Source organism: Streptacidiphilus albus JL83 (assembly GCF_000744705.1).
GTDB classification, from domain to species: domain Bacteria; phylum Actinomycetota; class Actinomycetes; order Streptomycetales; family Streptomycetaceae; genus Streptacidiphilus; species Streptacidiphilus albus.
Window position 1 is genome coordinate 6863059 of record NZ_JQML01000001.1, and the last position, 112553, is coordinate 6975611.

Annotated in this window: 104 protein-coding genes, 1 tRNA gene, 3 rRNA genes and 1 riboswitch (1 of these 109 running past the window's edge); of the genes, 75 read left to right on the plus strand and 33 right to left on the minus strand. The window is 72.4% G+C overall.

The genetic code is table 11. The annotated features are described in order from the left end of the window. The first annotated feature begins 451 nt into the window (after positions 1-451). The 4 genes from BS75_RS30165 to fabI all read left to right on the plus strand — a co-directional run bounded on the left by BS75_RS30165 (position 452) and on the right by fabI (position 2711). Positions 452-525, plus strand: a tRNA-Met gene (locus BS75_RS30165). Between the two features lie 108 nt (positions 526-633). Further along, positions 634-969 carry a hypothetical protein gene (locus BS75_RS48625; RefSeq protein WP_152646258.1) on the plus strand — a complete coding sequence of 112 codons (336 nt, stop codon included), beginning with the start codon at positions 634-636 and terminating at the stop codon, positions 967-969. Between the two features lie 264 nt (positions 970-1233). Beyond that, positions 1234-1938, plus strand: coding sequence for a 3-oxoacyl-[acyl-carrier-protein] reductase (gene fabG, locus BS75_RS30180; RefSeq protein WP_034090526.1), 705 nt, complete (start codon positions 1234-1236; stop codon positions 1936-1938). 5 nt (positions 1939-1943) lie between these two features. Further along, positions 1944-2711 carry an enoyl-ACP reductase FabI gene (gene fabI, locus BS75_RS30185; protein ID WP_034090527.1) on the plus strand — a complete coding sequence of 256 codons (768 nt, stop codon included), beginning with the start codon at positions 1944-1946 and terminating at the stop codon, positions 2709-2711. 81 nt (positions 2712-2792) lie between these two features. On the opposite strand, the gene BS75_RS30190 is transcribed toward fabI, so the two are convergent. After that, positions 2793-3458: a FadR/GntR family transcriptional regulator gene (locus tag BS75_RS30190; RefSeq protein WP_034090528.1), complete on the minus strand. Its 666-nt coding sequence runs from the start codon at positions 3456-3458 to the stop codon at positions 2793-2795. Between the two features lie 104 nt (positions 3459-3562). On the opposite strand from BS75_RS30190, the gene BS75_RS30195 reads away from it, so the two are divergent. The 3 genes from BS75_RS30195 (at position 3563) to BS75_RS30200 (ending at position 5735) form a co-directional block, all read left to right on the plus strand. After that, a complete protein-coding gene (locus BS75_RS30195) occupies positions 3563-4930 on the plus strand; it encodes an MFS transporter (RefSeq protein WP_052069789.1) in 1368 nt (455 codons plus the stop codon). 65 nt (positions 4931-4995) lie between these two features. Beyond that, entirely contained in the window at positions 4996-5118 is a 123-nt protein-coding gene (locus tag BS75_RS51650; protein WP_267970544.1) for an SGM_5486 family transporter-associated protein, read from the plus strand. Between the two features lie 86 nt (positions 5119-5204). Beyond that, positions 5205-5735, plus strand: a complete 531-nt coding sequence (locus tag BS75_RS30200) for a SixA phosphatase family protein (protein ID WP_042440589.1) — start codon at positions 5205-5207, stop codon at positions 5733-5735. A gap of 51 nt (positions 5736-5786) precedes the next feature. On the opposite strand, the gene serB is transcribed toward BS75_RS30200, so the two are convergent. From serB to BS75_RS44935, 3 genes are all read right to left on the minus strand, one after another. Then, complete coding sequence (gene serB / locus BS75_RS30205; protein WP_042440588.1) at positions 5787-7106, minus strand: phosphoserine phosphatase SerB; 1320 nt, start codon at positions 7104-7106, stop codon at positions 5787-5789. 68 nt (positions 7107-7174) lie between these two features. Continuing rightward, positions 7175-8281 carry a streptophobe family protein gene (locus BS75_RS43530; RefSeq protein WP_052069790.1) on the minus strand — a complete coding sequence of 369 codons (1107 nt, stop codon included), beginning with the start codon at positions 8279-8281 and terminating at the stop codon, positions 7175-7177. Between the two features lie 11 nt (positions 8282-8292). Then, positions 8293-8784, minus strand: coding sequence for a streptophobe family protein (locus BS75_RS44935; RefSeq protein WP_152646257.1), 492 nt, complete (start codon positions 8782-8784; stop codon positions 8293-8295). Between the two features lie 226 nt (positions 8785-9010). Between BS75_RS44935 and BS75_RS30215 the strand changes: the two genes are divergently transcribed. Beyond that, the gene (locus BS75_RS30215; RefSeq protein ID WP_034090530.1) at positions 9011-11704 is read left to right on the plus strand and encodes an FHA domain-containing protein; all 2694 of its coding nucleotides are present in this window, start codon (positions 9011-9013) and stop codon (positions 11702-11704) included. Between the two features lie 126 nt (positions 11705-11830). Here the strand turns inward: BS75_RS30215 and BS75_RS30220 are convergent, their stop codons facing one another. Together BS75_RS30220 and BS75_RS30225 are read right to left on the minus strand one after the other, a co-directional pair. Continuing rightward, positions 11831-12898: an S-adenosylmethionine:tRNA ribosyltransferase-isomerase gene (locus BS75_RS30220; protein WP_152646260.1), complete on the minus strand. Its 1068-nt coding sequence runs from the start codon at positions 12896-12898 to the stop codon at positions 11831-11833. Between the two features lie 164 nt (positions 12899-13062). Then, complete coding sequence (locus BS75_RS30225; protein WP_034090531.1) at positions 13063-13776, minus strand: SDR family NAD(P)-dependent oxidoreductase; 714 nt, start codon at positions 13774-13776, stop codon at positions 13063-13065. 333 nt (positions 13777-14109) lie between these two features. Between BS75_RS30225 and BS75_RS30230 the strand changes: the two genes are divergently transcribed. Further along, complete coding sequence (locus BS75_RS30230; protein ID WP_231608198.1) at positions 14110-15219, plus strand: GAF domain-containing sensor histidine kinase; 1110 nt, start codon at positions 14110-14112, stop codon at positions 15217-15219. Continuing rightward, a complete protein-coding gene (locus BS75_RS30235; protein WP_034090532.1) occupies positions 15212-15856 on the plus strand; it encodes a response regulator in 645 nt (214 codons plus the stop codon). The genes BS75_RS30230 and BS75_RS30235 overlap by 8 nt, the downstream gene beginning before the upstream one ends. A 64-nt stretch (positions 15857-15920) precedes the next feature. On the opposite strand, the gene BS75_RS30240 is transcribed toward BS75_RS30235, so the two are convergent. After that, on the minus strand, positions 15921-16769 hold the full coding sequence (locus BS75_RS30240) for a hypothetical protein (protein ID WP_042440587.1): 849 nt from the start codon (positions 16767-16769) through the stop codon (positions 15921-15923). Positions 16770-16910: 141 nt separating this feature from the next. On the opposite strand from BS75_RS30240, the gene BS75_RS30245 reads away from it, so the two are divergent. The 5 genes from BS75_RS30245 to BS75_RS30265 all read left to right on the plus strand — a co-directional run bounded on the left by BS75_RS30245 (position 16911) and on the right by BS75_RS30265 (position 22380). Further along, positions 16911-17702, plus strand: coding sequence for an ABC transporter ATP-binding protein (locus tag BS75_RS30245; RefSeq protein WP_034090533.1), 792 nt, complete (start codon positions 16911-16913; stop codon positions 17700-17702). 84 nt (positions 17703-17786) lie between these two features. After that, positions 17787-18209, plus strand: coding sequence for an NfeD family protein (locus BS75_RS30250; RefSeq protein ID WP_034090534.1), 423 nt, complete (start codon positions 17787-17789; stop codon positions 18207-18209). A gap of 161 nt (positions 18210-18370) precedes the next feature. Beyond that, the gene (locus BS75_RS30255) at positions 18371-19348 is read left to right on the plus strand and encodes an SPFH domain-containing protein (RefSeq protein ID WP_034090535.1); all 978 of its coding nucleotides are present in this window, start codon (positions 18371-18373) and stop codon (positions 19346-19348) included. 143 nt (positions 19349-19491) lie between these two features. Beyond that, positions 19492-20250 carry a sulfite exporter TauE/SafE family protein gene (locus BS75_RS30260; protein ID WP_034090536.1) on the plus strand — a complete coding sequence of 253 codons (759 nt, stop codon included), beginning with the start codon at positions 19492-19494 and terminating at the stop codon, positions 20248-20250. Positions 20251-20352: 102 nt separating this feature from the next. Continuing rightward, complete coding sequence (locus tag BS75_RS30265; RefSeq protein WP_034090537.1) at positions 20353-22380, plus strand: outer membrane protein assembly factor BamB family protein; 2028 nt, start codon at positions 20353-20355, stop codon at positions 22378-22380. 75 nt (positions 22381-22455) lie between these two features. On the opposite strand, the gene BS75_RS30270 is transcribed toward BS75_RS30265, so the two are convergent. Both BS75_RS30270 and BS75_RS30275 read right to left on the minus strand, forming a co-directional pair. After that, entirely contained in the window at positions 22456-22956 is a 501-nt protein-coding gene (locus BS75_RS30270; RefSeq protein WP_034090538.1) for an HNH endonuclease, read from the minus strand. A gap of 104 nt (positions 22957-23060) precedes the next feature. Then, entirely contained in the window at positions 23061-23591 is a 531-nt protein-coding gene (locus BS75_RS30275; RefSeq protein ID WP_034090539.1) for a YbhB/YbcL family Raf kinase inhibitor-like protein, read from the minus strand. Positions 23592-23692: 101 nt separating this feature from the next. On the opposite strand from BS75_RS30275, the gene BS75_RS30280 reads away from it, so the two are divergent. The 6 genes from BS75_RS30280 to BS75_RS52440 all read left to right on the plus strand — a co-directional run bounded on the left by BS75_RS30280 (position 23693) and on the right by BS75_RS52440 (position 34341). Then, positions 23693-24331 (plus strand): DNA-3-methyladenine glycosylase, encoded by a 639-nt coding sequence (locus tag BS75_RS30280; RefSeq protein WP_034090540.1) that lies wholly within the window; start codon positions 23693-23695, stop codon positions 24329-24331. Positions 24332-24469: 138 nt separating this feature from the next. Then, on the plus strand, positions 24470-25735 hold the full coding sequence (gene tyrS, locus BS75_RS30285; RefSeq protein ID WP_034090541.1) for a tyrosine--tRNA ligase: 1266 nt from the start codon (positions 24470-24472) through the stop codon (positions 25733-25735). 640 nt (positions 25736-26375) lie between these two features. Next, positions 26376-27894: ribosomal RNA gene (locus BS75_RS30290) — 16S ribosomal RNA — on the plus strand. Between the two features lie 309 nt (positions 27895-28203). Further along, positions 28204-31325 (plus strand): 23S ribosomal RNA (locus BS75_RS30295). Positions 31326-31440: 115 nt separating this feature from the next. Further along, positions 31441-31557, plus strand: a 5S ribosomal RNA gene (gene rrf, locus BS75_RS30300). Together the 16S, 23S and 5S rRNA genes form the textbook arrangement of a ribosomal RNA operon. Positions 31558-31749: 192 nt before the next feature. Beyond that, positions 31750-34341 (plus strand): tetratricopeptide repeat protein, encoded by a 2592-nt coding sequence (locus tag BS75_RS52440; RefSeq protein ID WP_439654056.1) that lies wholly within the window; start codon positions 31750-31752, stop codon positions 34339-34341. Between the two features lie 87 nt (positions 34342-34428). Here the strand turns inward: BS75_RS52440 and BS75_RS30310 are convergent, their stop codons facing one another. Beyond that, positions 34429-35769: a DUF1015 family protein gene (locus BS75_RS30310; RefSeq protein WP_408022562.1), complete on the minus strand. Its 1341-nt coding sequence runs from the start codon at positions 35767-35769 to the stop codon at positions 34429-34431. Positions 35770-35849: 80 nt separating this feature from the next. On the opposite strand from BS75_RS30310, the gene BS75_RS30315 reads away from it, so the two are divergent. After that, entirely contained in the window at positions 35850-36299 is a 450-nt protein-coding gene (locus tag BS75_RS30315; protein WP_034090543.1) for a tetratricopeptide repeat protein, read from the plus strand. A gap of 13 nt (positions 36300-36312) precedes the next feature. Beyond that, positions 36313-37371: an HAD-IIA family hydrolase gene (locus BS75_RS30320; protein ID WP_042440769.1), complete on the plus strand. Its 1059-nt coding sequence runs from the start codon at positions 36313-36315 to the stop codon at positions 37369-37371. 27 nt (positions 37372-37398) lie between these two features. Here the strand turns inward: BS75_RS30320 and BS75_RS30325 are convergent, their stop codons facing one another. Then, positions 37399-37746: an SCP2 sterol-binding domain-containing protein gene (locus BS75_RS30325; protein ID WP_034090544.1), complete on the minus strand. Its 348-nt coding sequence runs from the start codon at positions 37744-37746 to the stop codon at positions 37399-37401. A 174-nt stretch (positions 37747-37920) separates the two neighbouring features. On the opposite strand from BS75_RS30325, the gene BS75_RS48630 reads away from it, so the two are divergent. From BS75_RS48630 to BS75_RS30355, 6 genes are all read left to right on the plus strand, one after another. Then, positions 37921-38928 (plus strand): hypothetical protein, encoded by a 1008-nt coding sequence (locus tag BS75_RS48630; protein WP_052069792.1) that lies wholly within the window; start codon positions 37921-37923, stop codon positions 38926-38928. Then, positions 38921-39214 carry a hypothetical protein gene (locus tag BS75_RS30335; protein WP_042440768.1) on the plus strand — a complete coding sequence of 98 codons (294 nt, stop codon included), beginning with the start codon at positions 38921-38923 and terminating at the stop codon, positions 39212-39214. The genes BS75_RS48630 and BS75_RS30335 overlap by 8 nt, the downstream gene beginning before the upstream one ends. Positions 39215-39299: 85 nt before the next feature. Then, on the plus strand, positions 39300-40112 hold the full coding sequence (locus tag BS75_RS30340) for a TlyA family RNA methyltransferase (RefSeq protein WP_034090546.1): 813 nt from the start codon (positions 39300-39302) through the stop codon (positions 40110-40112). Between the two features lie 120 nt (positions 40113-40232). After that, positions 40233-41132: an NAD kinase gene (locus tag BS75_RS30345; RefSeq protein WP_034090547.1), complete on the plus strand. Its 900-nt coding sequence runs from the start codon at positions 40233-40235 to the stop codon at positions 41130-41132. 160 nt (positions 41133-41292) lie between these two features. Further along, positions 41293-42999 (plus strand): DNA repair protein RecN, encoded by a 1707-nt coding sequence (gene recN / locus BS75_RS30350; RefSeq protein ID WP_034090548.1) that lies wholly within the window; start codon positions 41293-41295, stop codon positions 42997-42999. A 221-nt stretch (positions 43000-43220) separates the two neighbouring features. Continuing rightward, positions 43221-44366: a glycosyltransferase family 4 protein gene (locus BS75_RS30355; RefSeq protein ID WP_034090549.1), complete on the plus strand. Its 1146-nt coding sequence runs from the start codon at positions 43221-43223 to the stop codon at positions 44364-44366. Positions 44367-44390: 24 nt separating this feature from the next. Here the strand turns inward: BS75_RS30355 and BS75_RS30360 are convergent, their stop codons facing one another. Continuing rightward, on the minus strand, positions 44391-45080 hold the full coding sequence (locus BS75_RS30360) for an HAD-IA family hydrolase (RefSeq protein WP_034090550.1): 690 nt from the start codon (positions 45078-45080) through the stop codon (positions 44391-44393). Between the two features lie 90 nt (positions 45081-45170). Further along, positions 45171-47150: a glycoside hydrolase family 15 protein gene (locus BS75_RS30365; RefSeq protein ID WP_034090551.1), complete on the minus strand. Its 1980-nt coding sequence runs from the start codon at positions 47148-47150 to the stop codon at positions 45171-45173. Positions 47151-47545: 395 nt separating this feature from the next. On the opposite strand from BS75_RS30365, the gene BS75_RS30370 reads away from it, so the two are divergent. The 11 genes from BS75_RS30370 to BS75_RS30420 all read left to right on the plus strand — a co-directional run bounded on the left by BS75_RS30370 (position 47546) and on the right by BS75_RS30420 (position 61858). Then, on the plus strand, positions 47546-49285 hold the full coding sequence (locus BS75_RS30370; protein WP_081982714.1) for a CTP synthase: 1740 nt from the start codon (positions 47546-47548) through the stop codon (positions 49283-49285). Positions 49286-49400: 115 nt separating this feature from the next. Next, positions 49401-50036, plus strand: coding sequence for an NUDIX domain-containing protein (locus BS75_RS30375; RefSeq protein ID WP_034090552.1), 636 nt, complete (start codon positions 49401-49403; stop codon positions 50034-50036). A gap of 111 nt (positions 50037-50147) precedes the next feature. Beyond that, positions 50148-52376, plus strand: a complete 2229-nt coding sequence (locus BS75_RS30380) for a tetratricopeptide repeat protein (RefSeq protein ID WP_052069793.1) — start codon at positions 50148-50150, stop codon at positions 52374-52376. A gap of 223 nt (positions 52377-52599) precedes the next feature. Further along, entirely contained in the window at positions 52600-53715 is a 1116-nt protein-coding gene (ald, locus tag BS75_RS30385) for an alanine dehydrogenase (protein WP_034090553.1), read from the plus strand. Between the two features lie 457 nt (positions 53716-54172). Then, positions 54173-55297 (plus strand): ParA family protein, encoded by a 1125-nt coding sequence (locus tag BS75_RS30390; RefSeq protein ID WP_408022563.1) that lies wholly within the window; start codon positions 54173-54175, stop codon positions 55295-55297. Between the two features lie 421 nt (positions 55298-55718). After that, positions 55719-56060 carry a hypothetical protein gene (locus BS75_RS52315; protein ID WP_408022564.1) on the plus strand — a complete coding sequence of 114 codons (342 nt, stop codon included), beginning with the start codon at positions 55719-55721 and terminating at the stop codon, positions 56058-56060. Positions 56061-56202: 142 nt separating this feature from the next. Next, a complete protein-coding gene (locus BS75_RS30400) occupies positions 56203-57162 on the plus strand; it encodes a segregation and condensation protein A (protein WP_052069794.1) in 960 nt (319 codons plus the stop codon). Positions 57163-57722: 560 nt separating this feature from the next. Next, a complete protein-coding gene (gene scpB, locus BS75_RS30405) occupies positions 57723-58298 on the plus strand; it encodes an SMC-Scp complex subunit ScpB (protein WP_034094059.1) in 576 nt (191 codons plus the stop codon). Between the two features lie 114 nt (positions 58299-58412). Then, on the plus strand, positions 58413-59567 hold the full coding sequence (locus BS75_RS30410; protein WP_034090555.1) for a pseudouridine synthase: 1155 nt from the start codon (positions 58413-58415) through the stop codon (positions 59565-59567). 37 nt (positions 59568-59604) lie between these two features. After that, positions 59605-60204, plus strand: coding sequence for a TetR/AcrR family transcriptional regulator (locus BS75_RS30415; RefSeq protein ID WP_231607929.1), 600 nt, complete (start codon positions 59605-59607; stop codon positions 60202-60204). A 160-nt stretch (positions 60205-60364) separates the two neighbouring features. Beyond that, positions 60365-61858 (plus strand): MFS transporter, encoded by a 1494-nt coding sequence (locus tag BS75_RS30420; RefSeq protein ID WP_034090556.1) that lies wholly within the window; start codon positions 60365-60367, stop codon positions 61856-61858. Between the two features lie 28 nt (positions 61859-61886). Here BS75_RS30420 and BS75_RS30425 read toward each other — a convergent pair whose 3' ends face one another. Both BS75_RS30425 and BS75_RS44950 read right to left on the minus strand, forming a co-directional pair. After that, the gene (locus BS75_RS30425; RefSeq protein WP_034090557.1) at positions 61887-62228 is read right to left on the minus strand and encodes a DUF952 domain-containing protein; all 342 of its coding nucleotides are present in this window, start codon (positions 62226-62228) and stop codon (positions 61887-61889) included. A 92-nt stretch (positions 62229-62320) separates the two neighbouring features. Beyond that, a complete protein-coding gene (locus tag BS75_RS44950) occupies positions 62321-63151 on the minus strand; it encodes a glycoside hydrolase family 25 domain-containing protein (RefSeq protein WP_052069795.1) in 831 nt (276 codons plus the stop codon). A gap of 241 nt (positions 63152-63392) precedes the next feature. Between BS75_RS44950 and BS75_RS30435 the strand changes: the two genes are divergently transcribed. Beyond that, on the plus strand, positions 63393-64511 hold the full coding sequence (locus BS75_RS30435) for a M24 family metallopeptidase (protein ID WP_034090558.1): 1119 nt from the start codon (positions 63393-63395) through the stop codon (positions 64509-64511). Positions 64512-64609: 98 nt separating this feature from the next. Further along, positions 64610-65533, plus strand: coding sequence for a carbohydrate kinase family protein (locus tag BS75_RS30440; RefSeq protein ID WP_034090559.1), 924 nt, complete (start codon positions 64610-64612; stop codon positions 65531-65533). A 45-nt stretch (positions 65534-65578) separates the two neighbouring features. Here BS75_RS30440 and BS75_RS30445 read toward each other — a convergent pair whose 3' ends face one another. Continuing rightward, on the minus strand, positions 65579-66391 hold the full coding sequence (locus tag BS75_RS30445) for an IclR family transcriptional regulator (RefSeq protein WP_034094062.1): 813 nt from the start codon (positions 66389-66391) through the stop codon (positions 65579-65581). A gap of 257 nt (positions 66392-66648) precedes the next feature. On the opposite strand from BS75_RS30445, the gene BS75_RS51980 reads away from it, so the two are divergent. The 9 genes from BS75_RS51980 (at position 66649) to BS75_RS30485 (ending at position 75108) form a co-directional block, all read left to right on the plus strand. Beyond that, a complete protein-coding gene (locus tag BS75_RS51980) occupies positions 66649-66762 on the plus strand; it encodes a putative leader peptide (RefSeq protein ID WP_331281449.1) in 114 nt (37 codons plus the stop codon). A gap of 137 nt (positions 66763-66899) precedes the next feature. Beyond that, positions 66900-67889: an ABC transporter substrate-binding protein gene (locus tag BS75_RS30450; protein ID WP_034090560.1), complete on the plus strand. Its 990-nt coding sequence runs from the start codon at positions 66900-66902 to the stop codon at positions 67887-67889. Positions 67890-67935: 46 nt separating this feature from the next. After that, positions 67936-68973, plus strand: coding sequence for an NrtA/SsuA/CpmA family ABC transporter substrate-binding protein (locus BS75_RS30455; protein ID WP_034090561.1), 1038 nt, complete (start codon positions 67936-67938; stop codon positions 68971-68973). After that, positions 68970-69833: an ABC transporter permease gene (locus BS75_RS30460; RefSeq protein ID WP_042439761.1), complete on the plus strand. Its 864-nt coding sequence runs from the start codon at positions 68970-68972 to the stop codon at positions 69831-69833. Before BS75_RS30455 ends, BS75_RS30460 begins: the two co-directional genes overlap by 4 nt. Continuing rightward, positions 69830-70675, plus strand: coding sequence for an ABC transporter ATP-binding protein (locus tag BS75_RS30465; RefSeq protein ID WP_081982716.1), 846 nt, complete (start codon positions 69830-69832; stop codon positions 70673-70675). The genes BS75_RS30460 and BS75_RS30465 overlap by 4 nt, the downstream gene beginning before the upstream one ends. 5 nt (positions 70676-70680) lie before the next feature. Then, a complete protein-coding gene (locus BS75_RS30470) occupies positions 70681-71571 on the plus strand; it encodes an ABC transporter substrate-binding protein (RefSeq protein ID WP_034090562.1) in 891 nt (296 codons plus the stop codon). A 3-nt stretch (positions 71572-71574) separates the two neighbouring features. Beyond that, positions 71575-72675: an LLM class flavin-dependent oxidoreductase gene (locus BS75_RS30475; RefSeq protein ID WP_034090563.1), complete on the plus strand. Its 1101-nt coding sequence runs from the start codon at positions 71575-71577 to the stop codon at positions 72673-72675. Beyond that, a complete protein-coding gene (locus BS75_RS30480) occupies positions 72672-73895 on the plus strand; it encodes a M20 metallopeptidase family protein (RefSeq protein ID WP_197091970.1) in 1224 nt (407 codons plus the stop codon). The genes BS75_RS30475 and BS75_RS30480 overlap by 4 nt, the downstream gene beginning before the upstream one ends. A 187-nt stretch (positions 73896-74082) precedes the next feature. Next, positions 74083-75108, plus strand: a complete 1026-nt coding sequence (locus BS75_RS30485) for a L,D-transpeptidase (RefSeq protein WP_034090564.1) — start codon at positions 74083-74085, stop codon at positions 75106-75108. A gap of 104 nt (positions 75109-75212) precedes the next feature. On the opposite strand, the gene BS75_RS30490 is transcribed toward BS75_RS30485, so the two are convergent. Beyond that, positions 75213-76073: an EamA family transporter gene (locus BS75_RS30490; RefSeq protein ID WP_042439759.1), complete on the minus strand. Its 861-nt coding sequence runs from the start codon at positions 76071-76073 to the stop codon at positions 75213-75215. A 104-nt stretch (positions 76074-76177) separates the two neighbouring features. Here BS75_RS30490 and BS75_RS30495 point away from each other — a divergent pair, with 104 nt between their 5' ends. From BS75_RS30495 to BS75_RS30505, 3 genes are all read left to right on the plus strand, one after another. Further along, positions 76178-77029, plus strand: a complete 852-nt coding sequence (locus BS75_RS30495) for a MurR/RpiR family transcriptional regulator (protein ID WP_034094067.1) — start codon at positions 76178-76180, stop codon at positions 77027-77029. Between the two features lie 211 nt (positions 77030-77240). Then, positions 77241-78977: an ABC transporter permease gene (locus BS75_RS30500; protein ID WP_034090565.1), complete on the plus strand. Its 1737-nt coding sequence runs from the start codon at positions 77241-77243 to the stop codon at positions 78975-78977. Between the two features lie 40 nt (positions 78978-79017). Continuing rightward, positions 79018-80379 carry an ABC transporter ATP-binding protein gene (locus tag BS75_RS30505; protein ID WP_034090566.1) on the plus strand — a complete coding sequence of 454 codons (1362 nt, stop codon included), beginning with the start codon at positions 79018-79020 and terminating at the stop codon, positions 80377-80379. A 100-nt stretch (positions 80380-80479) separates the two neighbouring features. Here BS75_RS30505 and BS75_RS30510 read toward each other — a convergent pair whose 3' ends face one another. Beyond that, complete coding sequence (locus tag BS75_RS30510) at positions 80480-81205, minus strand: rhomboid family intramembrane serine protease (protein ID WP_052069796.1); 726 nt, start codon at positions 81203-81205, stop codon at positions 80480-80482. Positions 81206-81425: 220 nt separating this feature from the next. Between BS75_RS30510 and BS75_RS30515 the strand changes: the two genes are divergently transcribed. Beyond that, positions 81426-82115: a ThuA domain-containing protein gene (locus tag BS75_RS30515; protein ID WP_034090567.1), complete on the plus strand. Its 690-nt coding sequence runs from the start codon at positions 81426-81428 to the stop codon at positions 82113-82115. On the opposite strand, the gene BS75_RS30520 is transcribed toward BS75_RS30515, so the two are convergent. From BS75_RS30520 to BS75_RS30530, 3 genes are all read right to left on the minus strand, one after another. Then, the gene (locus BS75_RS30520; RefSeq protein ID WP_034090568.1) at positions 82091-82849 is read right to left on the minus strand and encodes a DUF4118 domain-containing protein; all 759 of its coding nucleotides are present in this window, start codon (positions 82847-82849) and stop codon (positions 82091-82093) included. The genes BS75_RS30515 and BS75_RS30520 overlap by 25 nt on opposite strands. Positions 82850-82997: 148 nt before the next feature. Further along, positions 82998-84380 carry an acyltransferase family protein gene (locus BS75_RS30525; RefSeq protein ID WP_052069797.1) on the minus strand — a complete coding sequence of 461 codons (1383 nt, stop codon included), beginning with the start codon at positions 84378-84380 and terminating at the stop codon, positions 82998-83000. Positions 84381-84443: 63 nt separating this feature from the next. Then, the gene (locus tag BS75_RS30530; protein ID WP_034090569.1) at positions 84444-85772 is read right to left on the minus strand and encodes an ROK family transcriptional regulator; all 1329 of its coding nucleotides are present in this window, start codon (positions 85770-85772) and stop codon (positions 84444-84446) included. A 315-nt stretch (positions 85773-86087) separates the two neighbouring features. Here BS75_RS30530 and BS75_RS30535 point away from each other — a divergent pair, with 315 nt between their 5' ends. The 5 genes from BS75_RS30535 (at position 86088) to BS75_RS30555 (ending at position 91669) form a co-directional block, all read left to right on the plus strand. Further along, a complete protein-coding gene (locus BS75_RS30535; protein WP_034090570.1) occupies positions 86088-87431 on the plus strand; it encodes an ABC transporter substrate-binding protein in 1344 nt (447 codons plus the stop codon). Positions 87432-87584: 153 nt separating this feature from the next. Further along, positions 87585-88571 (plus strand): carbohydrate ABC transporter permease, encoded by a 987-nt coding sequence (locus tag BS75_RS30540; protein WP_034090571.1) that lies wholly within the window; start codon positions 87585-87587, stop codon positions 88569-88571. A 78-nt stretch (positions 88572-88649) separates the two neighbouring features. Next, positions 88650-89489, plus strand: coding sequence for a carbohydrate ABC transporter permease (locus tag BS75_RS30545; protein WP_034090572.1), 840 nt, complete (start codon positions 88650-88652; stop codon positions 89487-89489). A 168-nt stretch (positions 89490-89657) separates the two neighbouring features. Then, the gene (locus BS75_RS30550) at positions 89658-91019 is read left to right on the plus strand and encodes a GH1 family beta-glucosidase (RefSeq protein WP_034090573.1); all 1362 of its coding nucleotides are present in this window, start codon (positions 89658-89660) and stop codon (positions 91017-91019) included. A 260-nt stretch (positions 91020-91279) separates the two neighbouring features. Then, positions 91280-91669, plus strand: coding sequence for a GatB/YqeY domain-containing protein (locus BS75_RS30555; RefSeq protein WP_081982719.1), 390 nt, complete (start codon positions 91280-91282; stop codon positions 91667-91669). Positions 91670-91973: 304 nt separating this feature from the next. On the opposite strand, the gene BS75_RS30560 is transcribed toward BS75_RS30555, so the two are convergent. Next, positions 91974-92474 carry a DUF1203 domain-containing protein gene (locus tag BS75_RS30560; RefSeq protein WP_034090575.1) on the minus strand — a complete coding sequence of 167 codons (501 nt, stop codon included), beginning with the start codon at positions 92472-92474 and terminating at the stop codon, positions 91974-91976. A gap of 157 nt (positions 92475-92631) precedes the next feature. On the opposite strand from BS75_RS30560, the gene BS75_RS30565 reads away from it, so the two are divergent. Next, the gene (locus tag BS75_RS30565) at positions 92632-94242 is read left to right on the plus strand and encodes a N,N-dimethylformamidase beta subunit family domain-containing protein (RefSeq protein WP_231607930.1); all 1611 of its coding nucleotides are present in this window, start codon (positions 92632-92634) and stop codon (positions 94240-94242) included. Positions 94243-94262: 20 nt separating this feature from the next. Here BS75_RS30565 and BS75_RS30570 read toward each other — a convergent pair whose 3' ends face one another. The 3 genes from BS75_RS30570 to BS75_RS30580 form a co-directional block, all read right to left on the minus strand. Then, entirely contained in the window at positions 94263-94901 is a 639-nt protein-coding gene (locus BS75_RS30570) for a DJ-1/PfpI family protein (RefSeq protein ID WP_034090576.1), read from the minus strand. Then, entirely contained in the window at positions 94901-95905 is a 1005-nt protein-coding gene (locus tag BS75_RS30575) for a GlxA family transcriptional regulator (protein ID WP_042439755.1), read from the minus strand. Before BS75_RS30575 ends, BS75_RS30570 begins: the two co-directional genes overlap by 1 nt. A 75-nt stretch (positions 95906-95980) precedes the next feature. Continuing rightward, positions 95981-97009: an aminoglycoside phosphotransferase family protein gene (locus BS75_RS30580; protein ID WP_034090577.1), complete on the minus strand. Its 1029-nt coding sequence runs from the start codon at positions 97007-97009 to the stop codon at positions 95981-95983. Between the two features lie 102 nt (positions 97010-97111). Here BS75_RS30580 and BS75_RS30585 point away from each other — a divergent pair, with 102 nt between their 5' ends. The 3 genes from BS75_RS30585 to BS75_RS48640 all read left to right on the plus strand — a co-directional run bounded on the left by BS75_RS30585 (position 97112) and on the right by BS75_RS48640 (position 98717). Then, positions 97112-97834 (plus strand): glycerophosphodiester phosphodiesterase, encoded by a 723-nt coding sequence (locus tag BS75_RS30585; protein WP_052069798.1) that lies wholly within the window; start codon positions 97112-97114, stop codon positions 97832-97834. Between the two features lie 71 nt (positions 97835-97905). Continuing rightward, a complete protein-coding gene (locus tag BS75_RS30590; RefSeq protein WP_034090578.1) occupies positions 97906-98484 on the plus strand; it encodes a helix-turn-helix domain-containing protein in 579 nt (192 codons plus the stop codon). 77 nt (positions 98485-98561) lie between these two features. Continuing rightward, positions 98562-98717 carry a DUF6126 family protein gene (locus BS75_RS48640; protein WP_156164303.1) on the plus strand — a complete coding sequence of 52 codons (156 nt, stop codon included), beginning with the start codon at positions 98562-98564 and terminating at the stop codon, positions 98715-98717. 9 nt (positions 98718-98726) lie between these two features. On the opposite strand, the gene BS75_RS30595 is transcribed toward BS75_RS48640, so the two are convergent. Together BS75_RS30595 and BS75_RS30600 are read right to left on the minus strand one after the other, a co-directional pair. Continuing rightward, the gene (locus BS75_RS30595) at positions 98727-99419 is read right to left on the minus strand and encodes a transglycosylase SLT domain-containing protein (RefSeq protein ID WP_034090579.1); all 693 of its coding nucleotides are present in this window, start codon (positions 99417-99419) and stop codon (positions 98727-98729) included. 141 nt (positions 99420-99560) lie between these two features. Then, complete coding sequence (locus tag BS75_RS30600) at positions 99561-99788, minus strand: hypothetical protein (RefSeq protein WP_034090580.1); 228 nt, start codon at positions 99786-99788, stop codon at positions 99561-99563. 335 nt (positions 99789-100123) lie between these two features. Here BS75_RS30600 and BS75_RS30605 point away from each other — a divergent pair, with 335 nt between their 5' ends. The 4 genes from BS75_RS30605 to BS75_RS30620 all read left to right on the plus strand — a co-directional run bounded on the left by BS75_RS30605 (position 100124) and on the right by BS75_RS30620 (position 102514). Continuing rightward, a complete protein-coding gene (locus tag BS75_RS30605; RefSeq protein ID WP_034090581.1) occupies positions 100124-100846 on the plus strand; it encodes an HAD family hydrolase in 723 nt (240 codons plus the stop codon). Continuing rightward, positions 100843-101649, plus strand: a complete 807-nt coding sequence (locus tag BS75_RS30610; RefSeq protein WP_231607931.1) for an IMP cyclohydrolase — start codon at positions 100843-100845, stop codon at positions 101647-101649. Before BS75_RS30605 ends, BS75_RS30610 begins: the two co-directional genes overlap by 4 nt. Positions 101650-101711: 62 nt before the next feature. Then, entirely contained in the window at positions 101712-101939 is a 228-nt protein-coding gene (locus BS75_RS30615; protein ID WP_034090582.1) for a DUF2277 domain-containing protein, read from the plus strand. A gap of 38 nt (positions 101940-101977) precedes the next feature. Then, positions 101978-102514, plus strand: a complete 537-nt coding sequence (locus tag BS75_RS30620; RefSeq protein WP_034090583.1) for a DUF6886 family protein — start codon at positions 101978-101980, stop codon at positions 102512-102514. Positions 102515-102556: 42 nt separating this feature from the next. Here BS75_RS30620 and BS75_RS30625 read toward each other — a convergent pair whose 3' ends face one another. Next, positions 102557-103648: a hypothetical protein gene (locus BS75_RS30625; protein WP_034090584.1), complete on the minus strand. Its 1092-nt coding sequence runs from the start codon at positions 103646-103648 to the stop codon at positions 102557-102559. On the opposite strand from BS75_RS30625, the gene BS75_RS30630 reads away from it, so the two are divergent. Further along, entirely contained in the window at positions 103647-104261 is a 615-nt protein-coding gene (locus tag BS75_RS30630) for a nitroreductase/quinone reductase family protein (RefSeq protein ID WP_052440088.1), read from the plus strand. The two genes, BS75_RS30625 and BS75_RS30630, sit on opposite strands and share 2 nt — an antisense overlap. Here the strand turns inward: BS75_RS30630 and BS75_RS44955 are convergent. Beyond that, entirely contained in the window at positions 104258-105235 is a 978-nt protein-coding gene (locus BS75_RS44955) for an RNase H family protein (RefSeq protein ID WP_052069801.1), read from the minus strand. The two genes, BS75_RS30630 and BS75_RS44955, sit on opposite strands and share 4 nt — an antisense overlap. Here BS75_RS44955 and BS75_RS47050 point away from each other — a divergent pair. Then, positions 105230-105907 (plus strand): acyl-CoA thioester hydrolase/BAAT C-terminal domain-containing protein, encoded by a 678-nt coding sequence (locus BS75_RS47050; RefSeq protein WP_081982724.1) that lies wholly within the window; start codon positions 105230-105232, stop codon positions 105905-105907. The genes BS75_RS44955 and BS75_RS47050 overlap by 6 nt on opposite strands. A gap of 78 nt (positions 105908-105985) precedes the next feature. Here the strand turns inward: BS75_RS47050 and BS75_RS30645 are convergent, their stop codons facing one another. Both BS75_RS30645 and BS75_RS30650 read right to left on the minus strand, forming a co-directional pair. Further along, positions 105986-106516, minus strand: a complete 531-nt coding sequence (locus BS75_RS30645; RefSeq protein ID WP_152646097.1) for a GNAT family N-acetyltransferase — start codon at positions 106514-106516, stop codon at positions 105986-105988. Between the two features lie 24 nt (positions 106517-106540). Further along, positions 106541-107422: a class II glutamine amidotransferase gene (locus tag BS75_RS30650; RefSeq protein WP_034094077.1), complete on the minus strand. Its 882-nt coding sequence runs from the start codon at positions 107420-107422 to the stop codon at positions 106541-106543. Between the two features lie 103 nt (positions 107423-107525). Continuing rightward, positions 107526-107610, plus strand: a riboswitch (ZMP/ZTP riboswitch). Positions 107611-107711: 101 nt separating this feature from the next. Between BS75_RS30650 and BS75_RS30655 the strand changes: the two genes are divergently transcribed. Further along, complete coding sequence (locus BS75_RS30655; protein ID WP_034094078.1) at positions 107712-108545, plus strand: bifunctional 5,10-methylenetetrahydrofolate dehydrogenase/5,10-methenyltetrahydrofolate cyclohydrolase; 834 nt, start codon at positions 107712-107714, stop codon at positions 108543-108545. Between the two features lie 25 nt (positions 108546-108570). On the opposite strand, the gene BS75_RS30660 is transcribed toward BS75_RS30655, so the two are convergent. Both BS75_RS30660 and BS75_RS30665 read right to left on the minus strand, forming a co-directional pair. Continuing rightward, the gene (locus BS75_RS30660) at positions 108571-109353 is read right to left on the minus strand and encodes a phosphodiesterase (RefSeq protein ID WP_034090585.1); all 783 of its coding nucleotides are present in this window, start codon (positions 109351-109353) and stop codon (positions 108571-108573) included. 60 nt (positions 109354-109413) lie between these two features. Beyond that, positions 109414-110238: a helix-turn-helix transcriptional regulator gene (locus BS75_RS30665; protein WP_034090586.1), complete on the minus strand. Its 825-nt coding sequence runs from the start codon at positions 110236-110238 to the stop codon at positions 109414-109416. A gap of 69 nt (positions 110239-110307) precedes the next feature. Between BS75_RS30665 and BS75_RS30670 the strand changes: the two genes are divergently transcribed. The 4 genes from BS75_RS30670 to BS75_RS30685 all read left to right on the plus strand — a co-directional run. Continuing rightward, positions 110308-111078, plus strand: coding sequence for a dienelactone hydrolase family protein (locus tag BS75_RS30670; protein ID WP_042439753.1), 771 nt, complete (start codon positions 110308-110310; stop codon positions 111076-111078). A 179-nt stretch (positions 111079-111257) separates the two neighbouring features. Beyond that, positions 111258-111899: a GrpB family protein gene (locus BS75_RS30675; RefSeq protein ID WP_042439751.1), complete on the plus strand. Its 642-nt coding sequence runs from the start codon at positions 111258-111260 to the stop codon at positions 111897-111899. 77 nt (positions 111900-111976) lie between these two features. Next, the gene (locus BS75_RS30680) at positions 111977-112345 is read left to right on the plus strand and encodes a hypothetical protein (RefSeq protein ID WP_034090587.1); all 369 of its coding nucleotides are present in this window, start codon (positions 111977-111979) and stop codon (positions 112343-112345) included. Beyond that, positions 112338-112553, plus strand: the beginning of a protein-coding gene (locus tag BS75_RS30685) for a hypothetical protein (RefSeq protein WP_042439748.1). Its footprint extends 276 nt past the window's final position; the window shows 216 of its 492 coding nt (coding positions 1-216); it begins with the start codon at positions 112338-112340; its stop codon lies off the right edge, out of view. The genes BS75_RS30680 and BS75_RS30685 overlap by 8 nt, the downstream gene beginning before the upstream one ends.

The following is a 112553-nucleotide window of genomic DNA, read 5'->3' on the forward strand; positions in this document are numbered from 1 at the left end:
GAGAGCGCTCTCCCGAACCAGGTCGTGGGGCGACGGCCAGGTGCTGGAGTCGTCGCCCGGTTGCCTCTGCCGGTGGTGGCCGGGTTCCGGAACATGGTGGAACGATCATGGAAAACCGCTGCGCCGACAGGCGTGTGGGCACTGCCGCCCGAGGCTCTCCCGATCGGCCATCCGGAGTATGTGGTTCTGTCTGACAGCGCGTCAAGATGTTGCGACGAACTGATGACGAGGCAATGTCAATTACGCATCGGGCTCGGCATCGCAGCAGCTCGGGGCGGGTGCCGTCAGTGGTCTTGACATGTTTCAATCACTGCGTCACGCTCGCAGTGAGAGCGCTTCCAGGCGGGCCGTGAGTGCGCATCCGTGATGCCTGCACGACCTCCTCCGACCTGCCGCCCGGAAATCGATTCGCTTTCCGGTCCCCGGCCGGGATACGGTGAGGGCACAACGACGCGGGGTGGAGCAGCTCGGTAGCTCGCTGGGCTCATAACCCAGAGGTCGCAGGTTCAAATCCTGTCCCCGCTACTCCTTGTCGGAAGGCCCGGTGCAGTCACACTGCACCGGGCCTTCCGCTGTCTCCGGGACGGACGGTGCCCGGACGACGGTGACCGGGAGCTCCTTGTCTCCGACGGGGTGCGCTGCGACTCCGCCCTGCGGGTCGAGGGCGCGCCGCGGGTGGTCGCGGTCGGCGACGTCGCCCGCTTCGCCGACCCCCGGTACGACGCCACCGCCCGCCGGGTCGAGCGCTGGTGCATCCCGACCGACACCGCCGGGCACGCGGCCCGCACCCTGGTCGCCGCGCTGGCGGGGGAGGAGTCCGACGCCCCGGCGTTCGCGCCGCTCCCCTCCTTCTGGAGCGACCAGCGACCTCCGGCTGCAGTCCCTCGGCGCGCCGGGCCCGGCCGACGAGGTGCGGCTGCTGGAGGGCGGCGGCCGGGAACTGGTGGCCGGCTACTGCCGGACCGGTGAACCGGTCGGCGTGGTCGCTCTCGGCGCCGGCGCCGGAGCCGCCGCCGGCCGCTACCGGGCACGGCTGGAGGCCGCCGGCCGACGCGTCCCGGTCCGAGCGGACGCCGCGATCGGCAGTGGACTGTGGGAAACCGACAGTCCAGTGCCGATCGCGCTGTCGGCAGTCGATTCGTCGCCGCCGAGCGAATGCGGATAGCGTCGCCATGCGTACGCACCATGCAGTGACGTACCTGCACAGGCAGCCAGCTAGAGAGAGGTGGACCGTTGAGCCGCTCGGTTCTCGTCACCGGAGGCAATCGGGGCATCGGCCTCGCCATCGCCCGCGCCTTTGCCGAGGCCGGCGACAAGGTCGCCGTCACCTACCGCTCGGGCGAGCCCCCGGAGGGCCTCCTCGGCGTCCGGTGCGACATCACCGACGCCGAGCAGGTGGACCAGGCGTTCAAGGAGGTCGAGGCGGCCCACGGTCCGGTGGAGGTCCTGGTCGCCAACGCCGGCGTCACCAGGGACACCCTGCTGCTCCGGATGACCGAGGAGGACTTCACCTCCGTCCTGGACACCAACCTCACCGGCGCGTTCCGGGTCGTCAAGCGCGCCTCGAAGCTGATGATGCGGGCCCGCAAGGGCCGCGTGGTCCTGATCTCCTCGGTGGTCGGGCTGACCGGCTCGCCGGGGCAGGCCAACTACGCCGCGTCCAAGGCCGGCCTGGTGGGCTTCGCCCGCTCGCTGGCCCGGGAGCTCGGCCCGCGCAACATCACCGTCAACGTGGTCGCCCCCGGCTTCGTCGACACCGACATGACCGCCGTGCTCAGCGCCGAGCGCCGCGCCGAGATCGTCGCGGGCGTGCCGCTCGGCCGCTACGCCGATCCCGCCGAGATCGCGTCCACCGTGCGTTTCCTCTCCTCGGACGAGGCCGCATACATCACTGGAGCCGTCATTCCCGTCGACGGCGGATTGGGCATGGGTCACTGACCATCATGAGTGGAATTCTCGAGGGCAAGCGCATCCTCGTCACCGGCGTGCTGATGGAGTCCTCCATCGCGTTCCAGGTGGCGAAGCTGGCACAGGAGCAGGGCGCGGAGATCATCCTCACCGCGTTCCCGCGTCCCACCCTGACCGAGCGCATCGCCAAGAAGCTCCCCAGGCCCACCAAGGTGCTGGAGCTCGACGTCACCAACCAGGAGCACCTGGACAGCCTGGCGGAGAACGTTCGGGCCGAGCTCGGCGGTCTGGACGGGGTCGTCCACTCCATCGGCTTCGCCCCGCAGGACGCCCTCGGCGGCAACTTCCTGAACACCCCCTGGGAGTCGGTGGCCACCGCCGTCCAGGTCTCGGCCTTCTCGCTGAAGTCGCTGACCATGGCCTGCCTGCCGCTGATGGAGGAGGGCGGCTCGGTCGTCGGTCTGACCTTCGACGCCACCATCGCCTGGCCGCAGTACGACTGGATGGGCCCGGCGAAGGCCGCGCTGGAGTCCACCTCCCGCTACCTCGCCCGCGACCTCGGGAAGCAGAACATCCGCTGCAACCTGGTCTCGGCCGGCCCGATCAAGTCGATGGCTGCCAAGTCCATCCCCGGCTTCGACACCCTGGCCGAGACCTGGGACGGTCGCTCCCCGCTGAGCTGGGACGTCACCGACCCCGAGCCGGCCGGTCGCGGCGTCGTCGCGCTGCTCTCGGACTGGTTCCCGAAGACCACCGGCGAGATCGTCCACGTCGACGGCGGCCTGCACGCCATCGGCGCCTGACGCTCCGGCGGCACAGCTCCACCGCGAGGCCCGCACCGTCCGGTGCGGGCCTCGCGGCGTCTCCGGCGCCCGTCGGCGGGGTCAGCCGCGGCAGCTGGTCAGCGCGACCACGGCCTCCAGCGAGGCCTTCTCGCCGTCGCCGGCCCGGATGGCTTCGAGGATGCCGTCGTGGCTGACGTAGCGCTGCTCCACCAGGACCGGACCGACCGTCAGTCGCAGCTCGGTGCGCAGCACTTCGCCGAGGTCGGCGTAGAGCGCGGAGATCACCTCGTTGTGGGCGGCGGCCATCACCGCCTGGTGGAAGGCCGCGTCGGTCTGGATGAAGTCCTCGACGTCGCCGGAGCGCCAGGCGTCCTCCCGGCGGGCCAGCGCGGTGTCGAGCAGCTTGAGGTCGGGGGCGGTCCGGCGGGTCGCGGCGAGCCGGGCGGCGGCGGCCTCCAGCGCCAGCCGCAGCTCGGTGACCTGTTCCGGGTCGGCGTCGGCGAAGCGCCGGTGCATCACCCCGGCCAGCTCGCTGGTGGCCAGGACGTACGTCCCCGACCCCTGGCGGATGTCCAGCAGCCCGTTGTGGGCCAGCGCCCGGACGGCCTCGCGGACGGTGTTGCGGGCGACGCCCAACTGCTCGACCAGCTCGACCTCGGTCGGGATCCGTGAACCCACCGGCCACTCGCCGGAGGTGATCTGGGTACGCAGTTGCGCGATCACCTGGTCGGCCAGGGGCTCGCGCCTGGGCGAGGTCAGCGCCATGACTCTCCTACTGCTCCGTCGGGGAACCCCATCATCCCGCCTCCCGGGTCCCGGCCGCTGAGAACGGTCTCCGCAAAGTCATCCCATCATTCTATGATGTCGCCATGTCTGTCCCGGAGACCTCTTCCCCCGCCGTCCCCGAAGCGCCCGCGCCGCAGTCCGCGCCGCAGTCCGCGCCGCAGTCCGAGCCGCAACCCGCGCCGCAGTCCGCAGCCGGGCCGGCCGCGCCGCTGCGCGGCCGCTGGCTGCTGGTCGCGGCGGTCGCCGTGGCCGCCTTCAACCTGCGCCCGACCGTGGCCGCGCTCGGTCCGATGCTCGACCAGGTCAGGACGAGCCTGCACATGAGCGGCGCCGTGGCCGGCCTGCTCACCGCGCTGCCCTCGCTCTGCTTCGCCCTGGTCGGCCTGCTCGCACCCCGCGTCGCCCGCCGGTTCGGTCCCTCGGCGACCGTCTGCACCGGCATGGCCGCCGTCGCCCTCGGCCTGGCCGCCCGCGCCCTCGCCCCCGGCAGCGCCGTCTTCCTGCTGCTCAGCGCGCTCGCCCTGGCCGGGATCGCGGTCACCAACGTGCTGATGCCGGTGCTGGTCAAGCGCTACTTCCCGGACCGCGTCGGCAGCATGACCGGGCTCTACTCGATGTCGCTGTCGGTCGGCACCGCCGTGGCGGCCGGCTTCGCGGTGCCGCTGACCGGCGTGCTCGGCGGCAACTGGCGGGTCGGCCTCGGCGTCTGGTCGCTGGCCGCCGTGGTCGCGCTGCTGCTGTGGCTGGCCCAGTTGGCGCTCACCCGCCGCCGCGACGGCCTCGCGCCCGCCGCCCCGGCCGCGACGACCGGGCTGCGGATCACCCGCAGCCGTACCGCCTGGGCGCTCGCCGTCTTCTTCGGCCTCCAGGCCACCGCCGCTTACACCACCATGGGCTGGCTGCCGCAGATCTTCCAGGACTCCGGGATCTCGGCCACCGAGTCGGGCGTGCTGCTCGCCGTCACCATGGCGGTCAGCGCACCGCTCGCCTTCGTCATCCCGGCGCTCGCCACCCGCCGCCCGGACCAGGGGTACCTGGTGCTGCTGCTCGCCGCCTGCGGCTTCGGCGCCTACGCCGGACTGGCCTTCGCCCCCGCCGCCGCCCCCTGGGCCTGGGCGGTCCTGGCCGGCTTCTCCAATGCCGCCTTCCCGCTGACGCTCGCCATGATCGGCCTGCGGGCCCGGAGCAGCGAGGGGGTGGCCAAGCTCTCCGCCTTCGCCCAGGGGGTCGGCTACCTGCTCTCGGTGCCGGGGCCGATCCTGATCGGCGTCCTCTACCAGCGCGAGCACGGCTGGTACTGGCCGCTGGCGCTGCTCGCCGTGCTGCTGCTGGCCCAGGCCGTGGTCGGGCTGCGCGCAGGCCGGCCGTGCCGGATCGAGGACGAGCTCGCAGCGGCGGCACCGGCGGCGGCCGGAGCCGGGGCCGGAGCCGGGGCCGCGCGGGCAAGGTAAGGACCGGGTCAGGAGCGCCACCCCCGCCGCCACCGGGCCCGGCGAGGAGTGGCACACTCTGGCCCATGCCTTATCTCGAGCCCAACCCCACCGGGGGAAACAAGAAGCTCCTTCAGATGTTCGGCCTGATCGGCGGCATCATGGTGGTCATCTCGATCATCGCCACGATCGCCTCCTGGACCGGCTGAACCAAGCCCTTCCCCGGCGCGCGGACGAGGGCGCGCGCCGGAACGTTGTCCTACCCGGGGCCGGGTTTTCTGCCAAGCTGGCAGGTATGAGCGTCGATACGTCCCGCAGGATCATCGTCCTCCGACACGCCAAGGCCGACTGGCCCTCGGTGGCCGACCACGAACGGCCCCTGGCGGATCGCGGCAGGAGGGATGCCCCAGCCGCCGGGCGCTGGCTGGCCGGCACCGGCATCGTCCCCGACCTGGTGCTGTGCTCCACCGCCGCGCGCACCCGGGAGACCTGGAAGCTCTTCGCCCACGAGCTGCCGACCCGCCCACGCACGGTCTACGAGGAGCGCCTCTACGAGGCCGCCCCCGGACAGCTGATCGAGGTCCTCCAGGAGGTCCCTGAGGACGTCGCCACGGTGCTGCTGGTCGGCCACAACCCGGGCGTCCAGGGCCTCACCGAGGTCCTGGCCGGCGAGCACGAGGGCGAGACCCTGCCGGAGCTGCGCAGCACCGGCTTTCCCACGGCGGCCGTGGCGGTCCTGGCCGTCGAAGGCCCCTGGAAGGCACTGGAGCCGGGCGTGGCCCGGCTCACCACCTTCGTCACCCCGAAGGACCTGCCCGAGGACTGAAACGGCAGCGGGTGGCCCCGCCGGGGCCACCCGCACGGACCGCAGCGCCCGCTACAGCGAGGGCAGCGACGAACCGTCGGCGTCCTCGACCTCCTCGCGGGAGATGCCCAGCAGGTAGAGCACGGTGTCCAGGAACGGCACGTTCACCGCCGTGTCCGCGGCCTCCCGCACCACCGGTTTGGCGTTGAAGGCCACGCCGAGCCCGGCGGCGTTCAGCATGTCCAGGTCGTTCGCGCCGTCGCCGATCGCCACGGTCTGCTCCAGCGGCACCCCGGCCGCGATCGCGAACCGCTCCAGCATCCGCGCCTTGCCGGCCCGGTCCACGATCTCGCCCACCACCCGGCCGGTGAACCGGCCGTCCACCACCTCCAGCGTGTTGGCCGCCGAGAAGTCCAGGCCCAATCGCTCCACCAGGTCGTCGGTCACCTGGGTGAAGCCGCCGGAGACGATCGCGACCTGGTAGCCCAGCCGCTTCAGGGTGCGGATCAGCGTCCGTGCCCCTGGCGTCAGCCGGACCTCCGCGCGGACCTTGGCCACCACGTCCGCGTCCAGGCCGGCCAGCAGGGCGACCCGGGCCCGCAGCGACTCGGCGAAGTCGAGCTCGCCGCGCATCGCCGCCGCCGTGACCTCGGCGACCTGCTCCTCGCAGCCGGCGTGCGCGGCGAACAGCTCGATCACCTCGTCCTGGATGAGCGTCGAGTCGACGTCCATCACCACCAGCCGCTTCGCCCGGCGCTGCAGCCCCGAACGGACCACGGCGACGTCGACGCGCTGCGCCGCCGCCTCCACCGCCAGCGCGGCCCGCAGCTCCTCGGTCGGGACCCCGGAGACGGCCAGCTCCACCGCCGTGACCGGGTACTTCGCCAGTCGGAACACCCGGTCGATGTTGCCGCCGCAGGCGGTGACCCGGGCGCTGAGCGCGGCCACGGCGGCAGCGGTCAGCGGGTGGCCGAGCACGGTGACGTGCGAGCGGCCCTCGCCGCGCGGCCGGTTGTCACCGGTGCCGGAGATGACCTCGGCCTGGAGCCGCTGGCTCTCGGCCCACTGGTGCACGGTGGCACGCAGCTCGCCCTCGTGGGCGGGGGCGGTCACCAGCGCGCACAGCACTATCCGCCCCCGGGTCACCACCTGCTCGAAGTCGACGACGTCCACGTCGTACTCGGAGAGGGTGGTGAAGAGGCCCGTGGTGATGCCGGGACGGTCCTTGCCGAAAACCTTGACCAGCAGGGTCCTGGGCTCGGGCGCCTGGTCGTCGGGGCCGTGCTCGGGGTCGTGGTCGTGGTCGGGGTCGAGGCCGGGTTCGGATGCGGTGTCGGTCGCGGAGGAATTCGCGGCGGAGGCGGCCGCAGGGGCCGAGGGGCTAGCGCTCATGGTGAGCCCCACGCTACCGGGCCCGGAGCGCCGTTCCACGCACCGTCCCGCCTTGCGGACATCCCAGGTCAGCGGCCCGGCGGCAGCGGCGGTGGCGGGGGCTCGCGGGTCGGCCCGCCGCTGTAGGGGTTGACCGGCGGCGGGGGCGGTGCCACGGGCGGCGTCACCGGTGCGGCGTACGGGTTGGCCGAGGGGCCGGTGCCGACCGGCGGTGGCGGTGGGGTGGGCAGCGCCCCGTAGCCGGGGTCTGCGCCCCCGGTCCTCGATGCGCCCCCGGGCCCGTCCTGGGCCCTGGCTGCCGACGCGGTGGCCGGCGGCGCGGTGGCCGGCGGCGCGGTGGTGGTCGCCGGTGCGGCAGTCGGGCGGAGCGTCCGGCTCGGCCGCTTCCCGTCGGCGAAGCGGCGCACCAGCAGGGCGCCGAGGATGCCGAACACCACCCCCTCGACCAGCCCCAGCCCGGCCCCGGCCGCGAGACTGCCGCTGACGCTCAGCCCGGCGCCGACCGCCGAGAAGCCGAAGACCGACAGGTTGGCGTCGACCGACACCGCGCCCAGGGCCAGCAGCAGCGGGACGGTCACCGCCAGCGCGAGCCCGAGCCGCAGTCCCACCGCGCCCGCCTCGCGCAGCGCGCCCTGCGGCCGTACCGGGCGCGGGGTCCGGACGGCGGTGAACACCCCGGCCGCCAGCAGCAGCAGCGCGACGGCGACCGGCAGCAGCCACACCCGGCCGTCCAGCTGGGCCAGTCGGCCGAGTGTGATCGACCGGCCGTCGCCGTCCTTGAGCAGCAGGTTCACCGGGGAGGGCAGGAACTGCGTCAGCGGCCCGTCGGCCTTGCCGGTCAGCGGGACGGCCATGCCCAGCGGCACGGCCAGGGAGACCCCGTTCGGCGTACCGAGCAGTACCCCGCCGACCGTCTTCGCACCGCCGTTGCCGCTGAGCCCGACCACGATCCCGGACACCGCACCGGCCAGCACCGCTGCCAGCAGCACCGTGACCACGGCCGAGACCGCCGGTCGGACGGTCCGGCCGAGGTCGCCCCAGCCGCGGGGCAGCGGCACCCGCCGGGCTGCGAGCAGGGCGAGCAGCAGCACGGCCAGCAGCCAGAGCGCTCCCAGCCCCAGGGTGGTCGGCAGGTCGACCTTGAAGCCGACGGTGGGACTGGCGCTGTCGCCCACGGCACCGCTGATCAGCCCGCCGAGACCGCCCAGGCCCCCCAGGCCCCCAGGAGCCCGCCGCCGCTGCCGCCACCGCTCCCGCTCCCGCCGCCGACCAGCGAGTCGAGCTTGATCGCCACGGTGCCGTTGCCGGCCCAGGCGACCACCCCCAGCAGCACCAGGAACCCGGCCAGCGCCCCGGCGGCCCGGGTGGCCAGTACGGACGGGGCGAGCACCGGCAGCCGGTACAGCGGCCGGACGAAGAGCAGGCCGAGCACCACCGCGCCGACGAAGGAGACCCCCAGCGGCATGATGCCGACCGCTCCCTGGGCCCCGGCCGCACCGAGTCCGAAGACCGACAGGTCGCCTGACGGGCTGACAGAGCCGCCGACGCCCATCGCCACCAGCGCGGCGGTGAGCGCCGGTAGCGAGGCGTAGCGGTCGAGCCCGAGCAGGTGGGCGCCGAGGGCCGCGACGCCGGCCATCGCGGTGAAGGCCCAACTCACCGAAACCGCTGCCGACAAGAAGGACAGCAGGAGTCCCTGTCGCCGGCCGCTGCCCCTGGCCGGACGCACGTGCCCGTACACGGCCATCGCCATCGCCCCCCTCGACTACCTGTCAGGTTGCCACACGGTCACAGTCTCGAAGGCCGGTTCACCGAACCAGGCCGGAGCTGGAATGATTCCCTCCGACGTACGGCATCTCTAAGCTTCCCTCGTCATACGTGGACAACTCGGGGGACAACACATCGTGGGGCAGGCAACAGTGCCGCAACTGGTACTTGACATCAACGGACAGCGAACGACCCTGGAGCCGGGGCGGACCTACACCCTGGGCCGCGACCCGCGCGCGGACGTGACGATCGACGACGCACGGGTCTCCTGGCGCCACGCCAATATCGCTCTTCGGGGCACCGGTTGGGTCTTCGAGGACCTGGGCAGCACCAACGGCACCTTCGCCGACGGCAGCCGGAGCAACGAGGTCCAGCTCGGCGCCGGCACCGTCGTGGTCCTCGGCAACGTCGAGAACGGACCGAGGCTGACCTTCTCGGCCGTGCCCGAGGCGATACCGAACGCGGGACCGAACGCGCGGCCGGGGGAGGACTGGTACGGCGCGAGCACCAGCCGGTACACCCCGGGCACCCCGCAGTCCGAGCAGCCGCCCCAGCAGCAGTACCAGCAGCCCCGGCACCAGCCGCTGCCGCCCCAGCAGCAGTACCAGCAACAGCCGCAGCAGTACCAGCAACAGCCCCAGCAGTACCAGCCGCAGCCGCAGCAGTACCAGCCGTACAGTACGACGCCGCCGCCCGCCGACTTCGGCCCCTCGGTGATCCCCCAGCGGGACGGTATCCAGCAGCCGCAGCACCAACCCCAGCACCAGCCGCAACCGCAGCCGTCCCAGCCCGCGCACCAGCCGGTCTACGGCTCGCGCAACCCGACGATGATCCGCAACCTGGCCGGCGGACTGCGGACCATCCGGATCGGTCGCGGGCTCGACAACGAGCTGGTGGTCTCCGACCTGTCGGTCTCGCGCCACCACGCCGAGCTGCGCCAGCTGGCCGACGGCGGCTACGAGATAGTCGACCTCGACAGCCACAACGGCACCTATGTCAACGGCCAGCCGGTCAACCGGGTGCTGCTCGGCCCCAACGACATCGTCGGCGTCGGCCACTCCACCTTCCGACTGGTCGGCGACCAGCTGGAGGAGTTCGTCGACACCGGCGAGGTCTCCTTCTCGGCCCGCCACCTCCAGGTCAAGGTCCAGCACAAGGGCGCCGAGAAGATCCTGCTGAACAACGTCAGCTTCGGCGTCCCGGAGAAGTCGCTGGTCGCGGTGATCGGCCCGTCGGGTTCGGGCAAGTCGACCCTGCTGCGCGCGCTGACCGGCTACCGCCCGGCCGACAACGGCGACGTCCTCTACGACGGCCGCAACCTGTACAAGCAGTTCGCCGAGCTGCGCCAGCGCATCGGCCTGGTCCCGCAGGACGACATCCTGCACTCGCAGCTGACGGTCCGTACCGCACTGCAGTACGCGGCCGAGCTCCGCTTCCCCGGCGACACCGAGGCCTCCGAGCGTGAGCGCCGGGTGGAGGAGGTGCTGGTCGAGCTGCACCTGGAGAAGCGCGGCGACAACAAGATCACCGCGCTCTCCGGCGGCCAGCGCAAGCGTGTCTCGGTCGCGCTGGAGCTGCTCACCAAGCCCTCGCTGATATTCCTGGACGAGCCCACCTCGGGTCTCGACCCGGGCATGGACCGCGACGTCATGAAGATGCTGCGGAACCTCGCCGACGAGGGCCGCACGGTGCTGGTGGTCACCCACTCGGTGGCCGAACTCGCCATCTGCGACCGGCTGCTGGTGATGGCCCCGGGCGGTTCCGTGGCCTACTTCGGCCCGCCCAAGGAGGCGCTGCACTTCTTCGGCTACGAGACCTGGGCGGACGTCTTCCAGGCCTTCGAGAACTACCCGGACCACGACTGGGCCGGACGTTTCCGCGGCTCGGTGCACTACCAGATGTACTCGGCGGACGTGGAGGCCGTGCAGGCGCAGTCCTCGCCGATCCAGCAGCACCAGAGCCAGCCGCAGAAGCAGCAGGGCTGGTTCTCCCAGCTGTCGACGCTGGTCCGGCGCTACCTCTCGGTGATCGCCTCGGACAAGGGCTTCATCCTGCTGTCGGTGCTGATGCCGGCCGTGCTGGGGGTGGTCAGCATGATCATCCCGGCGCCCAGCGGCCTGACGACCGGCCCCGCGTCGCACAACGGCCTGAACGGCGACGCCCCGACCATTCTGCTGATCATGGCGGTCGGCTCCTGCTTCTCCGGGGCGGCCAACTCGGTCCGTGAGCTGATCAAGGAGCGGGTGATCTACGAGCGGGAGCGCGCGGTCGGCCTCTCCCGCTCCGCCTACCTGATGTCCAAGGTGATCGTGCTGGGTGCGATCAGCATCGTCCAGGGCGTGATCATCGGCGGCATCGGCTTCTCCTCGCGCACCCTGCCCGCCAAGGGCCTGATCATCGCCGGCTCCCCGGCGATCGAGATGACCATCGCGATCATCCTGCTGAGCTTCGCCTCGATGATGTTCGGCCTGGTGATCTCCGCACTGGTGAAGACCGCCGAGAAGACCATGCCGCTACTGGTCATGTTCGCCATCATCCAGGTGGTGTTCACCGGCTGCCTCGGCTTCGCCATCGCCGGCAGCGCCGGACTGGAGCAGGTCGCCTGGCTGATGCCCTCCCGCTGGGCGGTCGGCGCCCTGGCCACCACCACCGACCTGGGGCACCTGATCGGCCCGTTCGCCAGCACCCCGCACTTCGACCCGATGTGGCAGCACACCGCCGCCCAGTGGTTCGTCGACTGCGGCGCGCTGGTGGTCATCAGCGCCGTCCTCGGCTTCGTCGTGCTCCGGCTGCTGCGCCGGCACGAGCCCGAGGTGATGCGTTCCCGCTGACAGCCCGTCAGCCCGCCGCCCCGCCGTTCCGCCGCACAACGGCCCGAGGCCGCGTCCCCGCACCACCGGGGGACGCGGCCCCGGGCCGTTCCGGGGACGGGTCCGGTCGGTCTCCGCCGACCCGGCTCAGTGGTCCAGCAGCAGGTGCAGGTCGCCGAACTCGTGCCAGAGGTAGCGTTCCCGCAGCGCCGCCGCGTAGGAGAGGTCCAGCAGCGGACGTCCGGCCACCGCCTCCAGCATCTGCAGGTGCGAGGCGCGCGGCTCGTGCAGCCCGGTCAGCAGTCCGTCCACCGTGCGGACGCCCCGTTCCGGGGTGACCACCAGCTCGGTCCAGCCGGACGCCGCCCGCAGCGCACCGTCCGCGCCGACAGCTGACTCCAGTGCCCGGACGGCGGTCGTGCCCACGGCGACCACCCGGGAGCCGGCCGCCCGCGCGGCGGTCACCGCCCGGGCGGTCGACCCGGGCACCTCGAACCACTCCGCGTAGGGCGGCTCCCCGGCCTCGGCCGAGGCCACCCCGGTGTGCAGGGTGATCGGCACCACCAGCACGCCCCGGCTGACCAGCCGGGTGACCAGCTCCGGCGTGAACGGCCGTGCTGCGCTGGGCATTTCGGCCGATCCGGCGGCCGCCGGGGTCGGTGACGGACCCAGCGCCTCGGTCAACGCCCGGGCGAAGACCGTCTGGTAGGCCGAGGCCGGACGGTCGGCGTCGGTGTAGGCGTAGCGGATCGGCCGCCCGTGCCGTTCCAGGTAGGCCACCGGGTCGGCGACGGCGAACCGCGCCCGGCGCAGCCGCCCGCTCACCGACCCGAGCAGCGCCAGCTCCGCGCCGCCGGCCAGCCGGACCGCCGCCCCCGGGAGCTCGGCCGACCGCTGCCGGGTGCTGCCCCGGCCGTCCGGGGTCCGCAGTTCGACCACCCACTCCGTCGCCGACCGCCGGGTCGAGAAGTGGACCACGACCGGCTCGCCGGTGGTCGGGACGGTCCCGTCCACGGCCGCCGAGAGGGTGGACGAGACGTTGACCACCAGCACGTCGCCGGGGTCCAGCAGCCGTGGCAGCTCGCCGAAGGCGTGGTGCCCGACGGTGTGCGCGCCCCGGCGCGCGACCAGCAGCCGCACATCGTCCCGTCCCCGACCGCGTTCCTCGGGCGGGGCGGTCGCCTCCAGCTCCGGGGGCAGTTCGAAGCCGTCCAGTTCGAACCCGTCCAGTTCGAAGCGGTCGGGGTCGGGGCCGTCCGGCACGGGACCGGCCCGGTGCCCGGCGCGGTCCCCGCGCTTCCCACCGCTGCGGCCGTCCTTGGCCGGACCCCCGGACCAGGAGCCGGACAGGTCGGTGGACCGGACCGGCTGGACGCTCTTCACCGCGCCCCCAGCAGGTCCGCGACGGTCCGTCGGCCGCTGGGACCGCCGCTGCCGATCAGCGTCAGCAGGGCCGGCACCGCCGCCTCATCCGGCAGTGGACGCGAGTCGGCGTCCGCGTCGTCGGGCACGGCCGCCGCGTACATCGCGGTCCGCATGTCGCCCGGGTCCACCGACCACACCCGCAGCCCCGGCTCCTCCAGCGCCAGTACGGCCGACCAGTGGTCCAGCGCCGCCTTGCTCGCGCCGTAGCCGCCCCAGTCCGGGTAGGCCTCGACCGCCGCGTCCGAGCTGATGTTCAGCACCGCCCCGGCCGCGGCCGCCCGGAGCAGCGGCAGGGCCTCGACGGTCAGCGCCAGCGGCGCGACCGTGTTGACCTCCAGCGCCTGCCGGAAGCCGGCCACCGGCAGATCCGCCAGCGGGCGCAGCGGTTCCGCACCGAGCACGCTGGCGTTGTTCACCAGCAGGTCGAGCCCGCCCAGTCGGTGCGCGGCGGCGACCAGCGCGCTGCGGTGCGCCGGGTCGGTGACGTCCCCCGGCAGCCCGAGCACGGTCGCGCCGGGCCCGGCCGAGGACCGCGCCTGCCCGGCCACCCCGCCCAGCGCCTCCGCTCCGCGTGCGTCCAGCACCAGCGACCAGCCCCGATCGGCGAGGGCCAGGGCCAGTGCCCGGCCGAGTCCGCGCGACGCCCCGGTGACGATTGCGACAGCCATGCTCTGCTTCCTCCCGTGAGACCGTGATCAGCTGTGACCGCGATCAGTTGTGACCGTGAAAAGCTGCGGTCGGCTTCGACGCTAGGCGCGGGCCGGGCGGGGCACCTCGGTCCCGGGCCAACCGCGGGCACCGCCCTTCGACCTACGACCGATGGCCCGCTCCGACGCTCCCACAAGCCCGATACCGCGACGATCACTCGGCGGTACGGTGGCCACATGTCCGAAGCCGCGCCACCACCCGAATCCGGGTGCGCACCGCCCTACGTCCAGCAGGGGGCCGTCTACGGCCCGTGCCTGGGCGGCATCGAAGCGATCAGTACGGCCGTGCTCGCGATGAGCAAGCACCTGGAGGTGCGCGAGGTGCTGCAGCGCATCGTCAGCTCGGCGCGCACCCTCCTCGGCGCCCGGTACGCGGCGCTCGGCGTCCCGGACGACAACGGCGGCTTCGCCCAGTTCGTGGTCGACGGCATCAGCGACGAGCAGTGGCGGGCCATCGGCCCGCTGCCCCGGCAGCACGGCATCCTCGGCGCGATGATGCACGAGGCCACCCCCCAGCGGCTGGCCGACCTGCGGGAGGACCCCCGCTTCGAGGGCTGGCCGCAGGCCCACCCGGACATGAAGGCCTTCCTGGGCATGCCCATCGCCGACGGCGACGAGATCCTCGGCGCGATCTTCCTGGCCGACAAGGAGGAGGCCGACAAGGAGGGCGGCTCCGCGCCGGACGCGGGCTTCACCGCCGACGACGAGTACCTGCTCCGCATCCTCGCCTCGCACGCCGCCATCGCCCTCACCAACGCCCGCCTCTACGAGCGCAGCCGCGAGCTCACCCTGGTCGGCGAGCGCGCCCGGATCGCCCACGAGCTGCACGACGCCGTCTCGCAGAAGCTGTTCTCGCTCCGGCTGACCGCCCAGGCCGCCTCCGCCCTGGTCACCCGCGACCCGGACCGGGCCAGGGCCGAGCTGGCCGAGGTCTCCCGGCTCGCCGCCGAGGCCGCCGACGAGCTGCGCAGCGTCGTGGTGGAGCTGCGCCCGGCCGCACTGGACGAGGACGGACTGCTGCCGACCCTGGTCTCCCACGTCGAGGTGCTGGACCGGGCCCACAGCGCGAGCGTCGGCTTCAGCCACGACCGGATCCGTGCGCTGCCGCCGGCCCAGGAGGAGGCGGTGCTCCGGGTCGCCCAGGAGGCCCTGCACAATGCGCTGCGGCACTCCGGCGCGGCCTCGGTCCAGGTCGAGTTGCGGACCGCCGCCGGCGGTCGCGGGGCCCGGCTGTCTGTCTGCGACGACGGGCGCGGCTTCGAGCCCGAGCAGGTCCGCCGCGCCGGGCGGCACCTGGGCCTGGTGTCCATGCGGGACCGTGCGGCCGGTGTCGGCGGCACGCTGCGGATCGAGTCGGCCCCGGGCAAGGGGACCGTGGTGGAACTGGAGGTTCCCGGTGGCTGAGGGCCGGATCAGAGTGCTGGTCGTCGACGACCACCAGGTCGTCCGGCGCGGGCTGCGGACCTTCCTGGAGGTCCAGGACGACATCGAGGTGGTCGGCGAGGCCGCCGACGGCGCGGAGGGCGTCGCCCTGGCCGAGGAGCTGCACCCGGACGTGGTGCTGATGGACGTGAAGATGCCGGGCACCGACGGCATCGAGGCGCTGCGGCTGCTGAAGGCGGCCGGCAACCCGGCCCGGGTGCTGGTGGTCACCAGCTTCACCGAGCACCGCACCGTCGTCCCCGCGCTCCGGGCCGGCGCCGCCGGGTACGTCTACAAGGACGTCGACCCGGAGGCGCTGGCCGGCGCGATCCGCTCGGTCCACGCCGGGCACGTGCTGCTCCAGCCGGAGCTGGCCGGCGCGCTGCTGGCCGACGACACGGTCCGGCCGCCGCAGGGGCGCGGCGGCACCCTGACCGAGCGCGAGCAGGAGGTGCTGGGCCATATCGCGGACGGCCGCTCCAACCGCGAGATCGCCCGGGTGCTGCACCTGTCGGAGAAGACGGTGAAGACCCATGTCTCCAACATCCTGATGAAGCTGGATCTGGCGGACCGGACCCAGGCGGCGCTCTGGGCGGTCCGCAACGGCGCCGCCCGCTGAGGCGCGCCCGCACGGCCCGAGTCCCGCGCAGCCCGAGTCCCGCGCAGCCCGAGTCCCCGCAGGGTCAGTCCCGGACGGGCTCGTCCACCAGCGCGTTGTACGCCGCGACCTGGGCCCGCCGGGCGATCCGGTCCAGCGGGCGGATCGCCTCGGCCCTGGCCGCCATCTCCCCGGCGCTCACCGCCGCGCCCTCGCTGGCCGAGGCCAGCGAGAGCAGCGCCCGCACCTGCCGGGCCGACTCCAGCACCCGGACCGCGCGCGGGGGGTAGCCGGGGGCGAGCAGCATCGGCTGGCTGCGCCGGCGGTAGGCCTCCAGCGCCCGCTGCACCGCGGGACCGCCGCCGGCGACGTCCAGCCGCATCAGCGTCGCGGTGGCGTCCCGCAGCCCCTGGGCGAGCTCCCGTTCCGCGTCCCGCAGTTGCGGGACGTCGGCCGGGACGCCCTCGGCCACCGGCTGCACCCGCCAGAACACCCGGGTCAGCCGGTCCCCGGGCGGGCCGACCAGCTGTACCTCGGGCAGCAGGCCGAGCGTGGTCCGTCCCACCGTCAGCACCGCCTCGCCGACCGCCAGCGCCTGCTCGTTGAACCCGGCCGGGCCGGTCAGGCCGAGCGGGTGGCCCGGGGCGGGCAGCGCCAGCCGGAAACCGGTCACGCCCAGCGCGCGCAACGCGCCGATGGCGAAGCCCGGGGCGACACCCGTGTCCGCCGCTGCTCCGCCGTCCGTTGTGCCGCCTGTTCCGCCGTCCGGGAGCCCGACCACCCGGTGACCGTCGTCACGTCCCCGAATCGCCGTGCCGGCGTCGTCGGGGGAGCCGAAGCCGCCCAGGACCGCGTTGCCCCAGGCGGCCAGTCGCCCCGATCGGGGTTCGTCGAATACGTCGTCGGGACGGCCGTTGCCGGAGATCTGCACCATGAGGCCCAAGCCTACGAACAACTCGCACACCTTCGTGGCGTAGGTTTTCCCTGTGCCGTTCGCCGCGCTGCCAACCGTGGCGTGCGCGAAACGTGTGAATGTCGACAAAACTCGCACTCTGCATTGGGGAAGGCGTACGCAATGAGCGACGTGCTCGAGCTGGTGGACGTATCGGTGGTGCGGGACGGCCGCGCGCTGGTGGAGCAGGTGTCCTGGGCCGTTGCCGAGGGGGAGCGGTGGGTCATCCTCGGTCCCAACGGCGCCGGCAAGACCACGCTGCTCCAGGTCGCCTCCTCGTATCTCTTCCCCTCCAGCGGCACCGCCGTGATCCTCGGCGAGAAGCTGGGCGGCGTCGACGTCTTCGACCTCCGCCCCCGGATCGGGCTGGCCGGCGCCGCCATGGCGGACAAGCTGCCGCGCCGTCAGACCGTGCTGGAGACGGTTCTCACCGCCGCCTACGGCATGACCGCGACCTGGCGCGAGACCTACGAGCAGCCCGACGAGGACCGCGCCCGGCTGCTGCTCGACCTGCTCGGCATGGCCGAGTACACCGACCGCCGCTTCGGCACCCTCTCCGAGGGCGAGCGCAAGCGCACCCTGATCGCCCGCGCGCTGATGACCGACCCCGAGCTGCTGCTGCTCGACGAGCCGGCCGCAGGCCTGGACCTCGGCGGCCGCGAGGACCTGGTCCGCCGCCTCGGCGCGCTGGCCCGCGACCCGCAGGCGCCCGCCATGGTCATGGTCACCCACCATGTCGAGGAGATCCCCCCCGGCTTCACCCATGTGCTGATGATCCGTCAGGGCAAGGTGCTGGCGGCCGGCCCGCTCGCCGAGGCGCTGACCCCGCGCAACCTCTCGCTCTGCTTCGGCCTGCCGCTGACCCTGGAGCAGCAGGACGACCGCTGGTCCGCACGCGGCCTGCCGCTGCGTTAACTCACCGCCGCCGTCCTCCCGTTCCTCGGGACGACCTGCGCAAACCCCTCTCCCAACCGGTCTCCGCACGCCTACGATGGACAAGTGGAGAACTGGATCTGGTGGCTCGTCGTCGCGGCGGCGCTCGGCGTCCCCCTGACGATCACGGCGCTGCCCGAGTTCGGCATGTTCGCGGTCGGAGCCGCCGCGGCCGCACTGACCGGTGGCCTCGGCGCGGGCACGATCGCCCAGTTCTCCGTCTTCCTCGTGGTCTCCGTCGCCCTCCTCGTCTTCGTCCGCCCGATCGCCCTGCGGCACCTGCGCCAGGGGCCGCGGGTCCGGATGGGCATCGAGGCACTCCACGGCGCCGGCGCGCTCGTCCTGGAACAGGTCGACGAGCACGGCGGCCGGATCAAACTCCAGGGCGAGGTCTGGTCGGCCCGCTCCTACGAACCAGGACGCGTCTTCGCCCCCGGCGAGCAGGTCAGCGTCGCGCAGATCGAGGGCGCAACGGCCCTCATCATCTAGAGCCAGACGAGGGCGCGCCGTCGACCGTCGCACCCCGACGAAGCAGTCCCGACGAAACGTGTCCGCCGACGAGACCGGCATCCCGGCCCAACCGCCACCGATGCCACTGCCCCGAACGGCCGCCCCGGAAGGCGGTCGAGGATCGCTATGAGGGAGTCCTTGTGCAACCCGTGATCATCGTCCTGATCATCCTGGTCGTAGTGGCGTTCATCGCCCTGATGCGGACCATCCAGGTGATCCCGCAGGCGAGCGCGGCGATCGTGGAGCGGTTCGGCCGCTACACCCGCACCCTCAACGCGGGCCTCAACATAGTCGTGCCGTTCATCGACACCATCCGCAACCGGATAGACCTCCGCGAGCAGGTCGTGCCGTTCCCGCCGCAGCCGGTGATCACCCAGGACAACCTGGTGGTGAACATCGACACCGTCATCTACTACCAGGTCACCGACGCCCGCGCGGCCACCTACGAGGTCGCCAGCTACATCCAGGCGATCGAGCAGCTCACCGTCACCACGCTCCGCAACATCATCGGCTCCATGGACCTTGAGTCCACCCTGACCTCCCGCGAGACCATCAACGCCGGGCTGCGCGGCGTGCTGGACGAGGCCACCGGCAAGTGGGGGATCCGGGTCAACCGGGTCGAGCTGAAGGCCATCGAGCCGCCGACCTCCATCCAGGACTCGATGGAGAAGCAGATGCGCGCCGACCGTGACAAGCGCGCCGCGATCCTCACCGCCGAGGGCGCCCGGCAGGCCCAGATCCTCACCGCCGAGGGCCAGAAGCAGGCCGAGGTGCTGCGCGCCGAGGGCCAGGCCCAGGCCGCGGTGCTGCGCGCCGACGGTGAGGCCGCCGCCATCCGCACCGTCTTCGAGGCCATCCACGAGGGCGACGCCGACCAGAAGCTGCTCGCCTACCAGTACCTGCAGACCCTGCCGGAGATCGCCAAGGGCGACGCCAACAAGCTCTGGATCATCCCCAGCGAGATCGGCGACGCGCTCAAGGGCATCGGCGGCGCCTTCACCGGCCTCACCCCCAACGGCGCCCCGGCCGCCCCGGCGTTCCCGGTCGACCACGCCGCCGACAACGGCGGTCCGCGCCTGGAGAAGCGCCGCGAGTACCCGGAGATCGACCCCGAGTAGCCGCCGGAGCCGTGGGGCGGCGCATGTGCGTCCCTCACGGCGGCGCGTGGATCCGTCCCGGATGGCGGTCGTTCCGCCCCTCCACCCCGGCCAGTGGTGCATGATCGGAGCCGCAACCACAGCCGGGCCGGAGGGGCACAACCATGTCACCGTGGGAAGCAGTCGCCGTCGTCGCGGCCGGACTCGGCGCCGGAACCATCAACACCATCGTCGGTTCCGGAACCCTCATCACCTTCCCGGTGCTGCTCGCCTTCGGGCTGCCGCCGGTCACCGCCAACGTCTCCAACACCCTCGGCCTGGTCCCCGGAGCGATCAGCGGGGCACTCGGCTACCGTGCCGAACTCAAGGGCCAACGTTCCCGGTTGCTCCGCCTCGGCACCGCCTCCACCCTCGGCGGCCTGCTCGGCGCCATCCTGTTGCTGGTTCTGCCGGCCGACGCGTTCAAGGCGATCGTCCCGGTCCTGATCGGCATAGCACTGGTGCTGGTCGTCGCCCAGCCCTGGCTCGCCAAGCGCCTCGCGGCCCGCCCGGACGGCTCGACCCATGCCGAGGGCGGAGTCGCGCTGCTGCTCGGCATCTTCGCCACCGGCATCTACGGCGGATACTTCGGCGCCGCCCAGGGCGTGCTGCTGCTCGGCCTGATGGGCTCACTGCTCAACGAGGAACTGCAGCGGATCAACGCGGCCAAGAACATCCTGGCCGTGCTGGTCAACGGCGTCGCCGCGATCGTCTTCCTGTTCGTGGCCCCGATCGACTGGACCGCCGCGCTGCTGATCGCCATCGGTTCCGTCGTCGGCGGACAGATAGGCGCCCGGGTCGGACGCCGACTGCCGCCGGTCGCCCTACGTGGGCTGATCGTCGTCGTCGGCCTCGTCGCCATCGCCAAACTGCTGCTCGGCTGACGGCCGCCGAGCCGCCCGGGACACCCGCAGCGGACGGGGTCACCGGGCAGCCGTGAGATGCTGACAGGCGAATCGTGAGGGCGGCGGGAGTAGACGGACACCATGGAGAGCGAACCCGACTACGGCCAGTACTGGCAACCTGACAGCCAGTCGGCGGAGGGCTACGGGCAGCAGCAGCCACCCGGCTACGAGCAGCAGCAGCCCGCCCCGCAGCCGCAGCAGGAGCAACAGCAGTACGGCTACACCGACTACAGCGGCTACGACGGCCGTGCCGCCGGGTACGCGGATTACCCGGCGCAGCCCGGCGACCCGTACGCCCAGCAGTACCCGGCGCCGTACCCGCCGGAGCCGTACGCCCAGGAGTACCCGCAGCAGCAGTACGCGCAGGAATACGCGCAGGACTATGCCCAGCAGTACGCGGAGCAGTTCGCGGCCCAGTACCCGGCCGCGCCCGACACCACCGGCACGCCGGACCCCGCGAGCGGCGGCATAGCCGCCGAGGCCGGTCCTGCTGCCGACCTCGCCGCCGACCCCACCGACCCCGAGCTCGGAGCCGCTGCCGCGGCCCCGTCCGGCGCGGTCGCATCGGGCGCCGGTCGTGCCTCCCGCCGGGGCGGCCGGGGCCGGGGCACCGCCCCCGGCGAGGCAGCCGCCGCCGACGGCTCCGGCAGGCTCGCCGGGGCCGGATCGGACTCCGGCGCCGAAGGCTTCAACCTGGCCCGGCTCCTCGCCGTCGCCACCGGCCGGGCCCCGGGCACCGACCGCAAGGTGTTCCTGACCCGCGCCGTTCTCGGCGCGACCGCGCTGGTCGTCCTGTGCGTGGCCGGCTACGCCGTGGCCGGCGGCGGCTCCGGGCCCAAGCACTCGCCGGCACCCGGCGTCCCCGCCCAGGCCGACCTCTCCACCGGTCACACCAAGTCCTGGGCCGCGCCCGCCGACACCGGCGCGACCAACGGCAACGACGGCCTCGTCGGCTCCTGGCTGCTCAGCTCCGCGGTGGTCCGCGGCGACGGCATGGGCGTGACCGCCTACAACGCCACCAGCGGCAGCCCGCTGTGGACGGTGGCCCCGCCCAGCGCCGGTGCGGTCCCCTGCGCCATGTCGCAGAGCGTCGGCTCGACGGGCATCGGCGCCGTCCTCTACCAGGCCGGGGCCGGCGCCAAGCAGGCGTGCAACGAGATCGTCGCCGTCGACACCACCACCGGCAAGCAGGCGTGGACGGCGCAGCTCACCACCGCCTCCCAGCTCACCACCTCCTCCGTCGCGGTCGAGGGCACCCAGGTCGTCGCGGTCGGCAGCACCGGCGCGATCGGCTTCAACGCCGGTACCGGCAAGCAGAGCTGGACCTACGGCGGCCCGGGCAAGTACTGCGCCCTGACCGGCAACGCGACCGGAAGCGTGCTGCTGCTGCAGAGCACCTGCGCCGACTCCAACCCGAAGCAGCAACTGCTCTCCGTCAGCGCGGACACCGGCAAGGTCGCCTGGTGGCGCGGCCTGCCCGAGAACGCGGCCTCCTACACCGTGCTGTCGGCGAACCCGGCGGTGGTCTCGGTCCACATGGCGACGTCGGCCCAGGACACCGTGCTGTCGTTCAGCGCGACCGGCGACAGCCAGGCGACGATCCCGGTCGCCCAGACCGGCGGGCAGCTGGACGACGTCGACGGCAGCTTCGCCCCGGTGCCGGCGCTCTTCTTCCAGGGCAACACCATGATCGCCGAGCTCAGCCCGACCACCACCGGCGGCGCCACCACCCCGAGCACCTCGACCGGGGCTCCCGGGGCCGCCACCGCCGTCACCGGCTCGGGTCTGGTCAGCGCCTTCGACCTGGTCAGCGGAAAGCCGCTGTGGCAGAACGCCCCCATCGAGAAGGGCCAGACCTCCCTGGTCGGCCTGGACGGCGCGAGCGCGGTGGTCGCCACCGAGGAGCGGATCGGGCAGCCCGCCCGGCTCAGCCACTTCGACCTCGGCACCGGCAAGGAGACGGCCGGCGGTTCCTTCCCACAGGCCACCGGCTCGTTGCTGACCTCGGGACGGGTGCTCTACCAGGGCAACCAGGTGTTCACGCTGCCGCAGTTCACCAGCACCTACAGCACGGCGGTCACCGCCTACTCGTCGGCCTCGTCCGGCTGAGTCACGCGGGCAGGGAGTCGTCGGCCCGCCCCCCGTACGGGCCGACGACCGCAGGGCCGGTCTGCTGTCACCGCGTCACGCGGGCAGCGGCAGCCAGTCCGGCAGTTCGTCCCGCTCGGCGCCGAGCGCCAGCAGCAGCGCCGCCTCCGGCGTCGGCTCGAACGGGGTGACCAGCAGCTGCATCCCGGCCTGCTCCGGCGTGCGGTCGGCCTTGCGGTGGTTGTCGGCGGCGCAGGCCGCCACGGTGTTCAGCCAGGTGTCGCCGCCCCCGCGCGAGCGGGGCAGAACGTGGTCGATCGTGGTGGCCTTCCGCCCGCAGTAGGCGCACCGGTGCCCGTCCCGGACCAGGACCCCCCGCCGTGACCAGACCGCCCGTTGTCGGAACGGCACCCGGACGTAGCGGCGCAGTCTGATCACCCGGGGCAGCGGCAGTTCCACCGAGGCGGCCCGGACCAGGCGAAGTGGGTGCGCGTGCTCGACCACGGCCTTCTCCTGGAGCACCAGGACGACGGCGCGCTGCAGCGACACCGTCGACAGCGGCTCGTATCCCGCGTTCAGCACCAGCGTGTTGCGCATCCCGACCACCTCCCAGACAGAGCACCGCCCCCACGGCGGTGGTCCCACTGTGAGGGCGGTGCGGTGCCTGGGACAACGCAATTTCGCGCGTACGAGCGAGTCGGTCAGCCCTGCTCGTACTCGGCGATCACCTGGGCCCGGCCCAGGCTGTGGAACCGCAGGTTGAAACCGACGGCGGCGGGCGAGGTGTCGGCGTCCGGGCCCAGCTTCTCCTGGTCCACGGCGTAGACGGTGAAGACGTAGCGGTGCGGACCGTCCCCGGGCGGCGGTGCGGCCCCGCCGAAGTCCCGGCTGCCGTAGTCGTTGCGGACGTGGACGGCGCCTGCGGGCAGCCCGGTGAAGTCGCCGCTCCCGGCGCCCGTCGGCAGCTCGGTCACCTCGGCGGGGATGTCGAACAGCGACCAGTGCCAGAACCCGCTGCCGGTCGGCGCGTCCGGATCGAAGCAGGTGACCGCGTAGCTCTTGGTCCCGGCCGGGGCACCGGTCCAGCTCAGCTGCGGGGAGGTGTTGCCCGCGGCGTAGACGTGCGCCTCGGGCAGGACGCCGTCCGCGGTGAAGTCCGTGCTGGTCACCGTGAACTCGGCGACCGGCGGATGGAAGGCATGGGGAAGGGGCCGTCGACTCGACTCCGACACTTCGTCAACCTCCTGGGTGGTGGGGGGATGCGTGTTGGGGGATGTTCCCGCCGCCCACACTAACCGCGCCCGACGCTCCGGCTGCAGTAGCCTCGGGAGCCATGTCTGCCGACCAGCCCGACCGAACCCCGCTCGCCCGGTCGTTCTTCGACCGGCCCTCCCGACTGGTCGCCCCCGAGCTGCTGGGCCGCATCCTGGTGTGCACCCTGCCCGAGGGCGCCGTCGAGCTCCGGCTCACCGAGGTCGAGGCGTACGAGGGGCCGGACGATCCGGCGTCCCACGCCTACCGGGGCCGCACGCCGCGCAACGCCGTGATGTTCGGCGACCCCGGCCATGTCTACGTCTACTTCACCTACGGCATGCACTACTGCATGAACCTGGTCACCGGACCCGGCCGGGACGCCTCCGCCGTGCTGCTCCGGGCCGGTGAGGTGGTCTCCGGCGTCGAACTGGCGCAGAGCCGCCGCAGCAACTCGCGCCGGGCCGCCGACCTGGCCTCGGGACCGGCCCGGCTGACGCTCGCCCTCGGCGTCGACCGCTCCCGGGACGGCGCCGACGCCTGTGCGCCCTCCGGCTCACCCTTCCGGGTCCTGGCCGGCTCCCCGCCCCCGCCGGAGCGGATCGCGGCGGGCCCGCGCACCGGCATCGCCCAGGCGATGGACCGTCCGCTGCGGTTCTGGCTGCGGGACGACCCGACCGTCAGTCCCTATCGCCGGCACACCCCGCGCACCCGCAGCTGAACCCGTACGGACCCTGTCGGCCGAAGTGCAATTGATTGGCGTCGACCCCGTAGTCTCGGACACGCTGAGCGGACGCAGTCGGCCGGGACTTCCGCCGACAGGGACTTCTGCCGACAGGGACCGAGGAGACGCGAGACCGTGACGGACATCGTCGACGAGCTGAAGTGGCGTGGGCTGATCGCCCTTTCCACCGACGAGGACGCATTGCGCAAGGCATTCGCGGACGGCCCGGTCACGTTCTATTGCGGATTCGACCCGACGGCCCCCAGCCTGCACATGGGAAACCTGGTGCAGCTGATCACCATGCGCCGCATCCAGGATGCGGGCCACTTCCCGCTGCCACTGGCCGGCGGCGCCACCGGCCTCATCGGCGACCCCCGCCCGACCTCCGAGCGCACGCTGAACGAGCCGGAGACCGTGGCGGCCTGGGCCGAGCGCTTCCGCGGCCAGTTCGAGCGCTACCTCGACTTCGAGGGCCCCTTCGCGGCCCGTATCGTCAACAACCTCGACTGGACCTCCGGGCTCTCGGCGATCTCCCTGCTGCGCGACATCGGCAAGTACTTCCGGGTCAATACGATGATCGCCAAGGAGGCCGTCGCCCGCCGACTGAACTCCGACGCCGGCATCAGCTACACCGAGTTCAGCTACCAGGTCCTCCAGGGCATGGACTACCTGGAGCTCAACCGCCGCTACGGCTGCACCCTGCAGACCGGCGGCAGCGACCAGTGGGGCAACCTCACCGCCGGCACCGAGCTGATCCGCAAGGCGGAGGGCCGTGTCGTCCACGCCCTCGGCACCCCGCTGGTCACCAAGGCGGACGGCACCAAGTTCGGCAAGACCGAGACCGGCACGCTCTGGCTCGACCCGGAGCTGACCACGCCGTACGCCTTCTACCAGTTCTGGCTCAACGCGGACGACCGTGACGTGGTCAGCTACCTGCGCATCTTCACCTTCCGCAGCCAGGAGGAGATCGCCGAGCTGGAGCGCCTCACCGCCGAGCAGCCGGCCGCCCGTGCCGCCCAGCGCGCCCTGGCCGAGGACGTCACCGTCCTGGTCCACGGCCAGGAGCAGTACGCCAGTGCCGTCGCCGCGTCGAAGGCGCTGTTCGGCCAGGGCGACCTGGCGGACCTCGACGCCCCGACCCTGGCCGCCGCCGTCGCCGAGCTCCCGCACGTCGAGGTCGACGAACTCGGGCTGCTGGTGGACCTGTTCGCCGCCACCGGACTGGTCGCCAGCAAGTCGGCCGCCCGCCGGGCGGTCAAGGAGGGCGGGGCCTACCTCAACAACCAGAAGATCGCCGACGAGGAGGCCGTGCCCACCGAGGCCGACCTGCTGCACGGCCGCTGGCTGCTCCTCCGCCGGGGCAAGCGCAGCCTCGCCGCGGTGCAGCTGAACCGCGGCTGAGCTGCGACTACTCCATCGGAGACACCATCGGCGGCGAAGATCCAAAAAGATCTTCGCCGCCGATGTTTGACGTGGCGAGATGGAGCGTCTAGTGTTGGGCGAGTCGCCTGATTCGGGCAGTTGTGTCGTACGAGGCATCGCCTCGCCGCATCCGCCCTCTCGTGACCACACGCAGATCTTCTTCGCCCACTCTATTGATCCATCCGGTGTCGGCATATGCCTTGGCAGCGGTGGTCGATTTTGCATGCGAATTGGATGCCGATTTCATGGCTTCCGGAATATGCGGTAATGTGGTCCGGGTCGCAGAGCGACAACCCGCTCAGGTGGGTGGCAGAAACGAAAACAAACCGGTTCGACCGGGTGAATCGGATCTGCTAAGCTAAACAACGAAGAACGAACGAAGCGCTCGGAGAGACCGGTGAAAGGGTCTTGAAGAAAGCGTCCGTTCCTTGAGAACTCAACAGCGTGCCAAAAGTCAACGCCAAATGTTGATACCCCGTCCGGCCACATCATGTGGACGGTCGAGGTTCCTTTGGGAAAAACTGTAGTAAACACTAGCGAGGACGCAGTGCACGGGATCGGCTATTCCGCCGGTCGCTGTGCCGCTCAACGCGAGTGCGATCGGGATATCCCGAGAACATTCACGGAGAGTTTGATCCTGGCTCAGGACGAACGCTGGCGGCGTGCTTAACACATGCAAGTCGAACGGTGAAGCCCTTCGGGGTGGATCAGTGGCGAACGGGTGAGTAACACGTGGGCAATCTGCCCTGCATTCTGGGACAAGCCTTGGAAACGAGGTCTAATACCGGATACGACGCATCCCCGCATGGGGTGTGCGTGGAAAGCTCCGGCGATGCAGGATGAGCCCGCGGCCTATCAGCTTGTTGGTGGGGTAATGGCCTACCAAGGCGACGACGGGTAGCCGGCCTGAGAGGGCGACCGGCCACACTGGGACTGAGACACGGCCCAGACTCCTACGGGAGGCAGCAGTGGGGAATATTGCACAATGGGCGAAAGCCTGATGCAGCGACGCCGCGTGAGGGATGACGGCCTTCGGGTTGTAAACCTCTTTCAGCAGGGAAGAAGCGCAAGTGACGGTACCTGCAGAAGAAGCACCGGCTAACTACGTGCCAGCAGCCGCGGTAATACGTAGGGTGCGAGCGTTGTCCGGAATTATTGGGCGTAAAGAGCTCGTAGGCGGCTTGTCACGTCGGATGTGAAAGCCCGGGGCTTAACTCCGGGTCTGCATTCGATACGGGCAGGCTAGAGTGTGGTAGGGGAGATCGGAATTCCTGGTGTAGCGGTGAAATGCGCAGATATCAGGAGGAACACCGGTGGCGAAGGCGGATCTCTGGGCCATTACTGACGCTGAGGAGCGAAAGCGTGGGGAGCGAACAGGATTAGATACCCTGGTAGTCCACGCCGTAAACGTTGGGAACTAGGTGTGGGTCACATTCCACGTGGTCCGCGCCGCAGCTAACGCATTAAGTTCCCCGCCTGGGGAGTACGGCCGCAAGGCTAAAACTCAAAGGAATTGACGGGGGCCCGCACAAGCAGCGGAGCATGTGGCTTAATTCGACGCAACGCGAAGAACCTTACCAAGGCTTGACATATACCGGAAACGGCCAGAGATGGTCGCCCCCTTGTGGTCGGTATACAGGTGGTGCATGGTTGTCGTCAGCTCGTGTCGTGAGATGTTGGGTTAAGTCCCGCAACGAGCGCAACCCTCGTTCTGTGTTGCCAGCGAGTAATGTCGGGGACTCACAGGAGACTGCCGGGGTCAACTCGGAGGAAGGTGGGGACGACGTCAAATCATCATGCCCCTTATGTCTTGGGCTGCACACGTGCTACAATGGCCGGTACAATGAGCTGCGATACCGCGAGGTGGAGCGAATCTCAAAAAGCCGGTCTCAGTTCGGATTGGGGTCTGCAACTCGACCCCATGAAGTCGGAGTTGCTAGTAATCGCAGATCAGCATTGCTGCGGTGAATACGTTCCCGGGCCTTGTACACACCGCCCGTCACGTCACGAAAGTCGGTAACACCCGAAGCCGGTGGCCTAACCCGCAAGGGAAGGAGCTGTCGAAGGTGGGACCAGCGATTGGGACGAAGTCGTAACAAGGTAGCCGTACCGGAAGGTGCGGCTGGATCACCTCCTTTCTAAGGAGCTCTTCTCCCGGCTTCGGTCGGGCAGAGGGCCAGTACACCGGCGACTGTCCGGTGCTGGTTCGCTCATGGGTGGAACGTTGACTATTCGGCACGGTTGGTCCTTGTCTGTCAGTACTGCGCTTCGGCGCGTGGAACGCAGGTCGGGGTTGGCCGTTCCGGGCACGTTGTTGGGTCCTGAGGGCACGGCCGCAAGGTCTGTCTTCGGTACGCCGGCCCCAGTGAACCTTGCCTGCTTGTCGGGTGGGGGTGATGGGTGGCTGGTCGTTGCTTGAGAACTGCACAGTGGACGCGAGCATCTGTGGCCAAGTTTTTAAGGGCGCACGGTGGATGCCTTGGCACTAGGAACCGATGAAGGACGTGGGAGGCCGCGATAGGCCCCGGGGAGCTGTCAACCGAGCTTTGATCCGGGGGTGTCCGAATGGGGAAACCCGGCAGTCGTCATGGGCTGTCACCCGCTGCTGAACACATAGGCAGTGTGGAGGGAACGCGGGGAAGTGAAACATCTCAGTACCCGCAGGAAGAGAAAACAACCGTGATTCCGAGAGTAGTGGCGAGCGAAATCGGATGAGGCTAAACCAGTCATGTGTGATACCCGGCAGGGGTTGCGTGGCTGGGGTCGTGGGAAAATTCTTGATCGGTCTGCCGGCCGGTCGGAGAGTCAGAAACCGTATGGGTAGTCGAAGGACATGCGAAAGGTCCGGCGTAGAGGGTAAGACCCCCGTAGACGAAACCTGTACGGCTCTCTTGAGTTTCTCCCAAGTAGCACGGAGCCCGAGAAATTCCGTGTGAATCTGGCGGGACCACCCGCTAAGCCTAAATATTCCCTAGTGACCGATAGCGGACAGTACCGTGAGGGAATGGTGAAAAGTACCGCGGGAGCGGAGTGAAATAGTACCTGAAACCGTGTGCCTACAAGCCGTGGGAGCGTCGCCGGCGTTTTCGGACGACCGGTCGTGACTGCGTGCCTTTTGAAGAATGAGCCTGCGAGTTTGCGGTGTGTTGCGAGGTTAACCCGTGTGGGGTAGCCGTAGCGAAAGCGAGTCCGAATAGGGCGGTTTAGTAGCGCGCCCAAGACCCGAAGCGGAGTGATCTAGCCATGGGCAGGTTGAAGCGCGGGTAAGACCGTGTGGAGGACCGAACCCACCAGGGTTGAAAACCTGGGGGATGACCTGTGGTTAGGGGTGAAAGGCCAATCAAACTCCGTGATAGCTGGTTCTCCCCGAAATGCATTTAGGTGCAGCGTCGCGTGTTTCTTGCCGGAGGTAGAGCACTGGATAGGCGATGGGCCCCACCGGGTTACTGACCTTAGCCAAACTCCGAATGCCGGTAAGTGAGAGCGCGGCAGTGAGACTGTGGGGGATAAGCTCCATGGTCGAGAGGGAAACAGCCCAGAACACCGGCTAAGGCCCCTAAGCGTGTGCTAAGTGGGAAAGGATGTGGAGTCGCAGAGACAACCAGGAGGTTGGCTTAGAAGCAGCCACCCTTTAAAGAGTGCGTAATAGCTCACTGGTCAAGTGATTCCGCGCCGACAATGTAGCGGGGCTCAAGTACACCGCCGAAGCCGTGTCATTGCAGCTTAACTCCTAACGGGGGCTGTGATGGGTAGGGGAGCGTCGTGTGCCGGGTGAAGCGGCGGCGGAAGCCAGTCGTGGACGGTATACGAGTGAGAATGCAGGCATGAGTAGCGATACAAGAGTGGGAAACTCTTGCGCCGATTGACCAAGGGTTCCTGGGTCAAGCTGATCTGCCCAGGGTAAGTCGGGACCTAAGGCGAGGCCGACAGGCGTAGTCGATGGACAACGGGTTGATATTCCCGTACCCGCTTTGAAGCGCCAACGTCGAACCCGGTAATGCTAAAGCCGTGAAGCCGTCTCGGATCCTTCGGGTGATGAGGAGTGGTGGAGCCGCTGACCCAAGCTGGTAGTAGGTGAGCGATGGGGTGACGCAGGAAGGTAGTCCAGCCCGGGCGGTGGTAGTCCCGGGGTAAGGGTGTAGGCCGTGTGGTAGGCAAATCCGCCACACATGAAGGCTGAGACCTGATGCCGAGCCGATTGTGGTGAAGTGGATGATCCTATGCTGTCGAGAAAAGCCTCTAGCGAGTTTCATGGCGGCCCGTACCCCAAACCGACTCAGGTGGTCAGGTAGAGAATACCGAGGCGTTCGGGTGAACTATGGTTAAGGAACTCGGCAAAATGCCCCCGTAACTTCGGGAGAAGGGGGGCCGGAACTGGTGACGAGTCTTGCACTCCGAGCTGGGGCCGGCCGCAGAGACCAGCGAGAAGCGACTGTTTACTAAAAACACAGGTCCGTGCGAAGCCGTAAGGCGATGTATACGGACTGACGCCTGCCCGGTGCTGGAACGTTAAGGGGACCGGTTAGTTCTGTTTCGACGGAGCGAAGCTGAGAACTTAAGCGCCAGTAAACGGCGGTGGTAACTATAACCATCCTAAGGTAGCGAAATTCCTTGTCGGGTAAGTTCCGACCTGCACGAATGGCGTAACGACTTCTCGACTGTCTCAACCATAGGCCCGGTGAAATTGCATTACGAGTAAAGATGCTCGTTTCGCGCAGCAGGACGGAAAGACCCCGGGACCTTTACTATAGCTTGATATTGGTGTTCGGTTCGGCTTGTGTAGGATAGGTGGGAGACTTTGAAGCGGCCACGCCAGTGGTTGTGGAGTCGTCGTTGAAATACCACTCTGGTCGTGCTGGATGTCTAACCTGGGTCCGTGATCCGGATCAGGGACAGTGTCTGGTGGGTAGTTTAACTGGGGCGGTTGCCTCCTAAAATGTAACGGAGGCGCCCAAAGGTTCCCTCAGCCTGGTTGGCAATCAGGTGTTGAGTGTAAGTGCACAAGGGAGCTTGACTGTGAGACCGACGGGTCGAGCAGGTGCGAAAGCAGGGACTAGTGATCCGGCGGTGGCTTGTGGAAGCGCCGTCGCTCAACGGATAAAAGGTACCCCGGGGATAACAGGCTGATCTTCCCCAAGAGTCCATATCGACGGGATGGTTTGGCACCTCGATGTCGGCTCGTCGCATCCTGGGGCTGGAGTAGGTCCCAAGGGTTGGGCTGTTCGCCCATTAAAGCGGTACGCGAGCTGGGTTTAGAACGTCGTGAGACAGTTCGGTCCCTATCCGCTGCGCGCGCAGGAGTCTTGAGAAGGGCTGTCCCTAGTACGAGAGGACCGGGACGGACGAACCTCTGGTGTGCCAGTTGTCCTGCCAAGGGCATGGCTGGTTGGCTACGTTCGGGAGGGATAACCGCTGAAAGCATCTAAGCGGGAAGCCTGCTTCGAGATGAGGACTCCCACCACCATTGAGTGGGTAAGGCTCCCAGTAGACGACTGGGTTGATAGGCCGGATGTGGAAGCCCTGTGAGGGGTGGAGCTGACCGGTACTAATAGGCCGAGGGCTTGTCCATAGTTGCTACGCGTCCACTGTACAGTTCCCGGGTTGCGAACAGCCCCGGTGAGCGTGTTGACCTCAGGTCAGCACACCACAATTGAAGAGAGTGTTCGCTGAACACCCGATAGGGTTTCGGTGGTCATAGCGTGAGGGAAACGCCCGGTTACATCCCGAACCCGGAAGCTAAGCCTCACAGCGCCGATGGTACTGCAGGGGGGACCCTGTGGGAGAGTAGGACGCCGCCGAACAATCATTCAGAGCCGCGGCCCCAGCGATTCGCTGGGGCCGCGGCTTTTTTGTTTTCTGTCTTTGGCGGACCGAGTAGTAGTGGTCCGCTGCCTGTGCGCGGCAGTTGGCCGAGTGCGGGACAATGATGTGACGGCGCCAGAGCCTCGATGGCCGGCGCCAGGATGTTTCAGTGATCAGAAGGAGTCGAGGCAATGTCGAACCCCCCTCAGGGACGCCCGGAGCGCCGCTCGGGCGACGGATCGCAGGGCGCTGGGGGCGCGGGCCGGCGTGACTCCCGCGGTGGCAGCTACAACCGCGATGACCGTGGGCCGCGTCGTGACGACCGCCCGACCTCCGGTGGCGGCGGCTTCCGCCGCGATGACCGCCCGTCGTCCGGTGGCGGCTTCCGCCGCGACGACCGCCCCTCCTCGGGTGGCGGCTTCAACCGCGACGACCGTGGCCCGCGTCGTGACGACCGTCCCTCCTCCGGTGGTGGCGGCTTCCGTCGCGATGACCGCCCCTCCGGCGGCGGCTTCAACCGTGACGACCGTCCCCGCACCGGTGGCTACAACCGCGATGACCGTCCGTCGTCCGGTGGCGGCTTCCGTCGCGATGACCGGCCGTCAGGTGGTGGCTTCAACCGCGACCGTGACGACCGTCCGCGCAGCGGCGGGTTCAACCGCGACGACCGTGCGCCGCGTCGCGACGACCGCCCGTCGACCAGTGGCGGCGGCTTCCGCCGCGACGACCGCCCCTCTTCGGGCGGCGGCGGCTTCCGCCGTGACGAGCGTCCGTCGTCCGGCGGCGGCTTCCGCCGTGATGACCGCCCCTCTTCGGGTGGTGGCTTCAACCGCGACCGTGACGACCGTCCCCGTACCGGTAGCTTCAACCGTGACGACCGTCCTTCGTCCGGTGGTGGCTTCAACCGTGACCGGGACGACCGTCCGCGCAGCGGCGGGTTCAACCGTGACGACCGTGCGCCGCGTCGTGACGACCGCCCCTCCACCGGTGGTGGGTTCCGTCGCGACGACCGCCCGTCCTCGGGTGGCGGCTTCAACCGCGACCGTGACGATCGTCCGCGCAGCGGCGGGTTCAACCGCGATGACCGCCCGCGTACCGGTGGCTTCAACCGTGACGACCGTCCGTCGTCCGGTGGTGGGTTCCGTCGCGATGACCGGCCGTCCTCGGGTGGTGGGTTCCGTCGTGACGACCGGCCTTCGTCCGGTGGTGGCTTCAACCGTGACCGGGACGACCGTCCGCGCAGTGGCGGCTTCAACCGCGATGACCGTGCGCCGCGTCGTGACGACCGCCCGTCCACCGGTGGTGGGTTCCGTCGTGACGAGCGTCCGTCGTCCGGTGGCGGCTTCAACCGTGACGACCGTGCGCCGCGTCGCGACGACCGTCCCTCCACGGGTGGTGGGTTCCGTCGTGACGACCGTCCGTCGTCCGGTGGCGGCTTCAACCGCGACCGGGACGACCGTCCGCGCAGTGGCGGCTTCAACCGTGACGACCGTCCGTCGTCCGGTGGTGGGTTCCGTCGCGATGACCGGCCGTCAGGTGGTGGCTTCAACCGTGACCGGGACGACCGTCCGCGCAGCGGTGGGTTCAACCGTGACGACCGTGCGCCGCGTCGTGACGACCGCCCGTCCACCGGTGGTGGCTTCCGTCGTGACGAGCGTCCGTCGTCCGGTGGCGGCTTCAACCGTGACGACCGTGCGCCGCGTCGTGACGACCGCCCCTCCACGGGTGGTGGCTTCCGTCGTGACGAGCGTCCGTCGTCCGGTGGCGGCTTCAACCGCGACCGGGACGACCGTGGTGGGCACGGCGACGAGCGTCGGAGCGAGCCGGTCCGCCGGCTGCCGATCGACGAGGACGTCACCGGGCATGAGATCGACGGCGATGTCCGCCAGGAGCTGATGAGCCTGCCGAAGACGCTCGCCGACGACGTCGCCAAGAACCTGGTGATGGTGGCCCGGCTGCTGGACGGGGAGCCCGAGGAGGCGTACGCCTACTCGCGCGTCGCGCTGCGTCTGGCCTCTCGGGTCGCGGCTGTCCGTGAGGCGGCCGGCTTCGCGTCCTATGTGACCGAGCGCTACTCCGAGGCGCTGACGGAGTTCCGGGCGTCGCGTCGGATGACCGGCTCCGCCGACCTGTGGCCGGTCATGGCCGACTGCGAGCGCGGTCTGGGCCGTCCCGAGCGCGCGCTGGAGATGGCGGGTGCGCCCGAGGTCAAGCAGCTCGACAAGGCCGGGCAGATCGAGATGCGCCTGGTTGCTGCGGGTGCCCGCAGCGACATGGAGCAGTTCGACGCCGCCGTGGTCACCCTGGAGTGCGCCGAGCTCGGCTCGAACTCCGTGCAGCCGTGGACCGCGCGTCTGCGCTACGCCTACGCTGACGCGCTGATCGGCGCCGGGCGTGCGGACGAGGCACGCGACTGGTTCGCCAAGGCTGCCGAGGCGGACACCAACGGGTCCACCAACGCGTCCGAGCGCCTGGCCGAGATCGACGGGATCGAGTTCGTCGACGCGCTCGACCCGGAGGTCGAGGTCGAGGACGACGAGAACGGCGCCGAGGCCCAGACCAAGGCCACGGCCGAGGCCGATGTCCGTGACGCCGTCGCCGACGACTCCGACCTGGAGGACCAGGACGACGCCGAGGACGAGGACGACGAGGACGACGCCGAGGACGGGGAGTTCGCGGCCGGCGGCGGCGAGGACTACTACGACGACGACGAGGAGGAGGACGAGGAAGAGGGCTTCAAGGCTCCCTCGGCGTCCCCCTTCCTGGAGCCCGAGCAGAAGTAGGCCCCCAGCAGTGAAGTAGGCAGTGAAGTAGGACTGTGGCCCGCACCGGGATCTCCGGTGCGGGCCACAGTCGTGTTGTGCCGCTTCTCAGCCGAGCAGCAGGCTGCGCAGGACCAGGCCGGTGGCCGGTTTGGGGCCGAAGGACGTGGACTTGCGGGGCATGGTCACACCCTGTTCGGCGAGCCGCCGCACCACGCCCTCGGCGACCGGGTGCAGCAGCACCGCCGTGCCGCCGATCTGCTCGGCCTCACGCACGGCGGCGGCGGCATCGTGCAGGTAGCCGATGTGGTCGGGGTTGTCCGGGACCTTCCAGACCCGGTCGAGCAGGACCGAGTGCAGCACGGTGGCGTCGAGGCGGCGGTACTCCTCCGGGCGGTCGGCCGGGACGGCCGCGTCCAGGGTGGCGGCGTCGGGTCCGGTGACCAGCCGGAAGCGGCCGTCGCCGGTGATCACGAAGGCGTTGAGTCCGGCGTCCTTGGCGGCTTCCAGTGCCGCGAGGGCGGAGTCCAGGGTTCCGCCTCCGGCGTCGCTGACGGTCCAGGAGTCGTCCAGGGCGGACAGTGCCTGCTTGACCGGCAGTTGCAGCAGTACCCGGTGGATCGCACGGACCCGTAGCGGGTAGCGGGCGGTGTCGACGAGCAGGACCAGGCCCCGGTCCCAGGGGCTCTGGGCGAGGTAGCGGTGCTCGCGCTGGAGCCGCAGGTACATGGCCCAGCGGTGGTGGCCGTCGGCGATCAGGGCACGGCAGGTGCTCAGGTCCTTGCTGACGACGGCCTGGTCGCCGGGGTCGGTGACGGCCCAGAGGCGGTGAGTGGTGCCGTCGCTGGTCGTGGTGGTGAGCAGCGGCGGGCCTTCGGCGGCGCGCTCGATGACGTCGGCGGCGCTGCCGTCGCCCCGGTAGGTGAGCAGGATCGGTTCGAGGTTGGCCTTGGTGGTGCGCATCAGGCCGACGCGGTCGGCCACCGGGCGCGGCATCACGTCCTCGTGCGGGAGCACCACCCCGGCCTGGGCGCCGCTGACGGCCAGGGCGCCGATGAGGCCGCGCTGGAGAGTGCCTGCGGTGCCGTTCTCGGCGGGTGTCCGCTGCTCGTACACGTAGAGCGCGGGGTCGGGGTCGGCGGTCAGCACACCCTTGCGCTGCCAGGCGGCGAGTAGGTAGGCGGCGTGGCGGTAGCCGCTTTCGGGGGTCGGTTGGGGGCGGGGCAGGATCAGCCGGACGACGTTGTGGGGGTCGCCGGTCTCCAGTCGCAGCCGTCCGTCGGCGTCGACCACGTCGTAGGGCGGCGAAGTCACCGCCGCGAGTGAGCTGACCTGTTGCGGGTCGTAGCGGAGGCCCCGGAAGGGGGCCAGGGACAGTCCGGCGGCGGCCACTCGGCCCGCGTCGCCGTATCGGGATTCTTCTGCGTCGTCTGCACTGACTGCGCTCACTCTGGGCATGTTAATCGGTATGCCTGGTTGGCTGATCTTCAATCGCTGATCGGGCGGAAAGGAAGCGAGAGGGGTCGCAGATGCGGGAGAGGGCGCGCCACGACGAAGGCGCTCCGAGCGGGGATGTCTACGAGTGGTTCCGGCGGGGCAGCGACCTGCTGGCTGGCGGCCACCCGGGTGCCGCTGTTCAACTGCTGGCCAGGGCCGCCGAGTCGGAGCCGGCTTCGACGGCGATCCGGGAGACGCTGGCCCGTGCACAGTTCGACGCCGGCTGGTACGCGGCGGCGCTGGAGAACTTCCGCGAGGTCGCCCAGGCGGATCCGTCGGACGACTACGCACAGTTCGGCTGGGGGCTGGCGGCGGCGCGGACGGGGGACTTCGAGGAGTCCGCGAAGCACCTGGCGCTGGCGGTCGCGATGCGTCCGGAGTCGGAGCACTACCGGGCGGCCCTGCGGCAGACCCGGGCGACGCTGAAGGCCCGGGCCGGAGGATTCGGTACGGTCAGAGGTGCGCAGGACCAGGACGAGTAGAGAGATCCGACCCATGCCTGACCTTCCCGACACTTCTCCCGTCCCGGCGGACGACCGGCACTCCGGCGGGGCGCTGCCGCTGTACCGGGTCTACGACACGGCGCTGCTCGACCTGGACGGCGTGGTGTACGCCGGGCCCCGGGCGATCGACCATGCGGTGGAGGTGCTGGCGGAGGCCCGCGCGGAGGGCATGCGGCTGGCCTACGTGACCAACAACGCCTCGCGGACGCCGACCACGGTCGCCCACCACCTGACCGAGCTGGGCGTGCCGGCCGAGCCGAGCGACGTGATCACCTCGGCGCAGGCGGCGGCCCGGGTGGTCGCGGACCGGGTGCCCGCCGGGTCGCCGGTGCTGGTGATCGGCGGCGCGGGACTGGTCGAGGCGCTGACGGAGCGCGGGCTGAAGCCGGTGCGCTCGCTGGACGACGGCCCGCTCGCGGTGGCCCAGGGCTACGACCCGACGGTCGGCTGGACCCAGTTGGCCGAGGCCTCCTACGCCGTGGCGCAGGGCCTGCCGTGGGTGGCCTCCAACACCGACCTGACCATCCCGACCGCGCGCGGCACGGCCCCCGGCAACGGGACGCTGGTCGCGGCGGTGCGCACGGCGACCGGCGTGGAGCCGGTGGTGGCCGGCAAGCCGCTGCCGCCGATGCACAGGGAGACGGTGATCCGCACCGGCGCCAAGCGGCCGCTGGTGATCGGGGACCGGCTGGACACCGACATCGAGGGCGCGTTCAACGGCGGCGTGGACAGCCTGCTGGTGTTCACCGGCGTCACCGCCGCCCGGGACCTGCCGTCCGCGCCGCCGGAGCACCGCCCGACCTACCTCGCGGCCGACCTGCGCGGCCTGCTGCGGGTCCAGCCGGAGCTGGTGGCCGGGGCGGACGGCTCCTTCGGCTGCGGCGGCTGGACCGCGACGGTGCGGGACGGCGCGGTCGGCCTCGGCGAGTCGCGCGGCGAGGACCCGTACGACGGCTTGCGCGCCCTGTGCGCGGCGGTCTGGGCCGAGGCGGACGCGTCCGCCGCCGAGGCGCCCGACTGGCGGAAGGCGTTCACCGAGCTCGGCCTCTGAGCGCCCCGGCCGGGGCGCCGCCGGGGATCAGAGCAGCTTGCGCAGCTGCAGCAGGTCGAGGATGCTCGCCTCCAGCTTGACCCGTCCGGACGCCCAGGCCGAGGCGAAGTTGAGCCGCCCGTTGACCAGTTCGACCAGGTCGTCGCCCTTCATGGCAAGCCGGAGCTGCGCCTTCTGCGCGGGCTTGCCCGGGAGCTCGGTGATGTCCTCGATCCGGCCGTCCCGGAGGCGTCCGGTGAAGGTCAGGTCGAGGTCGGTGATCCAGCAGGTCAGCGAGCGGTCAAGGGCGGCGGCGGCGCGGACGTCGCCCTTGGCGTTGCCCAGGTTCTCGCTGAGTTGGATCAGTGCCGCCCGGCACTCGGCGGGGTTGGCCATGGCGCTGTGTGCTCCTGGTCGCTGGGAGGGTGGCGTCGGTTCCGGCGACGCTACCGCAGCGCCGGGACCCCGCGCTGATACCGGGTGCGGCGCGGTGAAGCTGTAGCGTCATTCCTGGGGCACCGAACAACAGGACGCACCAAGGGGACCACGATCCAGGAGAGGGAGGGCCGGATGCGCGACATGCTGCGCGACTACCTCAAGCTGGCGGCCGATGCCGCAGCGGGGGCGGCGGGGGAGTTTCGGCGGCGCGCCGAGTCGGGCGCCCGCGAGCTGGTGGAGCTGTCCGGTCTGGATCCGGAGCAGCTGCGCGCCAAGGTTCCCGCGTCCGTGCTGTCGCTGGCCGAGGAGGTCGTCGGGGCGGGGCGCAGCAACTCGGAGCTGCTGATCGGGTTGGTCCGTTCGGAGGCGGACAAGGCGTGGAGCCGTCTGGGCGACGGCATGGTCCAGGTCGGCGTGGTGCTGGAACTGCTGGAACGGCAGGTGCGCGCCCTCCAGGGCGGGGAGGACGAGGCGGCCCCGTCGGCCGAGCCGAAGCCGAAGCCCGAAGCGGAACGCGAGCCGGAACGCGAGTCGCGGCCGAAGCCCGCTTCGCGGGCCGAGCAGGCGTTCCCCCGACGGGCCCCGCGCCCGGTCCGGGTGGTGGTGGACCCGGAGGACGGAGCGGCGAGCGCGGCGGCAGCCGCTGCGGCCAGGCGGCGCGCGGCCGTCCCGGGCATGCGGAAGGTGGCCGAGGGCCGTAGCGCCGCAGCGTCGGCGAGGCCGACCGAGGTCGCGGAGCGGGTACCGGCGCGGAAGACCGCAGCGAAGAAGCCTGCGGCGAAGAAGACGGTAGTGGAGCAGGCCGCGCCGAAGCAGGCCGCGCCGGCGAAGGCTGCGCCGAGGAAGGCCGCGACCAAGAAGGCGGTGGCCGAGCCGGCTTCCGCCGACGGGGCTGCGGCGAAGAAGGCTCCGGCGAAGAAAGCTCCGGCGAAGAAGGCTGTGGCGACGAAGGCTGTGCCGACGAAGGCTCCGGCCAAGACGGCCGCCACCACGACCACTGCCGCGAAGAAGACCACGGCCAAGAAGACCACGGCGAAGCAGACTGTCGCCAAGAAGGCCACGCCGAAGACGCCGGCCACCGCCGCGCAGGCCCCGGCGCGGAAGCCTCGGCAGGCCAAGGGGTCCGCCGGCGATGAGTGAGCCGGTGGCGGAAGCCCTCGGGGCCGGGCCCGATCCCGAGCCGCGCGGACCGGGACCCGAGCCCGAGCCCGCGTCCGAGCCCGCGTCCGAGGTCGAAGGCGGACCCGCAGCGGCGCCCGTTCCGCTGCCGCAGCTCACCGAGACCGGCCACCCGGGGGTGGACGCCGCGCTGGGACAGCTGGAACAGCTGGCGGACGTGCCCACGGGGGCCCGCGCCGAGCTGTTCGAGAGCGTCCACCAGCGGTTGCGCGACACCCTGGCCGCGCTCGACCAGCCGCGCCCCTGAAAGCCGAACCTCTGAAGCCGAACCCCTGAAGCCAGCACCCGATCCACCGATCGACAGTCCCGAGAACGCAGGAGCTGAACCGCACGTGGCAGTCGCACGACGCCGTCTGGACGCCGAACTCGTCCGCCGTAATCTGGCCCGTTCGCGGGAGCATGCCAGCGAGCTGATCGCCGCCGGGCGGGTCACCGTCGGCGGGGCCACGGCGACCAAGCCGGCCACGCAGGTGGAGACCTCGGCGGCGGTCGTCGTGGCCAAGGACGAGAACGACCCGGACTACGTGTCCCGGGGCGGCCACAAGCTGGCCGGGGCGCTGGCGGCGTTCGTCCCGCAGGGGCTGGCCGTGGCGGACCGCCGCTGCCTGGACGCCGGGGCGTCCACCGGCGGCTTCACCGACGTGCTGCTGCGCGCCGGGGTGACCGGCGTGCTGGCGGTGGACGTCGGCTACGGGCAGCTCGCCTGGTCGCTGCAGAGCGACGAGCGGGTGACGGTGATGGACCGCACGAATGTGCGCGAGCTGACGCTCGAACAGATCGGCGGCGTCCCGGTCGACCTGGTGGTGAGCGACCTCTCGTTCATCCCGCTGGGGCTGGTGCTGTCGGCCCTCGTCGCCTGCACCGCCGTCGACGGCGACCTGGTGCTGATGGTCAAGCCGCAGTTCGAGGTGGGCAAGGAGCGGCTCGGCAGCGGCGGGGTGGTCCGCAGCGCGCAGCTGCGCCAGGAGATGATCGAGAAGGTGGCCGGCCAGGGCGCCGCGCTGGGCCTGGGGGTGCGCGGGGTGACGGCGAGTCCGCTGCCGGGGCCGTCCGGGAACGTCGAGTACTTCCTCTGGTTCCGGCGTGACGCGGAGCCGCTCGACCCGGCCGAGGCGGCCCGCGCTGTCGCCGAGGGGCCGCAGTAGCGAACGGTTGGTGGCCGGTGGGCGACGACCAACCGGTAGTGTCGGAATCCGTCATCTGCCGGTCCGACACGAGGGGGAGGCGCGGGAGGCCGAGGTCGTCCTGTCGCGCTGGAGGAATCCATGACTGACCGCACTGTCTTCATGCTGGCCCACACCGGACGGGAGGAGGCCCTGCTCAGCGTCGAGTCCCTGGTCGAGGGCCTGCTGAAGGCCGGGATCCGACTGCGAGTGCTGGCCGAGGAGGCCCCCGACATGGGTTTCCCGGCCGGGGTCGAGGCGGTGCCGACCGGTCCGGGCGCCGCCGCCGGCTGCGAGCTGATCCTGGTGCTGGGCGGCGACGGAACGCTGCTGCGCGGTGCCGAGCTCTCCCGGGAGTCGGGGGTGCCGATGCTCGGCGTCAATCTGGGCCGGGTCGGCTTCCTGGCCGAGGCCGAGCGGGACGACCTGGCCAAGGTCGTCGAGCGGGTCGTCGACAGTGACTACGAGGTCGAGGAGCGGATGACCCTCGACGTGATCGTTCGCACGGACGGCCGGGTGGTGCACACGGACTGGGCACTGAACGAGGCGTCCGTCGAGAAGGCATCACGCGAACGCATGATCGAGGTGGTGACCGAGGTCGACGGCCGCCCGGTCTCCAACTTCGGCTGCGACGGTGTGGTCTGCGCGACCCCGACCGGTTCGACCGCCTACGCCTTCTCGGCCGGCGGGCCGGTGGTCTGGCCGGAGGTGGAGGCGCTGCTGATGGTCCCGATCAGTGCCCACGCGCTCTTCGCCAAGCCGCTGGTCACCTCGCCGGACTCGGTGCTCGCGGTCGAGGTGCAGCGGAAGACGCCCAACGGCGTGCTGTGGTGCGACGGGCGGCGCACGGTGGAACTGCCCGCCGGCGCGCGGGTGGAGGTCAGGCGCGGGCGGATTCCCGTGCGCCTCGCCCGGCTGCACCGCGCGCCGTTCACCGACCGGCTGGTCGCCAAGTTCGCCCTTCCGGTCACCGGTTGGCGCGGGGCTCCGGGACAGCGCTGAGCGGCTGGCCCGGCCGAACCACGCGCCGGTGGAACAGCAGCTCCGGCGGCCCGGAACTGCGGAGCCGGTGGCCCGGACCGCGAAATCGAAGGCGCGGAGCGGTGCCGCTCGTCGCACGAAGGGCCCATAACCTCGTAAGGTCAGCTCCGTGCTTGAGGAAATGCGGATACGGGCCCTCGGTGTGATCGACGACGCCGTGGTCGAGTTGTCGCCGGGCTTCACGGTGGTCACCGGGGAGACCGGGGCCGGCAAGACCATGGTCGTGACCAGCCTCGGGCTGCTGCTGGGCGGCCGGGCCGACCCTGCGCTGGTGCGCAACGGTGCCGAGCGGGCGGTGGTCGAGGGCAGAGTGCTGCTGCCGCTCGGCTCGCCGGTGGCGACGCGCGCGCTGGAGGCCGGGGCGGAGCTGGACGACGGCGCGCTGCTGCTCAGCCGCACCGTCTCGGCCGAGGGGCGCTCACGGGCGCACATCGGCGGCCGGTCGGTGCCGATGAGCCTGCTGGCCTCGCTCGGTGAGGACCTGATCGCCGTCCACGGCCAGACCGACCAGCAGCGGCTGCTGCAGCCGGCCCGGCAGCGCGGCGCGCTGGACCGCTACGCCGGCGACGGCGTCGCCCTGCCGCTGACCGAGTACCAGTCCGCCTACCGGCGGCTGCGCGAGGTCACGGCGCTACTGGACGAGCTGACCACCCGGGCGCGCGAGCGTGCCCAGGAGGCCGACCTGCTGCGCTACGGGCTGGACGAGGTCGCCGCCGCCGAGCCGCTGGCGGGCGAGGACACCGAGCTCGCCGCCGAGTCCGAGCGGCTCGGCCACGCCGACGCGCTCTCCTCGGCCGCCCAGCTGGCGCACGGCGCGCTGGCCGGCGAGCCGGCCGACCCGGACGCGGTCGACGCCGGGACGCTGCTGGCGCAGGCCCGGCGGGCGCTGGAGTCGGTGCGGCACCACGACCCCCGGCTGGCCGCGCTGGCGGACCGGGTGGAGGAGGTCGGCTACCTGCTCGGCGACATCGCCGGCGACCTGGCCGGCTACGCCGACGACCTGGACGCCGACCCGGCGCGGCTGGCCGCCGTCGAGGAGCGCCGCGCGGTCCTCGCCCATCTGGTGCGGAAGTACGGCAGCCAGGAGGGCGGGCTGGCCGAGGTGCTGGAGTGGGCCGAGGAGGCCGCCACCCGGCTCACCGAGCTGGACGGCGACGACGACCGGATCGTGGCGCTGGAGGCCGAGCAGGAGTCGCTGCACGGCCGGGTCTCCGGGCTCGCCGGGCAGCTGACCGCCGCGCGGCAGGGCGCCGCCGACGCCTTCGCCAAGGCGGTGACGGCGGAGCTGACCGAGCTGGCGATGCCGCACGCCCGGGTCAGCTTCGGGATCACGCCGGCCGAGGACTTCGGTCCCTACGGCGTGGACGAGGTCGAGGTGCTGCTGCAGCCGCACCCGGGCTCGCCGCCGCGCCCGATCGCCAAGGGCGCCTCGGGCGGTGAGCTGTCCCGGGTGATGCTGGCGGTCGAGGTGGTGTTCGCCGGGGCCGACCCGGTCCCGACCTACCTGTTCGACGAGGTCGACGCGGGCGTCGGCGGGAAGGCCGCGGTCGAGGTCGGCCGTCGGCTGGCCCGGCTGGCCCGGACCTCGCAGGTGATCGTGGTCACCCACCTGCCGCAGGTGGCGGCGTTCGCGGACCGGCACCTGGTGGTCGAGAAGACCGTCGACGGCACGGTCACCCGCAGCGGCGTCACCACGCTCTCGGACGCCCAGCGGGTCAGGGAGCTGTCGCGGATGCTGGCCGGTCTGGAGGACTCCGAACTGGGCCGCGCCCACGCGGAGGAGCTGCTGGCCGCGGCGAGAACGGCGGCCGCGCCGCCGAACGGGTGAGCCCGGGGAAGGGGCTGACGCCGACTGTCCAAGACCCCGGTCGAACTGCCATCGTGGAGCAGCCCGGACAGTTTCGAACTGACCCGAACTGACCCGACGACCCCGTCCGCCCCGTCCCGACCACCAGCCGCGCGACCCGGCCGCCCTGCCCCGACCGGGCCGGGCCGGCCGGGTCCGACCTGATCCGCCCCGTCCCGAACGAGAGGGAGACGACGCCGACCGTGGAGCACACCCCCGCAGCTACGACCGGACAGCTGCATGCTGTCCTGGTCCTCGCCGGCAGTGCCGGCGGTATCGGTGCGCACGTCCGTTCGCTGGCCCAGGGGCTGAGCGCGCACGGCCTCGACGTGACGGTCTGCGGACCGGCGGAGACCGACGAGCTGTACGGCTTCTCGGCCACCGGCGCGCGGTTCCACCCGGTGGAGATCACGCCGACGCCGGGGCCGCGCACCGATGCCGCCGCCGTCGGCGAGCTGCGGCGGGCCTTCGCCCGGGCGACGCTGGTGCACGCCCACGGGCTGCGCGCGGCGCTGCTGTCCGACCTGGCGCTGCGCACGGCGCGGGCGGGGACGCCGCTGGTGGTCACCTCGCACCAGGCGAACCTGGCGACCGGCGTCGAACGGCGGCTGCTGCGGCTGATGGAGCGCCGGGTGGCGCGCGCGGCCGACCTGGTGCTCGGGGTCTCCTCGGACCTGGTGGCCCGGGCCCGGACACTGGGGGCGGCGGACGCCCGGCTGAGCCCGGTGGCCGCGCCCCCGCTCCCGCTGCCGCTGCCGGAGGGACGCCGGGAGGCGGCCCGCGCGGCGCTGCTCGGGCCGAAGGACGCGCCGGACCGGCCGATCGTGCTGGCGGTGGGCCGACTGGTCCCGCAGAAGAACTTCCATCTGCTGTTCGACGCGGCCTCCGGCTGGCGCGGCAAGGACGAGCCGCTGGTGCTGGTCGCGGGCGACGGTCCGGAGCGCGAGCTGCTGCGGGCGCGGATCACCTCGGAGAAGCTGCCGGTGCGGCTGCTCGGCCAGCGCTCGGACATCCCGGACCTGCTGGCCGCCGCCGACGTGGTGGTGATCTCCTCCCGCTGGGAGGCGCGGTCCCTGGTCGCCCAGGAGGCGCTGCGGGCCGGGGTACCGCTGGTGGCGACGGCGGTCGGCGGCCTGCCGGAGCTGGTCGGCGACGCGGCGGTGCTGGTCCCGCCCGGCGACCGCTCGGCGCTGTCGGAGGCGGTGTCGGGGCTGCTGGCCGACCCGGTCGGCCGGGCGGACCTGGCCGCCGCCGGCCCGCCGCAGGCCTCGACCTGGCCGGACGAGGCGGCGACGGTGGCCCAGGTGCTCAGCGTCTACGACGAACTGACGACCCAGAACGGCCACTGACCGGCCGAGGCGGCGGCTCGCGGGTCAGTCGGCGGTGACGGTGAGGGTCAGCGTGCCGTCCGGGCCGGCCTCGACCCGGAGCTGCCCCAGGTGGTCGATGCTGACGGTCGCGCCGTAGCCGGCGGTGGCCCGGCCGACGCCGACCACGCGCATCCCGGCGGCCAGGCCGGCCGCGACGCCGGCCTCGGAGTCCTCCAGGACGACGCAGTCGCCGGGGGCCGCGCCGAGCTCGGCGGCGCCCTTGAGGAAGCCCTCGGGGTCGGGCTTGCTGAGGGTGACGTGCTCGGCGGTGACCACGACCGGCGGCAGGGCGAGCCCGGCGGCGCCCATCCGGGCCCGGGCCAGCGCGTCGTCGGCCGAGGTGACCAGGGCGTGCGGCAGCCCGCCCAGCGCGGCGAGGAAGGCCGGCGCGCCCTCGATCGGCACGACGCCGTCGGTGTCGGCGGTCTCCTCGGCGAGCATCCGCCGGTTGTCCGCGTGGTTGAGCTCCATCGGGCGGTCGGGCAGCAGGATCGCCATGCTGGCGTAGCCCTGGCGGCCGTGGACGACGCCGAGCACGGCGTCCCCGTCCAGCCCCTGCGCGGCGGCCCAGCGCCGCCAGACCCGGCCCACCGCCGCCCCGGAGTCGACGAGGGTCCCGTCCATGTCGAGCAGCAGGGCCCGAGCGGTGAGGACGGCGGTGGGGGCGGCGGAGGCTGACAGCGAGGCGGACATGGAGCTCCTTGGAGAGGACCCTGCTTTGTTCCTCAAATATACAAACAACGCTCCGGCGCCACTGCCGCTTTCCCCGCCCCGGTCCGGGCCTCAGAGGCCAGGCAGGCCGCCGCAGGCGGTGAGCCGGAGCGCGGTGTCGATCAGCGGCACGTGGCTGAAGGCCTGCGGGAAGTTCCCCACCTGCCGCTTGTGCTTCGGATCCCACTCCTCGGCGAGCAGCCCGACGTCGTTGCGGATCGCCAGCAGCCGTTCGAACAGGTCGCGGGCCTCGTCCAGCCTGCCGATCATCGCCAGGTCGTCGGCCAGCCAGAAGGAGCAGGCCAGGAAGGCGCCCTCGTCGCCGGGGAGCCCGTCCAGGCCCTCGGCGCCGCCGCTGGTCGGGTAGCGCAGCACGAAGCCGTCGGGGGTGAGCAGCTCGCGCTGGATCGCCTCGATGGTGCCGATCACCCGCTTGTCGTCCGGCGGCAGGAAGCCGACCTGCGGGATCAGCAGCAGCGAGGCGTCCAGCTCCCTGGAGCCGTAGGACTGGGTGAAGGTGTTCCGCGCCGGGTCGTAGCCGTTCTCGCAGACGTCGTCGTGGATGGCGTCGCGCAGTTCGCGCCAGCGTTCCAGCGGGCCCTCGTTCGGGGTCTCCTCGATCAGCCGGATCGTCCGGTCCACCGCGACCCAGGCCATGACCTTGGAGTGGACGAAGTGCCGGCGCGGTCCGCGGACCTCCCAGATGCCCTCGTCGGGGTTGCGCCAGTGCTGCTCCAGGTAGCTGATCAGCTGGAGCTGCAGGTGGTGGGCGTGGTCGTTGCGGGCCAGGCCGGTCATGTGGGCGAGGTGCAGGGCCTCGACGACCTCGCCGTAGACGTCGAGCTGGAGCTGCTCGGCGGCGCCGTTGCCGATCCGGACCGGGGCGGAGCCCTCGTAGCCGGGCAGCCAGTCCAGGATGGCCTCGGTGAGCTCCCGCTCGCCCGCGATCCCGTACATGATCTGCAGGTTCTCCGGGTCGCCGGCGACGGCCCGGAGCAGCCACTCGCGCCAGGCGCCGGCCTCCTCCCGGTAGCCGGTGCGGAGCAGCGAGGACAGGGTGATGGCCGCGTCGCGGAGCCAGGTGTAGCGGTAGTCCCAGTTGCGGACGCCGCCGATGTCCTCCGGCAGCGAGGTGGTGGGTGCGGCGACGATGCCGCCGGTGGGGGCGTAGGTGAGGGCCTTGAGGGTGATCAGCGAGCGGACCACGGGCTCGCGGTAGGGCCCTTGGTAGGTGCACTGGGCGACCCAGTCCTGCCAGTAGCGCTCGGTGGCGGCCAGCGCCTCCTCGGCGTCGGGGGCCTCGGGCGCGCCGAGGTGCGAGCCCTGCCAGGTGAGCGCGAAGGCGATCCGCCGCCCGGCCTCGACGGTGAAGTCGGCGTAGGTGGTCAGGTTGCGGCCGTAGGTCTCGGCCTCGCCGTCGAGCCAGACCGAGTCGGGTCCGGCGACGGCGACGGTGCGGGTGCTGGTCCCGTCCTCGACCTTGTGCACCCAGGGGACGATCCGGCCGTAGGAGAAGCGCATCCGCAGGGCGGAGCGCATCCGGACCCGGCCGCTCAGGCCCTCGACGATCCGGATCATCTGCGGGACGGCGGAGCCGACGGTGTGCGGGTCCCCCAGGACGTGGCGCGGCGGCATGAAGTCGATGACCCGGACGCTGCCGCGGGGGGTGTCCCACTCCTGCTCCAGGATCAGCGAGTCGCCCCGGTAGCGGCGGCGGGTGGCCGGCTGGGCGGGCGCGGCGGCGGTCGCCGGCAGGGCCCGCATCTCGCCGCTCTCCTCGAAGGCGGGCAGGCGCGGCGCACTGGACCGGGAGTGGCCCCGGCCGCGGTCCCGGTCGTGGCCCCCCTCGTGGTCGGAGCCGTCCTCGGGCCGGGCCGGGTCGGCCGGGCCGATCCGCCAGAAGCCGTGCTCGTCGGTGCCGAGCAGCCCGGCGAAGACCGCGGGGGAGTCGAACCGGGGCAGGCACAGCCAGTCGACCGCGCCGTCCCGGCTGACCAGGGCGGCGGTCTGCATGTCTCCGATGAGTGCGTAGTCCTCGATGCGGGCAGCCACGTGGATCTCCAATTGCAGGGTGTGCGCCGGTATCGCCGGGCCGGACGGCGAGGGGGCCGGGGGCGGACGACCGCCGGGAACGGGGCCGGAGGCGGGCCTGTTCCGGGGGCTGGGGTCGGGGCGTCAGGGCTGGCGTGGGGGCTGGCGTGAGGGCTGGGGGGCGCGCGACGGCAATACGTCATTGCAGCTTACGACGCAGGTGGGGTGGCCGGTGACGATGGTGATCGCGGCACGCCGGGGGGACCCGGCACGAGCGGCGGCGCGGCGGCGGGGGAACGCGATCGGCGCGGCACGCTGATAGGCTGGTACCCCGTGGACTGGTGCGCTGCACCGCCGCTGACCCGCCCCCTCAGGGATCGCCGGGTACTCACAGACGCGACCACGGGAGCCCCCTCTTGGCACAGCCCCATTCCGCCTCGGCGCGGAACAGCACGACGACCAAGCACCTCTTCGTCACGGGAGGCGTGGCCTCCTCGCTCGGCAAGGGGCTCACCGCGTCCAGCCTGGGGGCCCTGCTCAAGGCACGCGGCCTGCGGGTCACCATGCAGAAGCTCGACCCGTACCTGAACGTCGACCCCGGCACGATGAACCCGTTCCAGCACGGTGAGGTCTTCGTCACCGACGACGGCGCCGAGACCGACCTCGACATCGGCCACTACGAGCGCTTCCTCGACACCAACCTGCACGGTTCGGCCAACGTCACCACCGGCCAGGTCTACTCCACGGTGATCGCCAAGGAGCGGCGCGGCGAGTACCTGGGCGACACCGTCCAGGTCATCCCGCACATCACCAACGAGATCAAGTCCCGGATCCGCCGGATGGCGACCGACGACGTCGACGTGGTGATCACCGAGGTCGGCGGCACCGTCGGCGACATCGAGTCGCTGCCGTTCCTGGAGGCGGTCCGTCAGGTCCGGCACGAGGTCGGCCGGGACAACGTCTTCTTCGTCCATGTCTCGCTGCTGCCCTACATCGGCCCCTCGGGCGAGCTGAAGACCAAGCCGACCCAGCACTCGGTGGCGGCGCTGCGCAGCATCGGCATCCAGCCGGACGCGATCGTGCTGCGCGCCGACCGCGAGGTGCCCTCGGCCATCAAGCGCAAGATCAGCCTGATGTGCGACGTCGACGAGGAGGCCGTGGTCGCCGCGATCGACGCCCCGTCGATCTACGACATCCCCAAGGTGCTGCACGCCGAGGGCCTGGACGCCTATGTCGTCCGCCGGCTCGACCTGGCCTTCCGCGACGTCGACTGGACCGTCTGGGACGACCTGCTGCGCCGGGTCCACGAGCCCGAGCACATCGTCAAGGTCGCGCTGGTCGGCAAGTACATCGACCTGCCGGACGCCTACCTGTCGGTGACCGAGGCGCTGCGGGCCGGCGGCTTCGCCAACCGGGCCCGGGTCGAGATCAAGTGGGTCGCCTCGGACGACTGCCGCACTCCCGAGGGCGCGGAGCAGCAGCTCGGCGACGTCGACGCGATCTGCATCCCCGGCGGCTTCGGCGACCGGGGCGTGGACGGCAAGGTCGCCGCGATCACCTACGGCCGGGAGAAGCAGATCCCGCTGCTGGGCCTCTGCCTGGGCCTGCAGTGCGTGGTCATCGAGGCGGCCCGGAACCTGGCCGGCCTGCCGGACGCCAACTCGACCGAGTTCGACCCGGCGGCGCAGCACCCGGTGATCTCGACCATGGCCGAGCAGCTGGAGATCGTCGACGGCAAGGGCGACCTGGGCGGCACCATGCGGCTCGGGCTCTACCCGGCGAAGCTGGCCGAGGGCTCGATCGTCCGCGAGGTCTACGGCGGCGAGCAGTACGTGGACGAGCGCCACCGCCACCGCTACGAGGTCAACAACGCGTACCGGGGCGAGCTGGAGAAGACCGGCCTGGTGTTCTCCGGGCTCTCGCCCAAGGGCGACCTGGTCGAGTACGTGGAGTACCCGCGCGAGGTCCACCCCTACCTGGTCGCCACCCAGGCGCACCCGGAGCTGAAGTCCCGCCCGACCCGGCCGCACCCGCTGTTCGCGGGCCTGGTCGCGGCGGCCGTCCGCCGGCAGACCGGCGCGGAGGCCGAGGCCGTCGCCGGCGCCGTCGCCGAGGTGGCCGCCGAGGTCGCCGCCGAGGTCGCCGAGCAGGGCTGAGCAGGACCGGACACCCGACCCGACGGCGGCCGCACGATCTTGCGCGGCCGCCGTCGCGTACGTTGTACCCGTTCGGACAGCAGGGTTTTCGGACAGTAGGAGTCGTGGAGGCGTCATGTCGGAGCAGCAGCCCATCGCGGACACTCCGGAGGAGTGGCCGGTCACCGCCTCGCGGACCGCGTTCACCGGGAAGATCTGGGACATCCGCACCGAGGACGTGGTGATGCCGGACGGGGCGGCGGTCGCCCGCGACTTCATGCGGCACCCGGGCGCGGTCGGCGTGCTGGCGCTGGACGAGCAGCGGCGGGCGCTGCTGGTGCGTCAGTACCGGCACCCGGTGCGGCACCGGCTGTGGGAGCTGCCGGCCGGGCTGCTGGACGTCCCCGGGGAGAACCCGCTGCACGCCGCGCAGCGCGAGCTCTACGAGGAGGCGCACGCCAAGGCGGGGGACTGGCGGGTGCTGGTCGACTTCTACAGCTCGCCCGGCGGCAGCTCCGAGGCGCTGCGGATCTTCCTGGCCCAGGACCTGGCCGAGGCGGAGGGCGAGCGCTTCGCGGCCGAGCACGAGGAGTTGGACCTCCAGGTCGACCGGGTGGACCTGGACGAGCTGGTCCGGCTGGTGCTCGCCGGGGAACTGCACAACGGCGCGCTGGTGACCTCGGTGCTGGCGGCGAGGGTCGCGCTGGACGGTCCCGGCCTGGACTCGCTGCGCCCGGCCGAAGCCCCCTGGCCCGCGCGTCCGTTCGAGTGACTTTGCTGGTAATCGCATTGTCCTCGGAGGTCTCGCCGATGCTGTGAACTACGCTGCGTCCAGGGGTTCCAGGAGGCGCCGTCCACGGTGTCCGGGACGGGAGTCGCACAGGTGGCTGCAGTACAGACGGCACGTCGGTTCGGGGCGGGACTGCCCCAGGATCCACCCTTCTTCGGCGGTCGGCGGGCCGAGCTCGCCCGGCTGCGCGAGGAGATCGGCCGGGCGCCGTTCGCGGCGTCCGCCGCGGCGCGCTCCGGCACGGCGGGCCCGGCGCCGAGCCGGGTCCTGGTCGTGGCCGGCCGTCCCGGCTCGGGCCGGACCTCGCTGGCCGTGCACTTCGCCCGGAGCGTCGCCGAGGACTACCCGGACGGGCAGTTCTTCGTCCGGCTGAGCGAACCCGGGGGCGGGCCGCTGCCCGCCGACCGGGTGGCCCGGCAGCTGCTGGCGGCGCTGGGCGAGCCGGTCGGGGAGGCCGCCGAGGCCGCGGCCGAGCCGCCGGGGCCGGACCCGGCGGCCGCCGGGCACCCGGACTGCGCGGCCCTGCGCGCGGCGCTGGCCGAGCGGCGCGTGCTGCTGGTGCTCGACGACGCCGGCAGCTCCGAGCAGCTGCGCGCCCTGCTGCCGGACGCCCCCGGCTGCCTGGTCGTGGCGGTCACCGCCGGACCGCTGACCGGGGTCGCCGACGCCCGGCCCTGCGTCCTCGGCGGGCTCGACGTCCGGACCTCGCTCGCGCTGCTGACCGGCTTCGCCGGGGACACCCGGATCGTCTGCGACCCGGTCGCCGCCCGCGGGCTGGTGGAGAACCTCGGCTGCCATCCGGGCGCGCTGCGGCTGGTCGGCGGCTGGCTGCGGACCTGCCCCAACGCCTCGGTGGCCGACGCGCTGCGGCTGCTCACCGAGTCCTCGCCGCGGATCAGTCTGGTCAAGCAGCCCGGCGCGGCGCTCCGCGACGCCGAGCCGCTGCGCCGCGCCTTCGACCTCGCCTACGACGGGCTGTCCGCGCAGGCCGCACGGCTGCTGCGGCTGCTGGCCCTGGCCCCGGCCGGCCGGGCCGAGCCGCGGACCGCCGCCGCGCTGCTGGGCTGCCCGGTGGACGCCGCCACCGCGCACCTCGCCGCGCTGGCCGAGCGCCGGCTGGTCAACCCGTACCACCCCGGCTCCGGCTTCGGGACCGGCGCCGACCCGGACTCCGCCGCCGCGCCCGGCGCCGAGCCGCAGCACGACGGCTACCAGCTGCCGGAGAGCCTGCGCGCCCCGTTGCTCGGACTGCTGGCCGCCGACCGGGCCAGCGAGACCGAGCTGGCCCGGGCCAGGGTGCTGGAGCGGCTGGTCCGGCTGCTCGGCGCCTGCGTCCACCGGCTCGCGCCCGGCGGCGGGCCCGAGCCCGAGCCGCTGCCCGCGCCGCTGCGCTTCGGCTCCGCCGCCGACGCCTGGCACTGGCTCGACAGCGAGCTGCCGGTGCTGCGCTCCGCCCTGCGGATCGCGCTCGCGGACGGCGCGCTGGACGGGCTGGCGATGCGTCTGGCCACCGGCCTGGTGCGGGCGCTGCCGCTGTGGTCCGGCGGCAGCGAGGCCGTCGCCACCGACCTGTACGAGCTGCACGAGTCGATCCTGGAGCTGGCCCGGCGCGGCGGGCTGCCCCGGCAGCAGGCCGCCGCCCTGGTCAACCTGGGTGACCTGCACGCCCGCCGGGGGCAGCACGGGCGCGCGCTGGAGCGCTACCGGGCCGGGCTCGGCCCGGCCCGCTCGGTCGAGGACCAGGTCGCGGTCGGCCGGATCCTGGAGGCGGTGGCCGGCGCGTACCGGGCCTCCGGCGACCTGGTCCGGGCCGTCGACTGGTACGGCAGGGCGCTGGCGCTGCGCCGCACCCGGGGCGAGCGCGCCGACGAGCTGCGGCTGCTGGGCCGGCTCGCCGCCGCGCACACCGCGCAGGGACGCTTCGGCGAGGCGCTGCGCGAGTACCGGGCGGCGATCGCGCTGCACCGCAAGCTCGGCGACCAGGAGGGCGCGCTGGGCGCGATCCTCGGCTCGGCCCGGGTGCAGGAGCAGGCCGGCCACGCCGAGCAGGCCCTGCGCACCCAGCGCGAGGCGCTGGCCTCGGCCCGGGAGCTGGACGCGGCCGGGGACGGCCACCGGCTGGAGGCGCTGGTGCTGGTGCGGATGGCGGAGGGGCTGGAGCGGGCCGGCGATCCGGCGGGGGCCCGGGCGCAGCGGGAGCAGGCGGCGGCCCTCGGCCTGCCGGCCACCCGCCGCGCCGAGCCCGCCGGCGCCGACTCCAGCGCTGCTGACTCGGCTGAAACTCCTGTCCCGGCCGAGGTGACGACGGCCGTTTCGGAGTGAATGATGGGGATAGGGGCGAGAAGGTCCCTTTTGGTGGGATTCGCCGCCTGACTGGCCGCGCAAGCCTACGAAACTGCCAATCGAGGATAAATATTTAGTCGGATTGGAAGGCTGGCGGATCGCTCCGGCTTCATTACACTCGTAAGTGCCGCAACCAGTGCGCGGCCACCCTTCGGCGTATCCGTCGTCGGGGTACCCCCATGTGCAAGGGACGTGTTTAGCCGTGAAGGTCGGCATCCCCCGCGAGGTCAAGAACCACGAGTACCGCGTGGCCATCACGCCTGCTGGCGTGCATGAGCTGGTCCGCAACGGACACCAGGTCTTCGTCGAGAACAACGCCGGTGTTGGCTCGTCGATCCCGAACGAGGAGTACGTCTCCGCCGGAGCGACCATCCTCGGCACCGCCGACGAGGTCTGGGCCACGGCCGACCTGCTGCTCAAGGTGAAGGAGCCGGTGGCCTCCGAGTACCACCGTCTGCGCAAGGGCCAGACCCTCTTCACCTACCTGCACCTGGCCGCCTCCCGGGAGTGCACCGACGCGCTCCTGGCGTCGGGCACCACGGCCATCGCGTACGAGACCGTGCAGCTCGCCAACGGCGCCCTGCCGCTGCTCGCCCCGATGTCCGAGGTCGCGGGCCGGCTGGCCCCGCAGGTCGGCTCGTACCACCTGATGCGCCCGGCCGGCGGCCGCGGCACCCTGCCCGGCGGCGTCCCCGGCACCCACGCGGCCAAGGCCGTGGTCATCGGCGGCGGCGTCTCCGGCTGGCACGCGGCGACCATCGCCATCGGCATGGGCTACGACGTGACCCTGCTGGACCGCGACATCAACAAGCTGCGCGACGCGGACAAGATCTTCGGCAACAAGATCAAGGCCATCGCCTCCAACGCGTTCGAGCTGGAGAAGGCCGTCCTTGAGGCCGACCTGGTCATCGGCGCGGTGCTGATCCCGGGCGCCAAGGCCCCGAAGCTGGTCACCAACGAGCTGGTCTCGCGGATGAAGCCGGGCTCGGTGCTGGTCGACATCGCGATCGACCAGGGCGGCTGCTTCGAGGACTCGAAGCCCACCACGCACGACGACCCGACCTTCACGGTCCACAACTCGGTGTTCTACTGCGTCGCCAACATGCCCGGCGCGGTGCCCAACACCTCCACCTACGCGCTCACCAACGCGACGCTGCCCTACATCGTCGAGCTGGCCAACCGTGGTTGGAAGGAGGCCTGCGCCCGTGACGCCGCGCTGGCCAAGGGCCTGAACGCGCACGAGGGCCAGCTGACCTACGCCTCCGTCGCCGAGGCGCACGGCCTGGGCTCGGTCGACCTGGACACCGTCCTGGCCTGACGCCGGACCGGTCGAACCCCGCCGAGGGCGGGGCGCTGCACCCATGGGTGCGCCGCCCCGCCCTCGGCGTTGCCGTCTTCCGGGGCCGTTCCGTTGATCTGCCGTGATGAAAAGTCAACTTGTCGCTGGTGGAGTCACTCCCGCGTCCGTGCCGCCGACGTCCCGGGAACGGCCCTCCGCGGAGTAGTTTCGCTGGTGTCGCGAAGCTGATCGGGGGTGGCTTTCGGCCGTGGTTCAGTGATCTGGTCATATCGACATGTTGGTTCGTGCATCACTGGTGTGGTGGTTGACGCTACTGTGTCGTTGCTAGGCTGCGGCACGGCACATGCCGCCCAGTGGAGGGGGCACAGCCCCAGAGCCCCACCAAAAGTTTCCGGTGTCAACGGCGGTCGCCAAGGAGGTAAGACGACTTGTGAATGAGTCGACATTTGCTCCCGGGGGTGGTCAGCCTGGACTGGTGCAGAACGCCGCCGGTCGCTCCGGGGAGGACGAGGTACGCACCTTCGACGCCCGGCAGCAGCCCGGCTACTCCCCGTCCCACGGACACCAGCACGCGGGCTCCGAGCAGGGAGCGGCCCGCTACGACGAGGTCTACGACGCGGCGGCATTCGACGCCATCGAGCCCGGCTACGCCCAGAGCAACATGCCGGAGGGTCAGTTCTACGATCCCGACGCCGAGTACGAGCCCGACGCCGAGTACGCCGCCACGCTGGCCCCCGACGCCGCCCGGCAGCGCCGGGAGCGGGTCGGCCCCACCGGTCGGCCGCTGCCCTACTTCCCGATCCCCTCGCCGCTGACCGAGCACGGTCCGGCGAAGATCGTCGCGATGTGCAACCAGAAGGGCGGGGTCGGCAAGACCACCTCGACCATCAACCTCGGCGCGGCGCTGGCCGAGTACGGCCGCCGGGTGCTGCTCGTCGACTTCGACCCGCAGGGCGCGCTCTCGGTCGGCCTCGGCGTCAACCCGATGGAGCTCGACCTCACCGTCTACAACCTGCTGATGGAGCGGGGCCTGACGGCGGACGAGGTGCTGCTGAAGACCGCCGTCCCCGGCATGGACCTGCTGCCGTCCAACATCGACCTGTCCGCCGCCGAGGTCCAGCTCGTCAGCGAGGTCGCCCGCGAGTCGGCACTGGCCCGTGCGCTCAAGCCGCTGCTGCCGGACTACGACTACGTCATCATCGACTGCCAGCCCTCCCTCGGGCTGCTCACGGTCAACGCCCTGACGGCGGCTCACAGCGTCATCGTGCCGCTGGAGTGCGAGTTCTTCGCCCTGCGCGGGGTCGCGCTGCTCACCGAGACCATCGAGAAGGTCTGCGAGCGGCTCAACCCGGACCTCCGGCTCGACGGCATCCTGGCGACCATGTACGACTCGCGCACGGTCCACAGCCGCGAGGTCCTGGCCCGCGTGGTCGAGGCCTTCGGCGAGCACGTCTTCCACACGGTCATCGGCCGCACGGTGCGCTTCCCGGAGACCACGGTCGCCGGTGAGCCGATCACCACCTACGCGTCCAACTCCGTCGGCGCCGCCGCCTACCGACAGCTCGCCAGGGAGGTGCTCGCCCGGTGCCCCGTCGAGTGAGTCTCCCGGGAGCGGACGAACTGTTCCGGACCACCGGGGGAACGTCGCTCACTCCGGCGCCGCGCGCGCCGGACTCCCTGCAGAACCGCGAGGCCGCCCAGGAGCGCGAGGCCCGGGCGAGCCGCGAGGGACAGCCGGCCGACCCGGCGGGGGAGCACGGTGCGGCGGCGGTCGGCGACGGCTCCGCCGAGGCGGCGGAGGGCGCGCAGCCCGCGCAGTCCGCGCAGTCCGCCGAGCGGCCCCCGCAGCAGGCCGGCCCTTCGGCTGGCCAGGTCGTCGGTCAGGCCTCCGGCCAGATGTCCGGCCAGATCTCCGGACAGTTCGGCGCCGGCCGCACGCCCCCGGCGGCCACGGCGGCGGGACCCACTCCAGTGCCGCCCGCAACGGCGTCAGCCGCAACGGTGCGGCGACGATCGCCCCGATGGCCGTCCCGCTCACCGCGCCGATGTCCGCCCCCGGCCGTTCGATCGCCAAGCCTCCCGCCGCCCCGGCCGCCCCGGCGGAGGAGCCCGCCCGGCGCAAGCCCCGGGGGGCCGGCCGCTCCCGTCCGACCGGACGCGAGCGGCACGAGGAGAAGATCACCGTCTACGTCTCCGCCGAGGAGCTGATCGACCTGGAGCACGCCCGCCTGGTGCTGCGCGGCGAGCACGGACTCGCGGTGGACCGGGGCCGGATAGTGCGCGAGGCGGTCGCGGTGGTCCTGGCCGACCTGGAGCAGCGCGGCGAGGCCAGCATCCTGGTACGGCGGCTGCGCGGGCGCTGAGGCCGGCGGCCGGCCGCGCTGTCGGCGGCACGTCGTAGGGTGGTCGGACGATGCCGCCGATCCGGTGCCTCCGTACAGGAGCACAGCGTGTCGGCGCGCCAGGAGGGCGTCAGCGGCACCGCCCCGACCACCATGGACCCCGATGACCGCGACCCCGCAGCTGGACGGCGCAGAGCCGGACCTCGAACAGCCGGAACCCGAAGAACCGGACGCCGACCAACCGGACGCCGACCAACCGGACGCCGACCAACCGGGCCTTGAGCCGGAGCCGTCCGGCGGCTTCCAGGTGCGCCTGGACAACTTCGAGGGCCCGTTCGACCTGCTGCTGAGCCTCATCGCCAAGCACAAGCTCGATGTCACCGAGGTCTCCCTGTCGCGGGTCACCGACGAGTTCATCGCCCACATCCGGGCCATGGGGCCGGAGTGGGACCTCGACCTCGCCAGCGAGTTCCTGGTGGTCGCCGCGACCCTGCTGGACCTCAAGGCCGCCCGGCTGCTCCCGGTCGCCGAACTGGAGGACGAGGAGGACCTGGCCCTGCTGGAGGCCCGCGACCTGCTGTTCGCCCGGCTGCTGCAGTACCGGGCCTACAAGCGGATCGCCGCGCTCTTCGCCGAGCGCTGGGCCGCCGAGCTGCGCAGCCGCCCGCGCACGGTCGGCCTGGAGCCGCAGCACGCCGCGCTGCTGCCGGAGGTGGTCATCAGCCTCGGCCCCGAGGGCTTCGCCCGGCTGGCGGCGCGGGCGATGGAGCCCAAGCCCAAGCCGGTGGTCTACGTCGAGCACATCCACACCTCGACGGTCAGCGTCCGGGAGCAGGCCGCGCTGGTGGTCGACCGGCTGCGCGAGCTGGGCGAGGCGAGCTTCCGCGTCCTGGCGGCGGACGCGCCGGACGTGCTCACGGTCGTGGCGCGCTTCCTCGCGCTGCTGGAGCTCTACCGTGAACGGGTGCTGCTCTTCGACCAGCCGGAGGCACTGGGCGAGCTGCTGGTGCGCTGGGTCGGCGCGGAGGGCGCGACGGTCGAGGTCACCGACGAGTTCGACACGCCGCCGACGGAGCGCGCGGCAGAGGAAGGCAAGGGACGAGAGGAAGGCAAGGGACGATGAGCGGCAACGGAGACGGCGGAGCGGAACCCCCCTTCCCGCCCGCGCCCCGGCGGCGGCTGGGGCTGCCCGGCCAGGCCCGGCCGGGGGAGTACCTGGAAACCGTCCTGCGCGAGACCGAGCCGGAGCTCGACGCCCTGCTGCCCGGGTACCCGCTGGCCGACCGCGCGCCCGCGCCCGACCGCGCGCCCGCGCCCGACCGCGCGCCCGCGCCCGACCGCGCGCCGGAGCCCGCTCCTGACCCCGTGCCCGCGCCCGACCCCGCGCCCGACCCCGTGCCCGAGCCGGCGCCGGTGCCGCTGCCGGAGCCTGAGCCGACGCCGGACCCCGGGCCCGCGCCGCTGCCCCCACCGCCGCCGGCACCCGTCCCGGTGCCCGAGCCCCGGCCGCTGCCGGTCCCGGACCCCCGCCCGCTGCCGGTCCCGTCGCCCGCGCCCGCCCCGCCCCCACTGCCGACGTCCGGGCCCCCTTCCCTCGGCGCCGACCCGGGCGCCGACCCGGGCGCCGACCCGGGCGCCGACCCGGGCGCTGACGCGGGCGCCGACGCCGACGAGCTCGCGGAGGTGCCGCTCAAGGCCGCGCTGGAGGCGATCCTCATGATCGTCGACGAGCCCGCCGCCGTCGCCCACCTGGCGGACGTGCTGGAGCGCCCCAAGCGCGCCGTCGCCGCCGCGCTGCGGGAGCTGGCCGCCGAGTACAGCGCCCAGGGACGCGGCTTCGACCTGCGGTTCGTGGCCGGTGGATGGCGCTTCTACAGCCGGGCGAGCTGCGCCCCGGCGGTCGAGCGCTACGTCCTGGACGGGCAGCAGGCGCGGCTGACCCAGGCCGCGCTGGAGACGCTGGCGGTGATCGCCTATCGTCAGCCGGTGTCCCGTTCCCGGGTATCGGCTGTCCGCGGTGTGAACTGTGACGGTGTCATGCGTACCCTGGTACAGAGGGGTCTGGTCGAGGAGACCGGGTCCGAGCCGGAAACGGGAGCCATCCTGTACCGGACAACGCAACAATTTTTGGAACGGATGGGGCTGCGCGGCCTGGATGAGCTGCCGGAGCTGGCCCCCTTCCTGCCTGAGGCCGACGATGTGGAACCGGACTCGCAGGAGGGCTCCGCGATTGCCGAGGCGGTCGCCGCGCAGGGCTAGCAGCAGCTGGCACCGGCGGGGCGGTCGCCACGACGGTCGGGCGGAGCAGGTGACAGGCAGTGGCACCCGCCTTGGGACGCGGCCCGGACGACGGACTCGACAACGGATTTCTTGATGCGTAGCGGTAACAGCAGTAACGGTAACGGTCGGAACAGCGGCGGCAACGGCGGCGGTGCCGGGGGCAACGGGCGCGGCGGGAGCCAGCGCGGTGGCGGCAGCAGTGCGGGCGGCCGGGGGACCGGCGGCGCCCGCGGCGGCCAGCAGGGCGGCCAGCAGGGCGGCCAGCGCCGCAGCGGCAGCGGCTGGGAGAAGGAGGCGCCGCGTCCCGAGCAGCGCTCCTACGACCGTCCGGAGTTCGGGGCGCGCACGCCCAGCCCGGGGCGCTCGGTCGGCCAGATCCGCCCCGGCGCGCTCGGCGGCGGCTCCGGCGCGCGGCGCGGCCCGGCCAAGCCGGTGCGCTCGCGCGAGCTCCAGGCCAAGGTGGAGGACGCCGTCCGCGCCCGCCACGACAAGCCGGCCGTGGTGCTGCCGAAGACCCACGGCGAGCCCGAGGGCGAGCGCCTGCAGAAGGTCCTGGCCCGCGCGGGCATGGGCAGCCGTCGCGCCTGCGAGGAGCTGATCGACCAGGGCCGGGTCGAGGTCAACGGCTCGGTCGTGCGCGAGCAGGGCAAGCGGGTCGACCCGATGCACGACGAGATCAAGGTCGACGGGCTGACCGTCGCCACCCAGTCGTACCTCTTCTTCGCGCTGAACAAGCCGGTCGGCGTGGTCGCGACGATGGAGGACCCGGACGGACGCCAGTGCCTCGGCGACTACGTGAACAACCGGGAGACCCGGCTGTTCCACGTCGGCCGGCTGGACACCGAGACCGAGGGCATCATCCTGCTCACCAACCACGGCGAGCTGGCGCACCGGCTGACCCACCCCAAGTACGGCGTGGTCAAGACCTACCTGGCGGCGATCCAGGGCCCGATCCCGCGCGACCTGGGCAAGACCCTGGCCAAGGGCATCGAGCTGGAGGACGGCTGGGCGCGCGCCGACAGTTTCAAGGTCGTCCAGAACGTGGGCAAGAACTACCTGGTCGAGGTCAGCCTGCACGAGGGCCGCAAGCACATCGTGCGTCGGCTGCTCGCCGAGGCGGGCTTCCCGGTGGAGAAGCTGGTCCGGGTCCAGTTCGGCCCGATCGCGCTGGGCGACCAGAAGTCCGGCTGGCTGCGCCGCCTCACCAACCCCGAGGTCGGCCAGCTGATGAAGGCCGTCGGGCTGTAGTCCGGTGACGGCTGTGTCGGAGGGCGGCGGTGCTGCGGTGACCGGTGACGCTGTGGTGGCGGAGACGGCGCGGCGTTCCCGGCTGAGCCCGGAGCGCGAGACCGAGCTCTACCAGGCGGTGATCGACCTGGTCCGCGAGGTCGGCTACGACGCGATGACGATGGACGCCGTCGCCGCCCGCAGCCATGCCAGCAAGGCGACCCTGTACCGCCAGTGGCAGGGGAAGCCGCAACTGGTCGCGGCGGCGATGCGGCACATCAAGTTCGTCGCGCTGGACCTCGACACCGGGAGCCTGCGCGGCGACCTGTACGAGCTCGCCGGGCAGATCGGGCGCGGGGCCGAGGGCGAGACCGTCTTCATGAACGCGATCGGCCACGCCATCCACCGGGACCCCGAGCTCGGCGTGGCGATGCGGGAGACGCTGATCAACCCCTTCCGGCAGGTGCTGCGGGAGCTGCTGGAGCGGGCGGTGGCACGCGGCGAGGTCCGTGCCGACGCGGCGGCCCTGGACTTCTTCGCCTACGCGCTCTTCGGGGCGCTGCCGGCCCGGAAGATCCTGGACGACCGGTTCGCCGACACGGAGTTCCTGCTCAGCTATGTCGACGCGGTCGTCCTGCCCGCCCTGCTGCACAGCTGACGGTCGGACCGCTCCGCCGGATGCGGCGACCGGATGTGGTGGCCGGATGTGGCGAACACCACGGACGCGACCTATCGAAACGTTTGCGTTTCGATAGGTCGCGTCATAGGTTCTTTCTGTACGAAACCGTTTCGTTCGGAGATTCGTTCGGAGAGAGGCCATGACCAACACAGCCGTCGACGCCCGCGTCGGCACCACCCCGCAGGCGGAACCCGCCCCCGCCCACCGCTGGTGGGTGCTGGCCGTGATCGGCCTCGCCCAGCTGATGGTCGTCCTGGACGCCACCATCGTGAACATCGCGCTGCCCTCGGCCCAGCACGCGCTGGGCTTCAACGACAGCGACCGGCAGTGGGTGGTCACCGCCTACTCGCTGGCCTTCGGCAGCCTGCTGCTGCTGGGCGGACGCCTGGCCGACCTGCTCGGACGGAAGCTGGTCTTCCTGGTCGGCATCGTCGGCTTCGCCGCCTCCTCGGCGCTGGCCGGTGCGGCCGGCGGCTTCGAGGTGCTGGTGGTCGGCCGGGCGCTCCAGGGACTCTTCGGCGCGCTGCTGGCCCCGGCCGCGCTCTCGCTGCTGAACACCACCTTCACCGATGCCAAGGAGCGGGCCAAGGCGTTCGGCATCTTCGGCGCCATCGCCGGCGCGGGCGGCGGCATCGGCCTGCTGCTCGGCGGGCTGCTCACCGAGCACCTGAGCTGGCGCTGGACCCTCTACGTGAACCTGATCTTCGCGGTCCTGGCCTTCACCGGCGGACTGGTCTTCCTCAAGCGCGGCGCGCCGGCCAACCGTCCCAAGCTGGACATCCCCGGTGTGCTGCTGGTGTCGGCCGGGCTCTTCGGGCTGGTCTACGGCTTCTCCAACGCCGAGACCCACCACTGGTCCTCGCCGCAGACCTGGGGCTTCCTCGCCGTCGGCGGCCTGCTGCTGATCGCCTTCACCTGGTGGCAGACCCGGGCCTCGCACCCGCTGCTGCCGCTCCGGGTGCTGCTGCACCGCAACCGGGCCGCGTCCTTCCTGGCGGTGGCGATCTCCGGAGCCGGGATGTTCGGGGTCTTCCTCTTCCTGACCTACTACCTCCAGGCCTCGCTCGGCTACAGCCCGGTCCAGACCGGCCTGGCCTTCCTGCCGATGATCGGCGGGATCATGGTCACCGCCCAGCTCTCCACCAACCTGCTGATCCCGCGCTGGGGCCCGAAGCCGGTGGTGCCGGTCGGCATGGCGATGGCCGTGGTCGGCATGGTCTGGTTCACCACCCTCGGGCTCGGCAGCACCTACGCCGGGAACATCCTGCCGCCGCTGATCATCACCGGCCTCGGCTTCGGTCTGATCCTGCCCCCGGCGATGAGCCTGGCCACCGTCGGCATCGGTCCCTCGGACGCCGGCGTCGCCTCGGCCGCCGTCAACACCATGCAGCAGATCGGCGGCTCCATCGGCACGGCGCTGCTGAACACCCTCGCGGCCAGCGCGGCCAGCGCCTACCTGGTCGGCAGGAAGCTCGACCCGCAGGTCCTGGGCCAGGCCCAGCTGCACAGCTACTCCACCGCCTACTGGTGGTCGGCGGGCTTCTTCGCGGTCGGCATGGTGGTCACCGCCGTGCTCTACCGCAAGGGTCGGATCGAGCAGGACCCGGACGCGCCCAAGGCCATCCACATGTAGTCCGCGCGCGGCGGACGGCGGACGGGGCTCAGCTCCAGAGTGCGAGGGTCGCCCAGCGGCCCTCGCTGTCCCGTTCGACCTCCAGCATCCCGGCCACGGCCGAGCGGTTGACCGGCCCGTAGATGTGCGGGAACGCCTTGCCGCCGGGCTCCGCCGCCTCCCAGCGGACGGCGGAGTCCAGGGCGTCCTCCTCGATCAGCAGCACCATCAGCGGGCCGGGGGTGCGGGCGAAGCGGTCGTTGGCCACGGTGAGGACCGATTCCTCGTCCGCCGAGCAGTGGATGAAGCCCTCCAGCGCCAGCGTGGCCGTGGCGTAGGGGCGGTCGGGGTGCGCCAGCCAGCCGTCGAGTGTCGTCAGGTGGAGAAGCATGCCCCCGTTGTACCCGATTGCCGGGGTCCGGTCACCCGTCGGGCGGGTGGATCTCTCCCGGGTCTGCGGCAGGGCGGCCCGCCGGGCGCCGGTCAGTCGGCGGCGGGCGCCGGCGCGGGCACGGGCGCGGAGGCCGGTCCGCCGAGATGGCCGGCCGCCGCCAGCGCGGCCGTGACCGCGGCCTGGACCTCCGTCGCCGTCACCTCGTCCGCGGCCACCGCCGCCAGCGCCGCGCTCAGCGCGGTCACCTGCGCGGACAGCGCCTTGACCTGCGCCGCCAGCGCGTTGTTCTGCGCGGTCAGCCGGTCGAAGTGGTTGTCGCCGTAGACCAGGTACTCGGCGGCGGCGGTCTGCGCCGGCTGCCCGGCCGCGTCCAGCCGGAACGGGTCCGCCAACGGGTGGGCCCAGACGGCGGCGGCGAGGTCGGCGATGTCCTGCGGGGTCACGATGTCCTCCGGGGGTTGGGGCACAGGGTCCACGCCGGGCCAGTAGGCGGCGACGGCGGACGTGTCGTAGCTGTCGTTGCTGGCGTACTGCTTGGCGATCGCGCCGGTCGGGACGGTCGGGTCGCCGTCGTAGTCGGCGATCCAGTAGTGGGGCGCGGCCACCCCGGCGGCGGTGAAGGCGGCCCTGACGGCGGGCCAGGTCGAGGAGTTGCAGTAGACCGTCGGGTCCACCCCCGCCGCGCGCCGCTTCAGCACCCAACCAGGGGCCTCAGCCGGCGCGGCGTCACCGGTCTCGACGTCCAGCACCACGCCCTCGTCCGCGCCCGCCGTGACGCTGATCCCGACCAGCAGCGCATGCGGGAAGCGGGCCCGCAGGCCCGGCAGATTGGCGTAGACGCCGTTCGCGTACCCGGCCACCAGGGTGGAGTCGGCGGGCACGGACGCGGGGTCCACCGAGTCGAACATCAGCCGTGGCATCGGAGGTCTCCTGGGCGCTCGGGTCCGGTGCGGACGCGGCGAACCGCCCCCGTGCTCCCACGACGAACGACCCGGACCGCCCCGCTGCCCCCACCCTGCCCGCTCCGGCCCCGGCGTACTCCTCGCCGCCCACCCAATCGGAGCCATGCGCTCCGCCGCGCGCCCCCCCGGCGCGGGTCGGGAACCGGACGGAGTGCGCGGCACTGCTGCGGCAACTGGTCGATAGTGATGGACTTGATCCATGACACACGACCCTCAGCTCTACCCCGCAGACCGCATCGTCCGCGCGCAGAAGGCGGCGGCCGACGCCGGGCTGGACGCGCTGCTCGTCTCGCCCGGCCCCGACCTGCGCTATCTCACCGGGTACGAGGCACAGCCGCTGGAGCGGCTGACCTGTCTGGTCGCGCCCGCCTACAGTGCGCCGTTCCTGGTGGTCCCGCTGCTGGAGCGGCCCGCGGCGGAGGTCTCGCCGGCCGGTGCGCTGGAGCTGGAGATCATCGGCTGGCAGGAGACCGACGACCCGTACGCGCTGGTCGCCTCGCGGCTGCCGTCCGGGATCCGCCGGATCGGACTGGACAACCACATGTGGGCGGAGAAGGTGCTGGCCTTCCGGGACGCCTTCCCCGGGGCGGAGCAGGCGCTGGCCGGGGACGCGCTGGCGGGGCTGCGGATCCGGAAGTCCGAGGCCGAGGTGCGGGCGCTGAACGAGGCGGCGACGGCCATCGACGCCGTGCACCTGTCGATGGGGCAGTGGCTGCGGGCCGGGCGGACCGAGCGCGAGGTGGGCAAGGACATCGCGGACGCGATCATCGGCGCGGGCCACGCCACCGTGGACTTCGTGATCGTCGCCTCGGGGCCGAACGGCGCCAGCCCGCACGCGGAGGTCTCGGACCGGGTGATCCAGCCGGGCGACCCGGTGGTGGTGGACATCGGCGGCACCATGCCGTCCGGCTACTGCTCCGACTCCACCCGCAACTACTGCGTGGGCGAGCCGCCGGAGGAGTACCTGCGGGCCTACGGCGTGCTGCTGGCGGCGCAGACCGCGCAGACCCAGTCGGTGGTGCCGGGGATGACCGCCGAGCAGCTGGACGCGATCGGCCGCGACCTGATCGCGGGCGAGGGCTACGGCGACTACTTCATCCACCGCACCGGCCACGGCATCGGCCTGGACACCCACGAGGAGCCGTACATCGTCGCGGGCTCGCAGCGGGTGCTGGAGCCGGGGATGGCCTTCTCGGTCGAGCCGGGGATCTACCTGCCGGGGAAGTACGGCGCGCGGATCGAGGACATCGTGGTCTGCACCGAGACCGGCGGCGAGCGGCTCAACGTCACCTCGCGGGAGCTGCGGATCCTGGCGTAGCCAGTCGGTCGGGCGGGCAGTCGGTCGGGCGGGCACGGCACCCGGTTCGGGGCCGAGCCCGCCGACGTCGCCGGGCACGGCGCGTGGAGAATGGCGCCATGACCGAGACTGCCGCTGAATTCCTGGTGGTCGGCGAGTGCGTCGCCGACATCGTCCGTGCCGTCGGGCGGCCGGATGTGCCGCATCCCGGCGGCAGCCCGGCCAACGTGGCCTACGGGCTGGCCCGGTTGGGCAGGCCGACCGCGCTGCTCACCCAGCTCGGTGCCGACGAACCGGGCGCGCTGATCGCCGCGCATCTGCGCTCCGGCGGCGTCCGGCTGCTCTCCGACGGGCAGTCGGATGTCCGCACCCCCACGGCGGTGGTGTCGCTGGACGCCGACGGAAGGGCCGACTACGCCTTCGACATCGCCTGGACGCTGCGCCCGACCGCGCTGCCGTTCGCTCCCCGCCACCTCCATCTCGGCTCCATCGCCGCCGTGGCCGAGCCGGGCGCGGACGCCGTGCTCGACCTGGCCGCATCGCTGCGGGGGCGCGCCACCATCAGCTACGACCCGAATGTCCGACCGCAGTTGATGGGGGACCGGACCCGGGCGCTGCGCCGGGTCGAGGACTGCGTCGCGCTCAGCGACGTGGTCAAGGCCAGCGACGAGGACCTGGCCTGGCTCTACCCGGGCGAGCCGGAGCAGGCGGTGGTCGACCGCTGGCTGGCGCTGGGGTCGGCCCTGGTGCTGATCACCCGGGGCGGCGCCGGCGCCTCGGCCCGGACCAGGGACGGTTCGGCGGTGGTCCCCGCCCGGCGGGTGACGGTGGTGGACACGGTCGGGGCCGGCGACTCCTTCATGTCGGCCGCCCTCGACGCGCTCGCCGAGCTCGCACCCGGCCGGGCGGAGCCGGCCGCGCTCGACGACGACGCCCTCGGCGTGGTGCTGCGCCGGGCGGCGACGGCGGCCGCGGTCACCGTCTCCCGCGCGGGGGCCAATCCGCCCTCGGCGGCGGAGCTGGGGGCGGCGCTGTCCGCCTGAGCGCGGCGCGCGGAACCGGGGGCGGTGCTCCCGCTGTGACCCGGCTCAGCGCGGCGGGCGGTGCTGCGCTGCGCGGTGCTGCGGCGGGCGCTGGTGCGGGGGCAGCAGCAGGTCGGCCAGGGTGGCGGCGCAGGCGCGGGCGCGGCTGAGGAACCAGGGCAGGTGCGCGTCGGTCAGCACCTCCGGCGTGGACCGGACGGCCAGTGCGCTGTGCACCCGCTCGTCGGCGTCCAGCACCGGGACGGCCAGGGCGCGGACGCCCACGGCCGACTCGCCGTCGTTGAGCGCGTAGCCGACGGCGCGGACCTTGACCAGTTCGGCGCGCAGCTCCTCGGGGTCGACCAGGGTGCGGTCGGTCTGCGGGGTGAGCGGGCCGAGTGCGTCGAGGTCGTCCTCGCCGGGGCCGGCCCAGGCCAGCAGGACCTTGCCGAGGGCGGTCGAGTGCAGCGGTCGGCGCAGCCCCAGGCCGGTGCTGGGCTCGACCGAGCCGCCGACCAGGATCACCGCGTGGACGCCGTCGCGGATCGCCAGGTCGGCGGTGGCGGCGGTGACCCGGGCCAGTTCGTCCAGGGCGGGCACGGCCTGGTGCAACCCGCGCTGGTGCAGCGAGAGTTGGCCGAGCTCGGCGATCGAGGGGCCGAGCCGGTAGCGGGCGGTGTGCGGGTCCTGGTCCAGGAACCCGGCCAGCACCAGGGTGCGGGCCAGCCGGTGCGCGGTGGACACCGAGAGCCCCATCCGCCGGGCCAGGTCGGAGGCGCTGAGGTCGCCCGCGTTGTCGCGGAAGCAGTGCAGCACGCCCAGGGCGCGGCTGACGGCCTGGGCCCCGGTCGGTGTCTTCGCAGCGGTCGCGTGCTCCATGCTGGTGCCCCCATAGACGCTGTCCGGCACCGCTGTTGACTGCGCGCTGCCGGTCCTGCGGGCCCCCGCGGCGCCCGGACCAAGAATGGTTGGCCTCGTACGATCTGGCAAATATTGCAGCCGGATGAACGCGTGATGGCCCAGGCTGAAGTATCGGTCCGCCGACAGATCCCATGATGTGGGAAATATTGCGTCGGCTTGCCAGATCGTGGAAACCTTTCGGCACCAAGCAGGAACGAGCGGGAGGGAGCAGCACGATGACCACGCCTCGGCTGCACGCCCCCGTGCTCCCGCCGCTGCGGGCCCTGCCCGCACTGGTGACCCGCCGTCACATCGACCTGGCCCGCGTCTCCAGCACCAGCTGTCGCTGACCCCGCCCCGCGCGACCGCGCGGACCGCACCACCACTCCTCCCACACTGCGCCGTGGCCTGCCCGCGCGGTCCCCCCTCCGCGCGCCGCGGTCCGTCCGCGCGCTCCGCGTCCCACCCGATCCGGGAGCCCCTGTCCATGGACGAACTCTGGTTCACCCGTTGCCCCGTGCCCACCGCCACCGGGATCGCCGCCGACCGGGGCCGGCTGGCCCGGGAGTTCGCGCCCGACGGCATCACCGTCCGCTCGCTGCAGGACGCGCCGGCTGCGGTCGCCGCCGACCACCACTACACCCACGCCCTGGACGGGCTCTTCCGCGAGGGCGGCAACGTCCCGGCGCTGTGGGCGCGTTCACGCGGCGAGGCGACCCGGCTGATCGGCCTGACCTGGATCGAGGAGCGGCAGTCGGTGCTGGTCCGGGCCGACAGCGAGCTGCGCGAACCCGCCCAGCTGCGCGGACGCCGGCTCGCCGTGCCGGTGCACGGCATCGCCATCGACTTCTGGCGGGCGATGGCGCTGGCCGGCTTCTCCGGTGCGCTCTCGCTCGCCGGACTCACCCTGGCCGACGCCGAGTTGGTGGAGGTGCCGGGCTCGCCGCGCGGTCAGTGGGAGGGCGAGCTGGAGGCGCTGCGGGAGGGCAGGGTCGACGCCGTCTACGTGAAGGGCGCGCTCGCGGTCGAGGCCGCCCAGCGCTTCGGCGCGGTCGTCGCGATCGACCTGGACGCCGCCGAGGACCGCCGGGCCCGGGTCAACAACGGCACGCCCCGTCCGATCACCGTCCACCAGCGGCTCCTCGACGACCGCCCCGACCTGGTGGTCCGCTTCCTGACGGTGCTGCTGGAGGCCGCCGACTGGGCCCGGGACCAGCCCGAGGAGCTGGCCCGGATCCTCGGCGCGGAGACCGGGGCCGGCTCGGTCGGCGTCGCCGGGGCCTACCGCCCGGACACCGGCCGCAATCTCGGCCTCGACCTCTCCGAGGAGCGGCTGGAGCTGCTGGCGCGGCAGGAGCGGTTCCTGCACGCCCAGGGCTTCCTGGCCGCGCCCGTCGCCGTCCGCGACTGGGCCGCCCCCGAACCGCTGCGGCAGGCCCGCGCCCTGCTCGCCGAACGCGCCGCCGTCATCGGCTGACGTTCAGTCAATCCTCCCGCCCGACAACGACCGAAGGAATCCGACCATGAAGCTCCGCCGCTACCCGCTCGCCGCGCTGGCCGCCGCCTCCCTGCTCGGCCTGGCCGCCTGCGCCTCCTCGGGCACCGCCGACACCGCGAAGAGCGCCGCCGGTGGCAGCTCCGGAGGGAGCAGCCAGGAGACGGTGATCCGGATACCCGACGGCGGCAACTCCGGGGTGCTCGCCCTCGGCCGCAAGGACGGCTCGCTGGCGAGAGCCCTGGCCGCGGTCCACGCCAAGGTCGTCTGGACCGGTACCGCCGGCGCCTTCGCCCCCGCCGCCCAGGAGTTGGACGCCAACGAGCTGGACGTCGCCGAGGGCTCGATCACCTCCGCGACCACCGCGCTGACCCAGAGCCCCGGCTTCAAGCTCTTCGCCGCCGTCGCCCCGGACAAGCTGGGCGAGGGCATCCTGGTGAAGAACGGCTCGCCGATCACCAGCGTCCAGGACCTGGTCGGCAAGAAGATCGCCGTCTGGCACGGCGGCACCAGCGAGTACCTGCTGCTCAAGGCCCTGCAGCAGAACAACGTCCCGGTGGACAAGGTCACCCGGGTCTACCTCCAGCCCAACCAGGTCGCGCCGGTCTTCGCCTCCGGCCAGGTCGACGCCTGGTCCACCTGGGCCACCTACTCCATCCCGGCCATCGCCAACACCGGGGCGCACTTCCTGGTCACCGGGGGCCAGGTCGACTCCGACAACTACGCGGTGTGGGCGGTGCGGACGGCCTTCGCCCAGCAGCACCCCGCCGTGGTCGAGGCGCTCTACCAGTACCTGCACGACAACGGTCTGAAGCAGCAGCAGGACCCGGCGGCCTACATCAACGTGGACACCACCGCCGGGCCGCAGGCGGTCAGCCCGGCCCAGAAGGCGGTGGAGCTGCCGATCGACGCCGCCGACGGCACCGCGCTGCCGATCACCGCCGCCGACCTGGTCCGCTTCCACGCCGTGGCGCAGTTCTTCGCCGACCAGAAGATCACCCAGGGCTTCTTCGACGTGACGCCCTACATCCTCGACATCAACGCGCTGCCCGGCGGTGCCGGATGAGCGCCGTCGTCGAAGGACCGGCGGTCGGGCAGCAGCAGGTGCCGGCCGCGGTCGCCGGGCTGGTCGCCCCGCGCCCGCAGCTCGCCCGGCCGCGTCCGCCGGCGCTCAGCCTGGGCCTGCGGCTGCTGGGTCCGCTCGCCCTGCTCGGCGGCTGGACCTGGGCCTCCGCCAGCGGGGCGCTGAGCCCCACCCTGCTCGCCTCGCCCGGCTCGGTGCTCAGCGCCCTCCGGGAACTCTGGGACAGCGGCCAGTACACGGACGCGCTGGAGGTCTCGCTCACCCGGGCCGGCCTGGGCCTGCTGTTCGGCCTGGCCGTCGGTCTCACCCTGGGCGTGCTCACCGGCTTCTCCCGGCTCGGTGAGGAACTGCTGGACTCCACCGTCCAACTGCTGCGCACCATCCCCTTCCTGTCCCTGGTCCCGCTGTTCATGGTCTGGTTCGGGATCGGCGAGTCGGCCCGGATCGTGCTGATCGCCACGGCCACCGCCTTCCCGATGTACGTGTCCAGCTCGGGCGGGGTCCGCAACACCGACCGCAAGCTGGTCGAGGCCATGCGCAGCTTCGGCATGGGCCGGCTGGCCGTGGTCAGGGAGGTGGTGCTGCCCGGTGCGCTGCCGGCGCTGCTGTCCGGACTGCGGCTGTCGATGACGCTGAGCGTGATCGCGCTGATCGCCGCCGAGGAGATCAACTCCACCTCCGGCATCGGCTTCCTGATGTCCACGGCACAGGAGTACTCGCGCACCGACATCCTCACCGTCTGCATCCTCACCTACGCCCTGCTGGGGCTGCTCGCCGACGCCGTGGTCCGGGTGCTGGAGCGGCTGCTCATGCCCTGGCGCACCCAGGGAGCCCGCCGATGACCGCCGCACGCACGACCGCCGCACGCACGACCGCAGCACGCACGACCGCCGCCCACACGACCGCCGGATCCGCGGGCGCCGACGGCTCGACCGGGGTTGACCCCGGGACCGCCGTCCACCTGCGCGGGCTGCGCCGTACCTTCGGTGCCCGCCACGTCCTGGACGGACTCGACCTGGACATCGCCCGGGGCGAGTTCCTGGCCCTGCTCGGCGCCAGCGGCACCGGCAAGACCACGCTGCTGCGCATCCTCGGCGCGCTGGACCGGCACGACGAGGGCACCGTCCTCGTCCCCGAGGCCAGGACCATCGTCTTCCAGGAACCCCGGCTGATCCCCTCGAAGAAGGTGCTGGCCAATGTCACGGTCGCGCTGCCGCGCGGCGCGGCGACCCGGGAGACGGGCCTGCGCGCGCTGACCGAGGTCGGCCTGGAGGGCCACGCCGACGCCTGGCCGGCCACCCTGTCCGGCGGCGAGGCGCAGCGGGTCGCGCTGGCCCGCGCCCTGGTCCGGGAGCCGGAACTGCTGCTGCTGGACGAGCCCTTCGCCGCGCTGGACGCGCTGACCCGGCTGCGGATGCAGGACCTGGTCGGCGAGCTCTGCCGGCGGCACCGCCCGGCCGTGCTGCTGGTCACCCACGACGTCGACGAGGCCGTCCGGCTCGCCGACCGGGTCGCCGTGCTGCGCGACGGACGGCTGGTCACCGACGAGCGGATCGCCATCGACCACCCGCGCGACAGCGCCGACCCGGCCTTCACCGCCCTGCGCCGCCGGCTCCTCGCCGACCTCGGCGTGCACGACCACGCCGTACCGCCACCGCCCGCCCCCACCACCCCGACGGAGTGATCCGCATGGCCATCACCATCGGCGTCCACGGCGCCAACCCCTCGCTCTACCACCTCTCCCGGCTCGGTCTGCTGGAGCAGGCCCTCGAACCGCTCGGCGAGACCGTGACCTGGCTGCCGGTCGGCGGCACCAGCACCGGCGACGCCCTCGCCGACGGCACCATCGACTTCGGCGGCACCGGCTCCACCCCGCCGCTCTCGTCCCAGGCCGCCGGGCACGACCTGGTCTACACCGCCGTCTCCGCACCCCGCCCCGGCCACGGCGCGCTGCTGGTCGCCGCCGACAGCGAGGTCCGCTCGGTCGCCGACCTCAAGGGCGGCACGGTCGTGCTGGCCATCGGCTCCTGGCAGACCCACTTCACCGCCAAGGCGCTGGCCGACGCCGGCCTCTCCTACCGTGACGACATCACCGCGCGCCGCCCCGACGGCGACAGCGCCGCCCAGCTGCGGGCGGGCCGGATCACCGCCTGGGTCGCCCAGGGCGCGGAACTGGTCGCCGCCCGGCGGGAGGGCGGGGTGCGCACCCTGCTGGAGGTCAGCGAGGTGATCACCGATCGCTCGGTCTTCTTCACCCGCCGGGACTTCGCCGAGCAGCGCCCGGAGCTGGTCGCCGTGGTCACCGCCGCGCTCCAGCGGGCGGACGACTGGGCCGCCGGGCACCTGGCCGGGGCCGCCGCGATCGCCGCCGCGGACCAGGGCGGCACCGTCGAGGACTGGCGCGAGGCGCTGGCCGTGCTGCCCTGGAGGCTGGAGCCGGTCTCGGCGGCCTTCCTCGCCGAGCAGCAGCAGGCCGCCGACATCCTGGCCGAGGCCGACTACCTGCCCCGGCGGATCACCGTCGCCGACGCCCACCTGCCCGCGCTCACCCCGGCCGTCCGCGCCGCCCTGGAAGGCTGAACCATGAGCGACGCCACCGCAGTCGGGGGCCCCGAGGTCCTCTGGTACATCATCCCGCGCGAGGGCGCGTACCCCTGGGAGCCGGCCGGCCGCCGCCCGGTCGACCTCGGCTACCTGCAGAACCTGGCCCAGAGCGTCGACCGGCTCGGCTACAGCGGCGCGCTGCTGGCCACCGACCTCTACGACGTCTGGCCGCTGGGCAGCGCCCTGGCCGCGGTCACCGGTCCGAACTTCAAGCCGCTGCTGGCCGTGCACCCCGGGCTGATCTCGCCGACCGTGCTCGCCAAGATGGCGCTGAGCTTCACCAACCTCTTCGGCGACCGGCTGCGCTTCAATGTCGTCAACGGTTCCACCGACCAGCTGCGGCAGGCCGGGCTGCACCTGGAGCACGACGAGCGCTACGAGTTGAGCGCCGAGTACTGGTCCATCGTCAAGCGGCTGACCGCCGGCGAGGTCTTCGACCACAAGGGCCGCTTCTACGACCTGAAGAACGCCGGCGCCTCGCTCCGCGAACTCACCCCGGCCCAGGGCGGGGTGCACACCCCGCTGTGGTTCGGCGGGTCCTCCGCGCCCGGGATCGAGATGGCCGCCGAGCACGTCGACGTCTACCTCACCTGGGGCGAACCGCCGCACCTGCTCAAGGAGAAGCTGGAGCAGGTCCGCGAGCGGGCCGCCGCCCACGGCCGGACGCTGCGCCTCGGCCTGCGGCTGCACCTGATCGTCCGCGACACCGAGGAGCAGGCCTGGGCGGCGGCCGACCGGCTGCTGGACGTCACCAGCGAGGCCACCTACGCCCGGCAGTTGGGCGAGCGCTCCGGCGAGGACGGCGTCGGCTGGCAGCGGCAGTTCCGCCAGCACGGCGGCAAGGTGCCCGCCCACGCCCGGGAGTTGGAGGTGCACCCCAATATGTGGCCGGGGATGGGCCTGTTCCGGCCGGGGCCGGGCACCGCCGTGGTCGGCTCCACCGAGCAGGTGATCGAGCGGCTGCACGAGTTCCAGGACCTCGGGGTGGACACCTTCATTCTCTCCGGCAACCCGCTGCTGGAGGAGGCGTACCGGGTCGCCGAGACCGTGCTGCCCGCGCTGCAGGGCTACCGGAGGTGACCAGCGACCTGCTGGCGGACGCCCGCGCGCTCGGCCCGGAGCTGGTGCGGCTGCGCCGCGCGCTGCACCGGCAGCCGGAGACCGGCCTGCACCTGCCCCGCACCCAGGAGGCGGTGCTGGCCGAGTTGTCCGGACTCGACGGGGTGGAGCTCAGCGCCGGAACGGCGCTGTCGTCCGTGGTCGCGGTGGTCCGGGGGACCGCCGCACCCGGGCCGGGAGCGAGCGTGCTGCTCCGCGCGGACATGGACGCGCTGCCGCTGACCGAGGCCGGCGGCTGGGAGCACGCCTCCCGGGTGCCCGGGGCGATGCACGCCTGCGGGCACGACCTGCACACCGCGATGCTGGTCGGGGCGGCCCGGCTGCTGTCCGAACGGCGCCACCGGCTGGCCGGCGACGCGGTGCTGGCCTTCCAACCGGGGGAGGAGGGGCACGACGGCGCCCGGCTGATGCTGGACGAGGGCCTGCTGGCGGCGGCCGGCCGGCCGCCGGTCGCCGCCTACGCCCTCCACGTCACCTCCACCTCGCCGTTGGGCCGGTACGGCAACCGCAGCGGCCCGGCGCTCGCCGCCTCCGGGACGCTGGTGGTGACCGTGCGCGGCGCCGGCGGCCACTCGGCCTGGCCACACCACGCCCGGGACCCGATCCCGGCCACCGCCGAGCTGATCCTCGCCCTCCAGTCGTTGGTGACCAGGCAGTTCGACGCGCTGGAGCCGGTGCTGCTGGGCATCGGCACGGTCCATGCGGGCACCGCCGCCAACATCGTCCCGGAGCAGGCCCGGTTCGAGGCGACGCTGCGGGCGCTGGACGACGGGACCATGGCCCGGCTGGCCGAGGGCGCGCAGCGGGTGGTGCGCGGCATCGCCGCCGCGCACGGGCTGGAGGCCGACGCCGAGTACCGGCCCGGCTACCCGGTGACGGTCAACGACCCGGCGGAGGCGGACTTCGTGGCCGGGGCCGTCGCCGGGCTGCACGGCGCCGAGCGGTTCGTCCGCGAGTCCCGGCCCGGGCTGGTCTCCGACGACATCGGCCGGATCCTGGCCCGGGTGCCGGGGGTGATGACCGGGCTCGGCGCCTGCCCGCCGGGCCTGGATCCGGCGAAGGCGGCCGGCAACCACTCCCCGCACGCGGTGTTCGACGACGCGGTGGTGCCGGAGGGCGCGGCCCTCTTCGCCGATCTCGCCCTGCGTCGCCTGGACGCGGCGGCGGAGGCCGCGATGTGACTGTTCGGGCAGTCCTCTGTGCGGGTACTGTGGGGCCGCTGCACGCTCGGCCGCTGCTCCGCCGCCGGGGTGACCTCTCCGAGTCCAAATCTTGGCCTTGGCTTTACAAGTGCGTTGGAACCGGCTGCGTAGAGTCGGGTGTCTGTGGAGATGTTGGACTTCCGATGTGGCGTGAGCGGAGCAGGGTGTGGGACGTATCAGGGGCAGCCTCGGAATGGCACTGCTGGCGGGTGCGGTGCTGGTCGGCACCAGCGCCTGCGGTGGCAGTGCATCGGCCAATGCGTCGGGCGTGAAGGCGACCCCGCAGGCCAGTAGCAGCAGCCCGGCGGCGGCGAGCAGTGCCGGCGCCAGCGCGAGCGCGAGTGCGACCCCGAGCGCGGTGGCGACGCACCCGACCGGTCCGCCGATGCTGCTGAACACCATAGAGCCGGAGGACGGCTCCACGGTCGGCGTGGCGATGCCGATATCCGTGGTCTTCAGCAATCCGGTGGCGAGCTCCGCCCGGGCCGGCGTCGAACAGGCGATGAAGATCACCACCTCGGTGGCGGTCACCGGGGCGTGGCACTGGTTCAGCAGTACCCGGGTCGACTGGCGGCCGGAGAACTACTGGCCCTCGGGCACCAAGGTGACCCTGAGCGCCGACCTGACCAATGTCGCTGACGGCAACGGCAGGTACGGTGTCCACAGCTACACCCACAGCTTCACCATCGGGGCCGATGTCGAGACCAAGGTCTCCGCGCCGGGCCACTCGATGAGCGTCTACCGCAACGGCACGCTGGTGCGCACCATGCCGATCGACGCCGGCAGCCCGACCTTCCCGTCCTGGGACGGCACGATGGCGATCATCGACAAGGCGCCCGAGGTGCGGATGACCTCGTGCAGCGTGCAGATCACCTGTGACCCGAGCAACCCGAACTTCTACGACATCACCCTGCCGTGGGACGTCCAGCTCACCACCTCGGGCACCTACGTCCACTACTCCACCGGCGACCCGGTCCCCGGCCACAGCGTCGGCTCGCACGGCTGCGTCCACCTGTCGCTGAGCAACGCGGAGTGGTTCTACAACTACGTCGAGCAGGGCGACCCGGTCACCATCACCGGCTCGCCGCGCGGCCTGGCCGCCGGTGACAACGGCTACGCGGACTTCAACCTGAGCTGGTCGCAGTGGCTCTCCGCCAGCGGCACGGGTTCGATGACCACGACCGTCTCCTGAGGCTCTCCTGACGCTCCGTCAATAGCTCCGCCCCGGGCGGCCCGGCGACAACTGTCGCCGGGCCGCCCGTACTTCTGTCGGTGCGCGAGTCACGGGCGCACGCGTCACAGGCGCACGAGTTCGAGCACCGCTATGCCGGCCAGGACGGTGGCGCTGGCGGTCATCCGCCGCCGGCCGAGCCGTTCGTGGAAGACCACCGCGCCGATCAGCGCGCCGATGACGATGCTGGTCTCCCGCAGTGCCGCGACGGCCGCCAGGCTGCCGTGGTCCTGCGCCCACAGCACCAGTCCGTAGGCGGTCATCGACAGCACGCCCCCGGCCAGCCCGGTCCACAGCGCCGGCCGCAGCTGGCCGAGGAGCGCGCGGCCCCGCAGCCGCCAGGCGATCAGCGGTATGGGCAGCCCCTGGCAGAGGAACGACCAGGCGATGTAGCCGAGGACGGTGCCGGAGTGCCGGACGCCGCTGCCGTCCACCACCGTGTATCCGGCGATCGTCGTCCCGGTTCCCAGGGCGGCCGCCAGCGCCGGGAGCTGGCGGCGCCCCGGTATGCCGTCGGCGAGTGCCAGGCCGACCAGGCCGAGGCAGATCAGCGGCAGCCCGAGCAGCGCGCCGAGCGTGAGCGGCTCCCCGAGCAGGGCCGCGGCGGCGAGGGCGACCAGCAGCGGTGAGGTGCCCCGGGCGATCGGGTACATCTGGCCGAAGTCGCCGAGCCGGTAGGCCATGATCAGCAGCCCCATGTAGCCGACCTGGATCACCAGCGAGGTGCACAGGAAGGGCCAGGCCGCCGCGTCGGGGAAGGGCACGAAGCAGACCAGGACGGCCGAGCAGCCGGTGTAGCCGATGCTGATCAGCACGAACCCGACCAGCTTGTCCTTGATCGCGTGGGCCAGCGCGTTCCAGGTCGCGTGCAGCGCCGCCGCCGCCAGTACCACCAGCGGCACCGCCGCGCCGGCTCCCGATCCCACCCCCGCTCCCGCCGCTCCGGCCAGCAACACCTGGACTCCGGACACAGGACACCCCCTTCGCCGAGCTCCAACCACGGAATTCAATTCCACGGTATCCTATGTCCATGGAAATCAATTCCGAAGTGGGGCGGCAGCAGCTCGCCGCCCAGGTCCGCGCCCAGCTGTCGGACCTGCGCGGCGCCGAGGCGCGGGTCGCCCAGGTCGTCCTGGAACAGGGCCCCGAGCTGGTGCACCTGAGCGTCAGCGACGTGGCCGCGCTGGCCGGGACCGCGCCCTCGACCGTGGTCCGGGCCTGCCAGCGGCTCGGCTTCCGGGGGTTCCAGGAGCTGAAGATCGCCGCCGTGCGCCAGGCCCCCCGGCCGGCGCCCTCCGCCGAGCCGGACCCGGCCGCCCGGGCGCTGGCCGACACCCTGCGGGCGGCGCGGGAGGCGCTGGACGGGATCACCGCGACGGTCACCCCGGCCCGGCTGACCACGGCGGCCCAGCTGCTGCACCGGGCGTCCCGGGTGCTGATCGTCGGGGTGGGACTCTCCGGCCCGGTCGCGCTCGACGCCGGCTACCGGCTGCGCGCGCTCGGTTGCGCGGTCGACGCCCCGCCGGACCCGATCACCGCGCACCTCGCGGCCGGGACGCTCGACCCCTCCGCCATCTGCCTGGCCGTCAGCCACACCGGGGCGACCCGCAGCACCGTCGACGCCGCCCGCGAGGCCCGGCGGAACGGCGCCAGCGTGATCGCGCTGACCAGCTACGCTCCCTCGCCGCTCAGCGAGAGCAGCGACTGCACCCTGGTCGCCGGGGGGCAGGACCTGGTCCTCGGGCTGGAGGCGGTGGCCAGCCGGCTGGCCCACCTCGCGGTGGTGGACGCCCTGGCGCTGACCCTGCTCGCCGTCCGCGGCGCGGCCGCCCAGCGGGCGCTGTCCGTCTCCGAGGACGTGACCGCGAGCCACACCTACTGAGGTCGGCGTGGCCGGAGCCGGCGGAGCTGCCTGGGTGGAGCCCGGTGTCGCGTTAAGGAAAACGTCAATTCATCCGGCTGGCTCCCGGAGGTCTCCTGGTCGGCCGCGCGCCGCGCTAGGGTCACCAGCGGCAGGACTGCCATGATCACGAAAAGCAGACCGCTCACTGCCGGGGACGGTCGTGGCCGGCGGCGCGGCACGGAGGTGGAAGGTGGCAGCGGAGGACCGGGTTCCCACCCGCGGTGTGCTGAGGCGACCGGGGCTGCGGGCCGTCGACATCCTGGTCGGTCTGGCCCTGGTCGGCCTGATCTACGGGCTGTTGCGGATCGCTCCCTCGCTCAATGCGCCGTTCCTGCCGAAGACGGCCCCTTCCCGGGTCTCCACGGACCCGGCGAACCTGCCCTACTACGCGGTCCGCTCACTGCTGCGGATGTTCGTCGCGCTGATCGCCTCGGTCCTGTTCACCTTCGTCTACTCCAGCGCGGCGGCCCGGCTGCCGCGTGCGGAGAAGGTGCTGCTGCCGATCCTGGACATCCTCCAGTCGGTCCCGGTACTGGCCTTCCTCTCGGTCACGGTCACCGCGTTCATCGCCCTCTTCCCCGGCTCCGAACTCGGCCTGGAGTGCGCCTCGATCTTCGCCATCTTCACCGCGATGGCGTGGAACATGACCTTCGCCTTCTACTACTCGCTGGTCAGCCAGCCGCGCGACCTGGACGAGGCGGCCCGGATCATGCGGCTGACCAAGTGGCAGCGGTTCTGGAAGATCGACGTGCCCAGCGGCATGATCCCGCTGGTCTGGAACGGGATGATGAGCTTCGGCGGGGCCTGGTTCTTCCTCGCCGCCTCCGAGAGCATCAGCGTCCTGAACCACCAGTACGCCCTGCCCGGCATCGGCTCCTACGCCGCCGCCGCGACCGCCGAGGGCAACCTCGGCGAGATCTGCCTCGCCATCGGCGTCATGATCGTGATGGTGATCGGCGTCAACTTCCTCTTCTGGCGCCCGATGACCGCCTGGGCCGAGCGCTTCCGGGTCGAGGACTCCGAGGCCGCCGAGAAGCCGCGCAGCCTGGTGCTGGACATACTGCGCCGCTCGTCCGTGCCGGAGGTGCTGGGTCGGCTGCTGCGCCCGGTCGGACGGCTGCTCGACAACCTGACCCGGCCGTTCGGCCTGGCCGAGCACCCGCTGGAGCGCCCGGCCGTCCGCCGCCGCTCCGGTGACGCGGTCTTCGCCCTGGTGATCACGGCGGTGATCCTCTACGGCGGCTGGGAGGCGTTCAGCTACATCCAGTCGACCTCGGGCTTCGGCGAGTTCCTGCACGCCTTCGAACTGGGCGCGGCCACCTTCGGCCGGGTGGTGCTGCTGCTGGTCGTCGCCACCCTGGTCTGGGTGCCGATCGGGGTGTGGATCGGGATGAACCCGAAGATCACCCGCTATGCCCAGCCGGTGGTCCAGGTCCTGGCCAGCTTCCCGGCGAACTTCCTCTTCCCCTTCGCCATCGCGGTCTTCGTCGCCCTGGGCATCCCGCTCGACTGGGGCAGCATCCTGCTGATGGCGCTCGGCGCGCAGTGGTACATCCTCTTCAACGTCATCGCCGGGGCCTCGGCCATCCCGAGCGACCTGCGCGAGGCGATGGACAGCCTCGGCGTCGGCGGGTGGCTGCGCTGGCGGGACTTCATCCTGCCGGCGATCTTCCCCTACTACGTGACCGGCGGGATCACCGCCGCCGGCGGCGCGTGGAACGCCTCCATCGTCGCCGAGGTCGTCGACTACGGGAACCACCACCTCACCGCCTACGGCCTGGGCGCCTACATCGCCAAGGCCACCGAGACCGGCGACCACGCGGAGATCCTGATCGGCGTGATCGTGATGATCATCTATGTGGTGGCGCTGAACCGGCTGCTCTGGCGCCGCCTCTACCGGATCGCGCAGACCCGGTATGCCATGTGACACCCGACCGCAGTACCCGTATCGACCGAGGCAGGAGCGCATGACCCTCAAACCCGTCTCCACCACCCAGGGCCGTCCCGCCGCCGGCAGCGCCATCATCGCCGCCACGGACGTCACCAAGAGCTTCACCACCCCCGACGGCCATGCGCTGCCGGTGCTGGAGTCGGTGAGCTTCACCCTGCACGAGGGCGAGATCGTCGCGCTGCTGGGCAAGTCCGGCTCCGGCAAGTCCACGCTGCTGCGCTGCGCCGCCGGGCTGATCTCCCCGTCCTCCGGCAGCGTCAGCTACCGGGGCGAGCCGTTGAACGGGGCCAACCCCGGCGTCGCCATGGTCTTCCAGAGTTTCGCCCTGCTGCCCTGGCTGACGGTGCAGCAGAACGTCGAGCTCGGCCTCCAGGCGCGGGGCGTGGCCGAGGCCGAGCGCCGCGACCGGGCGCTCCGCGCCATCGACCTGATCGGCCTGGACGGCTTCGAGGGCGCCTACCCCAAGGAGCTCTCCGGCGGGATGCGGCAGCGGGTGGGCTTCGCCCGGGCGCTGGTGGTCGAGCCCGACGCGCTGTTCATGGACGAGCCCTTCTCCGCGCTCGACGTGCTCACCGCCGAGAACCTGCGCAACGAGCTGGTCGGCCTGTGGGAGGGCAACGAGGCCCCGGTGAAGTCGGTGCTGATCGTCACCCACAACATCGAGGAGGCGGTGCTGCTCGCCGACCGGATCCTGGTGCTCTCCTCCAACCCCGGCCGGATCAAGGCCGAGCTCACGGTCTCGCTGCCCCGCCCGCGCGACCGCCGCGCCCCCGAGTTCGAGGCCCTGGTCGACACCGTCTACGGGATCCTCACCGAGCGGGCCACCGCCGCCGGCGACGCCCATGCCGCCGGCCCGGCCAAGCCCGCCGCGCCGCCCACCCCCAGCAGCAACCCGCTGCCCGACGTCAGCCCCGGCGGACTGTCCGGCCTGCTGGAGATCCTGGCCGCCCGCGGCGGCGAGGACGGCCTCGCCGAGATCGCCGACGAGCTGAGCTTCGAGGTCGACGACCTGCTGCCGCTGGTCGACGCCGCCGTCCTGCTCGACCTCGCGCACACCGACGGCGGCCGGATCGAGCTCACCCCGGCCGGCCGGGAGTTCGCCGACGCCGACATCCTCACCAGCAAGCAGCTCTTCGCCCAGCACACCGTCACCAAGGCCCCGCTGGTCCGCGCCATCGTCCAGGCCCTCGCCCACTCCGGCGACCACGTGCTGCGCGAGGGCCTGTTCCTCGACCTGCTGCGCCGCGGCTTCTCCGACGAGGACGCCCGCCGCCAGCTCGACATCGCCATCGACTGGGGCCGCTACGGCGAGCTGTTCGAGTACGAGAAGGACGAGGGCAAGCTCGAACTGGAGCCGGAGGCGCTGTCGGTGCTGTGACCGGGGCCCGCGGCCGCGGGTGTTCCCACGCCGGCGCCGGGTGCCGGTCCGGCCTCTCGGACGGACCGGCACCCGGCGCCGTGGTCTGCGCGCCCGCGGCCTACGCCGCCGCCTCCTCGGCCACCGGGGCCTTCCCCAGGCCGAGGCGCAGCGCCCCGGGCCGGGCGGTCACGGCGATCACCGCACCCAGCACGAACCCGGTGAGCAGCCCCGCGCCGTGGTTGTTGTGGAGCAGGCAGAGGAAGAGCCCGGTCGCCGGGACGGCCAGCGAGAGCAGCCGCAGCCGCTGCGCCGTGTCGCCCGGCTCCGCTCCGCGCAGCAGGGTGATCGCGGCGAGCGCGCCGACCAGCCCGCAGATCGCGACCGAGCAGCCGCCGCCGTGCCGGCCCCAGCCCTCCAGGCTCACGTAGTTCGCGACCAGGCCGCTCGCGAAGTAGACCAGCAGCCAGCGGCGCGGGCCGAGCACCCATTCGGCGACGGCTCCGGCGCCCAGCAGCGCCGACAGGTTGACGACGATCTGCACGGCCCCGGAGGACTGGATGAACAGGGCGGTGAACATCCGCCACTCCTGTCCGTCGCCGAGCGCGCCGGGTCGGCGCACCAGGTCCCCGGCCAGACCGGCGACGGCGTACTGGAGGACGACCATGACCGCGGTCGCCACCAGCACCGCTGCGGTGACCCGGGGCCGGCGGGCCCACGCCGCGCCGAGCACCTGCACCGGGCTCCGCCGGTCCGGCAGGGTGGGGGCGAGGACCACCAGGAGCTCCTTCCCCGCCGCGAACACGACGGCGGCGCTGGCATACAACTCGATCGTGTGTGCGTTCATGGCAGGTCCCCCTGGTGCGGATTCAACCCGACTGCTTCCATCCACCATCCTGGGCGGGACGGTGACGCCGAGCCAGATGCCTTCGGCCATGGGAGCTGCCTGACAAATGTCACTGCGCGGAGGTGCGGGTGGGGACCGGGCGGTGAGCCTTGCACCGGCCGCCGGCTTCGATCTACGATCTTGGGTAACCGCTTTCCGCCCTTGATCCGGACGGTATCCGTTGACTTCTCCCGGTAGTCCTCAGCCCGGCAGCTGGAGCGTTCTCGTCTACACCCGCACGGCGGGCTACCGGCACGACTCGATCCCGGACGCGGTCCGCGCCCTGGGCGAGCTGGGCGGGGAGCACGGCTTCACGGTGGAGGCGACCGAGGACCCGGCCGCCTTCACGGCCGAGCGGCTCGCCCGGCACCGGGCGGTCGTCTTCCTCTCCACCACCGGCACCGTGCTGGACCGCGCGGGGCGGGAGGCGCTCAGCGGCTACGTCCGGGACGGCGGCGGCTGGATGGGCGTCCACTCCGCCGCCGGCACCGAGTACGACTGGCCCTACTACGGGGAGCTGCTCGGCGCCCGGTTCACCGAGCACCCCGCGCTGTCGACGGCGGCCGTCACCGTGCTGGACCACGACCACCCCGCCACCGCCCACCTCGGCGACGAGTGGACGCTCACCGACGAGTGGTACAACTTCCGGCAGCCGCCGCCCGCGTCGGCCCGGATCCTGCTGGGCATCGACGAGAGCCGGTACCGGGGCGGCACCATGGGCCCGGAGCACCCGCTCGCCTGGTGCCGCGAGTACGGCGGGGGCCGCTCCTTCTACACCTCGCTCGGGCACACCGCCGCCTGCTGGGACGCCCCGGACTTCCGGCAGCACGTGCTGGGCGGGCTGAACTACGCCGCCGGCACCACGTCCTGAGCGGACCCGGCGGCCAGGGCCGCCCCGGCCAGGTCGGCGAGGAGCACGGCCATGCGCCGGGCCTCGACCGAGGGCGCGGTGGCCGGGGTGGGCAGCAGCATGAACCTGCCGTAGACCTGGCCCCGGCAGCGCGCCAGCAGTTCGATCTCGTCGCTGGGCAGGCCGAGGCTGTCGACGTCCCAGCGTGAACCGGCCCAGGTCAGCGTCGCGTCGTCGCCGAGGCGCGGCGGGTGTCCGGCCGGTTCGTTCCGTTCGAAGCGGCAGCCGCGCAGCCCGAGCAGCTCGGTGAGCTGGACGTCTATCTGGTCGATCACCGCGCCGGCGCCGAGCCCGGAGGCGACGGCCGAGGCCGTGCTGCGGACTCCGGCGAGCTGGGCGCTGCCGCTGAGGACGACCCGGGACAGCCGCCGGCCGCGCACGGCCAGCTCGGTCACCGCGACGCCGACCACCAGCAGCAGCACCGTGGTCTGGATGTCGGTCCGGCTGCTGATCGCGAAGCGCTCGTAGGGGCGGGTCAGGAAGAAGTCGAACCAGACGCTCGCCGACAGGGCGGCCAGCACGCCCGCCGTCCGGTGGCCGTTGGCGGCCACCGCGACCACCACCGCGACCAGCACCAGTGCCGCGTCCGCCGTGGCGAAGCCGGTGCGGAAGGGGATCATGACCGCAGCCGCGGCCGGCGGCGCCAACAGCGCCGCGATCAGTGCGAGCCGGTCCCTGTTCCAACGAGGAGACATTGCGGACCACCCTTCCGGCCGGTGACCGGGACCGCCCCTGGAAACGGTCCGGCACAGCGAGCGTAAGTCCGTCGGAGGCCCGGTTCAATGCCGTGGGCACCGCTGTGAGCAGCCTTGACGCGCTTTTGTCGGCGGCGGCTGCGGCGGGTCAGCCGGTGACCGGCGCCGAGGCCGGCGCCGAGGCCGGGGCCGTCTCCTGGGCCGACGCCGGTGCGGGCTCCGGCGCGGGTCCCGGCACCGCGGCGGCGGTGCGTCCGTCGAGCCGCCGGGTGACGCGGCGGCCCAGGCGCTGTCCGGGCAGTTCGACGAGCCGGTGCAGTGCGTAGCCGAGCGCGATCACGGCGGCCAGGAAGAGCAGGGTGGCGAGCGATCCCTGGGCGATCCCCTCCGGGCGGCTCTTGAAGACCGTGAAGCCCCAGGCCATGGCCGCGATCATGGGCACATGGACCAGGTAGGTGGCGTAACTGATGGTGCCCAGCCAGGTCAGCACCTTGGGGAAGGTCCGGTGCCGGAGCAGCAGGCCGATGCCGAAGAGCACCCAGGCCGCGACGAAGGCGGTGCACCAGCTCTGCCAGTTCGCGGTCCAGGTGAGGTGGGAGCCGTGGGCACGGTTGTACAGGAAGCCGGAGGCGACGCCGGCCAGGAACACGAAGCCGCAGCAGATGACCGCCTCGCGGCGGGATATCTGTCCGCTCTCGGCGCGGTTGACCACGGTTCCGGCGAACATGGTGGCCAGGATCATCATGCTCTCGAAGGCGGCCGAGCCGCCGTTCAGCGTGACCAGCACCAGTCCGAGTACGCCGAGGGCCACGGCTCCGGCGCGGCGCGCCTGCGCGTGCCCGCTGAGGATGCCGGCCAGCGCGGCCACCATGACGGCGACGCACACGCCGGTGAGCACGTGCACCGAGGTGACGCTGGAGCCGAACAGGGCGGTGGGCAGCACTCCGCCGAGGGCCAGCGCGGCGGCGGCGAAGGTGATCGAGACGGTGCTGCTGTAGCGCTGACGGCCCATGACGAAGAGGGCGGAGACGGCGAAGTAGAACACCATCTCGAAGCTGAGGGTCCAGGCGACGGCGAGCCCGTTGGGGATGTTGAGGAAGAACTGGACGAGAGTGCTGTTGGCGAAGGCGGCCTGGATCGGATGGGTGTAGACACTGGCGGCGACGCCGGCGTGGTCGCGCGGGAGCAGGATCAGCGCGGCCGCGAAGACCGTCAGGTAGAGGGGGTAGATCCGGAATATCCGCCCGACCCAGAAGGCGCGCACATCGCCCCGGCGCTCCAGCGACGCGGGCACGATGTAGCCGCTGATCAGGAAGAACAGGAACACGCCGAAGATGCCCAGGTCGAAGTGGCGGTGCGAGGCCGCGTACTGGGGTCCGAGCAGCCAGGGGAGGACGTGCTGGAAGACCACGGCGATGGCGGCGACGCCGCGCAGGGCGTCGAGCCAGCCGAGCCGCTGTGCCGGGGGAGTGCTCTTGGCTGCCGCAGCGGATCGGTCCGGGGTTTTGAAAGAGTCTCTTACCTTCGTCACACCGGGAGGCTACAGGCGGCTCCTGGGAGCGTTCTGTGCCGTTCCTGGGTCCCGGCCCGGCGCTCAGCCGGAGCGGTGGCGGACGGCCGTCGCGGAAGCGCTCCCAGCGGGCGCGCCGCCGGAGTTGAGGAAGCGGACCACGGGCAGCGTCGCCGCGCCCCGGGCCACCGCGTCCGGGCCGAGCCGGCCCAGTTCGATGGTGGTCCGGGAGAAGGGGTAGTGCAGTGAGTGCTCGCGCGCCGCCTCGCGGATCCGCGGCATCAGCCCCGGGGCCAGCAGCAGTCCGGCCCAGCCGCCGATGATGACGCGCTCCGGGTTGAAGAGGTTGATCAGGTTGCCGATGCCGACCCCGATCCGCAGGGCGGTGTCGTCCAGCACCGTCCGCGCGGCCAGCGCCTCCGGCGGGGCCGTCCGGGCCGTCCCCTCTGCTGTCCCCTCCTCTTCCGTCCCCTCCGCCTCCTGCTCGGCGGCCTCCAGGATCCGGCGGAGCGCGGCCTCCTCGTCGGCGGCGTCGGACGCCGGGCCGTGGCCGGGGGTGCCGACCGCCTCGCGGTAGCGGGCGATCACCGACTCGGCGCCGATGTAGGCCTCCAGGCAGCCCTTGGCGCCGCAGCGGCAGTGGCGTCCGCCGATCTCCGCGGTGATGTGGCCCCACTCCCCGGCGCTGGTGCTCGCGCCCCGGTAGGGCGTGCCGCCGGCCAGGACCGAGGCGCCGACGCCGGAGCCGAGCAGCAGGAACACGGTGTCGGCGGCCTCCCGGCCGCCGCCGAACCACATCTCGGCCTGGCCCATGGTGGTGGCGCCGTTGTCGACGAACAGCGGCAGGTCGGTGACCTCGCGCAGCATCGCCTCCAGCGGGACGGCGTCCCACCCGATGGTCTGGCAGTGCACCAGTGACGCCGGTGCGGCCTGGACGATTCCCGGCACACCGATGCCGACGCCGAGGATCTCCGCGCCCGCCACCGTGCCGGCGCCGGACGGGTCGCTGACGCCGGCGATGCCGGCGGCGATCGCGGCGACCACGACCTCCGGCTCGTAGTGGCCCGGGGTCATCGGGATGTCGGCCCGGGCGAGTTCGTTCAGGGCCAGGTCGAAGCGCTCGACCCGGACGTGGGTCTCGCCGACGTCGACACCGATCACCTGGAACCGGGAGGCGTCCACCTCCAGCAGGATGCGCGGCCGTCCGCCCTCCGACTCGACCGCGCCGGCCTCGACCACGACCCCGGCCTCGATCAGCTCGGCGACCACGTTGCTGACCGAGGCGGTGCTCAGTCCGGTGGCGCGGCTCAGATCCTGGCGGCTGACGTGCTCGTGGAAGTACAGATGCCGCAGCAGCAGGGACCGGTTCGACCGCCGCAGGTCCCGGACGTTCCTGCCGGCCTGGTCTGCCATGGTCCTCCCTCTCGATGAGCGGCACGGGACCGCGCTGAACCCTACCGTCGTGCACCACTGGTGCACCTGATGAACATGTTTCCCAGGACCCGGTCCGGCGGCCGGTCTCCCCGGCCGATCTCTGTCCCGACCCCTTGACGGAAGAGTATTCCACAAGTTAAATCACACCTCGAACTAAGGCGTAAGAAAACCGGCGGCCGGTTCGACCGCCACCTGCACGAGGTTTGCACCACCCATCCATGCACTCCCTCCATTCGCTCCACGCCCCGGTGGCCAGGACGGCGACCCGGGACAAGGGCCCTTGAAAGGTTCCTCATGCACCGACCCTCGAAGAGCCGCAGATACGCATTCGTCGCCCTCGCCGCCGCTACCGCGATCCTCGCCAGTGCCTGTAGCAGCAGTGGAAGCAGCAAGGGTGGCGGGGACAGCACCGGCAGCATCAGCGGGCAGACCATCACCTACTGGGCGAGCGACCAGGGCAGCTCCATCGCCGACGACGTGAAGGTGCTCACGCCGGAGCTGAACGCCTTCACCAAGCAGACCGGCGTCAAGGTCAACCTTGAGGTCATCGGGTGGTCCGACCTGCTCAACCGCATTCTCGCGGCGACGACGTCGGGTCAGGGCCCCGACGTCCTCAACATCGGCAACACCTGGTCGGCCTCGCTGCAGGCGACCGGCGCCTTCCTGCCGATCACGCCGTCGGTGATGAGCCAGATAGGGGACACCGGCCGGTTCCTGCCCGGCGCGCTCGCCGCCACCGGCGCCTCCGGCAAGGACCCGGTCGGAGTGCCGCTCTACTCGCTGGCCTACGGCCTCTACTACAACAAGGCCATGTTCGCCGCGGCCGGCATCAGCAGCCCGCCCGCCACCTGGGACGAGTTCGTCGCCGACGCGAAGAAGCTGACCCACGGCAACCAGTGGGGCGTCAGCGTCGAGGGCGCCAGCACCTCGGAGAACGCCCACCACGCCTTCGTGCTCAGCCAGCAGCAGGGCGGCAGCTACTTCGACTCCTCGGGCAACCCGACGTTCAACACCCCGCAGAACGTCGCCTCGATCGAGCAGTACGTCAACATGATCGGCAGCGACAAGATCGCGAACCCGAGCGACGCCGAGTACTCCAACGGCACCGAGGCCGAACAGGACTTCGCCAGTGGCAAGGCCGCGATGCTGATGTGGCAGGACGCCGCCGCCTCGCTGGCCAACTACGGCATGTCGGCCTCCCAGTACGGCGTGGCGCCGATCCCGTTCCCGGCCACCCCGCCGGCCGGCAGCCAGCACGTCGACTCGATCGTCGGCGGCATCAACCTCTCGGTCTTCGCCAACACCAAGCACAAGGCCGCGTCGCTGGCGTTCCTGAAGTTCATGACCAGCCAGAGCACCCAGATCTCGCTGAACAGCACGTACGGCTCGCTGCCCTCGGTCACCGACGCCTACAGCGCCCCGGCCTTCCAGACCGACAACGACAAGGTGATCCAGAGCGTGCTGGCCACCTCCGCCGGCTCCATGCCGGAGGTCGCGGCGGAGAGCCAGTTCGAGACCGCGATCGGCACCGTGCTGAAGAACCTCTTCGCCGACGCCGCCCAGGGCAAGGCCATCACCAACGCCCTGGTCAGCGCCCAGCTCACGTCCGCCCAGCAGCAGATGGCGGCCGGCGGCTGATCCGGGACCGGGCGGTCCGCAGCGACCGCCCGCCCCGCGCTCCGCACCGAGCGGCCCGGCCGCCCCGCCGCAGCGACGGCGGGGACGGCCGGGCCCGCGCCCGCGCACCTGCCCCGCCCGGAAGACTGCCCCACCTGGAAGGACTTGCGCCCGATGGCCGCAGCCACCGAACTCCGCCCACCCGCGGCACCCGAGGCCCCCGCACCCAGACGACGGCCCCTGAGCTGGGCCCGTGTGAAGCGCGCGGGACTGCCCTACCTGCTCCTGCTCCCGGCGGTCTGCTTCGAGCTGCTCGTCCACGTCGTCCCGATGGTGGTCGGCATCTGGATCAGCTTCAAGCAGCTCACCGAGTTCTTCATCCGCAACTGGGGCGCCGCACCGTCCGCGGGGCTGAACAACTACCGCTTCGCCCTCGACTTCAACAACGCCGTGGGCAGCGAGCTGCTGCACTCCTTCGGCATCACCTGCGCCTACACGGTGCTGGTCGTCCTCCTCTCCTGGTTCCTCGGCACCGGGGCCGCGATCCTGCTGCAGGACCCCTTCCGCGGACGCGGGGTGCTGCGCACCTACTTCCTCGTCCCGTACGCGCTCCCCGCCTACGCCGCCGCCATCACCTGGGAGTTCATGTTCCAGCGGGACGACGGCATGCTGAACCACGTCCTCACCCAGCTGCACCTGACCTCGTCGGGCAACGAGCCGTTCTGGCTGCTGGGCAACAACAGCTTCGCCGCGCTGGTCGTCACCGCCGTCTGGCGGACCTGGCCGTTCGCGTTCCTGGTGGTCACCGCCGGGCTGCAGAACATCCCCGGCGACCTCTACGAGGCCGCCGCCATCGACGGGGCCGGCGTCTGGCAGCGGATCCGGCGGATCACCATGCCCTCGCTGCGCCCGGTCAACCAGGTGCTGGTGCTGGTGCTGTTCCTGTGGAACTTCAACGACTTCAACACCCCCTACGTGCTGTTCGGCAGTGCCGCGCCGCCGCAGGCCAACCTGGTGTCGCTGCAGATCTACGACACCTCCTTCCAGAACTGGAACTTCGGCTCGGGCTCCGCGATGTCGGTGCTGCTGCTGCTGTTCCTGCTGCTGGTCACCGCCGTCTACCTGGTCCTCACGAGTCGCGGAAGGAAGGCCGATGTCTGACCCCGCCGTCCCGGCCGACACCCCCAGCAGCGCCGCCGCCGTCCCCCTGCGGGCAGGGGCCGGGCCCCGCGCTCGCCGATGGCGCCGCCGCAGTCCTTCCTCTGGATCCGGCGGATCGGGCTCACCTTCCTCGGCATCTTCACCGCGATCCCGCTGTACGTCATGATCAGCAGCTCGCTGAAGCCGCTGGGCGACGTCCAGGCCGCATTCCGCTGGATCCCGACCCGGCTCACCATCAGTCCCTACATCGACATGTGGAGCACGGTCCCGCTGGCCCACTACTTCTGGAACAGCGTGATCGTCGCCACCTGCTCGACCGCGATCTCGGTGGTCATCGCGGTTCTGGCGGCGTACGCGGTCAGCCGCTACCGGTTCTTCGGGCGCCGGATCTTCACCGTGACCGTGCTCTCCACCCAGATGTTCCCGGGCATCCTCTTCCTGCTGCCGCTGTTCCTGATCTTCGTCAACATCGGCAACAGCACCGGGATCCAGCTGTCGGACACCCGGCTCGGACTGATCATCACCTATCTCACCTTCACCCTGCCGTTCTCGGTCTGGATGATGGTCGGCTACTTCGACTCGATCCCGCGCGAGCTGGACGAGGCGGCCGCCGTCGACGGCAACGGCCCGATCGGCGCGCTGCTGCGGGTCGTGGTCCCGGCCGCCGTGCCCGGCATCGTGACGGTCGCCGTCTACTCCTTCATGACCGCCTGGGGCGAGGTGCTGTTCGCCTCGGTGATGACCGACGACTCGACCCGGACGCTGGCCGTCGGGCTGCGCAACTACGCCTCGCAGAACGACGTCTACTGGAACCAGATCATGGCGGCCTCGCTCGTCGTCAGCGTGCCCGTGGTCGCTGGATTCCTGCTGCTGCAGCGCTACCTGGTGGCCGGCCTGACCGCCGGCTCCGTCAAGTAACCGACCGCTACGGGACCGGAATCGGAGTGAGAGCCGGTGCACCGAAGACCGGGCGCGGCCGGACGCTCCGTCCCGCCCGCCTGCCCACGCCCACGCCCACCGCCCCATCCCGTCCGAACCAGTACCACCGCACGTACGTCAGCACGCACGACAGATTCGAGGAGACCCATGCCCGCGCCCGACACTGCCGCCTTCGGCCCCGACTTCGTCTGGGGAGTTGCCACCTCCGCCTACCAGATCGAGGGAGCCGCAGCCGAGGACGGCAAAGCGCCCAGCATCTGGGACACCTTCTGCAAGGTCCCCGGGGCCATCGACAACGGCGACGACGGCGAGCACGCCTGCGACCACTACCACCGCTGGCCCGAGGACTTCGCGCTGATGCGCGCCATGGGCGCGGACGCCTACCGCTTCTCCATCGCCTGGCCCCGGATCGTCCCCGAGGGCACCGGCAAGGTCAACGCCAAGGGGCTCGCCTTCTACGACCGGCAGGTCGACGCCCTGCTCGAAGCCGGGATCCGCCCCAACGCCACGCTCTACCACTGGGACCTGCCGCAGGCGCAGCAGGACCGGGGCGGCTGGCCCGAGCGTGCCACCGCCGAGGCCTTCGCCGAGTACGCCGGTGTCGTCGCCGCCGCGCTCGGCGACCGGGTCACCGACTGGTCGACCCTGAACGAGCCGCTGTGCAGCGCCTGGATCGGCCACCTCGAAGGCCGGATGGCCCCCGGTGTGCAGGACCTCACCGCCGCCGTCCGGGCCTCGTTCCACCTGCACCTCGGCCACGGCCTCGCCGCGCAGGCGGTCCGGGCCGCCTCCCCGGGCCAGGTGCGGCTCGGCATCGTCAACAACCTCAGCCCCTGCGAGCCCGCCTCCGACTCCGAGGCCGACCTGGCCGCCACCCGGCGCGCCGACGGCCACATCAACCGCTGGTGGCTCGACCCGGTCCTGGGCCGGGGCTACCCGCAGGACATGCTGGACGTCTACGGCGTCGAACTGCCGGTCCGGGGCAACGACCTGGCCACCATCGCGCAGCCGCTCGACTGGATGGGCGTCAACTACTACTTCCGCCAGATCATCGCCGACGACCCCACCGGCGCGGCGCCGTACTTCCGGCAGCTGGCCGGTACCAACCCGGAGCACACCTCCATGGGCTGGGAGGTCCACGCGGCCGGCCTGGAGCAGCTGCTGCTCCGGCTCACCCGCGAGTACGGGGTGAAGGAGCTGATGGTCACCGAGAACGGCTCGGCGTACACCGACACCGTGGCCGCCGACGGCTCGGTCCACGACCCCGGGCGCACCTCCTATCTGGAGCAGCACATCGCGGCCTGCGCCCGGGCGGCGGCGGCCGGTGCGCCGCTGAGCGCGTACTACGCCTGGTCCCTGCTGGACAACTTCGAGTGGGCGTACGGCTACGACAAGCGCTTCGGTCTGATCCATGTCGACTACGAGACCCAGAAGCGGACGCTGAAGACCAGTGGTCGCCGCTACGCGGAGATCATCCGTGCCCACAGCGGCGAGTCGGTCTCCGTCTGATCGCGCCCGCTGCCTGCGCGTGCTGCGCGTGCCGCGCGGGCAGCGTTCGACGGCCGGGGTCCGGCCGTCCCCCTGGCGCGTTGGGGTGTCGACGTCCTGACACGTCGACACCCCAACGCATCGACACGTCGACAGGTCCTGTGGCGCTCCCCCGTCACCCGGCCGGGTCGACGTGTCGGCCGCGCCGCTGCTCCTCCGGCCGCGTGGTGCCGCGAACAGGGGCTGCCGTTCGGGACGCACCTCCGGGTAGCCTCGCGACCATGTCTACCGAGATGAACGCCGTCCCGTCCAACGCCGAGGCGCCGTTGCGTCAGCGGCTGCGCGGGGCACTCACACTGGCCATGAAGGCTCGGGACCGCGTCGCGGTCGGGGCCCTGCGCTCGACGCTGGCGGCGATCGACAACGCCGAGGCGGTCGACCGGCCCACGGGCACGGACACCGGCTTGGCCATCGAGCAGATCCCGCTCGGGGTGGGGGCGGCCGAGATGGAGCGTCGGCTGCTGACGGAGTCCCAGATCGAGCGGATCGTGCGGGACGAGCTGGCCGAGCGCGAGGCGGCCGCCCGCGACTACGAGCAGTCGGGCCGGACGGAGCGCGCCGAGCAACTGCGGCGCGAGGTCAGCGTGCTCGCGGAGCAGCTCGCCGGATAGCCGGTGCCGGCGCGGGCGCGGTCGCCGACCCCGGCTCCGGCCCCGGTCCCTGGCCCGGCTCCGGTCCCTGGCCCGGCCCCGGCTCGCCGAGGGTCTGCCGGAGCCGTACCAGTAGCTCCCGCAGCGCCGGGCTGACGGTCGACGCCCAGACCAGCGCGAGCACGGCCGGGATCTCGATCCCGTCGATCGGCAGTACCCGCAGCCGAGGGCCTGCCCACCCGCCTCCTGAGCCTCCGTCAGGCCGGAGGTCATGGGGGCGGAGACCCCGACGGTCCAGAACTGACCGGCTGGAGCTGACGCCGACTCAGGCAGCAGCGGTCCCGGCGCGGCGCAGCTCGAAGAGGTAGCAACCGTACTCGACGGCCCGGACATGGATCAGGGCCACCGCCGGGTCGGCCAGCTGCTCCGCCACCACGGTGTCGATCGTGGCGTCGGTCTCCACCAACCGTCCGCCCAGGATGCGGCCCTCGGCGTCGTAGGAGCGGAGCACCCGCAGCCCGTGCAGGACCTCCGGATAGCCGGGCTCGGCCGGGCCGCCGCAGTCCTCCGCGTGGATGAAGACCGGCCCGAGCTCGGCGTAGGCGCCGGGCTCGGCCCCGGTCTCGGCCACCCAGCGCGCGAGCGGGGCGTAGGAGACCAGGGCGATCTCCTCGCCGGCCTCGATCCGACGCAGGCAGCAGCGCAGCGGCGAGCCGCTCTCGGTTGCGGTGCAGGGCTTGGTCGCCCGTCCGGCGTCGTCCGTGCGGCGGAGTCGCTCCAGGTCGGCGGGGCGGATGGGGTGCACCTCGTAGCTGGTGTTCGTCATGGTTCCAGCCTGCGACCGACGGCGGCCGGAATCCGGCGGTCATCGGACGCTGCGTTCGAGGCCCCGGATCGCCCGGTCGCACGCGAGCTGGGAGTCGGCTGCCAATAGGCTGGGGATCCGCAGGTGCGGCCGAGGACGAGGGATCGAGGGAAGTCGCGTGGGCAGCCAGGAACAGGGCGGTGCCGGGGCCGAGGGCGCGGCGGCGAAGGGCTCGGCCGGGAGGAGCGGCGTCGGTCGGCGCGGGTTCCTCGGTGCGGCGGCGGCCGTCGGCGCCGGGGTGGCCGGCATCGGCCTGCTGGCCGGCTGCGATGCCGACCCGGCCGACCCGAGGGCGGCCCGGTCGGTCGCCCCGGTGGGGCTGCCCCGGCCGGTACTGACCGCGCTCCAGCGTGAGCAGGCGCTCCCCGGCGACGCCGACTGGCGGCTCGGCCCCACCGGTCCGCAGGAGGCCGTCCAGGGCTGGACCGACCAGGTCAGCGTGGCGCCGGGGGAGTCCTTCGCGCTCCACGTCTCCACCACCGCACCGGGGTTCACCGTCTCCGCCTACCGCGTCGGCTGGTACGGCGGGGCGCAGGCCCGGCTGGTCTGGCGCTCCGGCCGGATCGCCGGCCGGGTCCAGCCGGACGCCGGCTTCACCGACGCCACCCGCACGGTGCACACCGACTGGGAGCCGACGCTGCGGGTCGGCACCGAGGACTGGCCCGAGGGCGCGTACCTGTTGCGGCTGGACGCCGAGAACGGCTTCCAGCGGTATGTCCCGATGGTGGTCAGGTCGGCGGGCGCGGAGGGCGCGACACTGATCATGCACGGTGTCGCCACCTGGCAGGCGTACAACGTCTGGGGTGGCTACAGCCTCTACCAGGGCGAGAACGGCGCCTACAGCAGCCGTTCGCTGACGGTGTCCTACGACCGTCCCTACGACGGCTCCGGGGCGGAGAAGTTCCTGGTCTACGAGCGGGCGCTGGTGGTGCTCGCCGAACGGCTGGGCATCCCGCTCGCCTACACCACCGGCATCGACGTCCACCAGCGTCCCGAGGTGCTGCGGGGGGCGACCACGCTGCTCTCGCTGGGGCACGACGAGTACTGGACGCCGCAGCAGCGCGCCTCGGTGACGCAGGCCCGGGATACCGGTACCAACCTGGCCTTCCTGGGAGCCAACACCTGCTTCCGCCGGGTCCGGATCGAGGACACCGCGCGCACCGTCGTCTGCTACAAGACGGACTACGAGGCGGACCCGCTGTACGGGGTGCGCGACGCCGACGTCACCACCGACTTCCGCGCCACGCCGGACCCGGACCCGGAGTCCTCGATGACCGGCGTCATCTACGAGGGCTACCCCACCGACGCGCCCTATGTCGTCCGGGCCGCCGACCACTGGTTGTACGCGGGGACCGGGGTGAAGGCGGGGGACGCCTTCCCGCACCTGATCGGCGTCGAGTACGACCGGGTGACGCCGAGCTACCCGACGCCGCGTCCGATCGAGATCCTGGCCCACTCGCCGCTGGTCTGCGAGGGCAACCCGAGCCACTCCGACAGCGCCTACTACACGGTGCGCAGCGGCGCCGGGGTCTTCGCCTCGGGGACGATGCGCTGGGTGGAGGGGCTGATGGCGGGCACCCACGACGACGGCGGCGACCACGGGATGGACGCCCGCACCGGCGCGTTCGTCACCCGCGCCACGGAGAACCTGCTCACGGCCTTCGCCAGGGGCCCGGCCGGCCACAACCTGCCCGCCCCGCGCGACAACGTCTCCGCCGTGTACGGCTGACCGGCGGCGAGTCGATCAGCTCAGACCGCTGTCACCGCCAGCCCGTTGGCCCGGAGCGCGGCGACCAGTTCGGCCGGGGCGGTGGCGGTGGAGCCCGCGTGGTAAGGCGGCTGCGGGTCGTACTCGACGACGAGCTGGATGGCCTGGGCGACGGCGTCGCCGGCGAGCCGGCCGGCCAGGTGGAAGGCCAGGTCGATCCCGGCCGACACCCCGGCGGCGGTGGCGTACTTGCCGTCGAAGACGACGCGTTCGTCCGTGGGTACGGCACCCAGGCCGGCGAGGTCGTCCAGGCAGATCCAGTGCGAGGTGGCCCGGCGGTCCTGTAGCAGCCCGGCTGCCGCCAGCAGCAGCGAGCCGGAGCAGACCGAGGTGGTCCAGGCGGTGTTCGCGTCGACGGCGCGGATCCAGTCGAGGACTGCCCGGTCGGTCAGTTGGGCTGCGGTGCCGGGACCGCCGGGCACGATCAGGATGTCGGGGGAGGTGACCTCTGACAGCGGCAGGTCGGCGGTGAGCGAGAGACTGCCGGAGTCGGTCAGCACCGGGCCGGGGCGCGCGGCGGTGAAGACCACCTCGGCCCCGGGCAGTCGGGACAGGACCTCGTAGGGGCCGACGGCGTCCAGCGCGGTGAAGCGGTCGTAGAGCAGGAAGGCGATCTGCATCAGGAACTCCTGGTTCCGGTGGTCGTGGCGGTGGCGGTGGCGGTGGCGGTGCTCGGCCGGAAGCGGCGGCGGTACTCCGCAGGGGGGACGGACAGGGCGCGCAGGAACGCCCGGCGCATCGCCTCCGGGGTGCCGTAGCCGGAGGCCCGCGCCACCTCCTCGATTCCGTCCGAGGTGTCCTCAAGGAGACGGCGTGCGGTCTCCAGTCGGGTGCTGTCGACGTAGCGGCCGGGTGTCACACCGACCTCGGCCCGGAAGGCGCGGGCGAACTGACGCGGCGACAGCGAGGCCCGGTGGGCCAGGGATTCCACGGACAGATCCGCGCCCGGATGCTCGGTGATCCAGGACTGGACCTCCCGCAGCGGTCGGCGCTCGGCGAGCTGGGCGGCCAACTGCGTGCTGAACTGCGCCTGGTTGCCGGGGCGGCGGAGGAACACCACCAGGTGCCGGGCGACCTCCAGCGCGGCGTCCCGGCCCAGGTCCTCCTCGACCAGGGCGAGCGCGAGGTCGATCCCCGCAGTGACCCCGGCCGAGGTGGCGACGGCCCCGTCACGGACGAAGATCGGCTCGGGGTCCACCGTGGTCTCCGGGAACCGCCGCGCGAGCGAGTCGCAGTACGCCCAGTGGGTGACGACCCGCCGTCCGGCCAGCAGCCCCGCCTCGGCGAGCAGGAAGGCCCCGGTGCAGACCGAGACGATCCGCTCGGCGGTCGGCGCCAGCTCGGCGATCCGGCGGACCAGCTCGGGATCGGCCGGGAAGGTGCCGGTCCCGCCGGGCACCAGCAGGGTGCGCGGCGGCGCGCTCAGGCGCAGGTCCTCGTCGGGCAGCAGCCCCAGCCCGCTGGACGTCCGCACCGGCCCGCCGCCGAGCGAGGCGGTCCTGATCCGGTACGCCTCCGGGATGCCCGCGGCCGGGCCGGCCCCGGCGAACACCTCCGTCGGACCGGTCACGTCGAGGCTCTGCACTCCGTCGAACAGAACGACGAGCACATCGTGGTTGGCCATGCCCTTCACCCTGGCAGCGGGCGCGGATGGCGGCAATGACGATTTTCCCACCTTTCCTGCCATCGGGGCGAAGCCTCAGGGGCGTCGCGCCGGGGGCGGTCGGAGGGCGGGCCAGCGGGTGAGCATCCGGTCGCGGAGGCCGGTGGCGAGCTGGTGCAGGGCGGTGAGCTCGGGGTGGTCCGCGACCAGGTCCGCGACCACGCCCAGACGGTGGGCCAGCCGCTGCCGTGCGGTCACGGTGCCCCAGCTCCAGTCGTGTCCCGGGATCCGGGCGAGGTGGTCGGTGCCGTCCCGGTGGGCTCGTTGGACCAGGGCGTCGCCTCGGATCAGCCAGCCGGCGCAGGCGTCGGCCAGGTCTCCCGCCACCTCCCTTCCGGTCACGGCGAGCCAGGTCGCGCGGTAGGCGGCCTCGGCCGCCACCAGCAGTGGCTCGGGGATCGCGGTCACGCACCAGCAGGTCGGAAAGCCGATGCGCAGGTACGCGAGTTCCACGAGTCCGTTGCCCAGCGACGCCTGCTCGAAGTCGATGAAGCGGATTCCGTCGGCGGTGTGCAGGTCGTTGCCCGGACAGGGGTCGCCGTGGAGCAGCGCGTGGCCCGGCGCCCGCCCGAGCCGGTCCACCAGGGCGTCGAGCTCGGCCGACACCCGTGGCGGGGCCGGGACCGCCAGCTCCTCGGCCAGGGCGAGGAAGGCGCGGACGTCGTCCGTGGTCGGGCCCGACCAGGCCGGTAGTCGGCCGACATCCTGCGGTCCGGTGGCCGAGTGCAGCCGGGCCAGCGCGGTGGCGTAGCCGACCACCCAGGTGTCGACGGGATGGAGGTGGTGCAGGTGTTCGAGTACCAGGACGCGCTCTCGCGGATGGGTGGCCAGCAGCCGTGGCGCCACCGGGGGCCGGACCCGGGAGGCGAGCCGCAGCCCTTCCACCTCGCGGGCGTACAGATCGGCGGCGTCCGGTCCGTCGACGATCTGCTTGACGACGGCCGGCGCCCCGTCCAGCTCGACCTGCCACACGTGCGAGCGCGGGCTGCTGTGCAGCGGACGGGGCTTCCCGGACGGGCTCAACTTCGCCAACAGTTCGTCCGGTAAAGGTAGTTGTGAGGCCATACGGTCCATCCTAGGCCGGTGGCCGACTGCGCCTCGGGGCGGCAGGCGGGATGATTGGGTCCGACGGTGTCCGGGCGGTCGGCGGTGTGAGGAGTACGGGATGTGCGGGGCGCGCCGGTGACGGTCATGGTCGGGCATCGCGGCGATCCGCTGCTGCTGCGGGAGAACACCCTGCCCTCGATCGCCTCGGCGGTCGCGCTCGGGGCCGACTGGGTCGAGGTGGACGTCCGGCTCACCCGGGACGGGGTGCCGGTGCTGCTCCACGACGACACCCTGACCCGGCTGTGGGGGCACGACCGGCGCGTCGACTCGCTCACCCGGGCCGAGCTGGGACGGCTGACCGGCGGCGGGGAGTGGGAGGTGCCGACCCTGCGCGAGGCGCTGCGGCTCACTGCCGGGGCCGGGGTGCCGCTGATGATCGACGTGATCCGGGTCGCCGAGGCGCACGCCGCGACGGAGCTGGTCCGCTCGCTGGACTGTGTCGAGTCGGCGGTCTTCACCGGGGACCCGGGGGCGCTGGCGGCGGTACGGGCGGCGTTGCCGGGGGCCCGGATCGCCATGAGCTGGGAGTCCCCGCTGCCGGCCCGGGCCGCGCTCTGGCGGCGGGTCCGCCCGGACTACTTCAACCTCTACTACCGCTGGGCCACCCCCCGGCGGATCGCCCGGATGCACCGGCGGGGCATCCGGGTGTCGGCCTGGACGGTCGACGACGCGCCGACGGCGAGGGCGCTGGCGGCGGCCGGTATCGACGTGATCATCAGCAATGACCTGCGGATGCTGCGGCGGGTCCTCGGCACGACCACGCCCCGGTCGCGCGCGTCGTAGCCCCGACGCGCATTCTTGCCTCAGAGGCAAAAGAGTTGCCTGGCAGGTCAGGCAAGGTGTGGACTGGGCTCATGGACCTGCCCGAGGAGCTTCCCGGTCTGGGCGCCCGCCTCCGGGAGCGCAGAACACGCAGCGGGCTGACGCTGGAGGCCGCCGCCGCCAGGGTCGGACTCTCGCCCGCGCACCTGTCACGGCTGGAGACCGCGAAGCGGCAGCCGTCGCTCCCGGTACTGCTGCAACTCTCCCGAGTCTACGGCGTGCCGGTCGACGTCCTGCTCGGGCACGAGCCGGCCGCGCCCTCGTCGGTGGTGCGGGGCGGTGCCGCCGCGCCGCCGCCCTCGGCCGGCGGCTGGACCTACACCGCCGCCGGTGCGCCGGGACGGGCGATGCAGGCCCTGCGGGTGCACATCCCGCTGCTGGTCCAGGACGCGGTGGTGCGGGTGCACCCGGGCGAGGAGTGGATCTACGTCCTGGCGGGCCGACTGGCCTTCACCCTGGACCGCGACGAGTACCAGCTCGAACCGGGCGACGCGGCGCACTTCGACTCGATGCGTCCGCACCGGCTGGTGGCCCGCAGCGAGGCCGGCGTCGACCTGCTGTTCATGCACACCCTGCTGCAGAGCCCGACCGCCGAGCTCTGCCTCCCGTGAACCGCGAACCCTCCTGAACCGCGAACCCTCCTGAACCGCGAACTCCCGTGAACCACGAACCGAAGGAGCGCCGCCCCATGGCTGCCGCCCACCACCCCGCCCGGCCCGTCGAGGACGGAAGCACCCGTACCGAGCACCGGGTCAACGTCCGGGTCTTCATCTACGTCATCGGCCTGCACGTGTTCGCCGCCGCCGCGATGCTGCTGTTCTTCCTGGCCCGTCCGGGCTCCTGAACCCGCTGTTCAGGAGGCGAGGGCGGTGCCGGCCTTCGCCCAGTTGGAGCGCAGCTCGTCGAGGTAGCTCTGGGCGGACGGGCCGAGCTTCACCCCCTCGGCGAAGAGCAGCATGTTGCCGGGCCCGGTGTTGTAGCCGAGGGCGAGCAGTTCGTCCTTGGTGAGTCCGCCGGAGAGGTGACTCGGCAGCTGGGTGGCGAGGTCGTGCAGGTACCAGGCCTCCGCCTCGATGGCGAGGTCCGGGTCGTCCGGCAGCTGGGTCCACTGCCGGTCGGCGAAGGGGCGGCCCTCCTTGGTCTCGTCGAAGGTCGCCTCGTGCATGTTGGCGATGCCGAAGGCGGCACTGGGCTTGAGCTTCTGCCAGGCGCGTTCCACCGCCGGGTCGTGCGGCTTGTAGGCCTCGTTGTAGAGCACGGCCATCACCAGCTGCGGGTCGACCCCGGCCTCCTTGGACCGGGAGCGGACCTGCGCCGCGAACTGGGCGGGGTCGTAGCTGCCGGTGTACCAGCCGGTCGCGCTGGGAGAGGGCGAGGGGGAGCCGGAGCCGCCGGTGGAGGGCGACTGGGTCGCGGCGCCGGAGGCCGAGGCGGTCGGCGAACCGGAGCCCGAGTCGTGGTGGGTGACCGCCCACAGCAGCACCAGTGCCACGGCCGCCGCCAGCCACCACCGGCCCGACCTGCTCTTCGCCTTCACCGCCGCCATCCGCCGATCACCCCGTGGTGCGGCACTGCCGCCTCGCTGGACCCGTGTTTCGAACCTACCCGATGCCGACAGCGGCCGGGGCGGGGCCGACGGCGCGGGGCGCGCGCCGCCGACCCCGCCCCGGGGCGGACCGCAGGCGGACTACCAGCGGTCGCGGCGCTCGATGATCTCTTCGCGCTCGATGATCTCCTCGCGGCCGCCGAACATGCCCCCGAACATGCCCGGGCGCTCGATGATCTCCTCGCGCTCGATGATCTCCTCACGACCGAAGGCGCCGCGACGGACGACCTCCTCGCGCTCGATGATCTCCTCGCGGCCGAAGAAGCCGTCGCGCTCGATGATCTCCTCGCGCTCGAATCGCTCTCGCACGGTTCCTCCTGTGTTCGCATCGCATCACTGTGCTGCCCGCTCGGGACGAGCCGGGAAGACATGGAAGAGCCAACGCCCTACAGGCACCGAACCGGTCCCCGGCAAGCGCTCTGACGTTCCAACAGGCGTGAACGATAACGCATCCCGGTAAGCAGGAAGGCGCTGGTCATGAGAACCGTGAGAGCGTCCGGGGCCGGGAACCCACGGTCCGGCAGAGGAGTTGCGGGCATGGTCGCCCGGGCGGGGGCGACCGTGCCGTTGGCTTCCCCGACGTGAGTTGCGGCAGGATCGGGAGCGGGGCGCTCCGCGTCCGGGAGTCGACCTGGGAGGGCGCGATGGGAACCGCTGCGGGGGCACCGCTGCTGGTGCTGTGGGACATCGACGGGACGCTGGTCAACGGGGGGACGGTCGCCCGGCGCGCCTACGACGCGGCCTTCCGGCAGGTGGCCGGGCGCGGACTGGAGCACCCCTGGCGGTTCGACGGGCGAACCGAACTCGCCGCCGCGACCGAGGTGCTGCGGATCCACGGGCTGGGGCCCGAGGGCGGCCTGCTGGAGCGGTTCCTCGACCTGATCGTCACCGAACTTCAGCTGAGGTCCGAGGAGCTGGCCGACGAGGGGCATGCCCTGCCGGGTGCGGCCCGGGCGCTCGACGCCCTGGCTACGCTGCCCGGGGTGCACCAGACGGTGCTCACCGGGAACCTCCTGCCGCTGGCCGAGCTGAAGGTGACCGTCTTCGGCCTGGATCCCCGGCTCGACCTGCGGATCGGCGCCTTCGGCGGGGACGCCTACGAGCGCACCGACCTGCCCGCGCACGCCTTCCGCCGGTCCGAGCAGCACCTCGGGCGCGCCTTCGACGGCAGTCACGCCGTCATCGTCGGCGACACCCCGCGCGACATGGCCACCGCCCGCGCGGCCGGCGCCCGGGCCGTCGCGGTGGCCACCGGCGTCAACAGCGCCGAGGAACTGGCCGCCGCCGGCGCGGACGTCGTCCTGCCCGATCTCGCCGACACCGCCCGCGTGCTGCGGGCGATCACCGGACGGGGGCAGGCGGCGTGACGGCGGTGGACGGGCGGGAACCCCCGGCGCAGGTGCACGAGGTACTGGCGGCGAACCGGTACCCGGGGCGGGGCGTGCTGTGGGCCAGAACGCTGGACGGCAGCTGGTGCGCGGGCTACTTCCTGACCGGGCGCAGCGCGGAGTCCCGGGCCCGCAGCCTTTGCCGGAACGGCGGGGCGGGCACCGGAGGAGCGGTCCCCCGGGGGGCGGCCGCCGGGGGAGTGGGCGAGCTGACGGTCGCGCCGACCACTGCCTCGGGCCACGACCCGCTGCGGCACTACGCCGCCGTCCGGGAACGGCGGGACGGCTGGCTGGTCTACGGCAACGGTGAGCAGGTGGCCCAGGTGGCGGAACTGCTGGAGGCGGGACGGACCCCGGCGGAGGCCATGGCCGGCCTCGCCTACGAGCCCGACCCGCCGATCTTCACCCCGAGGCTCACCGTCGCGGTGGATCTGCGGCCGGAGAACCGGGACGACCCGTCCGGTGCCGGTCCGGTGGCCTGGTTCGGCGCCGCGCGGCGCAGCCGGGGCGGGCGGACCGCCCCCGACCTGCTGACGCTGGCGGTGCGCGGCCTCGCCCCCGGGGACGCCGTGCTGATCACGACCTACCGCTCGGACGGGCAGCGGGTCGAGACCGGTGAACCCTTCGTCGAGGCGCGGACCGGGGCCGCCGACGCGGGCGCGCTGCTGGAGGAGGTCTGGGGCGCGCTGGCCGCCGAGTACCGGGTGGCAGCGACGGTCTTCGAGCCGGGACGGCTGGCCGACGGCCTGGTCCGGCACCGGGCCGACGCGCCGGCGGGCTGAGCCCGGCCGGCGCTTCTCGGGCGGGGCTGCGCTGCGCGGTCCGGGCGGGGCACACTGGAGGCATGTGCCGCAGTATCAAGACTCTTCGCGCCCCGGCCATGCCCGTCGTGGAGGACGAGGACATCCGGGCGGCTGCTCTGCAGTACGTCCGGAAGGTCTCCGGCTTCCGGGCTCCGGCCGCCCACAACCGTGACGCCTTCGACGCCGCCGTGGCCGCGGTGGCGGAGGCCACCCGGACCCTGCTCGCCGAACTGGTGGTCAGGGGCGCGCCGCAGGACTCCGCCTCCTGACGGTGCGCTGTCGCCCCCTCGATCGGAAGGAATCCGCCGTGCGGCCTGCGCCGGGTGAGGTCCTGCACTTCTCCGAGGACCCCGGGATCACGCGCTTCGTCCCGCATGTCGCCGCCACCGCCCGGCAGGCCGAGGCCTATGTCTGGGCCGTGGACTCCCAACTGGCACCGGGCTACTGGTTCCCCCGTGACTGCCCGCGGGCGATGGCGTGGACGGTTCCGCAGACGTCCGCGGCGGACCGGACGCTGGTGCTCGGGCCCGGGGGCGGGGAGCGTGTCCACGCCGTCGAGTACGGCTGGCTGGAGCGGATGCTGACCGTCCGTCTGTTCGGCTACCGGCTGCCGGCCGCCTCGTTCCGGCCCTTCGGCGAGCCCGATCCGCACGCGATGGTCGCGACCACGCCGGTGGTCCCGCTCGGCCCGCCCGAGCGTGTCGGCGACCTGTGGGAACTGCACCGGGAGGCGGGCATCCAGTTGCGGGTCCTGGACAACCTGTGGGAGTTCTGGGACGGGGTGACCGCGAGCACGCTCGGCTGGGGCGGGATCCGGTTGGGGAACGCCCGGCCGCGCCGCTAGCGGCGCTGTCAGCAGGGCCTTCCGCCTGTCGGCCGCTCGGCCTCAACGGTGCCCGACGGGGCGACGGTCGGTCGGTCGGGCCGGTGGGATGGGCGTGGACGGGAAGTCCCGGGGACCGGTCCAGAGCGCGGGGACGGCGTCGCTGCGGCGGGCGAGCTCGTGCGCTATGGCCTCGTAGTTCACCCGCCACCCCTGGAAGTCCGCCCAGGCGTCCGCGGCCGACCGGTCCACCGGGAAGCCGGTCAGGGCCACCATGTCGACCGCCGCGTCGAACTCCTTGAAGGTCAACCGGATCGGGGACTCCGGCGCCGGGTCCTCGTCGAAGTCGATCCGCAGCGAGCGCGCGATGTCCCGCAAGGCGGTGAACCCGGCGCGGAGCACCAGCCGGGCCTCCGGCGGCGCGCTGCGCGGACTGACCGACAGGTGCAGCGCGGCGGCGTCCAGCACCGTGGTCAGGCCGACGATCCAACTGCGGTTCGGCTTCGGCGAGCGGAACGACAGCAGCACCGGATAGCTGGAGTGGCTCTCGCCCAGGTCGGCGGCCAGCCGCTCCCAGTCCCGGTAGAGCTCCGGGAGCGCGGTCTCGGTGTCGACCAGCCACTGCCGCGCCAGCAGCTCGGGCCCCCAGGCCGGCTCGCCCGCCCGCGAGGCCAGCAGGGTGACCTCGACCTCGCGCCGGTTGTAGGCGCTGTAGAGGGTGGGCAGGTAGGAGATCTGCAGAGCGATGACGATCGGCCCGGTGGCGGCGGCGAGGAAGTCGACCGAGGACAGCCGGAGCCGGTCGCTGCTGGCGTAGCCGAGGGTGAACAGACTCGACCCGGCCTCGCGGAAGGAACTGCCCCAGGGCAGACCGGAGAAGGCGTGTATCAGCAGCCCGTAGGCCCCGAACATCCCCCCGAGCCAGCAGACGAGCATGACCATCAGCATCAGTGGCGCCAGCCAGGTCTGGGCCCGGTCCTGCGCCCGGTATCCGGAGCCGAGTCCGGCGATGGTGCGCAGCAGCATCCGCAGCACCTGCCAGGTCCGGAAGACCAGGGCGGAGTACAGCCCGCGCGGCACGACCAGGGTGCGCAGGATACTGGCGAAGGTGAACAGCAGCAGCAGCGCGCCGAACAGTCCGGAGATCAACCTCATGGGGGACATTGTCACCGGGGCGGGCGGCCCGACCGCGCACGGCACGGCCACTGCGTGCCGCGCCGGGCGCCGGGCGTGGCGGCGGAGGTGGCGGCGGGCTTGGCGGCGGGCTTGGCAGCGGGCTCGGCAGCGGACGCAGCGCGGGCTGCTCACCCTGCACCGCGCGGTGTACCGGGCCACCGGCGGCGTGGTGGGCGCGTGGTACTTCGGGATGCCGGTCCTGCTGCTCGGCACCAGGGGTCGGCGCACCGGGCGGACGCGGGTGGCCGGGCTGGTCTTCGCCCGGGACGGGGGCCGCTATGTCGTCGGCGCGAGCGACAACGGGGCGCCGCACCACCCGGGCTGGTACTACAACCTGATGGAGTCGGGAGAGGGAGTGGTGCGGTACCGCCGGACGGTGCAGCGGGTACGCGCCGCCGAGGTCGGTGCGGCGGAGTGTGAGCGGGCCCGGCTCTGGGGGCTGCTGTTGGAGGTCTACCCGGGCTTCGCGGAGCACCAGGCCCTGGCGGGCCGGCTGATTCCGGTGGTCGTGCTGACTCCCGAGCTGACGCCCGTGCTGACGCCCGTGCTGACTCCCGAGCCGGGGCCCGGGTCGGGGCCCGGGTCGGGCTAGGCCGAGGCGACCCAGGCCATCCGGGTCTCCTCGGCGATGCCGCGGGCTATGTCCGCGGCGGTCCCGGCGGGGAGACCCGCGGTCTGGCTGCGACGGGCGTGCAGGGCGAGGCGGTCCGCGCCCTCGTTCAGTGGATGACCGCTGTGCCCGCGCACCCAGCGCAGTTGGACCGGGCCGGGACGCTGCGCCAGCAGGTCGCGGATCGCGTGCAGGGCCACCCGCGCGTGCCCCGTGCGCGCCGAGGGATCGCGCCACGCGCCTTCGCCGCGCAGCGGTCGCAGGTCGTGGACCAGCCGTATCGCGGCCCGGCTGTCACAGTGCACCGTGACCGGCTGGGCCGCCGGTATCGCAGCCAGCAGGGCGCGAAGCGCGCACAGTTCGGCGTGGACCGGCTCGCGGCAGCTGACCCGGCCGAAGCCGAAGTCGCCGCCGGAGGTGACCCACCCCCAGCCGCCCTGCTGGGCATGGCGGCTGAAGGAGCCGTCGGTGGCCGCCTGGATCGGTGGCCAGCCGATGCCGACCTCGTCCAGGGCGTGTTCGGCGGCCCGCTCCGCAGCGTTGATGAGGTGCCGTCCGCCGACCATCGACCGGGCGGACGCCGGAACCAGTGACGGCAGGCAGGCCGCGAGTTGGTTCAGGGCCTGGAGCAGGGAGGGGTCCTTGCTCAGCAGCAGGTAGGTCACGCCCGGTGCCCGGCCGACCGCTGTACCGGACTGGGCGGCCGGGGTGCGGTCGACGGCCGGGACGGCGTCCCCGCCCGTGGCCAGGAGCGCGCCGAGCGCGTCGAGGACCGCCGCGGTGCCGTCGCCGCCGTTCGCGGTCACGCCGCTGCGGACGGCGCCGTGCTCGTCCGTGAGCGCCCAGGCCCAGCGGCCTTCGCGGAAGGCCGTGGCCAGCGCGCAGAAGACCGATCCGGGGCGGCCCACCGGTTGCGGCGCGGTTCGCGCCGGGATGCCCAAGGGGCTGGGATGCATGGCTCGGTCCTCCTGGTCCGCTCGGCACCGCGGCCCGGCGCGTCCGCCGCGACTCCGGGCACACTCACACTGTGCCCCCAGCCACCGACAGTCGTCGCCCCCTCGGTCGGAACCCGTCGGCGGATTCGGCTGATTCCTGGATCACGGGGGCAGAGCGGCGCAGTGCGGCGGGCCCGCGCGCCGTCGTCGTCCGGGCGATGCGCCCTTCGGCAGCCCCCGGAACCTTGCCGAGGACTTCCCGACGCTGGTCCACGGTGCGGTGGCCTACTCGCCGTCGGCCCAGGTCAACCCGAGCTTCCCGGACGGAACCGGCAATGCCTGGAGCCTGGCCGGAAAGCCGGTCCCGCCGGGGGCCGTCCCGCTGCAGCGGGTGAGCGGACCGGTCCTGGCCGTCGCCGGCGCGTCTGGCAGTCCGCGACCTGGGCCCGGCAGATCGTCACCGAACTCGACGCGGACCACGACCCCTATCCCCACCAGGCGCTGGTCTACCCCGGGGCCGGGCACGAGGTCGGGACCGTCCCCTACCTCTCCGAGCAGACCACGGTGATGAACCCCACCAGCTTCGCCGAGGAGAACCTCTGCGGCAGCCGCGCGGGCGACGCCACTGCCCAGGCCGAGGGCTGGCCGCAGGTCCTGGCGCTGCTGGCCGGTCTCGGGACCGGACAGCGGTAGCGGAGTCGGCGGGGAGTGGAGTCGGCGGAGGGAGCGGAGTCGGCGGGAGGGGGCGAGCAGGGTACGGGCGAGCCGGGGTCAGGCGGTCGAGGGTGAGGGCGAGGGCGCGGGCGCGTCGGCGAAGGGCAGCGGGCGTTGGAAGACGACCATGGTGCGTCCGGGGCCGTTGTAGTCCTCGACCACCGTCGCCTCGAAGCCCAGGCTGCGGTGGAAGGTGACCGAGCCGGTGTTGGCAACGGAGGTGATCGCCTTCAACCGCACGGCGCCCTCGCGCTGCGCGGCCTCCGCGAACGCCGCATAGAGGCGGCGTCCCAGCCCGGAGCCCCGGGTGTCGTCGCGGATGGCGATCAGATGGACGTAGCCGGTGCCGGTCGGGGTGACGAAGCCGACGAGGTAGCCGGCGATGCCCTCGGCGTCCCTGGCGGCCAGACAGGTCGAGCCGAACTCCTGCACCAGCGCCAGTTGGTGGAGGGGGCGAAGGTCGCGGTCGCCCCAGTAGCGGGAATGGTCCGCGAGGACCTGGTGGACGTCGGCGACCTCGGCCCGGGTGATCTGCGCTGCCGTGCGCTCCGTGCGGGCGGTTCCGGTCTGGCTGTTCTCGGTGGACATGGCAGCCATCATGGCGGGCGGACCTCAGTGCGCCGACTGGGAGGCCGCAGCCTGCGGGTGGAGGTCGGCGAGTCGCAGCAGGTGGACCGGCGGCTGCGGCAGTGCCAGGGTCGACGCGAGCACCGGTCCCGGCGAGACATGGACGAGTTCGCCGGACGCCAGCAACCGCCAGCGGGGATCCTCGTCCATCCGCTCGCTGGCCACCACCACGCAGGAGCGGTCCGCCAGTTCGGCGGAGCTGGCACGCAGTCGGCGGCGGCGGTCGGCATGCTGCAGCGGCTCCCCGGGCCCGTCCCCGGGGGCGCGGCGATCGAGGACGTAGAGCTCGTGGGTGTCGGGGTAGCGGAGCGCCCACAGCCCGTCCGCATCGGCCAGAAGCAGATTGAGGCAGTACAGCGGCAGCTGCTCGGCCGCCCAGCCGACGGCGGCGGTGATCCCGGCACCGACGTCGCCGCCGTGTCGGTGCACCTCCTCGGTGAGGAGGGCGAAGAACCGCTCGGAGTCGGTCTGGCCGTGGACCGTGCGTGCGACGTCGACGCCCAGTTCCGTGAGCCGGGCGTCCAGCAGGTCGAGGCCTCCGACGACGCCGTTGTGCGCGAACAGCCGCCCGTCCTGCTCGAAGGGGTGGGTGTTCTCGACGGTCAGTCCGCCGGTCGAGGCGAAGCGGACGTGGGCCACGAACGTCGTCGACTCAAGCTCCCGCGCCTCCTGTGCGAACTCGGTGTCCTGCCAGGCCGCCAGCGGCTGACGGAACGTCAGCGGGCGTCCGTCCCGGTCGAACACCCCGATCCCGGTCCCGTCCGGATTCGCCCGACTCTGCGCCTCCAGGCTGTCCGGGGCACCCACCAGCCAGAAGGTTGCGCGAATCCGCTCGGGCGCGCTGCACAGACCGAAGAGGCGACACATGGTGGTGCACATCCCCCGGCAGCCTCCTGGCCAATCACCGGGAGAGCCGTCTCCTCCGCCGAACGGACGGATACCGGGTGGCGGGAGGACGTGGTTATGCTGGCACCGCGGTCGTGACTGGCGCTTGGGTGGATCACCACCGGGGAGCGATTGCCTTCGGTTCGAAGCCGCGCGCCTGGGCGACACCCCTCTCACCCCGGGACCGCCCATGACCGCACAGCCCGCCGCACAGCCCACCGGACAGCCCACCGCACGGCCCGCCGACGCATCGCTCGGCAGCGCCCGGCTCATGACCGGGACCGAGCTGGCCGCAGCCGTCGTCGAACGCTGCGCCGAAGCCGCACGCAACCTCCGCGAGACCAGTGGCGTCACCCCCTGCCTGGCCACCGTGCTGGTCGGGGACGACCCGGCCTCCGTCACCTATGTGGCGATGAAGCGCAATCGCTGCGCCCGGGCCGGCATCGAGTCCCGCCATGTCGCGCTCCCCGCCGACACCACCACGGAGGAACTGGTCGCGGCGGTGCGGGCCCTGTCCGCCGATCCCTCCGTCCACGGCATCCTGCTCCAGCACCCGGTACCGGAGCACATCGACGAGCGCGCGGCGTTCGAGGCCATCGACCCGGCCAAGGACGTCGACGGGGTGACCATGTGGTCGTTCGCGGCGATGGCCTTCGGCCTGCCCGGCTTCCACGCCTGCACGCCCGGAGGCATCGTCCGGCTGCTCGACGCCTACGGGATCGATCCCAGCGGTCGGCACGCGGTCGTGGTCGGCCGCAGTCCGATCCTCGGCAAGCCGCTGGGGATGCTGCTCCTGGCCCGGGATGCGACGGTCACCTACTGCCACTCCCGGACCGTCGGCCTGTCCGACATCATCGCCACCGCCGACATCCTGGTCGCGGCTGTGGGCCGGCCGGAGTTCATCAAGGGGGCCGACATCAAGCCCGGGGCGGTCGTCATCGACGCCGGATACAACCCTGGCAATGTGGGCGATGTCGACTTCGCGGGGGCGGCGGCCCGCGCCCGGCTGATCACGCCCGTGCCCGGCGGCGTCGGACCGATGACGATCGCCCTGCTGCTGGAGCAGACGGTGGCCGCCGCCGTTCGTCAGACGGCGACGGCCTGAGCGGGGTTGCGCGGGCCCCGGGCTGTCAGTAGCCGGCGATCGGGGCCGCCGCGTGGCTGACGGCGACGGTGTGGGTCACCCAGACGTCCTCGACCTGGACATGGAGCAGCGCCGACGTCGGCTCGGGCAGGTAGTTGGGCGTCCCCTCGTGCCGGACCAGGCCGCTCTGGAGATGGGTGCTCGGCGCGATGGCGAGGATGCTGCCGGCGAAGGGGGCGGTGATGGGTCGGTGGACGTGTCCGGCCAGCACCCGGGCGACGTTGCCGTGCCGGCCCAGCACCTCGGCCAGGGCCTTGCCGTCCTCCAACCGCATGCCGTCCAGGAACGGGATGCCGATCGGCATCGGCGGGTGGTGCAGGCAGACGATGGCCGGAGCGTCGCGCCTGCGGGCGAGGACCGTGTCCAGCCACTGGAGCTGGTCCTCGCCCAGGCGGCCGCCGCCGGAGCCGGGCACCTTGGAGTCCAGTACGACCACGGTGAAGGCCGGATGGTCCACCGCGTAGCGGGTCTGCCCACCGCCGCCGAGGAAGCCGGTGCCGGCGAAGGCCTCCACCATGGCCCCGGGTTCGTCGTGGTTGCCCGGCACCAGGTGCAGCGGCAGCGGGAAGTGCTCGATGACCTCGCGCAGCGCGGCGTACTCCTCGGGCCGGCCCCTCTCGACCAGGTCGCCCGTGATGACGACGCAGTCCGGCAGCGGGTCGAGCGCGAGCAGCCGCCCCAGCGCCCGGCCGAGACCGATGGCCGGTGCGCTGCCGAGCGGGCCGGTGGTGAGGTGGGGGTCACTGATGTGGGCGATGGATGCGGTCACCTCTGCACGATGCACCGGGCCCGGCGCGGAGGGCAACGGATCATGCTGTCGGCGTAGCCGTCAGGGCGACAGTTCGGCTATCCGGGCGAGGTCCTCGTCCGGGGCGGTGAACGTGACCAGCTTCCGGTCGGGGTCGTCGGCGAGCTGCAGCACCAGGTGCTGCAGTCGTAGCTCGCCGAGGCGGGGATGGCGCAGCCGCTTGGTGCCGGAGCTCAGCGGCACGACGTCGTGCCGGGGCCACCAGTCGCGTACCTCCGGGCTGGCCGACCGGAGGCGGTCCAGCAGCGCGGCGAAGCCGGCGTCCCCGGGATGCCGCGCCGCAGCGGCGCGGAACCGGCCGAGCAGCGCGGACGCTTCGTGCTCCCACTCGACCATCACCTCCCTGGCCTCGGGGGCGGTGAACATCCACCAGAGCTGGTTGCGGTCCTCCAGGGGGAGCGCAGGCCAGTCGGTCCACAGCGCCCGGGCGGCGCGGTTGGCCGCCAGCACGTCCCAGTAGCGGCCGGTTACGTAACTGGGGCAGGGGTCGAGCCGGTCGACGAGCGCGACGAGCGCGGCGGGGGCCGTCTCCGGCCGAGGCGGGCGCGCGACCGGCGGGACGCCGTGGACGAGCTCGTGGATGTGGACCCGCTCGGCGGCGTCGAGGCGCAGGGCGTCGGCCAGCGCATCGAGCACCTGACGGGAGGGGCGCAGTTCGCGTCCCTGCTCCAGATAGGTGTAGTAGGTCGCTGAGATCGCGGCGAGCTGGGCGACCTCCTCCCGGCGCAGCCCACGGGTGCGGCGCCGGGCGCCGGGTGGCAGCCCCACGTCAGCGGGTTGCAGGCGCTCCCGCCTGGAGCGCAGCAGATCCCCGAACTCCTGGGCCCGGTAAGCGGTTTCCGACATCCTGGCACTTCCATTACTAGGAAGAACGACCTGTGGTTACCAGTGTAGGGACAAAGCTACGGTCGCTTCATGACCACGAATTCGCACCTCCAGGAAAGCCCCGCGGCGGCTCCTGTCGCTGTCCGCAGTGAACGTGTCGTGATACCGCTGGACGACGGTTCGTCGATGGGCGGCTATCTCGCGCGGCCCTCGGTCGAGGGCGACCTCCCCGGCGTGGTCGTGGCCATGGAGCTCTTCGGCGTGGACGCCGGAGTCCGGGGCGTCTGCGATCGGCTGGCCGCGCTGGGCTTCGTCGCCCTCGCACCGGACTTCCACCACCGCACCTCTCCGGATGTCGAGCTGCCGCGCGACGAGGCCGGCCGGCAGCGGGGATTCGAACTGCTGCACAGGATGAGCCGGCCCCAGCTCCTGGTGGACGCCCGTGCTGCGGCCGACCACCTCCACCGGCTCGGCTGCGAACGGCTGAACATGGTCGGCATGAGCCTCGGTGGGCACATCGCCTGTCTGGCGGCCACCCAAATCGACTTCGAGGTCGTGGTCTCCTTCTACGGCGGCTGGCTGGCGACCACCGACATCCCGCTGAGCCGTCCGGAGCCGACCCTCGCACTCACTCCGCGGATCACCGGCCGGGTGCTCTACCTCATCGGCGAGGAGGACCATGTCGTCCCGCCCGACCAGCAGCGGGAGATCGAAACCGCGCTGCGCGAGGCCGACGGCGGCCACCAGTACGTGTCCTACCCCGGGGTGGGCCACGGCTTCCTCACCGCCGATCCGGAGACGGCGGCGGACGCCTGGGCTCGGGCCGAACGCCTGCTGACGGAGGGTCGGTCCGCCTCCTGACCCGGCGGTTCCCGGGCCGGGCGGATGGCCGGACGGGGCGGTACGGGATCCCGCCCGCTCGGAGACCGTGAGGCCGACCGGGGCGACGCCGCAGGCACGGACGAGGTGCAGCAGGAGCGAGCGGGCCGCTCTGCGGAGGCGCTGCTTCATCTCCGTCCCCTCTCTGTACAGTCGATCGAATGACTGAAATCGGAAGCCCTGACAATGGATTGGTTGTGCTGGAGCACGACTCCGGCTGGGCGGCCCGGGCCGGGGCACTGACCGAACGGCTGCGCTCCGCACTCGGACCGACGGCCCTGCGGGTGGAGCACATCGGCAGCACCGCGATTCCGGGGATGGCGGCCAAGCCGATTTTCGACGTCCAGGTCAGCGTCGCGGACCTGGACCAGGCGGACCGCGCCTTCGCCGAGCCGCTGGCGGAGCTGGGCTTCCAGCAGCGGCCCTTCCACCAGGACCATGTGCCCGCCGGATCCGACGACGACCCGGCACGCTGGGCCAAGCGCTTCTGGAGCCGCCGGACCGGTGGGGACGTCAACCTGCACGTGCGTGTGCTGGGTTCCCCGAACGAGCGACTGGCCCTGCTCTTCCGCGACTGGTTCCGGGCCCATCCCGAGGCCGTGCCCGCCTACGCCGCCTTCAAGAGCGTGCTCGCCGGGAACGTGTTCGACATCGACGTCTACTCGGACGTGAAGGACCCGGTGGTCGATCTTGTCGTCGCCGTGGCCGAGCCGTGGGCCGCCGCGACCGGCTGGACCGCCCTGGCGGCCGACGGGGCGCCGGAGCGGGTTGCCACCGCCGTGGCCGGTACTCCTGCCGCGTAGATCTTTTTCCGCTCGTACTAGAGTCACTGCATGCTCATTCACCCCATTCCGGGTCGGCGCGCTCCGCGGAGGACGCGGTGATCGGTGCGCTCACAGCCGCGGTCGCCATAGCGGCGCTGCTGCTCGCGGCCTGGTGCGGCGTTGCCATCGCGCGCGACCAGCCGACCAAGGACTGGCACCTCATCGGTATGGCCGTGGTGAGCGTGTTGGCACTGGCGCAGCTGGTGGTCGGTATCGTCGAGGTGGCCAACGGGCACAAGGCCCAGAACGGCACGGTCATCTTCTTCGCCTATCTGGTGGGCGCAACGCTGGTGGTCCCGGGCGCGGCCTTCATGTCGCTGCTGGAGCGCACCCGCTGGGGTTCGGCGATCGCGACGGTGGGCGGCGTGGTGCTGGCCGCATTGGAACTTCGGTTGATCGAGATCTGGGGAAGCGGACATGGCTGACACACAGCAGACGGGCGAGGGCGTGGTAGTCGCCGACCCGTCCCCGGAGGCCGTGGCGGAGAGCGCCGCGCCGACCGGGAAGACCCGGAAGATAGGAGAGGGTCCGGGACGACTGCTGGTGAGCGTGTACGGCGTCTTCACGGTCGCGGCGGGCTCGCGGTCGATCTACCAGCTGATCGCCCAGTACCACCGGGCGCCGCTCTCCTAC

Coding starts and splice junctions, on each gene's coding strand:
- fabI (WP_034090527.1), top strand. CDS start 1,944: ATGAGTGGAATTCTCGAGGGCAAGCGCATCCTCGTCACCGGCGTGCTG.
- BS75_RS30190 (WP_034090528.1), bottom strand. CDS start 3,458: ATGGCGCTGACCTCGCCCAGGCGCGAGCCCCTGGCCGACCAGGTGATC.
- BS75_RS30195 (WP_052069789.1), top strand. CDS start 3,563: ATGTCTGTCCCGGAGACCTCTTCCCCCGCCGTCCCCGAAGCGCCCGCG.
- BS75_RS51650 (WP_267970544.1), top strand. CDS start 4,996: ATGCCTTATCTCGAGCCCAACCCCACCGGGGGAAACAAGAAGCTCCTT.
- BS75_RS30200 (WP_042440589.1), top strand. CDS start 5,205: ATGAGCGTCGATACGTCCCGCAGGATCATCGTCCTCCGACACGCCAAG.
- serB (WP_042440588.1), bottom strand. CDS start 7,106: ATGAGCGCTAGCCCCTCGGCCCCTGCGGCCGCCTCCGCCGCGAATTCC.
- BS75_RS30225 (WP_034090531.1), bottom strand. CDS start 13,776: ATGGCTGTCGCAATCGTCACCGGGGCGTCGCGCGGACTCGGCCGGGCA.
- BS75_RS30230 (WP_231608198.1), top strand. CDS start 14,110: ATGAGCAAGCACCTGGAGGTGCGCGAGGTGCTGCAGCGCATCGTCAGC.
- BS75_RS30240 (WP_042440587.1), bottom strand. CDS start 16,769: ATGGTGCAGATCTCCGGCAACGGCCGTCCCGACGACGTATTCGACGAA.
- BS75_RS30245 (WP_034090533.1), top strand. CDS start 16,911: ATGAGCGACGTGCTCGAGCTGGTGGACGTATCGGTGGTGCGGGACGGC.
- BS75_RS30260 (WP_034090536.1), top strand. CDS start 19,492: ATGTCACCGTGGGAAGCAGTCGCCGTCGTCGCGGCCGGACTCGGCGCC.
- BS75_RS30265 (WP_034090537.1), top strand. CDS start 20,353: ATGGAGAGCGAACCCGACTACGGCCAGTACTGGCAACCTGACAGCCAG.
- BS75_RS30270 (WP_034090538.1), bottom strand. CDS start 22,956: ATGCGCAACACGCTGGTGCTGAACGCGGGATACGAGCCGCTGTCGACG.
- BS75_RS30280 (WP_034090540.1), top strand. CDS start 23,693: ATGTCTGCCGACCAGCCCGACCGAACCCCGCTCGCCCGGTCGTTCTTC.
- BS75_RS52440 (WP_439654056.1), top strand. CDS start 31,750: ATGTCGAACCCCCCTCAGGGACGCCCGGAGCGCCGCTCGGGCGACGGA.
- BS75_RS30315 (WP_034090543.1), top strand. CDS start 35,850: ATGCGGGAGAGGGCGCGCCACGACGAAGGCGCTCCGAGCGGGGATGTC.
- BS75_RS30320 (WP_042440769.1), top strand. CDS start 36,313: ATGCCTGACCTTCCCGACACTTCTCCCGTCCCGGCGGACGACCGGCAC.
- BS75_RS30325 (WP_034090544.1), bottom strand. CDS start 37,746: ATGGCCAACCCCGCCGAGTGCCGGGCGGCACTGATCCAACTCAGCGAG.
- BS75_RS48630 (WP_052069792.1), top strand. CDS start 37,921: ATGCGCGACATGCTGCGCGACTACCTCAAGCTGGCGGCCGATGCCGCA.
- BS75_RS30335 (WP_042440768.1), top strand. CDS start 38,921: ATGAGTGAGCCGGTGGCGGAAGCCCTCGGGGCCGGGCCCGATCCCGAG.
- BS75_RS30345 (WP_034090547.1), top strand. CDS start 40,233: ATGACTGACCGCACTGTCTTCATGCTGGCCCACACCGGACGGGAGGAG.
- recN (WP_034090548.1), top strand. CDS start 41,293: ATGCGGATACGGGCCCTCGGTGTGATCGACGACGCCGTGGTCGAGTTG.
- BS75_RS30360 (WP_034090550.1), bottom strand. CDS start 45,080: ATGTCCGCCTCGCTGTCAGCCTCCGCCGCCCCCACCGCCGTCCTCACC.
- BS75_RS30375 (WP_034090552.1), top strand. CDS start 49,401: ATGTCGGAGCAGCAGCCCATCGCGGACACTCCGGAGGAGTGGCCGGTC.
- BS75_RS52315 (WP_408022564.1), top strand. CDS start 55,719: ATGGCCGTCCCGCTCACCGCGCCGATGTCCGCCCCCGGCCGTTCGATC.
- BS75_RS30400 (WP_052069794.1), top strand. CDS start 56,203: ATGACCGCGACCCCGCAGCTGGACGGCGCAGAGCCGGACCTCGAACAG.
- BS75_RS30410 (WP_034090555.1), top strand. CDS start 58,413: ATGCGTAGCGGTAACAGCAGTAACGGTAACGGTCGGAACAGCGGCGGC.
- BS75_RS30420 (WP_034090556.1), top strand. CDS start 60,365: ATGACCAACACAGCCGTCGACGCCCGCGTCGGCACCACCCCGCAGGCG.
- BS75_RS30425 (WP_034090557.1), bottom strand. CDS start 62,228: ATGCTTCTCCACCTGACGACACTCGACGGCTGGCTGGCGCACCCCGAC.
- BS75_RS44950 (WP_052069795.1), bottom strand. CDS start 63,151: ATGCCACGGCTGATGTTCGACTCGGTGGACCCCGCGTCCGTGCCCGCC.
- BS75_RS30435 (WP_034090558.1), top strand. CDS start 63,393: ATGACACACGACCCTCAGCTCTACCCCGCAGACCGCATCGTCCGCGCG.
- BS75_RS30440 (WP_034090559.1), top strand. CDS start 64,610: ATGACCGAGACTGCCGCTGAATTCCTGGTGGTCGGCGAGTGCGTCGCC.
- BS75_RS30445 (WP_034094062.1), bottom strand. CDS start 66,391: ATGGAGCACGCGACCGCTGCGAAGACACCGACCGGGGCCCAGGCCGTC.
- BS75_RS51980 (WP_331281449.1), top strand. CDS start 66,649: ATGACCACGCCTCGGCTGCACGCCCCCGTGCTCCCGCCGCTGCGGGCC.
- BS75_RS30450 (WP_034090560.1), top strand. CDS start 66,900: ATGGACGAACTCTGGTTCACCCGTTGCCCCGTGCCCACCGCCACCGGG.
- BS75_RS30455 (WP_034090561.1), top strand. CDS start 67,936: ATGAAGCTCCGCCGCTACCCGCTCGCCGCGCTGGCCGCCGCCTCCCTG.
- BS75_RS30460 (WP_042439761.1), top strand. CDS start 68,970: ATGAGCGCCGTCGTCGAAGGACCGGCGGTCGGGCAGCAGCAGGTGCCG.
- BS75_RS30465 (WP_081982716.1), top strand. CDS start 69,830: ATGACCGCCGCACGCACGACCGCCGCACGCACGACCGCAGCACGCACG.
- BS75_RS30470 (WP_034090562.1), top strand. CDS start 70,681: ATGGCCATCACCATCGGCGTCCACGGCGCCAACCCCTCGCTCTACCAC.
- BS75_RS30475 (WP_034090563.1), top strand. CDS start 71,575: ATGAGCGACGCCACCGCAGTCGGGGGCCCCGAGGTCCTCTGGTACATC.
- BS75_RS30495 (WP_034094067.1), top strand. CDS start 76,178: ATGGAAATCAATTCCGAAGTGGGGCGGCAGCAGCTCGCCGCCCAGGTC.
- BS75_RS30505 (WP_034090566.1), top strand. CDS start 79,018: ATGACCCTCAAACCCGTCTCCACCACCCAGGGCCGTCCCGCCGCCGGC.
- BS75_RS30510 (WP_052069796.1), bottom strand. CDS start 81,205: ATGAACGCACACACGATCGAGTTGTATGCCAGCGCCGCCGTCGTGTTC.
- BS75_RS30520 (WP_034090568.1), bottom strand. CDS start 82,849: ATGTCTCCTCGTTGGAACAGGGACCGGCTCGCACTGATCGCGGCGCTG.
- BS75_RS30530 (WP_034090569.1), bottom strand. CDS start 85,772: ATGGCAGACCAGGCCGGCAGGAACGTCCGGGACCTGCGGCGGTCGAAC.
- BS75_RS30535 (WP_034090570.1), top strand. CDS start 86,088: ATGCACCGACCCTCGAAGAGCCGCAGATACGCATTCGTCGCCCTCGCC.
- BS75_RS30540 (WP_034090571.1), top strand. CDS start 87,585: ATGGCCGCAGCCACCGAACTCCGCCCACCCGCGGCACCCGAGGCCCCC.
- BS75_RS30545 (WP_034090572.1), top strand. CDS start 88,650: ATGGCGCCGCCGCAGTCCTTCCTCTGGATCCGGCGGATCGGGCTCACC.
- BS75_RS30550 (WP_034090573.1), top strand. CDS start 89,658: ATGCCCGCGCCCGACACTGCCGCCTTCGGCCCCGACTTCGTCTGGGGA.
- BS75_RS30555 (WP_081982719.1), top strand. CDS start 91,280: ATGTCTACCGAGATGAACGCCGTCCCGTCCAACGCCGAGGCGCCGTTG.
- BS75_RS30560 (WP_034090575.1), bottom strand. CDS start 92,474: ATGACGAACACCAGCTACGAGGTGCACCCCATCCGCCCCGCCGACCTG.
- BS75_RS30570 (WP_034090576.1), bottom strand. CDS start 94,901: ATGCAGATCGCCTTCCTGCTCTACGACCGCTTCACCGCGCTGGACGCC.
- BS75_RS30575 (WP_042439755.1), bottom strand. CDS start 95,905: ATGGCCAACCACGATGTGCTCGTCGTTCTGTTCGACGGAGTGCAGAGC.
- BS75_RS30580 (WP_034090577.1), bottom strand. CDS start 97,009: ATGGCCTCACAACTACCTTTACCGGACGAACTGTTGGCGAAGTTGAGC.
- BS75_RS30590 (WP_034090578.1), top strand. CDS start 97,906: ATGGACCTGCCCGAGGAGCTTCCCGGTCTGGGCGCCCGCCTCCGGGAG.
- BS75_RS48640 (WP_156164303.1), top strand. CDS start 98,562: ATGGCTGCCGCCCACCACCCCGCCCGGCCCGTCGAGGACGGAAGCACC.
- BS75_RS30595 (WP_034090579.1), bottom strand. CDS start 99,419: ATGGCGGCGGTGAAGGCGAAGAGCAGGTCGGGCCGGTGGTGGCTGGCG.
- BS75_RS30605 (WP_034090581.1), top strand. CDS start 100,124: ATGGGAACCGCTGCGGGGGCACCGCTGCTGGTGCTGTGGGACATCGAC.
- BS75_RS30615 (WP_034090582.1), top strand. CDS start 101,712: ATGTGCCGCAGTATCAAGACTCTTCGCGCCCCGGCCATGCCCGTCGTG.
- BS75_RS30630 (WP_052440088.1), top strand. CDS start 103,647: ATGGGGGACATTGTCACCGGGGCGGGCGGCCCGACCGCGCACGGCACG.
- BS75_RS30625 (WP_034090584.1), bottom strand. CDS start 103,648: ATGAGGTTGATCTCCGGACTGTTCGGCGCGCTGCTGCTGCTGTTCACC.
- BS75_RS47050 (WP_081982724.1), top strand. CDS start 105,230: ATGCATGGCTCGGTCCTCCTGGTCCGCTCGGCACCGCGGCCCGGCGCG.
- BS75_RS44955 (WP_052069801.1), bottom strand. CDS start 105,235: ATGCATCCCAGCCCCTTGGGCATCCCGGCGCGAACCGCGCCGCAACCG.
- BS75_RS30645 (WP_152646097.1), bottom strand. CDS start 106,516: ATGTCCACCGAGAACAGCCAGACCGGAACCGCCCGCACGGAGCGCACG.
- BS75_RS30650 (WP_034094077.1), bottom strand. CDS start 107,422: ATGTGTCGCCTCTTCGGTCTGTGCAGCGCGCCCGAGCGGATTCGCGCA.
- BS75_RS30655 (WP_034094078.1), top strand. CDS start 107,712: ATGACCGGGACCGAGCTGGCCGCAGCCGTCGTCGAACGCTGCGCCGAA.
- BS75_RS30665 (WP_034090586.1), bottom strand. CDS start 110,238: ATGTCGGAAACCGCTTACCGGGCCCAGGAGTTCGGGGATCTGCTGCGC.
- BS75_RS30670 (WP_042439753.1), top strand. CDS start 110,308: ATGACCACGAATTCGCACCTCCAGGAAAGCCCCGCGGCGGCTCCTGTC.
- BS75_RS30675 (WP_042439751.1), top strand. CDS start 111,258: ATGACTGAAATCGGAAGCCCTGACAATGGATTGGTTGTGCTGGAGCAC.